Below are 85,011 nucleotides of genomic sequence, written 5' to 3'. Positions count from 1 at the left end.
AGGCGGGCGGGGGTGGGGGGGAGGGAGAGGTGAGGAAGGGTGGGGGGGGGGGGGGTGTCGGGTGCCCGGCATGCCGCGGTTGGTGAGGGGGGAGGGCGCGGTGCTGTGAGGCGTCGGGGCAGCCGGGGAAGCCGAATCCGCCGTCGCGCGCGATCACGGCATTCTTCCTGTCTCTTAGACCCAGCTGGTTGTGTATAAGAGACAGATTCTGAGGCGCCGCCGCGCGAGCAGATCCTCAAAGAGTTCAGCGTTAGCAACTCGGCCGGCAGCGATACCCGCCCCGCCGCAAGCTCCTCACAGCCCGCGCCAGATGCGGTCAGCTCTGCTCAGCCTGCGCCAAATGCGGCCATGCCCGCGGGGCCTTCGCCAATCGCCGCTACGCCTTACGCCGCGCTCCTTCGCTCGCCGGAGGGCTATCTGGTGTTGGCCACCGAAAGCATGATCGTTCTTGATCTCGATGTGCCGGGAGTGGATGTGAGTGCGACCGAGGAGCTCGGCTTTATCAACATGGTCTTCGGGGGAACTGCGCTCACCCGCGGTGCCGAGGATCGTCCCCGCACCGAACTTGAAGCTCCGGCGCGCTCGCGAATCGAGAGCTTCGCCCGGCTCAATGACGCTTGGTGCACACGGCTTTACCGCACCCTCACCGGCCTGCGCGTGATCGTCGCCGGCGCCCAAGGAACCCGCGCGGGCGGCCCTCAAGCGCAAATGGTTCTGCGTGCACTCGGCGCCGATCCGCAAGACATTGCCGAGACCAACCGCCGCGGACACTATCGCGTGCGGCTCACCGCGATGCCCGAGCGTCTCGGCATGGGCGAGCCTCCCGCTCAGTGGCCCTTCACGGATCCCAGCTTTGATCAGTATCAAGAAGGTCTCGCGGAAGAGGCGAACGTCTGGCTCGAGGACTACACCGCAGAGTCGAAGCTGGCGTGTGCGGCGCAATTTATTGCTGAATTTGGTCGTCCCCTTTCTGAGATTGCCGGGCCGGATGTCCACCTCGTCGAGTTGCATGACCGCTTAGCCAACGCCTCTGAGTCGTATCCGCTGGCATAGCCGCACTGCGTTACCCCGCCCAACGGTGAATGCCGATCATGCCTTGATCGTCGTTTTCAAAGAGAAGACCCAAATCGTGGACGTGGATTCGGATGTGTTGCGTATGGACGTACCGGTGGTGGCGCCAGTACAGGCAGACTGCGTTGGTGATATCGGAGGCTCCGGCGCCATCATGCCACTGTTGGGCATGGTGGATGTCGCAGGTCTGGTAGGCGTCGGTGCAGCCGGGGAATACGAATCCGCCGTCGCGCGCGATCACGGCATTCTTCTGCGCCTCTGACCCGGCGCCCCGCCCGCGGCGCAAGGTCGCCCCGGAGCGCGGGCGCTGCCGCGAGAGGCTATGCGTGCTGTGCGAGGCTATGCGCGCCGCCGGTAGCGCAAAGCCTCCCCCGCGCGTCCCGCGGCCCGCTGCTCCAACTCCGCCTAAAGCCGCAAAATGTCGGCCCAGCGCCCGCCGACCACTTTCAGATACGCCTCGTGATCGACGAAGGTCAGCTCCATAAAGCCCGCGAGCTCGGCGTGAATGGTCCCGCAAAGCTCGATGAGTGCGCGCACAATCCCCAAGATTTTCGCGCCGGACGTCTCGCGCAGGTCGGGAAACTCGGAGCCGTATCGCGAGCGAATGCGCCAAATCGAGGTGGCCAGCGCGAGGGAATCGGGGTGCGAAAGCTCCAGCACGTCACTATTAGAGGCCAGATCGCCGAGGGTGAGGGCGGGCCGCGCGAAGGCGTCGCTAATCCGCTCGCTGGAGAGCTCGGCGGGAGGATTGTAGAAAAGTTCGAAAAGCTGCGGATTGGTCAGCGCCCAGCTGCGCGCGCCCTGCCATCCACCCAGCCAGCGCTTGCGGGGGCTGAGGTACTCGCGCGCGCCGGCGGCAATGGCGGCGTCGAAAGCGGCAATTGCCTCCAGGGCGATCTCCTCCAAAATCGCGTTCTTCGAGGGGAAATGGCGATAAATGGCGCCGGCGGTTATGCCCACTCTGGCGGCGATATCGCGCATTCCAACGGCGTACGGCGGGGTGGTTTCCAGCTCTGCGCGCGCGGCGAGCAGGATTTTCTCGCGCGTGCTGAGCGGCTCGGGGGCGGATTCTGCTTTGGCTTTCTTCGCATTCTTCGGTTGGCGCATCGTCGTTCCTTGTCCGCCGGTCTCACCGTCTACTGTGGACAAAGTTTACCGTTATTCTTGTTCAGTTTGCGTTATTTTCACGACGACGTCGCAGCTCCGGCGTCGTCGCCCCGCAACCCCAAAACACCACCGGCGCCGCCGCTGCGCGGGAGCTGGCAAATTGTTTATCGACGTCACGTTCTTGGGCATGGAAACCGGCACGATGAGGCGGTAAAATAGCTACTTGGTGTATTTTCGGCGGTCAGATGCCGGCGGAAAACCCAAGGGGCGCTTCGGCGCTCACGAACGCATAACCCTCCTGCCACGGAGATTCCGTGGCCGTATAGACCAGAGGAGGTGGGTAATAGTATGCGCGATTACGAGATGATGATCATCCTCGATCCCTCGAACGTAGACGAGCGTAACCTGAAGAACAACATTGAAAAGGTGTTGCAGATCGTACCCAACGAAGGTGGATCGCTCGAAAAGGTTGATATCTGGGGACGCCGTAAGCTGGCGTACCCGATCCAGAAGCATGACGAAGCGATTTACATCGTCGTCAATATGAAGACGCAGCCGGCAACGGCCAAGGAGCTGGATCGCCAGCTTTCGCTTCGTGAAGACGTGCTTCGCACCAAGCTGCTTCGCACGGACGAGAAGTAAGAGCGAGCCAAGGAGGTACACCATGGCAAACGAACCAATTCTGACGCTGGTCGGTAATCTGACCGCGGATCCGGAGCTGCGTTTCACGGGCGCCGGTGTGCCCGTTGCTAGCTTCACGGTCGCTTCAACCCCGCGTAAGCGCAATACGCAAACCAACGAGTGGGAGGACGGCGAAGCAATGTTCGTCCGCTGCTCGGCGTGGCGCGATATGGCGGAAAACTGCGCGGAGTCACTTACCAAGGGCGCGCGCGTTTTGGTCACGGGGCGTTTGACGGTGAGCCGCTACACCTCTAATACGGGTGAGCAGCGCGAATCGTTGGAACTGCAGGTCGATGAAATTGGGCCGTCGCTTCGCTGGGCGAAGACGCAGATCCAGAAGACGTCGAACGGCGGAAGCTACGGTGGGGGCCAGAATTACGGCAACTACGGCGGCGGCCAGAGCTACGGTAGCCAGGCCGGTGGAAACGCCGGCGGCTACGGTGCAGGTCAGGGCTACGGGCAGCAGTCCGGTGGCCAGGCCACCTATAACGCGCCGCAGGGCGGATCCGCGGATGACCCGTGGGGTCAGGCGCCGCAGGGCGGTTCGCGTTTCGACGACGCCCCACCGTTCTAAGCCCTTCTAGCGGCCGTTGCGGCAGGCTAAGGCAACTCGTTGAAAAGGCGAAGGGGATGGATTCCCGTCCCAACGCCGATTGGAATTTAGAGATATCGATTTTTTGCGGAAACGCCCGCTGGCTCAGAGTTGGGAGCTCGAGGAGCCGGGAAGCGCTAGGAAGCGCTGACAACCGCTAGTAAGCGCGGGCGGGGAGCGCGAGCGAAGAAACGCGAACGCTCTTATCCGTAGCTACTTTTGAGGAGAAAATATGGCAAGGCGCCAAGTTCGCAAGCCAATGCGTCGGAAGCCCGAAGTGCATAAGGCTGCGAAGGTTGAAAACATTGATTACAAGGACACCGCTACGCTGCGTCGGTTCATTTCCGACCGCGGCAAGATCCGCGCTCGTCGCGTGACCGGTGTTACCGTGCAGGAACAGCGCAAAATCGCCCGGGCAATTAAGAACGCCCGCGAGATGGCGCTCCTCCCGTACTCGTCGAACGCTCGCTAAGGAGGGAAACAAATGAAGATCATTTTGACTCATGATGTGGACCGCCTGGGCCAGGCTGGCGACGTCGTCACGGTGAAGGACGGCTACGGCCGTAACTACCTGCTGCCCCAGGGCTACGCGACGCCGTGGACCAAGGGTGCGCAGCGACAGATCGACCAGATGGCTGAGGCTCGCCGCAAGCGCGCCATCAACGATCTGGAAGAAGCGCACGCTCTGCGCGATGCCCTCCAGGAGGGCCCGATCCAGATCCAGAAGTCCGCTGGTGATTCCGGCCGCCTCTTCGGCGCCGTCAACACCCGCGACATCGCCGAGGCCGCGAGCGAGAAGACCGGCAAGAGCGTGGATCGCCGCTGGATCCAGCTCGCCAAGCCGATCAAGTCGCTGGGCCAGCACAAGGCTCGCGTGAAGCTGGCTGACGAGGTCATCGCGGAAGTCGTGGTGGACGTTATTCCGGCCAAGCGCAAGTAAGGCCAGAAAGCTCTGGCCACAACGGGCCAGCGGCGGATGAATCCGCCGAGCTGCAGTAAACCGGGGCGAGGTTCTTTGAACTTCGCCCCGGTTTCTTGTATATATCCGTGATTCAGTTTTTCATATTTCGGGGTTTGCTTTTGTGGTGAGGAGTCTCGTGGAGCGGTGTTGTTCCGCGCGTTCGCGTGTTATCTGGGGGCTTGCGGCTACGCCGCGCCGAGAGTTATCCACGCCTCTCCGCGGGCGCGGAGCCAGGTAACGAGCGCGCGCGTTCCTAGAAATACGAAGCCGTACCCTATCCAAAGCCACGCGAATCCCCATAGGCCTGAACCCCAGAAAAGCACCGCTAGCCCGGCGGGAGTGTAGGCAATAAGCGTTACCACCATCAGCCAGGCAAGAGCTCTAAGATCGCCCGCGCCAATGAGTACGCCGTCCAGGATGTACGCGATGGAAGCGAGGGGCGTAGCGAAAGCCATGATAATGAGGGATATAAGCGCGAGGCGCAGGACGTATGCATCCGAACTCATAAGGCGGGGCAGGAATGGCGAACTTGCGGCCATGAGGATTCCAATGATCGCACCCACCGTAAATCCGCGGTAAAGGCAACGGTGGAGGACCCCGTGAACTCGCGCTCGGTTACCTCCGCCAAGCGCTTGACCCACGAGGATTTGCGCGGCCATTGCGAGGGCGTCCAGGCCATAGATCGCAAAATTCCACACCGTCATGGTGATCTGATTGGCCGCCAAAGCTTCGGTTCCCAGGCGAGTTGCGGCGGCAATTTCCAGCAGAATCGAAACTCGCAGTACCACGGTGCGAACAATAAGCGGCACGGAATCTTTGAGTGCTCGCAATACCCCGGCGCCGCGAGGAACCAGGCTTACCGAATGCTCGCGGGCGCGCTTTACGACGACGCCGCCGAGCCACAGGCCCATTATGGTTTGCGCGGTGGCGGTGCCGATTGCTGCGCCCGCCAGACCCCAGCCAATGGGATAGATAAATACATAATTGAGCGGAATGTTGATGAGTGATCCGAAAATTGCCACTTTGAATGGGATTTTCGTATCTCCCAGACCGCGAACGGTTCCGGTAGCCGCGAGGTTAAGGAGCATTCCGGGAAGCCCTAAGGCGGCGAGGCGTAAGTAAGTGGTGCCAGCAGAAACAATCGCGGGACTCGCTCCAAATGCCCTGAGCACCTGGGGAGCAAAGGCAAACAGGGTAGCTGCGAGCAGAAGGCCGAGGCCCAGCCCGAGCCATATTCCATCCATGCCCTGGCGCATGGCGCGGCGCATCTTTCCCGCACCCACGTACCGCGCGGTAGCGGCGGTTGTGGCGTAGGCAAGGAAAATACACAGGCCGACCACTGTAGACAAAATGGTGGAAGAAAGTGAAAGTCCCGCGAGAGGTTCGGTTCCAAGGTTTCCTACCATCACCGAGTCGGTGGCAACGAGGAGCGGTTGGGCGAGGAGTGAGCCGAGAGATGGAAGTGCAAGCCTCGCTATTTCATGGTCGAGGTGCCGGTTAAGCTCCGCTTTGGTCACGGTTTCGTCATTTTTCTCGGTTTCGCGCACCGAGCCACTGTATCGAATTTTTACTCGGTTTCTCTGTGATCCCTATGTTTTTCAGCCGCGTTCACCGCTCGGGCCGTCTCCCACCTCACGCTCGCTATCTATGTAGTGATGTCGCGGAATGGGACCTTGAGGAATTCCTCAAGTGTCAGACGTCACATAGAGGAAAGATGTCGAAAATGTCCACACCTGTGGATGAATTTGGGGACGCGAATCCGCGATTTTGGGCGAGGTTTCCACATTTGTGGATAGAGAGGTGTAAAAATGCCCAAAATAACCACAAAACTTATCCATCTATCCACAGGTTGCGCACAGGTTGCGCGGCGTGTTTCCACATTTCAAAGATGAACTGAACTTGCGGTTAATGAGCTTTGTCGCTAGAAGGAATGTTGGGAAGTGAACCGGCCAGGGCGGTTAGAGGTAACGCGTGGAGCTATCTCCGCGCCCGGTGCTAGAGTTCCAGGTCGAGGCACGCGCGAGCGCAACCTTCGGGCGCACGGCCGCAAGGAAGTTGCGTAAGGAAATGGAGAGCAAAAGTGACGGTAGACGCGATGACGAGTAGTTTCGATCGACGCCCGCCGCAAAACATCGAGGCGGAAGAATCAGTGCTCGGTGGGATGATGCTGTCCAAGGATGCAATTGCCGACGTCGTCGAAATACTGACCGCCGAGGATTTCTATAAACCCGCAAACGTGAGCGTGTTTACCACGGTTATGGAGCTCTTCGGACGCGGTGAGCCGGCCGACGCCGTCACCGTGGGGGCTGACCTCAAGCGCAACGGTGAACTCGAGCGCGTAGGCGGCCTGCCATATCTTCATACCCTTGTTTCGTCAGTCCCGACCGCCGCAAACACCGCCTACTACGCGCAGATCGTCCGTGAGCAGGCGCAGTTGCGCGGGCTGGTGGAAGTTGGCACGCGCATAGCCCAGCTGGGGTACACCACGGATGGCGCGGACGTGGAAGGCTTGATGAATATGGCGCAGTCCGAGGTTTTCGCGCTGGGGCAAAGGCGCGAATCCGTGGACTACGCGATGCTCTCGGAGATCGTGCCGGGGTTATTTGAGGAGCTGGAGCGTAACTCCACACGTGCCGGAGAAATTGAAGGAATTTCTACCGGATTTGCTGATCTGGATATGCGGCTCAACGGCTTACGCGAAGGCCAGATGATTATTGTGGCCGCGCGCCCGGGCGCCGGAAAATCGACCCTTGCCCTCGACTTTTGCCGTCAGGCCGCGATCCACGAGGGCAAGCCGGTGGCCTACTTCTCGCTGGAAATGAATCGCACCGAGCTTTCTATGCGTCTGCTTTCCGCGGAGTCCTCGGTGTTCCAGGACCGCATGATTAAGGGCGAGATGACGGATGAGGATTGGAAGCGCGTGGGTGAAACACTTGACCGTATTTCCGCTGCGCCGCTTATTATCGACGATTCGCCAAATCTTACACTGGGCGAAATCCGGGCTAAATCGCGCCGGTTGAAGCAGCAATATGACATCAAGATGATCGTCATCGACTACCTGCAGCTGCTTTCTTCCGGTGGGCGCATACCCGAATCGCGCCAGCAAGAAGTATCCGAGTTTTCACGCTCTATCAAATTGTTGGCGAAGGAGCTCGAGTTGCCCATTATCGCGGTGGCGCAGCTCAACCGTGACTCAGAGAAGCGCAACGACAAGCGCCCGCAGGTCTCCGATTTGCGCGAATCTGGATCCTTGGAACAGGACGCGGACGTAGTGCTCCTTATCCACCGTGAAGAGATGTACAACCAGGACCCGGACAAGGCTGGCCTTGCGGAGATCATCGTTGGCAAGCAACGCTCCGGCCCCACCGGCACCGTGGAAGTGGCTTTCCAGGGCCACTTCGCGCGCTTCGCTAACCTAGCGGACTAACTGGCGTGTTCCGGGACGCGGCGGGTGACAGTGATTGTTTTGAAGCGACCGCGAGAATCGGGCGTATAGTTGTTTTAAATCTACGTGAACACTCAATTAACTGTATGCAAAAACAGCGATGTGCGACCGGGATGAACCACCAGATTTCAAGGAGGAGGAATTATGGCTGGATTTGATTTCACGGGAAAAACTGTAGTTGTGACCGGCGCGGGTAGTGGTATTGGCCGCGCTACCGCCCTGCACTTTGCGGAGGCGGGAGCGAATGTGGTGCTGGGCGATGTTGCCGACGCCGCGCAGGAAACCGCGGACATGATTAATGAGAAGCGCGAGGGTGCGGGCCTATTCATCAGAACCAACGTGGCTGATGAGGAACAGGCGAACGCCCTCGTGAAAGGTGCTATTGAACATTTTGGCAGTTTGGACGTGGCATTCAATAATGCCGGGGTGTTGCAAAAGACAGCCGCGCTGGCGGATCTGCCCGCCGAAGAGTTCGATCGCGTAATCGCGGTGGACGTGCGCGGGGTTTTCCTCATGATGAAGGCGGAGTTGCAGCACTTCCTCGAGGTGGGTGGCGGCGTGATCGTCAATACTGCCTCCGTTGCCGGCTTGATCGCTGATCCGCAAATGCCGGCGTATGTTGCGGCAAAACACGCCGTGGCAGGCTTAACCAAATCTGCCGCCTGGGATTACGGCGAGAAGAATATTCGCGTTAACGCGGTTGCCCCGGGGCTAGTGGAGACGGCGATGACCCAGACTTGGCGTGAGCAGCCGGCGGTGTGGGATGCGGTGCGTGAATCGAACGCGATGAAGCGCGCGGCGACCCCGGAAGAAATCGCCGGCGTGGTGCTCTATCTCGCCTCGGATGTGGCCAGTTTCGTGAACGGCGGTATTTATCCCGTGGATGGTGGCCAGACCGCTCACTAAAACCTCGGCTTGAGTTTTGCTGCAAGCGCGTTTTAGTTTTCCCGATCCGCACGTTTAGTTCCCCAGCCACGCGAGTTTTTGCACAGGTGTTCCTGCCGCGTGGGGTTTGAGATTCGCGGGTCTAGTGGGGGTTAACGTACAACGCGTAGTAACGCAAAGGGTGGACTACCTTCTAGGGGTCCACCCTTTGCGTTATCACCGAAGTGGCTACGCAATCTGAAAGTGAAAAGAATGGCTGGGTGGCTTTATCTTTGTAAACTACCGCACCTGCTACGTAAAGATGGCGTAAAAACTTGGGTTTTGAAGTGTCCTGTGTTTGTTTCCTAGGCGTTTGCCCTTGTTTCTCTTTTTTCTGATGTGCTTGCGATGTGCCAGTAGTCGTTCTCAGCCTCGACCGGGCTACGATGGTTGAGGGCTTGGTGAAGACGGGTGTGGTTCCAGTTCACCCACTCGAAGGTAGCGATCTCAACCTCAAGAACCTCTTTCCATCGATGATTATTGATCAACTCGTTCTTATACGAGCCGTTGACGTTCTCGGCCAGCGCGTTATCGTATGAATCGCTAACCGTTCCGGTCAATGGTGTGATCCCCGCATCGGCGAGCCGATCGTTATACACAATCGACACATACTGACTCCCGTGATCCGAATGGTGTACCCACCCGCTCGTTTCCTTCGCGCTGGTGATGGCCTGATTCAACGCCTGTAGCGGTAACGCTTCAGTCCGCATGGAATCTGATAACGCCCATCCCACGATCTTTCGAGAGAACACGTCTGTCACAAACGCCGCATACACGAACCCTTTCGCAGTGCGAATATAAGTAATAGCCGCGACCCACAGCCGCTTCGGCCCGCCAGCACGGAAATCACAGTGAACCAAATCCGGTCTGGTGTCTTCCCTCCTGGTCTTGCGTGTCGTGACCGGGGAACGTCCCGTCCCCTTCCCGGATACTCCCGCTAGGCGCATAAGCCGCTCGGTCTGCTCGCGGCCGACTTGCAGGCCGCAGCGGGTAAGTGCGTGCCACATTTTCCTCACTCCATACACGCCATAGTTCACGGCGTGTATCTGGCGGACCGTGGCACCAGCTCACGGTCCCGGATGCTCCTAGCGCTCGGCGTGCCGTAATTAGCGTTGCGGTAGCCGCGGGAGGTGATGAATCCTCCCTTGCGCTGCCGGTTTAACGTCGCACAGATGAACTCAACCGAGAAACGATCACGATATTTGTCAATAAATATGATCATTTCCGACGTTGGGGGTCGAGTTCTAACGCGAAAAAAGCCGACGCTGCTTTCAATAACTCGTTCGTATCGCGCAGTTCTTGGTTCTCCCGGCGCAGCCGAGCATTCTCAGCCACAATTTCTTCCTCAGCTCACGTGACCTGACCAGTTTTGCGTGCTTGCTGTGACCATTGCCGGGCATTGTGCCACGAAACCCCGAGTTTGGACGCGACTACCTAACACGCGTCTTGAATAGACAACCCCTCGGCAAGGACCCGATCCTCCACCAACCAGACAACCCGGCCCCTCGCTTCCTGACCAAATTTCTTCGGCATACTCCAAATTTTCCCATCCACTCAAACGGAAGAAAACCTGGGACACTTCAGAGCTTCTCCGCCAGTTTCAGGGATGTGAACATTTTTCCGGTGCTTTTTCTGGCTCGTTGGGTTCGTAAGTGGACCAGTCAATATCGGAATTCCGAAGATCCGTGAGACCGATTCGAGATACGGGTACCTGCTGGTTACGAATCGCTTCTTCCGCATTCGATCCCCAAGGCGTGCCCGTGGTTTCCACGAAAATGCGCCGCTTGAACGGGCGCTTGCCTGATTCGGAGAGGAAAGAATCGAGATGTTCCTTGCGGATTTTGGTGCCCTGCGCGTAGAACTTGCACTGAATTGCAACAGCTGGAGTATCCGGCTTGACAATGCCATCTGCAGACATGTCGTCGGTTTCAATAGCGACCAGGTCGATCCCAGTATCCGGGCGATGCGCTTTTCCGCCGCCCGGCCAGTCGCGCCAAAAGTAAACCTCTGCGAATTGCCGGCGCATCTCACTGTCGTTTTTGAGGTACGCACGGGTGGCTTGCTCGAGCCAGCTTCCCTTACCTCGTTGGGAGTCGCTAACTTCTTTGTAGCGCTCAAGCAGAGAGTCAAACGCCGAAACACTCTGTGAGGCTTGGCGCTGAGCATCGAGTGAAATATTGTTTTGCGAGTCTTCTTCGGTAGCAGAACGCCGAAATCCAACATCTCTTTTTCCTCACGTTCCAACGCGCACAAAGAGGGCGCAGCGTGGAGCGGTGGCTCCGCGCTGCGCCCTCTGGGCGTAGCTGTATTTAGCTATTAGCGGCGATCAACCGCGACGGTATCTACGCCGTCGCCGTTCCAGTCGCCAATGTAAGCGGCATCGTTCGCGTTGCCGTAGGCGTATTCGGCCTCGGTGACGCCGCTGGAAAGCGCATTGCGGAGCAGGAATTTGTTCCCGCGCACAACGCCGAATCCATCAATGCCGTCACCGTTCCAGTCGCCCACGATCACGCGGTCAGCCGCGTTGCCGTAGGCCATCACGGTCGGGGCGGCGGCGTCCGCGAGGTCGCCCTGGATGTAGAACTTGTTGCCGCGAACGGCCACAAGCTCGGAGGCGGCATCCGCATCGAAATTGCCGGCCAGGATAACGTCGCCCGCGTTGCCGTAGCGCACTTCGCGTTCGGCCGCGCCGCTGTTCAATGCGTTGCGCATCAGCACCACATTGCCGCGGACCACGGCCACCGAATCCTTGCCGTCGCCGTCCCAGTCACCCACGATCACGCGATCAGCCGCGTCACCGTAGACGAACTCGAACTGTGCGTTGCCAGAGAAGGCATTAGTTCCGAGGAAGCGGTTACCGCGGCGAACCATCGGGGTATCGATGCCGTCGCCGTTCCAATCGCCGAAGAACACTTCGTCGCCCGCGTTGCCGTAGTTGATAACGGCGGCCGCACGGCCTTCGCCCCAAGCGGCGGCGTAGTGGAATCCACGCGCGTCAACGCGAGCCGGCTGGTCACCGGGCTTGTAGCCAGGCTTATCGCCGGGCTCTTCGCTCGGACCGTCACCCGGTTCGGGTTGCGGTTCCGCCTTGGCGGTGATCGTCACCGTCACGGTGCGGATCACGGAGTTACCCGCCGCATCGGTGGCCACAATGTTCACCGTGTTGTCGCCGGGGAGGAGCACCGTGCCGGGCGCGAGCGCCAGCGTGGTTTCACCCTCGACGCCGGCAGCGCCGTCGTCCATCACCGTGAACTCAGCCAGTACCTTGGCGGCCAAGGCTGCCTGATCGGTGATTTCATCAGCGGTTGCCTCGAAAGCCACCGAATCCGGACCGGAGATCGTTGCCACCGCGTCCTTCACAAAGGTGATGGACTTAGCGGTCACGTTGCCGGCCAGATCAGCCGATTCCACCGTCACCGTGTAGGTTCCGGCGGGCAGGGCCGAGGTGTCATAGTCGTAGCTCAGAGACTTCTCGCCGGCCGGAACCACGGGGTTAGTCGATTCATTCGCGTTCTTATCGGCATTGCTGTGACCATCAGTAACAACCTCAGCCGGTGCCAGAGCACCTTCAACCGGGGTGCGCTTGGCGGCAAGATCCGTGCTCTGCGAGGAAACCTCTTCGCCGTTAACCAGCACGCGCATCGAAGCGAGGTGATCGTCGGTAGCTGTGAGCTTCGCCGGCGTCGCCTCACGAACCAGCGCGTTATCGGCGATGCCATCAATGGTTACCTCGGGCGCTACCTTATCCACCACTACCGGAATCAAGCCGGCCAGGGCATTACCCACTGCATCGCGGAAGGCGATCAGCACCGAATCGCCGTTCTTCACCGCGATCTTATGCGAGAAGTCCTGCGCGTTGGAATCATTGTGCGGAGCGGTTTCCTGGATGCCGCGCTGAATAACCTTCGAATCGTTGATTGAAAGGGTGTAGCCGAAGCCGTCGTCGTTCGCGGTGCCCGCGAAAGTGGCGGAATCTTCGTTAGTGAAGAGCGCACCACCGTAGAGAGCCTCCGGCGAGGTGAAGGAGATAGTCGGCATAACGGCGTCAGCCTGCAACCACATGCGCTGGTCGAGCTGAACCTTGCCATCCTTATCCGTCGCGGTCACGTGCATGGCCCACAGGCCGGTGGACGCGGGGATGGTGATGGTGAAGGTGCCGTCCTCACCGATCTGAGCCTCGATCGGCTTCGGATCGGCCATGGTGCCGTCTTCCTTAGCGTAATTTTGCGGGGTAATGGTGAAGCTACCCAGCGGGCTTTCCGCCTTACCGCGCATGATGAACTGCTTGCCGTCGAAGTCCTTCGAGCCGGTGGGAATGGCGCAGTACGCCAAGCCGGTGCAGTTCGCGTTGGTGATCGTCGGAGCGGTCCACTTTTGATTCTCCGGCTGGACCGTGCGGCCCGCGATGAGGACAGTTTCAGTGGTGGTGTTCGCGCCGTCGGATGCTACCACGGTAATGGTGCTGGCATTTTCCTTCGGGGTAACAACCAGGGTGAAGCTGCCGTCCTCGGCAACGTCGCTCTTAGCCGAGCTCTTGGCATCGCGGACGGTGAGCTTGGCTCCCGCACGCTCATCCTTCACGGTACCGGTGATCGTCGCCTTGCCCTCGGAGTCGAGTTCCACGGTGCCGGTCGAGGCGGCTCCGGTGAGCTCGAGGGTGGGCGGAGTGGCGTCGTAGGTGTAGGTGTACTCCGTACGGGTCAATTCGTTACCGTTGGCGTCGTAAGCGATAACGGTCACCGGGTTCGTGCCTTCGGTTACGGGAATGAAGGCGTTGAAACGGCCGTTCTCCACGTTCTCGGTGACGCCATTGACATCCACCTTCGCAATGTCACTCGAAGCGAAGCCCTGGACCTTGAGCTTGCCATTCACGATGAATGGCGAAGCCGGGCCCACGGCGTTCTCCGACAGCGACTCGGCGCTGGTAATAACCAGGGTCTTTTCCGCGAACACCTTGCTGGTGACGCCCATATTGAAGCCGTGATCCATTACCGTCGCGGTCACGTATTCCGTGCCTTCGGGGAGGGTGACCTCGAAGGTGAGGACTCCGGTTTCCGGATCCGCGGACTTCTGGGTGACCGTCAGTTCCTTTCCGGTCGGGTCGGTGACCTGCGGGGTCACCATGATTCCCGAACCGTTCTCCGTGACCGTCAGCTCGACGACGCCATCCTTGGGCTCACCGAACTTAATAACGGGGGCGGTGGTGTCCACGCCGAAGGGCATATCAACAATCTGCCAATCGAAGTCCGGGCTGAGGCGGGTCTTCACACGGAAGATGTACTTGCCGTCCGGGACGAGTTCCAGATCGCCCTTTTGGGCGTTCCACACGTGACCATCGAAGACCTGCGAGGATGCGGTGTACGCAGCGTCTCGTTTCTTTTCCATCACAGTGGCGATGGTAGAGCGACGCAGGTACTGTTCCTGCCCAATGGTCTTGATGTAATTGCCGTTCGCGTCCAAAACCTCGTACTCAACATCAGACGCATTGCGCATCATCATGAGGTTGGGAGCCACGACGTCGATGTCGCCGTCGCCGTTGGGCGAAAGCCAGAACGTGCCGAGGGAGCTCTCCACCGGGATCGTCATGCCGGCCCAGTTGGTGACGAGCGCGGTGGTGGCGTCGATGCCGTCGGCGAACGGTTCGCCCGGGGCCTTCACGATCGGCTCGGCGTTCCAATCACCCGCGAAGCCGAGGTACGGAACAGCCAGATCCGGCTGGGTTCCGGTGGACTCAAAACGAGCCCAGCCCTCAACGAAGTGGTTGGTCGAAGCATCGGGCGTGAGCGTGAACGTAACGGTGGCGGTGCCACCGGCCGGAACCGTTACCTGCGAAATATCCGCGGTAAGGGTTTCGTTCGAGATAAACGTGGTGGTTTCCTCGCCCGCATTGTTCGTCTCGTTGACGACCTTCTGAGCGGGAACGGCATACGTCGCCGGAGCGGTGCCGTGGTTGGTGAGGGTCACCTGGAACGACGTCGGCGCGTTCACCTGACGCAAAGCCACCCACGGCTTTCCTTCCACGGTGGCATACACCTGGGTGTCAGCCGCGCGATCGACGCGAGCCAAACCAGCACCGATCTGGCGCGGGGCATACGGAACGCCATTCTCGTTCGCGGTGATCTCCGCGGTATTCATCAGCGCGGTTTCGATCAGGTTCGGACGCTCGGCTGCCGGGAGCTGCGGGTAGCGCTCGGCAAAGACCTGCGTGAGCAGGGATGCCATGCCCGCAACGTTCGGAGCGGCCATGGACGTTCCGGACATCGTGGTGTACTTATTGTCGTTTTGCAACGAGTAAACCTCGCCGCCGATACCGGCAATACGCGGCTTGAAATCAAGCGAAGAAGTGGCGCCCCAGCTGGTGAAGGTAGAAGGCTTACCCGCTACCGCGTTTGGCTCGGTGCGAGCGTCATTCGTGAGCCGAATGGTTACGCTCTTGCCCGCCTTCGCTGCCTCGGACAGCTTTGCGCCATAGCTATGGCCGATCATGGCCGAGGTGAACGTGTAGGCGTCCACGCCGCCGATGGAGCCGATTTCGTCTCCGCCGGTCTCGTGGTTGTAGATAATCACGGCCGATGCGCCGTGCGCAGCTGCGTTCTTGTACTTTTCAGCGAAGGTAATTTCGCCGCGCTGCATAAGGGCGGCCTTGCCTTCGAGGTTCTCTGCCGCGCCGGTGAAGTCTTCTGGCTTGCCGAGGCCCGCGTCTACGACTTCGTACTCGGTATCGGTGACTTCGCCGCTCTGCAGACCGTAGGGGAAGGAATCTTTTTCGTCGTCGATCGTTGCAACCGCAACTGGGCGGGTGACCGTAGTGTTCTCGATGGAGGCCACGGAGAACGAGGCCGGCATCGAGCTCGGGGAGCCGAGCAGGCCGTCGTCGATAATCCCCAAGGCGTCGTTATTCACGCCGGTGGGAGAGAAGTTCTGCCCCGAGTTACCGGCGGAAACCACCGGGATAACGCCCATTTCGCGGGCCTTCTCGAGGGCGGTGTACATACCCGAGGATTCCTCGCGCTGGCCGTTGGACGAGCCGAGGGACATATTGATAACGTCCGCTCCCAGCTTCACGGAATCTTCGATGGCGGCGAGGATATCGGAATCGCTCGCTCCGCCGCCGACTTTCGGAAACACCTTCATAGCGAGGATCTGGGCGTTGGGGGCGATGCCCTCAATGCGGCCGGTATCCGCGAAGGATTCGCCGTCTTCCAGACCGTTAGCGCCCACGATTCCGGCCACGTGCTGACCGTGCTGGGTCTTGCCGGAATCCCAAATCTCGTAGTTCTGATCGGCGTAGTTGAAGCCGTTTGGTACCTTGCAGGTGAAACGGCCCTGCGTATTCGGGTTGATCTTCTGGATCTTCGCCTTCGAGCAGTCGTCGATCTTCAGATCGCGGTGGGAGGCGTCAATGCCGGAGTCGATCACCGCGACGACGGTGCCCGTTCCATCAGCACCCGTGCGCTGGGCCAGAGTGGGAACTCCGTGCACCACGCGCGCGCTGGCTTCATCCGGCTGGTTGTCCGTGGCGGGGGCGCCTGCATGCGCGGCGCTCGCGGCGGCCGCGGCGTTGGCGGCGGCCTCGTTATTAGCGGCCTTCTCCGCGTCGTCAAGCGGCTGGTAAACCCGCTCCCGCTGCACGGTTGCTACCTCGGGCTCCTGCTGGAGGGCGAGGAGGTTCGCGGCCGGAATCGTGGCGGAGAAGCCATTAACCAGGTAGCCGAACTGGCGGTCGACCTGCAGGTCATAAGCCTCGGACCACTTGGCCAGTAGCTCGCTCTGATGGTTCTTGTTGGTATTTTCCCTCGCTGTCGAAGGTGCGGCCGGCTGGTCCTTGAACATGACCATTACCTTGACGCGAGTATTCGACTTACCGAAGGCGATTGATGAGAGATCGGGGCGAATGGAATTCTTCGCGCCCGCGGCCGCCTGCTGGCCGGTCTGTGACTGTGCGGAGGGCGGATTTGCTTCATCCGCCATACTGAGCGGCGCTGTTGCCGGAACTATCAAAGCAACAAGCGCAGCGGTTGCGCCAACCCGCAACCATGGCTTCTCTTGCATGGGATTCCCTTCTGTTGATGCATCCGTGTGGGCGAGGCCGCGATTCGTGAATATCGAGGCCCTTTCGCCGCGAACACATAGCGAAAATTCAAACAGAGATGGGAGTCGTGATCGCCTAGAATCCGAATTTATCTCACCATTCGAAACGCTTAGTTATTAGCGTGAACAGGGATTTTTCAGGCTTTCGAGCCCGCGCAAAGCGCACAACAAAGCGGCTATGTTCACTTCGTTGTCATATCCGTCTCGCCTTCGGGCGTGATGAAGGTCGCGTTCTGGCGGGGGTGCATAGGAGGAGGGCGCATCGACGAGCTGGTAGCTCGCCGATGCGCCCTCCAGGATTGATGGGTGCTAGCGGAATTTATCCGCTAGCACTTGGCCAGACCGTCGCGCACGGCCGTGACCAGGCGGCACACGCGCGACTGCGGAAGAGGCTCGCTACTCAGCTGATTCTCCACATAAGAGAACGCGATGCCGGAGGCCGGGTCGGCGAAGGAGACGCAGCCACCGCGGCCGTTGTGGCCAAAGCTGCCACTGGAAATCATTGGCTCGCGAATCCCGCCCAGCTGGAATACCAGGCCGTAGCGGGAAACATCGCCCACCAAGACTTCGTCATTGCCTTCCCCGACCGGCTGCGAGACGGCCTGCACAACGGCGTCGTCGTACCTGTTGAGTGGGCCATCGGTGAAGCTCGCGTACAACGAGGCGAGCGAGCGGGCGTCCGCGAAACCGTTGACGGAGGGGATTTCCACGTCCATGAAGCGCGGGTCGAGCATGGCCTCGTCGAGGCCGGCGGGGGAGCGGTAGGCAAAGGTGGTGGTGGAGTCCGGGTCCGCCTGCGCGGCGCTGAGGGCGGCGCCCCAACCCTCGGTGCGTGGGCCCCACGAGTGGGCGGCGAGGCGGTGGCGCTCCGATTCGGGCAGGCCGATCCACACCGAGAGGTTGCCCGGCGCGCGGAAGTACCTTTCCAGGTACTCGCCCGGCTTCAGGCCGGTGACGCGGCGGATCAGCTCGCCGGCCAGGAATCCGACCGTGATCGCGTGGTAGCCGTGCGCGGTGCCCGGCTCCCAACGCGGCGCCTGCTCGGCGAGTTTGCCGACCACGCGCTCCCAATCAAATAGCTCGGCGGCGTCGAAAACCTCGGCCCAGCCAGGCATTCCTGCGCTGTGGCCCACCAGCTGGCGCACGGTGATGTTTTCCTTGCCGGCCGCGCCGAATTCCGGCCAGTACTCGGTGACCTTCTTTTCCGGATCGATCAGGCCGCGGCTCACGACGTCCGCGAAAGCCACGCCGGTCAGGCCCTTCGTCTGCGAGAAAATCAGTTGCACCGCGTTGTCCGGGTACGGCGTGCGCTCGGAGATCGGTTCGTCGATGACCTTACCCGCGGCCACACCGGCGCCCGCGTTCAGGCCCGCGGGCGGGTTCCAGCCGGCGAGGAAGTCGACAACCGGCTCGCCGTGCAGGAACACGGCCACCTGCCCGCCGCGCTCCTGGCCGTTGGCGATGCCCATGGCAAATGCCTCGGCCACGCCGGCAAAAGCCGGATCCCAGGATCCGCGAATTGATTCAAATGCGTCTTTGTATGAAGTCATGATCGTCCTTAGCTGGTTGGAGGACTTGGGGTTGCGGTCTGTCTCTTCGATTCTACTTACTGGGATTAAAGCGCGGCGGGTTATCCGGCCCCGCGGCTAGCCCGGGCCCGGCGTTCGCTCAATCTGGCCGGGAGCAACGGCGTTGGGGACTTCGGCGTCGGGAATGAAAACCCGCGCGCAAGGCGACCGCTATTTCGCGGCTTTGCGGATCGCCTCGTAGGGGAGCGCGGCGGCGAGTTGCTCGCGGAGTTGGCCAAAGAAGTGGTCCTGGCGCTCCAGCGACTCGATCCAGAGGCGTTGGGCGGAGCGCGTGGCGCAGCGGTACTCGCGCTCGCGCTGGATGCGGCGGCGGTAGGCGTCGATGAAATCGAGCTGTTCGGGGAGTTTCATGCTCGCGAACTCGCGGTAATCGAGCGTGTCGTAGATGCGGTAGACCGAGAAGCGATCCACGTTGTCGCAATCGCCCACCGAGCGTGCCAGGATGCTCGGCTCGTGGTCGAAATCCGCGTGGCCGGGGTAGTCCGGGGAATCCTCGGGATAATTCCAGCGGCCGTCGGTGTGCATGGCGATTCCCTGGCAAATTTCCTCTACCTCGGCGGGCGGCAGGCCGAGTCCGGTGAGGAACGGGCGCACGATCTGGGCGCCGGCGCGGCCGTGGTCCACCGGGCGGGTGGAGTCGAATTTGCCGATGTCGTGGAGCAGGCACGCCAGCTCGAGGCGATTCGGGTCGAGCTGTTCGGCCTCCGCGACCGCGCGACCGATTGAGGCAACGCGCAGGCAGTGAAAGTAACGGTACTTGCGCTGTTTCTTCGTGGCGTCGGCGTGCCTGAGGTGCTGGCGCAGGAACTTCAGCGTGGGTTCGAGGTATGGATTTGTGGTCACGGGGTAATTCTTACACCTCGGCGCGGTGGACGGTGGCGCTACGAAAGGCAGCGCTAGGGGAGGTGGCGCGAAATTTTGCGTAGGAGCGCCATGCCGGTGGCTCCCACCTCCCAGATCAAGGCTTTGGGAAGTTGGCGTAGCGGCAAGCGGGCTCCGCGCATGGCCGGTTCGAAGCCGGCCGACCGCGCAAAGAATTCGGCGCGCGGAATATGTTGCCAGCTGGTGACCACCACCGCGCGGATGCGGCCGTTACTCTGCAATCCCGGCACTGGATCGCGTTGGCGTAAGAGCTCGGCGGTGAATGCCAGGTTTTCCTCGGTGCTTGCGGACTTCTCCTCGAGCAAAATTGCTGGGGCGGGAACGCCTCGGCGCGTTAGCCAGCCCGCCATAATCAGCGCTTCTGAGGCGTGCTCGTCGGAGCCCTGCCCGCCCGAGCAGACGATGTAGGGGTGGAGGCCCTTGCGGCGGGCATCGTCAAACTGCTGCTTTGCCTGCGCGAGGCGAAGTGCAACGGAGAGCGAGGGGCCGGTGGGAAACACGCGGCCGCCGAGGACGATGATGACCGGCGTGATTTGGGTGCGCGCGGTCCGGGCGGTGCGGGATTGGGCTGGGCGCCTCCGTATGCTGTTGGACTGCGCTGTGTCGAGTCGGGTGAGGGCGAGCGACTCGGTGCGGGGCTGAACTGGCTCCAAGCGCCGTAACGCTTTTGACGCCAGCGCGGATTCTGCCACAAACTTCATGAGGCAAATCTACCCACCGCCTGCAGATTTCGAGGTAATACCCAAAGCCGGCGGGTGGGCGGGGCTGATATGCCAATGCCAGGTGGGGCCGATTACCCGGTGGGAAGCGGGGTATGCCGGCGGGTGGGCGAGGCTGATAAGCCAATGGCAGGCTGAGTAGAAAAATCGTCGGCTAGCTGGGCAAATAGGCGATCGGGCAGATGGGGTGAGCCAGCTGAGTTGCTAAGGGGGAGGAGGCGGCCGCTGGCGGTACCCGCCAGCGGCTTCACTTTAATGTGGTTATGCGTGCACGTTCCTGCGGGAACGCGCACGCATAACCACAGTGAAATAAAGGGGGCTCTAGATACACGTATCTTCGGAGAAAACCGGCTGGGTAAAACCCCAGCTCACAGAGTTTTCTATTTCCCCGGCTTTTCCGAGACCTTTCTACACCTCTTGCGAGTAGGCACCCTGCCACACAGTGGAGAATGGGGTCTTGGCGGAAACGCGGGCGCGGATTCCGGCCGTGACCATATCTTTTGCCACCTGAACCGCGTCTTCGATGGGCGAATCCTTGGCCAGCTCGGCGGTGATGGCAGCGGCCAGGGTGCAACCGGCGCCCGAAACGCGCTCTTCACCGATCTTCGGCGTGGTGTAAACGCGGGCCTCGGTGCCGTCCCAGAGAACGTCCACCGCATCCTCGCCGGTGAAATCAATTCCGCCCTTGACCACCACATTCTTCGGGCCGAGGTCCGAAATTCGCTTCGCTGCCTCGATCAGATCATCCACGGAACCAAGGCTTTCCATACCGGAAAGCGTGCAGGCCTCGAAATAGTTCGGGGTCACTACGGTTGCCAGCGGCAGGATCTTTGAGCGTAGGGCGTTATCAGTATCCAACGCCTGGCCCGGCTCCTGTCCCTTGCAGATGAGGACCGGGTCCACCACCACGTTGTCCCACTCCTGGCTACGCAGGCCTTCTTCCACCACCTCGATTGTGGCCGGGTGCCCGAGCATTCCGACCTTGACCGTGCGCATATCCTGCGCGGAAAGCGCGGCCTCGATTTGGTCGTGAATAACATTGGCCGGAACTGGCACGAAGCGGTGATTCCAGTTGTTGTTCGGATCGAAAGAAACGATGCAGGTGAGAGCGCCCGATCCGTACACCCCGAGTTGCTGGAACGTCTTGAGATCCACCTGGAAACCGGCGCCGCCGGTCGCTTCGGATCCTGCAATTGTGTATGCGAACTTCATGATCTTCTCCCCAGATCTGTGCCGATCCTGATTCATTTCCTAGCGCCGCCGCGTGCCCGCGAGAGGCAACGCGCCGTGCCGGGGTAGCTTGCTGTTTTGGACAGCTAGCCGCTTTTGGACAGGTAACTTCAAGGATAGGCCCGCACCCAGGACATTCGCCGGGCGGGTGGCGAGTAGCACGTCGTGAGGTATGACGCTTCCCGGGCAAGGTTTCCGAGGAGTTGGTTGTAGGCGCCCCGCAAGCCGGCGGCGGGCAGATTCGCCCGAGTGAGGTTGATTGGGTTTTTCGGGAGCAGGAGTTTCTGGAGGATCAGGTTGTGGGTGCCCAGCAAACCGGCGGCAAGCGCCCGAAGACCTTGCCACGGCTACTCGCCGGGGCGCTTCATCGTGTCCGGGTGCATCCCCGAGCGGCCCGCCTCGAATTCGTCGAGGTTGTTGATTTCGTCCACGTCTTCCTTGAAAATCCGTACGTCCACCGCGGCAAAATTCTCCTCCAGATGCTCGCGAGAGGACGCCTTGGGGAAGACGATGCGGTAATTTGCCAGATGCCAGGCGAGCACCAGCTGCGCCGGAGTGCAGTCGCGCTCCTCCGCGAGCTCGCGCACAATTCGATCTTCGGCCACTTTGCCGCGCGCAATTGGCGCCCAGGCCTCTACTCGAATTCCCGCGTCCTTGCTATATTGCTCCACTTCGATGTTCTGGAAATACGGGTGCAACTCAATTTGGTTCACCGCCGGCACCGTCTCGGTGTTATTGCGTAGCGCCTGCAGGTGGTGGACCTCAAAATTCGAGACCCCGATGCTCCGCGCGCGCCCGTCCGCCAGAAATTCCTCCAGCACCTTCCAGGTGTCCACATAATCCCCGGTCAGTAGCGGCCAGTGGATGAGGAAGAGGTCCACGTAGTCGGTCTGCAGATCGCTTAGCGACTGCTCAAAAGTGCGCCGCGCGTCCGCCGGCGCGTGATTCGGGTTGTCGAGCTTGGTGGTGAGAAAAATGTCCTCGCGCGCTACCCCGGACTTCTTAATTCCGCGCCCCACCGCCGCTTCGTTTTTATACATCTGCGCGGTGTCGATATGCCGGTAGCCGATGTGCAGCGCCTCGTTCACTGCGTACTCGGCGGTCTCCTCGCTCATCTTGTAGGTACCGAGCCCGAGCGCCGGGATCGTGTGGCCAGAATTAAGAGGAAAAAGCGGAATCGTCGTCATGCGGGTATTCTCCCAGGCTGCGCAAGGCACCGTGGTCGCGCAACTCACAGAGCGAACAAAAAACGTCCGCTTTGCAGACAAATCTGTGCGAGGTCTGGCACAGGTAGGCGGAAAGGCCGCGAGTCTCGGGTACTCTGACGGCGTGAGTACGGCAAAGACGCGGATCGACGGGCACACCGTCTACGAGCATTGGATTCAGGCACCCCTGGATTATTTCGGTGCGCTTTTGAATCTGCCGCCGAGCGCCGAACTCGACTACTTCCCGAAGACGATCAATGTTTTTGCGCGCGAGGTTGTGCGCGACGGCAACGAAAAAGCCCCGCGTATCGTCTACTTCGAGGGCGGGCCCGGCTTCGCGGCGCCGCGCCCCACCACCGTGCCGGCGTGGATGGACGCGCTGCTCGACGATTACCGCCTAGTGCTCCTCGACGAGCGCGGTACGGGCAACTCGTACAACTTAGATTCGGCGGCGCTCGCGGCGATGGGCAATGCCGAGGCGCAGGCCGCGATTCTCACCTGCTTCCGTCAGGATTCCATCGTGCGCGACGCCGAGGCCATGCGTGCCTACCTGCAGGATGACGAGCCGTGGTCCGTGCTCGGGCAGAGCTTTGGCGGATTCGTGGCGCTGTGCTACCTTTCCCACGTGCCGGCCGGCCTGCGGGAAGTGCTGATTACCGGCGGATTGCCGTCCACCTCCCTGGGCCCCGACGATGTATATCGCCGCACCTACCGGCGCATGATCGATCGAAATCGCCAGTTCTTCGCGCGCTACCCGGAGGATGAAGAAACCTCCTGGTACGTGGCAACTCACCTGGCCGACGTGGAGGAATTCGTCCCCACCGGCGAGCGGCTCACCCCCGAGCGCTTCCGCCAGCTCGGCATGAAGCTGGGCTATTCGTGGGGCGGCGAGGCCCTCCATTACATCCTGGAAGATCCGGTTTACTCCCACCGTGGCGAGCGCCGCCTGCGCCCCTCGTTCCTGCGCGCCGCCGGTGCCGCGCTCTCCTTCGCGGACCACCCGGTGTACGCGTTCCTTCAGGAAGCGATTTACGCGCAGAACGACGCCGGAGCGCTGGCCTATTCCGCGCATCGCATTCGTTCCGAGTTCCCCGAATTCGCGTTGCCGCCCTCGGCCGCGGGCGGGTCGGGAGAGAACGACCTGCGCAAGTCCGAGCGCGGTTTCTTCTACACCGGAGAAATGATTTATCCCTGGCAGTTCGAGCAGGATCCGGCTTTGCGCGAGGCGCGCGACGCGGTGGAATGCCTGGCGTTCCGCACCGACTGGCGCGATCTCTACAACCGCGACCAGCTGGCCAATAACACCGTTCCCGTGGCTGCGTTCGTTTATTACGACGACGCCTATGTGCCCTTCGAGCTCTCCATGCGCACGGCCCGGGAGGTGCGCGGTCTTCAGCCAATCGTCACTAACACTTTGCAGCACAATGGCTTGGGCGTGGCCGGTAAGGATGTGATCGCCCAGCTCCTGCGTGCGGTGCGCTAGGGCTGAGACGCGCAGCGGCGCGCGAGGCCGGCGCCGTGCTGGCCAGTTCGGGGCGCTCGCTCGGATGAGATTCCGGTGTGCTGGCGCGGGTGCGGTTATAGCCGCCGGTTGGCGCGGTGCTGACGCGGCTGCGGTTCGGTCCGTGCGGGGCGCCGGCGCTTACTCGGTGATTCCCACTCCGCCCGTTTCGCGATTCATGCGGATTGCGTAGGCGCGGGCTTCGGCCAAATCTACGTCCCCGAGCAGGTGCTGACGGGCGGCGTCGTCGTCCTCGGCGCGCAAGCGCGGGACGAACGTTTTCTTGCCGTCCTGGCCGACCTTGCCGTCGTAAAACTTGCGCAGGATGTCCATATCCGCCGTGATGTCGCCGGAAACGTACATGTGCTTCCACCAGCCGTAGCTTTTGGTGGTGGCGTCGATGAAGCCGAGGGCCACGGGCATTCCAGATTGCAGGGCGATGCGGTAGAAGCCGGATTTGAGGTATTTGACCTGCTTGCGGGTGCCTTCGGGGGCGAGGACCAGGGTGAAGCGATCGGAGGCGTCGGCCTCCTCGAGGATCGCGGCGACCAGGCCATTGTGGCGGCTACGGTCCACGGCGATGCCGCCCGCCCATTTCACGATGCTACCGATCACCGGAATTTTCAGGATCGAGGCCTTCACTAGGAATTTCATTTCGCGGTGCTCGCGCCAGAATGCCATGACGTTGAACCAGCCGTCCCACATCGAGGAGTGCGGGCCGCCAATTGCTACGACTTTGTCTGGAATCGGCTCGTGCACGAATTTCCAGTTGGAAAACATCATGTAGGTGCGGGAAAAGATGCTCTTGAATCCCATGATCGCCTTTCTCGGCTGGCTGGCGTGAAGACTCGGAGGTTCGCGGGTTTGCTAACTCGGAGGTCCGCGTACTCGGGGCCGCTGGGTTGCTTACTCGAAAGTCCGCTGGGTCGCGGGCGAGCCGAACCCCGGATCGCTTATGTTCAAATAAAATCGTTCAACTTCAGAATTTACCGCGAGCTATTCTCGCCGGCCAGTGCGGCGCGCGAAAAGTGAGCACCGGCGCGGGGTCCGGCCCGTTGGTGCAGATCTTGCTTAGGATTACCTCATGAGCGAATTTGATCACGACGCCGTGCATTTCGAATACGAACGCAAATTCTTTGTGCGCTCGCTGCCGAGCGATTTGCGGGAACAAGCCTCGAAGCAAGTCATTGTGCAGGCATACCTCTTCGCGGAGGACGGCTACGCCGTGCGCGTGCGCATTCAGTTCCCCGGCGTCGAACTCGATATGCCCAATTTCCGGTCGGAAGTTCATTATGCCGGTGGGTATGAGCACGCGGCTCTGGCGCATTTGCTCGCGCTCCAAATGTCACCAACGGCGTCGATCGCCGTGAAATCACCGGTAGTGAGCGCGGTGCGTTACGAGATGGAGGAGGAAATCGACACCGATGTGGCAGTGCAGATTTTGCGGCGTGCCACGAATATCGTGCTCAAGAATCGCTACTCGGTCTGGCTCGACGAGGACGGTTGGGAGTTCGACCATTTTGGCGGGCGCAACGGCGGCCTCATTATCGCCGAATGCGAGCGGATGGGGCCGGTGGTGGATCTGAAGATTCCGCCGTTTTGCGTGACGGAGGTGTCGAACGACCTGCGCTTTACGAACGATTACCTCTCCAAGACCCCGTGGAGCCAGTGGGGCCGGCTGTGGCTCGAGGATCTCGCCAGCGACAGTCCGCGTTTTTTGGATCTTCAGCGCCCGGCTTCGGAGCGGGGTGCATCTGGGCATGGTGCGTCTGGACAGGATGCCTCCGGGCAGGGCTCGGACGATTCGTTCCTGTAGAGCTGGTCTTGTAGCGCCGCCTGGGCGCGGCGGTTCCCGCTACGCCTCGACGCGGTTCCGCAGGCGGTTCCTGCGGCGCCTCGGGGCGATGGCGAGCGTCGCGCTGCGGGGCGAGCTTTCGGCGATTTATCGGCGTTTTCAACTGTCGTAAAAATTCGATTTAGCCTTGAAATTCGATTCGTTTCGATCTATGGTGCAAGGCATTAGAGGTCATGAGGCCTCGCAGAACTTAAGACCAGTGCAACTCTCTCGAGTGAGCACGAAACGGTAAGTCAACGTTCCTTCCTGAGGTGAGCGGGTGGGTAGGTTCTTACCGCAGAGCGGCGCGGATTATCCGCGCCGCTCTCTTTTTGGCCTTTTCTGGGTTTCTGGCTTGCTTATGCGGGTGTTCTATAAACCGAAACAAAATCTTTAAAGCTCTAGGATTACTGCCTATATCCCTGCCAGAATTACAACAACCCGTAACCATCAGAGAGGGAGGTGCCCAGGAGCAATGGGTAACGTCAAAAAATCGATGAGTTTTTGCCGCCCTGGCACTAGTTGGCACGCTAGCCGCCTGTTCCAATTCGGACTCCGGGGCAACCGCTTCTTCTGAGGCTCCCGCTACCAAGCAACAAACATCTGCTCCGGCCGCGGAACCGTCCACCACAGACGCTACGGTTGAAACGACTTTTGACCACCAGGCGGCTTCGCTCCGTGAAGCAGCCGACGCCATGGCGAGCGCAACCCCCATTATTCTGAGGTAGAGACGATTCCGGTCTCGTGTTCCCGACGAAGATCGGACGCTACAAGCTCGACACATTCACTCCACGAGTTTGACGAATGCATCACGGCTGACTACGGGTATGAAATTGGTGCCGGCCTGAATGGCGGGCATGTGGCAAACACAACGCTAATGGTTTATCCGACCTTTATGGCGGATCATCCGGGGCTTTCCGTTGAAGAGGCAATGAAGGCCCAGATGCACGAAACGCTCATTGCGGAGAAGGTTTTCATTGGTGATCAAGATGCTTTGGGGGGGGGGGGACACCGGAAATGGGACGATGTGCATCACCCCCGCCGCGTACGACATCGCATTGGAGAAGGGTGAGTCCGTGCACCAAGCCGTCCGCTACTTACGGGTACTCGATGGAAGCCAAATGGTTTTTGGTCGTGGCCAATACTATTAATCCTCCGCACGAGGTATACGAGGTTCTGAGAAACCATGGGGTGGTGCAAACCGAAGTGAAGGTAATTACTGAGGCGGTCAAGCCCCAATAGTTGCGATCGGGCCTCGCGCCCCTACCGCTCGACCCGCTCCAGGATCGTGTCCATCCAATGCCGCGCCGAAACAAAGTCGGCGTCGAAGGTGCCCGGGCGCAGCCGGATCGCCTTGCCATTTGCTGCCGGGTAGGAACCCAGGAAGGTGACCTTGGGGCACACCCGGTGCAGCCCGACCATCACCGCCTGCATGCGTTCTTCTCGCACATGCGCCTCGGCATCCAGGGAAAACGCGTAGCGCCCCAGCGAGTCGCCGACCGGCCGTGATTCAATCCGCGAAAGATTGACGCCCCGCGCCGTGAACTGCTCGAGCATCCGTAGCAAGGCCCCTGCCTCGTTAGTCGACAGTTGCACCATCAGGGTGGTTTTATCCGCGCCGGTGGGGGCAGGAATCGTCCCCGGCTGGCCGACCAGCACAAATCGCGTCACCGCATTCTTGTTATCCGCAATTTCCTCGGACAGCGCCACCAGCCCATATTCGTCCACGGTCGGCACCGCACAAATCGCCGCATCAAATCCGATGCCGGGATTAGCGGCCAAATCATGCGCCGCCGCGGCGGTGGATGTGGTGGGCACGTGCACGGCGTCGCCTAAATGCTCAGCCATCCAATTGCGCGTCTGCGCCCACGCGTGCCCGTGCGTGCCCACGCGATGCACATCCTCCAGCGCCGTGCCCTCGCGCACCGCGAGCGCGAAACTAATTGGCACCACCATTTCGCCAAAAATCTCCAGCGGCTTGCCCTTAATAAGCGTGTCCGTGGTCGCGTTGACCCCGCCCTCCACGGAATTCTCAATCGGCACCACCGCGTAGTCGACCTCGCCGGCGCGCACCATCCGCAGCGCCGCCGGCACATCAATTGCCGGAATGACCTCATCCGCGTCCGTCGCTACCTGCCGGAGCGCCGCATGGCAAAACGTCCCGCGCGGCCCGAGGAACGAAAACCGCAGATGATCGCTGGTTTGAATGGCTGCGTTAGTTGTCATATCTCCTCCTCGGTTCGTGTTCGGCGCGTTTCACTTTAGCGCCTTTGCCCGCCGCGCGCCCTAGTAGGGTTGACCCATGCGAATGCGCGCCAAAATTCTCGGAACCGTCGCCGCCCTAGTGGCGGCATCCTTCGTCGCCTCTGCCCCTGCGGTAGCTAGCGTTTCTTTTTCGACGACGCCGCAGCCCGCGCCACTAGTGGTTATCGGCTTTAGCGGTGTGGAATGGCAGGATCTCTCCGAAGAATCCGCGCCAAATCTTCTTGGATTCCAGGAGGGTGCGGCGAGCGCGAATGTGGTGACCAAGACCGCGGAAAAAGTTGCCTGCCCGGGGGATGGCTGGCTCACGCTCGGTGCGGGGGCCCGCGCCACCGCGGGTAAAGAGGGAAACGCGGTTGCAAGCGCTGGCGCAAACGGTAATCCGACCGCGGGAGAAAGCGCGCCCGCGGCGCAATGCCCAGAAATCCCGGTGCCGGATGCGTCGGGAGTGATTCCTGGATGGGACGCGATTGAGGCGGCGAACCGCGATAATTCCTACGCGCCAAAACTTGGCGCGCTTGCCGGCGCCGCTGATCCTGGCCAGACCGTGGCGCTCGGCGCCGGCGCGGCCCTGGCTCTGGCTGAGAACGGGAAGCTTTCCGGGCAGTATCAGCCGCTCGCCCCACTCGATAATTCCGCGTTTTCGTCGGCGGATAGCGCGGGCGCGAATGCTGATGCTGGTACAGATGCGGGCACAGGCATAGTCGAAAGCACGGGCCAGGCCGCGAAGCTCCCGGATGACCCGGCGCTTTCCCAGCTGCGCGAGGCCGCACCGGGCTTGGGCAACGCGCGTCTAGCGGTAATCGACCTCGGAGCTCTCAATGTAAACGCGGATCTTTCCGGGCAGATCGCCATGCTCGATCGACGCTTCGGCGCGGCCCTGGAGGTGGTGCGCGAGGCGATGCCGGATGCACAAATAATGGTAAGCGACGTAGCCGATCGATCGACCTCCGCGCGCCTCGGCTACTTCGCTTTGGCCGCAGCGGGCGCTCTAGCCGCAAGCGATCGCGCGGCGAGCTTCGCCTACTCGGCGAGCACTCGCACCCAGGGCCTGGTGCAGCTCACGGACATCACCCCCACGGCCTACGCTCTGACCGGCGCCATTGATGCAAATTCGCTGATCTCGGCCGGCAAAGCGGCCGCGTCTACGCAGGTGCGCGCGGCGCTTTACTCGGATGCGGCCAAAGTGCACCTTTCCCAGCCGCTCGTGCCGTATTTCTACTTGGGTCTTTCGGCGCTTTTCGTGATCGTTCTCGGAGCCGGGTTGGGGCGCATTGTTACTCGCCGCACCGGCGACGGATCAACAGGTTTCACTCAATTCATGTGCTGGGTGGCGGCGCTACCTGCCGCGACTCTCGTGGCCAATGCGTTGCCCTGGTGGACGCTGCAGCGCCCAGAGCTCAATCTCCTCATTTTCATTGCGCTCTTCGCCGCGCTGATCGCGCTCGGCGCGGTATGGACGAGCGGCGAAACGCGCAAAGCCGTGGTGCGCGCGGGGCTGGGCAAAAACCTGCTCGGGGCGCAGACCGACTACGCCCCGGGCGGCTCGAAGCACCGTGAAGTGCCGCGAAAGTCGAAACGAAACGCGGGGGATTCCGCGCCTCATCCGGTTTACAACGCGGACGGGCGGGCGGTTATCGGCGGCAAGGTTGTGTTTGGTGAGCCCGGTCGGCGGGTGCCAAACGAGCTGGTGGCACGCGCGAACGCCCAATCTGCAACGAGCACCCCGGCCGCGACCCAACCCGAGCTCCTCCAGCGGGCGCGCTCCTGGATCGCCGCGCCGTTCATCCGGGTCGGGCTGGTCACCGTCGCCGTCGTCGTCGCCGACCTCATTCAGCGCTCGATTATGCGCGGATCATCGCTCATGACCGGCTCGCTTCTGGGGATGTACCCGATCACCGGCGGCCGCTTCTACGGCCTCACGAATACGATGTTTACCCTGCTCGCCGTGGGCGCGCTCATCCTGGCGGCCCTCCTCGCTCGCACCTTCCTGCACCGCGGCCAGCGCCGGGCCGCGGTGATCGGCGTCGTCGCGGTGTGGGCGGTAACCGTGGCCCTCGACGCCCTTCCCTTCCTCGGCGCCGACTTCGGCGGCGCGCCGGCCCTCACGCTCGATTTCGCGCAAGCTAGAACAGCTTTTCTACGGTCTGAATCCCGTGGCCGGCGCGATGCTCCTGGCGATGCTCGTGGTTCTGATTCTTGGCCTGACCTGGGCTATCAGCTCCGGCAGGCTACGCGGGCCGCGGCTTCCTCGTTTCGCTGCAATTGGGGAGGTGTGGGAGCGTGAGCCGTTCACGCGCTCGGTCATTTCTGCTTGCGCGTTCACGCTGATTTTCGCTTCTCTGACGAACGATTCGGGCTTGACGATCGCGTGCCTCGGCGCATCGATTATTGTGCCGTCGTGGCTCATTGGGGCGGAGCGATATATCGTCGCGGCCCAGCTGCAGGAGATGGGGCTGGAGGCTTAGGCTCGGCTTTCCAGGCGCGCTGGCCTAGTAGGCGGCGCCCGACGCCGGAAAACGCGAAGTGACCGGATCCGGATTCGCGGCTGGCACCGAAGCTCGCTACCTTAGGCGCGGGCGCCCACGGGCGTGAAGTTTTCGTGGCTGGCCGCTACCCGCTTGCCGCGGGGCAGTGCCACCTTGTGGAAGCGGCGGGTCCAAACCGCGCGGGCCACGTCCTTATATTGGCTGGCGCGATGGGCGATGCCCGCAATGTCGTTTCCGGTTGCGCGATGGCGGATATCGCAGGGCACCTCTTGCAGGGTAAAACCGGCAGTAAGCAGGTCAATCGTCATGCCGACCTCCACGCCCCATCCAAAGGCCAGGGGCCGGGCGGCGTCGAAGGCTTCGGCGCTGAGGCACCGCTGGCCGGAAAGCGGCGCCACCGGACGCCAGCCGGTGGCGCGTTCGATCGAGCGCCGGCCTAGGTTCACCACGAAGCCGTGACCCCCCGCACCCTTTTGCGGGGGAAGTGCGGCGATGGTGCAGTCGGCCTGGCCGCGTAGTACGGGATCGATGAGCGGCGCTGTTTCGACGGCGGATTCACCCAGGTCGGCGTCCAAAAATAGGAGAAGCCGCGGGGGTTGGCCCTCTCTGTCGCGCATTCGCACCACCGAGGCGCCAGTTTCCATAGCAGAGGCCTTGCCGCGGTTTACCGAGTGCCGTACGACCGTGGCGCCGGATGCCCGAGCAATTGACTGAGTATCATCCTCTGAGCCGTCGTCCACCACAATTACCAGGTCGACGTGGGGAAGTGCGTGGGCGGCGCGGACCGTCCCACCAATGCGGGCGGCCTCGTCCCTGGCCGGGATCACCACCGCAACGCGTTGCGTACCATCGTTCACGGCCTAACCTTATAACCAAATCTTGGTAAAGTGCTTACCCTTTTTCGCGAACTCCGCCACGCTCTGCCGTGCGGCGCGCGGGCGCCGCCGGGTTCCTACCAGATGCGCGATTCGCTGAAGCTACCGCGCGGAGCGCGGGTGCCGCCTAGCTGAGCTAGCCGCGCACCCAGCCCGGCAATCGCGCAACCAGCCCAGCTAACCGCAACCCCGCTAGCTAACCGTGACCTGGCGCGCGACCAGGCCCGAGCGGGCGCGCTTTTCTTCGGCCGTTAGTGGCTCGGCGGAGGCAATTGCCGCGTCGAGGCGCTGGGAAAACTCGGCCAGCGGCGCGGCGAGTTCTTCGGCCTCAGTGCCGCGGGCCAGCTCCCACACCGGAATGCACAGACCGTGGGCGCGGAATGCCCCGATCAGCCGCACGCCATCTTCCCACTTCTCTTTGCCGGCGGCGCGCAGGCGAGCCAGGCCATCAAGTACCCGGTCGCGCGGCTCGGGGCGAAGCCAACGCAGGAACTCGCGGCTCATCCGGCACCAGTACACATTCTCGAGTCCCTCGATGGCCGCGCTCGGCACGGCGTTAGCTTCGGCGTCGTGCAACGCTGCCTTGATCTCCGGCTTGGCGGCATCCTCCGCCGTGACCCAAAAATCGGGCTGCTGATGAATTTCCAGCTCGCCGAAGGAGGCGATAACGTCCTGCAAGCGCGGCCCGCCGGCCTCCGGCTGTTCCTTGTCCATGAACGTCTCGCCGGGCTCAAGCTCCAGGCCGTGTAGCACGCGGTTTGCGACGTCGAGCGAAGCATCACCCGAAGAGGTGAGGGTCTGGATCGCCACCAACAAAACGCCGTCGGTGCGGCGGAAGGCGGCAGCCATTTCCGGCAGGATGGTGGCGAAAATGAGGTCCTGCTCGCCGTGCTCGGCGGTGGTGGTGGCGGGCAGGGTTGCCAGCGGCAGGATTTCGCGCATCGCTACCAGGCTCGCTTCGGCGCTCAGCCCCTCGAAGGCGCGCTCGATGAAGGGGATAATTGTGCGCTTCTTCTTGGGGCGGTCCTCGCGGGCGCGCTTGCGATTCTTCTTAGCCATGATGTTCCTCCATTGGTAAGGGCCACCCACGCGGGGTGGCCCTTACGGTAATTTTCGCTAAATCTAGTCGATCACGCCGTAGAGGCGATCGCCGGCGTCACCGAGGCCCGGCACAATGTAGCCGCGCTCGTTCAGGCCTTCGTCAATCGAGGCCACGACGATCCGCAGATTGGCGTGATGGCCAACCTTGTCCTCAACTTCCGCCAAGCCTTCCGGGGTGGCCAGCAGGCACACGCAGGTGACGTCCTCGGCGCCGCGCTCCAGCAGGTACTTCACCGATTCCACAATGGTGTGGCCGGTGGCGAGCATCGGGTCGAGCACGAAGCACTGGCGGCCGGAAAGATTCTCCGGCAGGCGGTTCGCGTAGGTTACGGCCTCGAGTGTTTCCTCATCGCGGCGCAGGCCCAGGAAGCCGACCTCCGCGGTGGGGAGAAGCTTGGTCATGCCCTCCAGCATTCCCAGCCCGGCGCGCAAAATCGGCACCACAATCGGGGCCGGGCGCGCGAGCTTCACGCCGGAAGTCACTTTGATCGGGGTTTCAACGCTAACTTCGCCGACCCGCACATCGCGCGTTGCCTCGTAGGCAAGAAGCGTCACGAGCTCTTCGACGAGCTGGCGGAAAATCGGAGAAGGGGTGTCCTTATCTCGAAGGACGGCGAGTTTGTGGGCGACAAGGGGATGATTAATTTCGAGGGTCTCCATGCCTTCAGGTTACCGCGCGATGGGGCCGCGGTGGTTAGAACGTGCCAAAATAGTTGCGTGCGTGAACGTGAAGAAGGGTACATTCGGCGCGCGCTCGCGGAGGCGGAGGCGGCGGCCGCGGCGGGTGACGTGCCGGTGGGGGCGTTGGTGGTGGTCGGTGGGCGCGTGGTCGCCGCGGCTCACAACACCCGCGAAGTAGATTGTGACCCGACGGCGCACGCGGAAATCCTTGCCCTCCGGCGCTCGGGACGCGAACTAGGCCGCTGGCGGCTAGACGACGCCGATCTGTACGTCACGCTTGAACCGTGCACGATGTGCGCGGGAGCGATTGTGGCTGCCCGTATTCGCCGCCTGGTTTTTGCTGCCTGGGATCCGAAGGCCGGCGCCGCGGGGTCTTTGCGGGATGTGGTGCGCGATCCGCGGCTGAATCACCGCGTCGAGGTTATAGGCGGAGTGCTTGAGGGCGAAGCTCGCGCGCAGCTAGCCGAGTTCTTCTCCGACCGGCGCGCTCCGGACAATGTTCTTTAGTGGCCGTCTTTAGTGACATATAACGCACAGGGTAGGTAAATCGGGGGTAAACCCTGTACCTTAGTTGGCGGTGGCGTGTCCGAGCGGCCGAAGGTGCATCACTCGAAATGATGTGAGGTTAATAGCCTCCGCGGGTTCAAATCCCGCCGCCACCGCCACGAAGGGAGATCCGGATTCCGGGTCTCCCTTTTTGAGCTTTTTGGTGAGTCCGGTAGATGAGTTTTGTCAAATTATGAATCTCTAAGCCATTCCCGATTTGTACTATTAGTTGTCCTAATAAAAGTAAATTAAGCGAAACGCAAACGACTCCGTTAATTAAATTTAAGAGGAGCTCGCCAGGGTGTCTATTTACACGTTTTAAACGGACTTCAACTGCTGGCAAAGCGTTTTGAGGGAGGATGAGCGGCTGGCTTTGAACAACTTAAAACAATTACGACCCATGTCAATAGCGTAAAAAGCCTCATCCTTAAGTATGGGCAAGCATTCTTGAATTAACGTTGTTAAAAGTCCCTATACTTGAAAGTTCCCTTGTATCGCATGCGCGGGTTCTGAATCTTCGCGGTCCGAATTCGCTCCACGTGTTTCCGGAGACGAGGAGGTTTTTGACCAGTTCGTGCGTGCATTCAAAACGAATATGGAGCATTTAATGAACAAAGCCTCAGTTTCGACACCGAAGCGTCGGTGGAAGAAACCGCTCGCGGCGTTGGCGGCCTTTGCAGTGGCCGGCTCGGGCGCGTTTGCTGGTTTCTCTGCCGTGGCGCTCGCGGCGCCGTCGGACTCCGCGAACGCGAGTGCGGCGAACGGGGGTGCGCCGGCGGAACTTAACGCGGGTGCAATTTCTTCCCCGGGTAATAAAGATACGAAAAACACGATCTCGGGCACTGTCGGTACCTTCAGTACCGCAACCGGTACCAACACGATTACTGACAAGGGGTGGGAGCCGCTCGGTGGCGTAACGATCTACGCCCAGTGGTTCGATTCGAAGGGTGCGGTAGCATCCCCCGTCTATAAGACCACCTCGGATCCGTCCGGTAACTGGGGCATTATTATGAAGCCCTTCGTTTCCCCGGACGGAAAGATTCATACTTTTGACGCGGACCCGAACCTCCCCGAGGGTGAAAAGTTCCGCGTTTGGAGCGATAACCCTGACGTCAATAAGTACGCCCTTGCGTACTCGTGGGGCAACCAGCAGGTATTCCCCGGTTCGAGTACCTATGCCCTCCAAGGTGGAAGCAACTTCTCCATCGGGCCTAACAAGATTTCTGGCGTGACGATTCGCTACCAGGAAATCACCGATAACTCGAAGTTCCACCTCGACAATGCGGTTGACACGTCGGATGTTTCCACGAATCGCAACGGCCAAATCCGTGGCCGCGCGTTCTGGAACTATTCGAACGACGATGCCATCTCTGACTTGGGTGCCGGTGGAACCGCTGGCACGTGGACTCACTACGGGAGTGGCGATTCCGCCGCCCCGGGGCTGAAGATTACCGGTTCCTATCTCTCGGATTATGCGGTCAAAAAGATTTATGCCGAATTCCGAGGCGAGAACAACCGCAAGCCCCGCGCTACTGGTTGGACCGCTAAGGATGAAGCCAACCTGCAGGCTTGGATCCAGGAAAAGATTGCAACAGAAGGTAAGGATAAGTGGATTGCCGAAACGGTAACCGCTACCACCGCTGCAGACGGTACCTACCACCTGGAGTTCAAAGGACTCTACGGCAATAGTGCCACGTCCAAGGGCATTGTTTCCTCGGAAAAGGCTGGAAAGCTTGCTCCGTCCAATAGCGAGGGAAGCTGGCTTCTCGGAAACCTAAACTCCAAGCACATTAACCAGGACTTCCTCTTCGTCTCTGCCGAAAAGATCGACGGAATTGATATGGCGGGCCCTTACTCGCATCCGGGCTACGCGGATCAAAACCGCCGTATGTGGGGCCTCGACATAATTAACGCTGGCGACAACTACAACTTCCTCCTGTTCCCGCAGAAGTTGAACTTCGACGTCACGCCTTATGACTCGTATAGCCAACTCGCGGGTGCGGAGGATACGGCTAATACCGTTACTTCCGGTCTCGGATATCACGTCGGGGATTCTCGTCAGTTCCAGATTGTCTGGTCGGACGATGAAGGTAACAAGGTTCGCGAGTGTGAAAAGGCCAAGGCCGACAACAAGGGAGCTATCCCAAGTTGTGATCTGACCGTGCCGGAAAATGCATTCGATAAGAAGGATTCACGGACCTACACCGCGAAGCTTTATGCATACAATGCTGATGGAAAGACGTCGGGGATGCCCCTTGCGACCGATTCCTTCGTTGCCGTCAAGTCGGCAGAGGCTCCCGCGGGCTCTGTTGGGGACGAATACAAGGCTCAGGTAAAGCTTGAGGTTGTTTCTAGCCGAGGCGGAAACGAAGTCGCCGTCGCATACCAGCCTTACACCGCCACTGGTCTTCCGGAAGGCCTAACGATTAATTCCGAATCGGGTGAGATCACGGGCACGCCGACTAAGTCCGGCACCAGCGAAGTGACGATTGAGCGTCCTTACACGATCACGATTACCGCTGCTGGCGAAAAAACCGTGCAAGAGGGCAAGTACAGCCGCACGGTGTCCATCGTGATTACCGATACGCCGTTGGCCAACGGCTCGGAGGGCGAAGCCTATTCAGCAACGGTCGATCCTGAGGGTGGCCCGGAGGGTACCGTTTACCACGAGCCCAAGGTCGACGCTTCGACGCTTCCGGCAGGACTCACGTACAACCCCGAAACCAAGAAGATCGAGGGTACGCCCGAGGTTGGAACTGCCGGTGACTACAAGGTCAAAGTGACCTACGATCTGCGCGTTCCGGCTTATTACCAGTCGAACGGCAAGAAGATCAAGCGCAATATCACCGGTGGCGTCGTCGAGAAGATTGACGGCGTCGAGTACGTGGTTGTTAAGGATCATGTCGATTTGATTCCGATCAAGATCGACAAGCAGAAGCAGAACCTGACCTATGAACCGTCGTATGTGGAGGTTCAGGGCGAGCCCGGAACCACCGCGACTGTTCAGAAGCCGAAGTTCACGAATAACGACGGCGCCGCCGTTGACACTCCGCAGAACGTTAAGTATGGCGTTCCGGAAGGCAAGGAATTGCCTGCAGGCGTCGTCATCAACGAAGACGGTTCGATCACGGTTCCGATTCCTGCGGACAAGCACGAAGGGGACATCATTGAGGTCCCGGTGCGCGTCACCTATCCGGATGGCAGCTTCGACGACGTTACCGCCAAGGTAAACGTCACGAAGCCGTCCGATGGTGATAAGGATGGTGTGCCGGATGCTAATGATCAGTGCGCCAATACTCCTGAGGGTGCGAAGGTTGACGAGAAGGGTTGTGCTGTTGCTCCGACGGTGAAGGTTCCGCCGGTCACTGGTGTGGTTGGTGAGCCGATTACGCCGGTTGAGGTGACGGTTGATAACCCGGGTAAGGCGACCATTAAGGGTTGCTCTGCCGAGGGTCTGCCGGAAGGCTTGGAGGCGAAGTTCGAGAACGGCAAGTGCACGATCTCGGGTACGCCGAAGGCTCCGGTGACGGATCAGGATTACAAGGTGACGGTTGAGTTCACTCCGGTGGATGAGAACAACCCGAACCAGGGTCCCGCAACCACTACGGGCAAGGTAACCGTTACCCCGGCTCCCGATGGTGATAAGGATGGTGTGCCGGATGCTAATGATCAGTGCGCCAATACTCCTGAGGGTGCGAAGGTTGACGAGAAGGGTTGTGCTGTTGCTCCGACGGTGAAGGTTCCGCCGGTCACTGGTGTGGTTGGTGAGCCGATTACGCCGGTTGAGGTGACGGTTGATAACCCGGGTAAGGCGACCATTAAGGGTTGCTCTGCCGAGGGTCTGCCGGAAGGCTTGGAGGCGAAGTTCGAGAACGGCAAGTGCACGATCTCGGGTACGCCGAAGGCTCCGGTGACGGACCAGGATTACAAGGTGACGGTTGAGTTCACTCCGGTGGATGAGAACAACCCGAACCAGGGTCCCGCAACCACTACGGGCAAGGTAACCGCTACCCCGGCTCCCGATGGGGATAAGGATGGCGTGCCGGATGCTAATGCTCAGTGCGCCAATACTCCTGAGGGTGCGAAGGTTGACGAGAAGGGTTGTGCTGTTGCTCCGACGGTGAAGGTTCCGCCGGTCACTGGTGTGGTTGGTGAGCCGATTACGCCGGTTGAGGTGACGGTTGATAACCCGGGTAAGGCGACCATTAAGGGTTGCTCTGCCGAGGGTCTGCCGGAAGGCTTGGAGGCGAAGTTCGAGAACGGCAAGTGCACGATCTCGGGTACGCCGAAGGCTCCGGTGACGGACCAGGATTACAAGGTGACGGTTGAGTTCACTCCGGTGGATGAGAACAACCCGAACCAGGGTCCCGCAACCACTACGGGCAAGGTAACCGTCAAGACTCCGGACGTTGCGCCGCAGAACAAGACGTATGAGCCCAACTACCAGGATGGCGCGGGCGAGCCCGGCACGACTGTCGAGATTCCGGCTCCGACCTTCAAGGACAACAATGGTGATCCGGCGACCGCGCCGAACGGTACGAAGTTCGATTGTGGTGCGGGCGCGCAGTGCGGTAAAACCGTCAAGGTGGATCCGAACACCGGCGTCGTGACGGTGGACATTCCCGCCAACGCGGTTCCTGGAACTGAAATCCCGGTTCCGGTGAAGGTCACCTACCCGGATGGCACTTCGGACAATGTCAATGTCAAGGTCAAGGTGAATACCCCGGCCGCCCCCGAGACGGATGCCTCGAAGTACGATCCTTCCTACAAGACGGTGATTGTTCCTGCCGGTAAGTCGGCCGATTCTCCGGTCAGCTTCGGTGAAGGCGTAACGCCTCCGCAGGCTACTTTCGCAATCGCTGAGGGCTACACCGCGCCGGCCGGCTGGTCTGTGAAGATCGCCGCGACGAACGGCACGGTGACCGCAACGGTTGTTCCGGCTGGACCGAACGGCGCGGATGCTGAGGAAATCAGCGTCCCCGTGGTTGTGACCTACCCGGATGGCTCTGTGGATAATGTGACCGCTAAGTTCCAGCTCGATACCGATGGCGACGGCATTCCGGACGTCACCGATAATGACGACGATAACGACGGCGTCACCGATGAGCAGGAGAAGAAGGACGGCACCGATCCGAAGAATCCTGATTCTGATGGCGACGGCGTGAACGATGGCCAGGAGAAGAAGGATAAGACTGATCCGCTCAACCCGGATACCGATGGTGACGGTTTGAATGACGGTGAAGAGAAGACCCACAAGACTGATCCGCTCAACCCGGATACCGATGGTGACGGTTTGAAGGACGGCGATGAGGTCAACGGCTCGAAGAACCCGTTCAAGAACAACAAGTTCGACAAGGACGGTAAGCCGGGCAACACCGATCCGCTCAACCCGGACACCGATGGTGACGGCTTCAATGACGGTGACGAAGTCACCGGCGCGAAGGACAAGGACGGCAAGCCGTCCGATCCGAACGACCCGAACTCGGTCCCCAACATCGACTCTGATGGCGATGGCGTGACCGATGAGCAGGAAAAGAAGGATGGCACGGATCCGCACAATCCGGACACCGATGGTGACGGTTTGAATGACGGTGAAGAGAAGACCCACAAGACTGATCCGCTCAACCCGGACACCGATGGTGACGGTTTGAAGGACGGCGATGAGGTCAACGGCTCGAAGAACCCGTTCAAGAACAACAAGTTCGACAAGGACGGTAAGCCGGGCAACACCGATCCGCTCAACCCGGACACCGATGGTGACGGCTTCAATGACGGTGACGAAGTCACCGGCGCGAAGGACAAGGACGGCAAGCCGTCCGATCCGAACGACCCGAACTCGGTCCCCAACACCGGCAAGAAGTCTGAAGGCAAGAAGCCTGCCCCGAAGACGAACGCCAAGCAGGGCAAGCTCCCGCACACCGGTGCGGATGTTGCTGGGCTGGCTGGAATTGCAATGATTCTGGTTGCTGGTGGCGCTGTGGCCATCCGTCGTAAGGATGCCTAAGTTGCCTTCTGGTGGCTAAGGTTTCCGGCACCAATTTCGGTGCCGGTTACCTGAGTCGCTGGCCAGAGTGGCTCTCGAGCTACTAGCTACAGTGGCCTTCGGGCTACTATCCACGGCGGCTCTCAAGCTACTGAAAGGTCGATATTTGGCCGAAGAGAGGCCCGCATTGCCAAACGGCAGTGCGGGCCTCTCTTATGCTCTTTGTTCTCCGCGAGGATTTATTGGCTGTTGTCGGGGTTTCGCGCGGCCGCTGCGGCGTCGTTCCGGCTAACGAGCCATAGAATGAAAACCGCAACCGCAAAAAGAACGACGATTCCGCCAAGCGTCCAGGGCGCTTGTTGCTTGTCGTTTTTGCTTATTGTGATCTACGTCACTCGACTCTTGTCTACGGCCTCCAGAGCGCGGACGCAGATTTCTGAGGGTCGAAACCGGAGGGATAAAGGAGGGAAAATGCCATCGGACAATAACCTCACGCAACGGTTCCTCTCCGCGGTCGAAGATATCCGCGCCGAATTTGACGCCCAATATGGTTGGGAATCGCGCGGCTTCGGTGATGCGTGGAATCGCGCCCTGCAGCACGGCGTGCCGGTGGCCAAGCGCAACCGCGAACTCGGCCAGGTCTTGCGCGAGCTCCGCAACGTCATCTCGCACGGGAATTACCGCTCCGGCGAGCCCGTCGCCACCCCGCGCGAGGACATTGTGGAAACGGCGGAGGCATTGCTCTCCCAGGTTCGCAACGAGCCACAAATCCAAAACTTCATGACGCATTCCGTGCAAACCGTTCGCCCCAACACCCCGTTCAAACAGGTCGCAAAAATCATCAGCGAGCAGGGTTTTTCTCAAATTCCAGTGGTCGACGGCGACGCTGACGAGGCAGGGGATGGAGCGCGCATCGTAGGCCTGCTCACGATGCGGGCAATCAGCCGTTGGGTAGCGAATTTGGTGGTGGATAAAAAGCGTTACTCACTGGCTTCGACCACCACGGAGGCCATCCTTGAACACGTGGGCCACTCCGATGTGCCGATTTTCGTCAAACCATCGGACCCGGCCATTGAAGTATGTAACGCGCTGACCGATAACGCGCAGTGCCCGGCGGCGCTTATCACCCGCACGGGGGATGCGGATGGCGTGCTGATTGGCATTGTAGCCCGCGCGGATTTGGGGCGGATTTATCGGAAGATTTCCCTCGACTGATCGCGCGGCAAGCCCGGGCGCGCATCGCCTGAGGTAGGCCTGACGGCGGGTTCTAGTGCGACCACGCCGCGAGCCCCGGTCGCACATCTGATGAATATTCGCGGCCGGGCGTTTAGGATAAAGGCACGTTGTGGAGGCGCTCGGCCGGCGACGTCGTCTGGGCCGAGGCGCCGGCGTAAAGCGAGGGTTCAAGTCTGGCGCGGTGTTGCGCTGAGCTAAAGAGCTGGAGCCGCGCGCGGGAAGAGACTTCTGGAGAACAGTGGGAGAGGGAGCGACGATGGTTCGGGCAGTCGTCAACTACATTGGCATGATCGCCGATGTTGCAATGGTGCGCGATGAGATTGTCGAGCTCCCCGAGCGAATTGGTTTTGACGACCTGCGCAACGAGCTTTCACTGGGAAACACCCTCCGGTTTCGGGCAATTTTGGAGCGCTCGGCAATCACGGTGAATGGCGAGCGCCTTGAGCCCGGCGAATCCGCCGAGCTCAAGGACCTCTCAGCCATTGACGTGATTTCTCCCCGCTAGCCCCGCCGCCGCTAGCCGCTAGCTGCGAGCCGCAAGTAGCGAGCGAAAAAGCCCCGGCGCTACTCTTGCGCGATGGCGTCGAGAATATCGAGGCGAGCGGCGCGCCGGCTCGGAAGGGCGGCCGCAACCACGCCAACAATTACCGCGCCGCCGAGCGCGAGGCCAATCGTGCCCCACGGAATCACCAGCTGGGTGAGTCCCATGCCGGCGAGCACCCGCTGCAGGCAGGCGCCAAAGACCAAGCCCAGCCCGGTTCCCAGCGCCGCGCCGAGCAGCGAAATGGTGACGGCTTCCAGCGTGACCATGAGTCGTACCTGGCCGCGGCTGGTGCCGACCGCGCGCAGCAACCCAATCTCCCGCGTCCGCTCAATCACGGAAAGGACCAGGGTGTTGACAATCCCCAGCACCGCGATCACGATGGCGAGCCCGAGCAAGGCATAGAGGACACCCAGAATCGCGCCCACTCGGTCGGTTTGCGCCTGGGCGTACTCTTCCTGATTGGAGACCACAAGCGTCGGGTAATCCGCAATTTTTTTCTCAAGCCCGCTGGTCACACTGGCTTGATCGGCACCCAGTTCGGCGTCGACCGTGATGACGTTGGCGCGCGCGCCTCCGAAACGCTCAACCGTGGCGAGGTTCGTCTCAAATGTACCCTGTGGATTTAGCCCCTCCGGCTGCGAATACAGACCGACGATCGTGAGGCTTTCCGGCATGCGCGTGGCGGGATTGATGACCTCCACCGAGTCGCCAACCGAAACCCCGCGCGACTCGGCCACGGACTGACGCATAATCGCTTCGCCCTCCGCCGTGCTCATCACGCGCCCGTCCACGATTTCCTGCGCAACCGTCTTGTTGAAATCCTCGGGTTTATACCCGGCCACCTCGACCAATTGCCCCTCGGTGTCTTGCGTGAAGACGGCGCGAATTTCGTGAACGGCAGCCACGCCCTCCACCTCGCTGAGCTTCTCGGGGAGCCCAACCGCCATGGGTTGGTGGTTCACGGATTCCACCGTGTAATCGCCGCGCAGGTTCTCGCGCACCAGCCGATCCACGGTGGCCGACGCCGATGAGCCGAGCATCGCGAGCATCGTCACCAGCGTGAGCCCAATCATGAGGGCCGACGCCGTTGACGCGGTGCGCCGCGGATAGCGGTGCACATTCAAATCCGCCAGGCGCGCGGGCGCGCCAAAGATACGGGTGAAGATCGCGCCCAGAAGTTTCGTGAGCGGCCAGCCCAAATGCGCCGAAATTCCCGTAGCACCAATCAGTACCAGGAGCGCCCCGAGGCCCACCGCGGTCGTCGAGTGCTCAACGCGCTCGCTTGCACCGAGGTAGAGGGCCACCGCGCCAACCGCAAATATCGCGGTGAGCACGGCTTCCATCACGCCGAAACGCCGCGGCTTGATTTTCTCGGCTCCGGCCATGGCTGCCACCGGCGGAATCTTTCCGCCGCGGTGGGCGGGGATCCAGGCAGCCAGCATCGTCACCACGGTGCCGACCACGAGCGCGGCAAGAATGGTCTGCACGGAAGGCGTGGGTACGCCGCCGCCCAAATCCACCCCGCTTGCCGAAATGGCCTTGGTAATGCCAAACGCCAGGCCGGTTCCGAGCACAATTCCCAGCACCGCTCCGGCAACGCCGGTGGCCGCGGCTTCGCTGAGCACGGTGCGTTCAACCTGGCCGCGGGTTGCGCCAATCGCGCGGTAAAGCGCGAATTCGCGGCGCTGCTGTGTCACCAAAATCGAGAAAGTATTGGTGATGAGGAAGATCGCGATGACGAAGGCAATCGCGGCGAAAATCCCCAGGAAGGCCGTGACGAAGGAAAGCCCGGCATCCAAGTAGGTCGAGTAGAAATCGGACACCGTCTGCGAGGAATAGGCGTCGAGCCCCTCCGGTAGCTCCGCTTTGATGTTCACGAGCGTCTGCCCGGCATCAGCGTTCTTATCGAGCACCACCCAGCCGGTCATATATGAGTATTCGTCCGTCGGCACCGGCTCGGCCGCCACGGCTTGTACGGCGGCAGCTTGCTCCGCTGCCGCTTGTTCACCCGCCGCCTGTTCCGCTGCCGCCTGTTCCGCGGCGGCTGCTTGGTCTGCACCGGCGTTGCTTTCCGCGGCGCTTTCCGCGGTGCTTCCGGCTGCGCTGGAGCGCATGAGGCGCTGCATTTCGGCGTCGTTCAAGAACACATACTGTGCCCCGAGCGTGCCGCCTTCGCCCCATTTCGCGGTGCCGCTGAGCGTTTTCGTGAAACGCTCGCCGTCTTGGGTGATGAGCTCTACCGAATCGCCAATTCCCGCCCCGATCGCTTCGGCGGTATCGGGGTCGAGCGCAACTTCGCCGTCGTCCACGGGCGCGTTGCCTTCCACCAAGACGATCCCCTGCCGGCCCGAATACGCGGGGGCCTGGAACCAGTTGGTGGCAATCGACATGGTGATGCCCGCGTTGGACGAGACCACGTGACCATCGGCGTCGAGCGCGTAAATTCCGGCAACGGTGTTCACGCCGTCCACGCTCGCGACGCCGGGGACCTGCGCTACCTTTTCGAGGATTTCACGGTCGACGCCGGAGCCGGTTTGGGTGGCGACGGCGGCGTCGTTATCGAAGCGGCCTTCGGCCGACACGTCGATATCCGGGATTGCCGAGGTGGTGATCGAGTTAAACGCGCGGTCGAGCATGCTCGTGAACGTTAGCGCGCCCACGAGAAACGCGACTCCCAGCGCCACTGCGGTGACGGAGAGCGCGAGGCGGCCCTTATGGGCCAGGAATGATTTCCAGGCAGCTTTTCCCATTGCTACGCCTCCACGGTGGCCGCGCTGGCGGGCTCGGCGTCGGCGAGAATCTGCAAAACGGAGTCCCGGGAAGGCTTTTCGATGGACTCGGTGATTTTGCCGTCGCGCAGGAAGACCGCGAGGTCGGTGTAGGTGGCGGCGGTCGGATCGTGCGTCACCATAACGATGGTTTGGCCGAAGTCGTCCACGGAGCGGCGGAGGAACTCAAGAATTTCCGTGCTCGCGCGGGAATCGAGATTGCCGGTGGGCTCGTCCGCGAAAATGATTTCCGGGCGGCTGACGAGGGCGCGGGCGCAGGCCACGCGCTGCTGCTGGCCGCCGGAAAGCTCGGCAGGCTTATGGGTGAGCCGGTTTTCCAGCCCCACCGCGGCAACGACCTGGTCAAACCAGTCTTGATCTACCTTTTGCCCGGCGATGGAGAGAGGCAACACGATGTTTTCCCGGGCGGTCAGGGTCGGAATCAGGTTGAAGGCCTGGAAAATAAAGCCAATCCGGTCACGGCGCAGGCGGGTGAGCTTCTTATCCGGCAGGGCGGAAATCTCCGTGTCGCCAATGTAGATGCGCCCGGAAGTGGGAGCGTCGAGCCCGGCCGCGCAATGCATCAGGGTTGATTTTCCGGAGCCGGAGGGGCCCATCACCGCCGTAAACTTGCCCTTTTCGAAGGCCACGCTCACGTGGTCGAGGGCTTTTACCTGGGCATCGCCCTCGCCGTAGGTCTTGACGGCATCTTCGACGCGCGCCGCGTACTCGATTTCTTCGTTCGTCGTTATCACGCGCGCAAGAATACTGGGTGAAGGTGTCCGCGCCGATAGGTTTTCGCTGAGACGTGTCGCTAATTCGCGGGCGGCAGAACGGGCGCTAATTATCCGGGGGTGTTGTTTGCCCCGGGCGGGCTACTTACCCGCGAACCAAGCGGGCCAATTGGGTGCGGGCGGGCTACTTAAGCGCGGGTTGGGTGCGCGCCGGGCTGGGCGGTTCGTTACCCGCGGGCGCGCTCGCGCAACTCGGCCTGGACCTGGCGGTTCTTGCGAGCCTCGGCGGATTCAAAGAATTTCACGCCCTGCCCAGATCGAAGGCGCATCACCCACCACAGCACTTCAATCAGTGCGGCGCCGATAATGCCCGCCACAATTCCGACCGTCATTGTTTGCGGATTGGAAGAGTCCAGCAGGAAAAAGTCTTGCGTCAGAGCACCCGTGAAAATGATGTAGTAGCCAATTAGTGGCAACATAACCAGCACGATCTTCCACCAGTTGTACGGTCGCGCGACCACCGCGAGCACCCAGGAGGAAGCAATGATCATAGCCAGGAGCGTCGCCGTCGACACCTGAACCGCGAGCTCTTGGTTCGCGCCCCGATTCCCGCCAAGGATGAGGTAGGTGGCGAAAGTGACCGCGCCGACGATCGCGCCGGCCGGGAAGCCGAAGCCCATCACGCGGCGGACGAAGCCGTCTTCCGCTTTGTCATTATTCGGCGGCAGGGAGAGGAAGAACGCCGGGATGCCGATGGTGAACCAGCCGGTGATCGTCACGTGAATTGGCTGGAACGGGTACTGCAAGCCCCACAGCAAAACCAGGATGGCGAGCAACGCCGAATAGGTGGTTTTGGTGAGGAACAAGCGTGCCACGCGCTCGATGTTTCCGACCACGCGCCGGCCCTCGGCCACCACGAAGGGGAGGGCGGAGAACTTATCGTCCAGGAGCACGATCTTGGCCACCGAGCGGGTGGCGGAGGTGCCGGATCCCATGCCGATCCCGAGGTCGGAATCTTTGAGGGCCAAAACATCGTTCACGCCGTCGCCGGTCATAGCCACGCGATGCCCGCGGCTTTGCATGGCCTTCACCATCGCGCGCTTTTGCTCCGGGGTGACGCGCCCGAACACCTGGTGCGTGTTGATGGTTTCCTCGAAAGAGGGCTCTTCAATGCGGCGCGCGTCCACGGGTTCGCCGAGGTCAACGCCAATATTTCGGGTAACTGCGCCGACGGCTTGGGCGTTATCGCCGGAAATTACCTTGACCTCAACTCCTTGCGATTCGAAGAACTTAAGGGTGTCACCCGCGTCCGGGCGGATCTTCTGATCAAGAAGAACGAAGGCCAGAGGGGTGACGTCGCCGGGCGCCTCCGCGCTCGCGACGTTTGCCGAGGCCTCAGCCAGGAGTAGCGCACGCAGGCCGGCGGAGGAAATTTCCGCCGCGCGGGCTTTGGCTTCTTCGAAACCGTTGGCCAGGTCAAGTAGCACATCCGGGGCGCCCAGCACGAAATTGCGCTCGGATTCGGGGTCTGGCGCGGATTCGGGGTCTGGCTCGAGGTCCACGCCCGCGAAGCTCATGCCGGACCACTTCTTCGCTGAGGTAAATGGCTGCTGGCCGATGACCTCCCAAGTGCGTTCTGGCGTGCCCACGGCTTCAATGATTGCTTCCATCGAAGAATTGGGGGAGGAATCGGCCGCGCCGAGTTGGGCCAGAATTTTTCGCGCTACGGCGTCGTCGGGAAAATCGCTACCGTCGTTCGGCTCGCTCCCCGCAATTGGCTCGATACCGGCGAAGGTGAGCGTGTTTTCGGTGAGCGTGCCGGTTTTGTCAGCGGCGACGGTGTCTACGCGCGCTAGACCTTCGATGGCTGGCAACTCGTTGACCAGGACTTTTAGGCGGCCGAGGCGGATCACGCCGAGCGCGAAGGCGGTGGAGGTGATGAGGACGAGGCCTTCGGGGATCATTGGCACTAGGGCGCCGGTGACCGAGAGGATGATTTCGCGCCAGTCGTCGCCGCCGGCGCGGATTTGGCCGACGATGGTGAGGATACCGACCGGGACGAGGATCCAGGTGATGGCGCGGAGAATCGAGTTGATGCCGCTTTGCAACTGCGAATCGACGAGGGAGAAACGCGAGGCTTCGTGCGTGAGTTTGGACGCGTAGGCGTCCGGGCCCACGCGGGTGGCGCGGTAGGAGCCGGTGCCGGAGGAGACGAACGAGCCGGACATGATCGGCGAGCCGGGATCCTTGTGAATCGGGTCGGATTCGCCGGTGAGCAGGGATTCGTCAATTTCCAGATAGGACGATTCGGTAACTTCGCCGTCCACCACGATCTGCTCGCCGGGTTTGATGACGATGACGTCCCCGAGGACTACGTCTTCGGGGGAGACCTCGCGCACGGTGCCGTCGCGGCGAACGCGCGGGCGGGCTTCGCCGATCACCGCGAGGTTGTCCAGCGTACGCTTGGCGCGGAGCTCCTGGATGATACCGATAATCGAGTTGAAAATAATGAGCAGGCCGAAGGCGCCGTTAATCCACGAACCCGTGAGCATAACTAGCACAAACAGCGTGCCCAGCATGAAGTTGATCCGCGTGAAAACGTTGTCGCGGATGATCTGGGCGGTGGAGCGGCCCGAGCGGTCTGGCAAGTCGTTGAACTTGCCCTCCTGGCGGAGCTTTTCAGCCTCTTCCTCGGTGAGGCCGCGCGCCGGGTCGGCACTGGGCACGTGCTCGTTGTTCTGGGTGGGATCGTCCCAGAGCTCTTTCTTGCTCGGAGACTGGGCAGGCGTTGTTCCCTCGTGACTCATGCCGAAATTCTATAGGTGTTCGCGGTCGGGTCGGCTAGTCGGGAGTATGAGCTGGAATTGGCGGGTTCTGCTACGGGGCTCGGGAACTGGCTTTATTTTGGTGTGGATATACGTGTACATCCCTGCATGGATCCGCGCGTATATCCACACCAAAGTGAAGCGGGTCTGCAGTACCCGAGATTTGCGGCGAATCCGGCCAGGAAAAACACCAGGTCAGAGCGTTTCTATTCCGTACGTGGCGATACTTCACCCGTGGGAGTAATGGCGCGCCGGGCTTTTCCTCGCCTATCTGCGCGCAGGCCAACCTCGGGCAGGCGCTTAGCGAGAATCAAGCTTCATTTTTCCGGCACGTCAGGTGGGCGGATGTCGCGTTGTTGGCGTGCTGCGTGGCGATGGGTGGTGGACTGCGTGGCGATGGTTTCCACAGATCGCTTGGCGCGTAGGTTTTCCACAGTCGGAGCCGGGCTCCATTCGAGGCATGAGATTTTCCTATGGGCTTAGCCATATGAACATGGTGATTCCGTCTACCGGAGGAGCTGGGATCACGGGCGTCGTTTCAAGGAAAGCGCTGCTTGAGGTCTGCAGCCCATTTCAGATCCGTAACTATGCCAAGAAAAATCGGTGGGAGTACTTGGATGGTTGGTATGCTACCGAGGATGCTCCGCCCGAGGTGCGCCAAAGCTATCGAAATAAGATGCGGCCGACCTGTATCAGTGCCTGCAAACTCTGGGGTTTGTGGACCCCTCCCTTTTCGAGAGTGCATGCCTATAAACCGCGTTACGCCTTCAACGGTCAACAGGTGAAAACGGATTTTGCGCCGGCGATTCTGCCGCATCGCCCATGGCTGGATAGTTGGCCCGATAGGGGGCCGATTGCCTCGCCGGCTCGGGCGCTCGCGCATGCCGGGCGTTGCCTTGAAGCCTCAGAGGTAGCAATTCTCCTTGAATCCGCGCTCAATACCGGGTTGTTAGGACGGGGAGATATTGACGAGATCATCGAGGGCTACCCGGTGAACCTTCGCCGCAGCCTGAGGCGCGTCGACGGCTTATCCCAATCGGGCTCAGAAACCAAGGTGAAGTTCGGGCTACAAGCTCGGGGAGTGAAGTTCCGGCAACAGGTTTTCATTGATGGGGTGGGCTACGTGGATATTCTGGTTGGAAAGTCGCTCGTGATTGAGTGCGATTCCTACGAATTCCACGATGACGTAGCGCAGTACGCGACCGATCGCGCCCGTGACCTCAGGCTCCACCGGCTCGGATACACGGTTATCCGCCTAACCTGGTGGCAGATTCATCGCGACTGGGAGAGGACTCTTGCAGCCCTAGTCGCCGTTATATCGACCGGGGCCCATCATCGATTGCCGATCGGTGGCGACTAATGAGCAGGTCAAAGGCTTGATCTGCCTAGCTGAGCAGTATGTCCGCGGTGTGAGTGAGCACCGGGCCGGCATTCCCTTCGATGCGCAAATCTGCGTAGCGGTCGCCCTGGGTGGGGCCGAGATTGATAATCGCGCATTGCGCGCCGTGCTGGAGGGCCTCGCCCATCACCCACATTCCGGTGAGGACCATAAGAGACGTCCCGACCACGAGCGCCACGTCCGCTTTCCCAGCCCAGTCGAAACTTTGGCGCATGGCTTCAGCCGGGAGGGATTCGCCGAAGAAAACCACAGACGGTTTTAGGATTCCGCCGCATTTGGGGCAATCGGCTGGCTTGAAAGCCGAGGCCTCGGCGGCCGCCCGATCCGCGCTTGGCAGAATAGCCGCGTGCGCCGGATCCGGGTCCGTGGGCCAGTTGGGGTTCAGTTCATCGAGCAACTCTTGCACCCGTTCCCGGGAAAACTCGCGCCCGCAGCCGAGGCAGGTGACGCGCGCGAAGCTTCCGTGGAGTTCCGCGATTTTGCGCGAGCCGGCTTTCTGGTGCAAATTGTCCACGTTTTGCGTGGCGATGCCATTAATGAGGCCGGCTTTTTCCAGACGTGCGATCGCTATGTGCCCCTCGTTGGGCTCAAGCGCCGCGGCTGCGCGCCAGGTCTCGGTATTTCGTTGCCAGACCCACCGGCGCCACACCGGATCTGATTCAAAATCGTCGAAGTACACACTGGGTTCTTCTGTGGAGCCTTTGCCGCGATAATCGGGCAGGCCGGATTCGGTGGAAATTCCCGCGCCGGTGATCGCCACCGTGGTCTTTCCGCGCATGAGTTCCGCAAGTTCCTGAGCAGCTTCTTCGACGTCAGTAATCATGCCTCCACAATATCGCGGGGCCGCGCGGCCGGTTGTCCGCGTATCTCTCGGCGTGCCAGAGCGGTGGCGGCGCCGGCGCTCACGCTAGTGCTTGATGCCCGCGAGCTTGTCCGGATGCTTTTCAAACCAGGCAACCACGTAAGGGCAGACCGCGCGCAAAGTCTTGCCGCGCTCGCGGGCCGCATCTACTACGGCCTGGACCAGCTGAGACGCCAAACCCTGGCCGCGATAGGCCGGATCGGTAACGGTGTGCGGAAGCGTCCAGGTCTCGCCGTCGTCGTCCACCTGAATGAATGCCGCACGAGTTTCGCCGTCGCGAATTTCGAAGCCCTCGGGCGTTTCTTGAATATTCATGGAGCCACCGTATCGCATGTGACGCGGGCGAATTTTCACAAATAAAATTCCCGCGGCGAAAGGCCCGGGATACCCGCGCGCGGTGATGCGATAATAAGAAAGTACGCCCAGTGGGAGTAGTGTGCCGCGATTCTTCGCGCCGGCGCGCCAAATCATTGGGGCAACAATCCATATCAAAGGAGAAACACAGTGGCAGTTGCAACGCGTGAACAGTATGACGAGATGCTAGATCGCGCAAAGAAGAACCATTTTGCTTACCCGGCCATTAACGTCACGTCCTCGCAGACGGCGAGCGCGGCGCTGGCTGGCCTGGCTGAGGCGGAGTCGGACGGTATTCTGCAGGTCTCCGTTGGTGGCGCCGAATACTGGTCGGGCTCCACGATCAAGGACCGCGTGGCCGGCTCGATTGCCTTCACCGAGTATGTGCGCGCTGTTGCTGACAAGTACGACATCACGGTCGCGCTTCACACCGACCACTGCGCCAAGCAGAACATCGATTCCTGGATCCGCCCGTTGATGGAGCTTGAGGCTGAGCAGCACAAGGCCGGCAAGGAAACCTACTTCAACTCGCACATGTGGGACGGCTCGTCCGTACCGCTCGATGAGAATCTCGAGATCGCCAAGGAACTGCTTGAGCTTTCGGTGAAGGCCAACACCATCCTGGAGATCGAGATTGGCGTCGTCGGCGGCGAAGAAGACGGCATCGTGGGCGAAATCAACGAGAAGCTCTACACCACCGCGGCCGACGGCCTGAAGACGGTGGAGGCGCTCGGCACCGGCGAGAACGGCCGTTACACCACGGCTCTCACTTTCGGCAACGTACACGGCGTTTACAAGCCGGGTCACGTGAAGCTGCGCCCCGAGATCCTCGAGGACATCCAGAAGGAAGTCGGCCAGAAGATCGGCAAGGAGCGTCCGTTCGACCTCGTCTTCCACGGTGGCTCCGGCTCGTCCGCGGAGGAAATCGCCACCGCGGTGAAGGCCGGCGTGGTGAAGATGAACATCGACACCGACACGCAGTACGCGTTCACGCGGCCGGTTGCCGGCTGGATGTACCAGAACTTCGACGGCGTTCTTAAGATCGACGGCGAAGTTGGCAACAAGAAGGTCTACGATCCGCGTTCTTGGGGCAAGGCGGCCGAGGCCGGTATGTCCGCTCGCGTCATTGAGTACGCCAAGCAGCTCGGCTCCGCTGGCAACAAGATGTAAATCGTAGCTTTACGCTAATGTGCGTGTGGGCCCGGTGCTTTAGTACCGGGCCCGCACGCATATATGGGCGGTGTTTTTTTTTGGGGGGGGGGCGGGCCTGCATGCATTGATGCGCGGTGTTTTGGGCCGCAAGAAACGGGGCCGCGCCATCGATGGAACTCCGCAAACTGCAGGTTGTGCCTGAAGTGGCCTGTAGGTTGCGCCTCAAGGGGAGGAGCAAAATGACATCCGGAGATGAAATCAGCGGACCGAGGATCAGCAATCCCCGGGCCGCAGCGGACTCATGATTTCGACGATCGTTGCTTGGGTATACCTCGGCGTCGTGGCTTTGCTGTACGTCGTCAGCGAATCGCGCTGGGAACGGTATTCAGCAGAGGAAGTGCCGCGGCTTCGTCGGCCGATGGCTCACTGGAGACCGCTCCTTCCGTATTGGTTCCGCTTGCGCCGGTTGCGCTGATCATCGCCTTGGTACTGACCCATTGTGTTGATCCGGCGGGCGACCCGCGAAGGCTCCTGCTTCGCCCATTTCGTCGGTGTGGGGCTGTGTGCCGTCCTGGTAATTGTTGCGCTTTGCCTCGCGCACGTTTTCTTCGCATTCGTGGCGATCTTCGGGTGATGCGCGGTCCCGTTGTACGGGTGCGCTTCGTGCGGGTTAAATTGAACACATGGCTGATGACGAGACGTTTCCAGGTGCGAGGGCTACCGTGGCGGGCGCCCCGGATTCGCGAAGCTGCGCCGAGGAGCAAGCCAGTGCTGGGGCATACACAGGCAGTTGCGCGCCCGCAATGGCTGACGCATACGCAGGTAGTTGCGCGCCCGATGGTTCCGAAGTTGCCATAGCGACTTGTGCGCCGAGCGACACCGAAGTGCCGACGGGGGCCGCTCGCGCGGCATTGTATTCCTGGGCGTTGGGCGGCGTGCTGTGGGTCTTCTTTTGGTGGGCTCAGGCCGGTAGCGGACTCCTCGATTGGAGTCCGGATGCTGCGGACGTAACTGTCACCTCGCAAGTTGCCGTCGTTCTGGTGGCGTTAGCTGGCCCGCCGCTTTTGCTGTGCGCGCTGATTTCCTCGGGCTATCTGCTGTATAACGCCGTGCGCACTGCCCGCCTGGGCACACGAATTCTTATGATTATCGCGATCGCGGCGCTCGCAATTCTGGCTTGTTTGGTATTCCTGGCCTGGCTCTTTGGGCTTGCGGTGTTTTCCTAGAGAGGAGGGAGCATGAGCACACGTGATGCAAGCTTCGTTCAACCCGGGGTGGGTGACGTTCCCAGCGGCGATCCCTCGGGCGATGCAGAGCTAGCCGCGGCCGGGAAGATTCAGCTCGCCCACCTTCCCGTGGCCCAGCGCAGACTGGCGTACGCCGCGGCCCTGAGCCTGGCCCTCGCAATTGCGGCCTGGGCTACTTTGAGCTTTGGCGATATTTACCTGGTGCGCGAGCACGGCCTTACCTGGAACCCGGCTTGGGAGCGCGCACTCAACGTCGCATTTCTCGGCGGTCTGGTGCTCTTTGTAATTGCCGTGATGCTCGTGGCAATTCTGGCGCTTATTCGCGCAAGCCGTCTGCGCTGGTGGGACGCGCTCGCGGCGGTGACGGCGGGAATCGTTAGTGCCGGCACTGCTGGCGTCGTGATGACGGATGTGGCGAGCAGTTTTTTGGGTTACGCGAACGCGCACGGCCAAACTTACGTCATGCGGGGTGAATCGACCTGGAATGCCCGTTTTTATGCTCTTCGCGGCTGGTTCTTCCAAGAGATCGAAAGCTCATATACGAGCGATACTTTCCCCGCGGCCGATGCCGCGGGCGATGGAGAGTCCCCGCACGGACCGAGCGCCGGCCCAAATAGCGGTCCCAGCCCGGCGTCAACCGAACGTCCGACGAGCTTGCCTGCGGAGCCCGGCACTCCCGGCGCGGCGAGCGGCGCCGTCGAACCCGAAGAAACCGCGGAAGTAGACGGCGTTCACTACGAGGCGATCCTCGAAGATTCCGCAGGCGGGGAGGCGAAATATGGGCTCTACGTGCGCGGTGAAGGCGAGGCGCGCTGGCGCGTGGGGGACCTCCCGGCCGGCGGGCTTTATGAGCTGTATTTCGCGACCCCCGGTATTGGGTATGCGTCCTACGCCGGCGGCGGGCTTTATGCTTCGGCCGATGCTGGCGCAAGCTGGCAGAAACTGCAACTGCCGTACAGCTTGGATTGGCCGCAGGAGGCGCGTTATTTGGAGGACGGCCAGAGGGTCGGCGAGCTCGGTGCGGGCGGGCGCGTGCGCTTGAGAATGAACTATCCGCATTGGACGGCGCGCGGAGAAGGTATTTTGTTTGATTCCGCGGACGGCGTTTCAGGCTGGGAGCGCGTGAATTAGCGCGAGCGTTTCGCCTCGATTTGTAAGGGCAGTCACAGCTCACTAAAATTGCTTATTGAAGATTTTTGCGAGACAAGCGGAGAAGGTAGATCAGTGAGTGGCAAGCAGGGCGCGCGCGAAGACGGGCTGCGGGAGTTTCATTTGGGGCAGGGCGAAATTGCCGCGGGCAATCTCGAGGAGGCTATCCCGCATTACCTCGCCGCGCTCGATCTGTTCGATGGAGACGCCGATCTTTCTTTGGAGCGGGCGGTAACCGCGGGTCAGCTCGCGATTACGTACAAGGGCCTGACGCAGATGCCGCAGGCCGTGGACTATTTTGGCCGTGCGATCGCGCTGTTCCAGAAATATCCGCAAAATGCGGACGCCATGATTAGCCTGGGCAACTGCTTCTGGCATATTGGGCAAATCGACGAAGAAGCTGGCGATTTTGACAGCGCGCGGGTGGCGTACAACCAGGCCTATGCGGCCTATCGGAGCGCGCCCGATACCCACGCCCAGCAGATCGAGGTGCTCGGGAAGATCCGCACGTTGGAGCGCTCCTAGTGGAGCACCGCTTCGAAGCGGGGGCCGGTGCGGGATCCGAGACCCGCAAGGGGGCGGACGCGAGGTTCGATCCAACTTTGGAGTCTGTTCGGAAGACGCTACTTGCGGGGTTTGCCGCGGCGGAGCGCGGGAATTGGGGCGAGGCTGAGTCGCGGTATGACGCGGCTTTGCGGCAGCTTGGAGCGGCCCAGAGCTTTGCTGGGGAAGATGGCTGGCTTCGCGCGGATGAGCGTGGTGGTGCGGGAAAGCTCACTGGTGCAGGACGGCGAGCGGACGTGGGTGCGCTTCTAGGGCTCAACGATCCCGAGGCGCTCACCTTCGCTGGAATTATTACCGCGCGCCGGGGCGATTTGCCGGGCTCGGCAACGATACTTCAGCGCGCCTCTGATCTGTTGGAGCAGGGTGGGGGTCCTGAGTGGGTTGGTGAGTCTGAGCCGTTTGCGGGATCTGAGCGGGCTGGAGGTTCTGGCCAGGCTACGGAACCTGAGCGGTTTGCGGGGTCTGAGCGGGCGGCCGCGCTTTACGAGAATCTCGCTGGTGTCTACACCGAGCTTGGTAACTATGCGGGCGTCGCTCGGGCCGCGGCGCGAGCGGTTGATGAGATTGAGAGGCTTGGTTCCGATCATGGCCGCCTGGCGAATGCACTGTTCAATCTAGGTACGGCCGCGTCGGTTCTGGGCGAGCATGCGCGAGCCGTGGAGGCGCTCGAGCGGGCGGCACACCACGCGCGTCAGCTGGGGAGTAATGACATTGGTTGGGTACGAATCGAGCAGGCGCTTGGTTCGGCTCTACTCGCCTCCGGCGCTCCGGAAAAGGCGCTTAAGCACCTGTTAGAAGCGTATAAAAGCTATTCCTTGCTGGCCGGCCAGGAGGTTGAGGCCGCACAGTGCCAATTTGAAGTCGCTCGGGCGTTAGGCATGCTGGAGCGTTTCAGCGAGGCCGCGGGAGGATTCGCGCTCGCGGCCGAGTTGGCGGCGAACCGCGACGCCAATCAAATCGCTGCCATCGCCTGGCATCACCAGGCAGTTGCGCTCGCGCAAGCGGGGCAATTAGGGCAAGCGGTGATACCGATGGGTCGTGCCTGCGAAGCATATGAAGATCTGGAGTTATCCTTCCCGGCGGCGCACTGTCTGGGCCTTATTGGTGATCTTTTTGCTCAAGCAGGCAAGCCCGTGGAGGCCGCTGGATACTTCTCCGAAGCCGTGAGCCGATTCGAGGAACTCGAGAAAGATGCGCAGGCCCAACTCGACGAACTCGCCGGGCTTGATGAGCTTTCCGGGCTCGGGGACCTCAGCGTGCTTATCGAGTTTGCACGTCATGGAAATGAGGCTTCGTCGGCCGAATCGGGGATGCAAGCGGCAGACATCGGCGCGGATCGACGCAGAGTTGCCGAGTATCTGACCGCAATCCGGGCCGAGCTCGAGGAGTTTCGAGCCAAATTGGCGTCCGCTGGCGGCTAAAACCTTTGAGGGAAGTTCGGCCGCTTCATTTAACGGTGGAGATATGTGCATGTTCCTGCATGCATCTGCACGTATATCCACCGTTAAATGAAATGGGGTCGTGGCTCTCAAAAATTTCGCTTCCCGTGGTTTGTAAAACCGCAGGTCACAGCGTTTCTATTCCGCCCGTGGAGCATCCTCACTCCCAGACAGGTATTTCCCCGGGTTTCCCGTGCCCACGGGCGACACGCTGCACAGATAAATGGCGGTATCTGGCCTGATGGTCGGAATCGCCACACGCGATGGCGGGGTTCGGTCACGCGATGGCGACATTCAGGCGCGTCGATCGATCCCAAGCGGGATCTCTGGGAATTGCTACTCGTAGCGGTCGGGTGAGGGGCGTAGATGATTCCAGAGATGCTGGTCGCGGACGGTTCAGAAGAATCGGGAACGGCTAGCGACGCGCCCGCATGCAAAAAACAGGACCGGCTGCATGCGAAAACCGGGAGTAATCGCATCCCGAAGGGGCGATTACTCCCGGTTGTTCGGTCCGGTTTTCGAGCTCCGGGGCCGCTTGCTTGCAGCCGCGCTTTCCGGGCGGGGGCTAGCGAAGACCGCTAGCGCTTAGCCGGCGATCGGTCGCGGCTCGACACCCCAGATGTCCTGGGCGTACTCGGCGATCGTGCGATCAGAGGAGAAGCGGCCGGAGCGGCAAATGTTGATCCAGCACTTGCGCGCCCACTCGAGCTCGTCCTTGTAATCCTCGGCCATGCGGTCGCGGGTCTCGCGGTAAGACTCGAAATCGCCGAGAACGTAGTAAACGTCCGGCTCTTCCCAGCTTGTTCCGTCGAGGAGCGAGGCGAGCAGGTCATGGAACATGCCGGTGGCATCGTCATCGCTGAGCGTGCCGTCCACCATTGCGTCGAGCACCCGCTTGAGGCCGGGCACGGTTTCGTACTTTTCTCGCGGATTGTAAGAGCGCTTGAGCTCGGGCAGCTCCTCTTCGCGAGCGCCGAAAATGTAAGCGTTCTCTTCGCCTACCGCGTCCACAATCTCCACCGTGGCACCGTCCATGGTGCCCAGCGTCAACGCGCCGTTCATCATGAACTTCATGTTGCCCGTGCCGGAAGCTTCCTTGCCGGCGGTGGAGATCTGCTCGGAAACATCCGAGGCGGGGATGATGTTCTCGGCCGGGGAAACGTTGTAATTCGGCACGAAGACCACCGTGAGGAGGCCCTTCATTTCCGGATCGGCGTTTACCAGGCGAGCGATCTCGTTGATGAGCTTGATGATGGCTTTGGCGCGCTTGTAGCCCGGAGCGGCCTTGGCGCCAAAGATGAAGACGCGCGGGGTGACTGCCTTGGCGGCCTCGGCCCGCTCGCCACCAGCGGCAAGATCGTCCTTGAGGCGGTAGTAAAGATCCAGGATGTACAACGCATTCAGAAGCTGCCGCTTGTACTCGTGCAGACGCTTAATCATCGAGTCGTACATGGCGTCCACCGGCACGTCGATATCGTTGCGACGCTTAATCCAGCGAGAGAACTGCGCCTTGTTTTCACGCTTGATCTCCAGCAGGCGGCGGTAAATATCCTCGTTGCCCTTGTCTTCAATCGTGGCCAACTTGTCCAGATCCGAGACCCACGAATCGTCACCCATTACTTCGGTGAGTAGAGCGGCGAGGCGGTGGTTGCAGTTGTTGAGCCAGCGCCGCGGAGTCACGCCATTCGTCTTGTTGTTGAACTTCTCCGGCCAAATGTCGTGCCAGTCGTGGAGTGTATCGCGCACCAGAATGTCCGAGTGAATCTGCGCCACACCATTAATGGAGAACGAGGCGTAGCAGGCGATCCAAGCCATGTGCACGCGGCCGCCGTGAATCGGGGCCATGTACTCGATTTTGCCCTGGTCGTACCCGGCCTCCGCCAGCTCAGCGCGGAAGCGCCGATCGATCTCCGCGCAAATCTCGTAAATCCGCGGGAAGATCTGCTGGAAGATCGTCACCTCCCACTGCTCAAGTGCCTCGGCGAGCACCGTGTGGTTGGTGTAGGCGAAGGTTTTCTGCACTACCTTCCAGGCGTCATCCCAGCTCATGCCATGTTCGTCGAGCAACAGACGCATCAGCTCGGGAATGCCGAGCACCGGGTGGGTGTCATTGAGCTGGATCGTGTTGTAGTCACCGAAGCCGGTGAGGTCATCGCCGTGGGCCTCGATGTAACGGTCCACAAGCTCCTGCAAAGACGCGGAAACGAAGAAGTACTGCTGGCGAACGCGCAGCACCTTGCCCTCGTAGGTGGAATCGTTCGGGTAGAGTACGCGGCAAAGATCGTTCACGCGCTCGCGCTCCACAATCGCGTCGGTGAAGCGCTGGGAGTTGAAAGCGTCGTAATCGAACTCTTCCAGAGGCTCGGCCTTCCACAGGCGCAGGGTGTTCACATTCTGCGTGTTGTAGCCGGTAATCGGCATATCGTAAGGAACAGCGTTCACTACAAGATCGGCGAACTTTACCTGGCGGCCCTCGGCCTCGCGGCGCACCACGAAGGGGTAGCCGTTCTCCATCCAGGCGTCGGGTTCTTCGCCCTGGAAACCGTTCTCAAAGGTCTGCTTGAACAGGCCGTAGCGGTAAAGAATTCCGAAGCCGGTGACGGGCAGGTTGAGGGTGGCCGTCGAGTCCAAGAAGCACGCGGCGAGGCGGCCCAGACCCCCGTTGCCTAGCGCCGCATCGGGCTCTTCTTCCAAAACATCGGTTAGGTTCAGGCCGTACTGCGCGAGCGCCTCCGCGGCCTCGTCCACCATCCCGAGGTTCACGAGGTTGTTCAGAAGCGCGCGGCCCATGAGGAATTCCGCCGAGAAGTAGGAGGCGCGAGCCTCGCTACGGTAATGCTGGCGGGTCTTTTCCCAATTGTCCGCGAGGCGCGAAACTACCAGTTCAGATAGTCCGTACCAGAAGGCGTGGGGGGCCGATTCCTCGATCGACGAGCCAGAGACTGACTTCGTAAAAGCTTCGAGCGGCTTGGTCATTTCAGCTGACATGTTTCTCCTTTTAGGCGGGGAACATTTTGCTCCGTGGTTAGCTTAGCCGCTTTGATGTGAGGCACCTGGGAACAGTTTCCCTTTCCGGTCTGGGTGTGAGTTTTACTTCATTTATTTATTGGTTAAGCCGCCTATTGTCGCGAAAATTTTGGGGTCGACGACGCCGTTGCCCGTCTTTCGAGCGGGCCCGGCGCGGGTCTTTGGGCCCGTCAAGGCCTGCTCTCATGATGTGGTACTCGAGGCGATATAGTATGAGATGTTTTCGATGACGGGCTCCGGTTGGCTATCCTTTGTTAGTAAAGCGTAGAGCCCATGGCAGGGCCTCCTCTTTACATCGAAGTTTGGGGAGAGAGTTTGACTGGATTCCAGCCCACATCGTTAGGCAACGAGGGGAGATAGAAACATGCCCGCGGTAGTCATTCTGGGCGTCCAATGGGGCGACGAAGGCAAGGGGAAAGCGACTGACCAACTTGGTCAGCGCGCGGACTACGTTGTGAAGTTCAATGGCGGAAACAACGCCGGACACACGGTTTCCGTCGATGGAGAAAAGTTCGCGCTCCATCTTCTGCCTTCCGGCATCCTCAATAGCAATTGCGTGTCGGTTATCGGCAACGGTGTCGTCGTCGATCCGCAGGCTCTCATCAGCGAAATTGAGGAACTGGAATCGCGCGGCGTGGACACCTCTAACCTGCGCATTTCCGCCAACGCGCACGTGATTACGTCGTACACGAAGATGTTCGACGGCATCAACGAAACCGCGCTCGGCGAGCACAAACTCGGTACCACGCGGCGCGGAATCGGGCCCACGTATTCGGACAAGGCGAACCGGATCGGCATTCGCATTCAGGATTTGTTCCACGAGGAGCGCCTGCGGGAGCGGGTGAGCCTGGCGATCGCGCAGAAGAATATGGTGCTTTCGTGTATCGCGGGGGAGAAGCCGATCGACGTCGATGCCGTGGTCGAGGAGCTACTCGGGTACGCAGATGTGCTCCGGCCGATGGTGGTCGACGCCTCGAAGCTGCTCAATGAAGCTCTGGACGCCGGTAAGACGGTGGTTTTCGAGGGCGGGCAGTCCACGCTTTTGGATCTTGACCACGGGAATTATCCCTATGTGACCTCGTCGAACGCGACGGCGGGCGGGGCCTGCACCGGTTCGGGTGTGGGGCCGACTCGCATCGATCGCGTGGTGGGAATTATCAAGGCATACGCCACTCGCGTGGGCGAGGGGCCGTTCCCCACCGAGCAGCACGGCGAGGAAGGCGATTGGCTACGTGAGCGCGGTGGCGAGTACGGGGCGACCACCGGCCGGCCTCGGCGCACGGGCTGGTTCGATGCGCCGGTGGCGCGCTATGCCTCGCGGGTTAACGGCCTGACGGACATGGTGCTCACCAAGCTCGACGTGCTCACCGGCCTGGAGCAGATTCCGGTGTGCGTGGCCTACGAAATCGACGGCGAGCGGGTGGAAGAATTCCCGATCGATACCTGGGATTTTGCGAGCGCCAAGCCGATTTACGAATACCACGAGGGGTGGACGGAGGATATCTCCGGCGCTAAGAGCTTCGAGGATCTTCCGGCCGCGGCTCAGGACTATGTGCGTTGGCTCGAATCCATGAGCGGTTGCCGCTTCTCCCTGATTGGCGTGGGCGCGGATCGCGAGCAGACCATCGTGCTTCACGATTTGCTAGGGGAGTAGGTGCCCGGTCGGAAAGAGGGCGCTTAGCCTCGAAAGGGGCGTTTAGCTTCGAGATGGACATCTAGCTTCGCGCAAAGTTCGCCGCATCAAGCAGAGCATTTAGCTTCAAGACGAGCAAACCGAAAGATCGTGTCGGATGGGCGTTTGGCCCCCGGCACGATTTTTTGTCTTTTGATCTGGGTAATTTGGTGTTTATAAGGGGTTTTGCGCGCGATTTCCACAGATGAGTACACAGCGGTGCATAAAGTATTTTTAGCTGTGGATAGATTTTATTTGCATTTGTTTATGCCTTATTACGTTTTTATGATCGCTTTTGTACCCGATTGAAGGTACCAGAAATTATTAGGACTGCACCCGCTCACCGCGCCATCTGTAGCTCTAGTTGATACTCAATTGCGGCTCGGCAAGTTGTAGCTCAGTTGTAGCTCGGCAAGTTACAGCCGCCGCGAGGCCTCCTCACCGGGCCTCGCGGCGGGGTGGCATCGAGTTTTGTAGCGCGAGGCCAGATGGTTGATGCACTCCGGAAGGGAAACCTATGAAAATTCGTCAGTGGCCGATAGTGGTCCTTATTATTGCGCTCTGCGCCGCCAGCGTGGCGCTTTTCAGCGCCGGTGCTCATGCAGATGACTCCGGCCGTAAAATCCCTGCGACTATTGGAAGCAATGACACCCGCGCCTATCAGGTGGAGTTCACTCGTCCGGACGGGGCGAAGGGAGCGGTATGGAGCAATCTCTTTATCGTCAACGTTCAGGGCGAAGAGCTGCGTGCCTACTGCCTGGAGCAGTCGGTAGGTTTGCGCCGCGGAGAGGCGCGTTTGGGTGATTGGGATGAATTCCCGGGCACTAATAACTTCAAGACGAAGAAGGAAATTCGGGAGAAAGTCGCATGGATCATTCTCAATTCCTATCCAACTCTTGATGTGAAGAAATTTGCCGATCAGGCCGGCGTCACGGATTTGACCGAAAAGGAGGCGATCACTGCTATTCAGTCGGCTATCTGGCACTTTACGGACGGCATTGAGATCCGCGCTTGGGGAAATAACTCTGGCCGGCTTGATTCCGATATTCAGGGGCGAATGCGCGCTGTGTATAACTACCTCATTGGACCGGCAAATATCGGCGTGGCGGAGCATCGCGTGGAAGCCCCGCAGTTCGCCCTCGAGCGCGGCTCGGCGGGCGAGGCTGTGCCCGGTCTGGTGGGCCCTCTCAAAGTAAAAGCGGACCAGACCTTGGCGCTCACCTATCGCGGTGACGGGACGGTTGTGGATGCGCAGGGGAAGAAGATTGATTTAGGCGCCGTGGCCGCCGGGACTGCCCTCTACATTAAAACTTCCGCACCTTCGGCCGGTTCTGGGATTTTTACCGCGAGTGTTTCGGGCGAAAACATCACCGGCTCGCTTGTGATTACTCCGCCCAATGCGACGGCGAGTAGCCATAGCCAGACGATCGTGCTCGTCAAAAAGAATCCGGTTCAGCGAGAGGTCTCGGTGTCTTACTCGTGGAAAGCGCTGACCCCGAAGCCTGAGCCCAAGCCCGTTCCGACGGTGACGTCTAAGCCTGTGCCCAATCCGGTTCCGACGGTCACGCCCGAGCCCGAGCCGACCGGACTAAAGTCAGACGAAAAGCAGTCCGGCCCGCAACCGGCCTCGAAGGTAACTGGTCCTCCCGCAACGATTCCCGAGCAAGCGCAACCGCGAGGCAAGGTTGAAACCCAGGATCAGGTCAAGGTGCAAGTTCCGGCTCCGCAGCTCACCGAGAGTGGTGCGAAGAGCATCAAGGCTACGGCCCTGGTGTTTGCCCTGCTGGGGTCGGGAGTGCTCGTCTTCGCGGTGAAAGAGTGGCGTAAGGAGGCGATGAAGTCCTAAGCGTGAACAGCCCATCGTGAGGTGGAGGGGCGCCGAAGCCGGCGTCCCTCCACCTTGGGCCATGGAATAGGGCCTTTAGGGATTGGCGCCGGGGTTCAAATAGTGAAAGAATGCGTTGCAGATTCACGAGGTGATCTCAAACTATGAGATTTTCGGCGCTGAGATCTGGCAAAGCGCGCGGATGGCTAACCTCCGCTATCTCGCCCCAGGTAGGATGATAAAGAATCTGGTATGCCTCGCAATGCAGCGAGGGAGAGTGGAGCCTCGGGGGTGAGACGTAGCTATGACGAGCGGAAGCCTCAATACAACGGGTTCTTTGGGCGTGATTCTTCCGGGTTGGACGAAGCTATTTTCGGGCAAGATTCGGGATATATACCGGCCTACCTCGGCTAGTCCTCACGCGGGTTCGGATGTGTACCTCATCGTGGCATCGGATCGTATCGCCGCTTTCGATAAAGTGATCCCCACAAAAATTCCTGGCAAGGGTAAGATTCTCACGCAACTTTCACTTTGGTGGTTCGACCGGACCAAGGAAATTATTTCCAATCACGTGATCGCCGCGGATAACTCCGCGGGGATCGAGGGGCGTGGAATGCTCGTGCGCGGTTTGCAAATGGCGCCCTACGAGATCAAGGTTCACGGCTACCTGACTGATCGGGTGCTACGTGAGTACATTGATCACGGCACGGTGGGCAGAAGTCCGGCTCCCATGGGGAAATATCCCGGGGATGCCTTCGATACTCCGATCCTTAGCGCCTCGTTCAAAGGCCCGCTCGGGCAAAAAGATACCGCGATCACCTGGCCTGAGCTCCGCGAACGCGTGGGCGCGCGGCGCGCAAATAAAATCGAGGATGTCGCGATTCGGCTTTATGAGCGCGGTCGGGAAATCTCCGCGCAGCACGGCTTGATCCTGGCGGACGCCAAATTCGAATTTGGATCCGATGCGGACGCGGCAAGTTCTCGGCTGATTTTCGCTGACGAGGCTTTCACCCCGGATTCAGCTCACTATTGGGTGAAGGAAGAGTTTGAGCGCACTCGCGAACGCGGAGAAATCCCGCGTTCTTACGACAAGGAAATCATTGGAAAGTGGCTTGCCGGCCCGAAGTCCGGATGGAATCCGGCGTCGGGAACCCAGCCGCCGCCCATTCCGCAGGACGTCGTCGATGAAACCTTGGCCCGCTACGTTCGCGTTTACGAAATGCTGACCGGGCAAAAGTGGTGCCGGCCGGCTTAGCCCTCAGCACGCCTAAGCCAACTCGCGCAGACTTAGTTCGTTTGAGCTCCATCCTGGTTGTGGTCGAGCTCCCGGGCCCCGCCCGGACTCCCGTGCGTCGAGGTACCCGCCCGAAGGTGAGAAAAATTCCGCCGTCCGATTTCTAAGACACCGCGCGCGGCGGGCTTTGCGATGAGTAAAATCGCGTCGTCAGAAGCTAGTGCACGGTCTGGCTCGTTTCCCTTTCGGAGGTGCGGCGTCGTCGGGCATGGGATGGAAAGCAACGGAAGGTGGAGTCGTGCAGAACAATATTCGTCAGGTCTACGAGTCAGTGGTGGAGCGCAATCCGGGAGAGCCGGAGTTTCACCAGGCGGTGGAGGAATTTATCGAGAGCATCGTGCCGGTACTCGAAGCGCGCCCGGAATACGCCGACGAGGCAATTCTGGAGCGAATCGTCGAGCCCGAGCGGGCCATTATTTTCCGCGTCCCGTGGGTGGACGACGCCGGAAAGATCCAGGTCAATCGCGGTTATCGCATTGAATTCAACTCGGCGCTGGGGCCCTACAAGGGCGGCCTGCGTTTCCACCCGTCGGTCAATATCAGCATTCTGAAGTTCCTCGGATTTGAGCAGATTTTCAAGAACGCGCTGACCCGCCAGCACATTGGCGGCGGCAAGGGCGGCGCGAACTTCGACCCGAAGGGCAAGAGCGACGGCGAGGTTATGCGCTTCTGCCAGTCGTTTATGACGGAGCTCTATCGCCATATCGGCCCGAACACTGATGTTCCGGCCGGTGATATTGGCGTGGGTGGGCGCGAAATTGGCTATCTTTTCGGCCAGTATCGGCGCCTCACTAATCGATTCGACGCCGGGGTGCTAACCGGAAAGGGCGTCGGTTACGGCGGCTCGCTCGCCCGCACCGAGGCCACCGGGTATGGCGCGGTGTACTTCGCGCAGGCCATGTTTGAGCAGCGCGGGGAGTCGCTCGAGGGCAAGACCATCGCGGTTTCGGGCTCCGGCAACGTTGCGCTTTATGCCATCCAGAAGGCGCATGAGCTGGGTGCGAAGGTGGTCACGGCATCCGATTCGAGCGGCACGATTTATGCGCCGGAGGGCATCGACTTTGAAGTTTTGCGCGAGATTAAGGAAGACCAGCGCGGCCGCGTGAGCGATTACGCCGAGCGCACTGGCGCCGAGTATCGCGAGGGCGCCAAGCCGTGGGATGTTGAGGGCATTGACCTCGCTTTCCCGTGCGCCACCCAGAACGAGCTCGACGAAGACGCCGCGAAGGCGCTGATTTCCGGCGGGGTGCGGGGCGTGGTCGAGGGCGCGAATATGCCCACCACCCTGGCCGCCACCCGAATGTTCCAGGAGGCCGGAGTTCTGTTTGCGCCGGGCAAGGCCGCAAACGCCGGTGGAGTGGCGACCTCTGCGATCGAAATGCAGCAGAACTCGGTTCGCCAGTCATGGGAGTTCGACGACGTCGACGCGCGGCTACATACGATTATGGAAGATATCCATGACACCGCGCTCGCGGCGGCCGATCGCTACGGCCACCCGGGCGATTACATTACCGGTGCAAATGCGGCGGGCTTCGAGGCCGTCGCAGATGCCATGATTGCTCAGGGAGTTATCTAAGCAACCGGCCGGTACGCAGGCTTTCCGGCCGAGTGTAATTTGGCCCGGGCCCGACCGAAGAACTGGGCCCGGGCCAATCTTTTACCGGGCTCGGGTAGCTTCACAAGCCAGGGCAGAAAGGCTGCCCCGGGTAGGACGGCGCGGGCTCGGGTAAAGTGGCGGGCATGGCACAAGAGCGAGCTCATAAACCGCGCAAAATCGATTCGGCTACAGGGATTCACCTGCTGGCGAAGGCCCGCGCGGGCGGCGAGCTGACAAAAGCCGAGCGGAAAATGGCGGTGAGGTTTGCGCTGGAGGAAATTGCCGAGCGTCACCCCGGCCACTCGGTAGAAATCCGCGTGCCCTACGCGGGAGCGGTGCAGGCAATCGCGGGCCCGGCGCATCGGCGAGGAACTCCGCCGAATGTGGTGGAAATGGACGCGCAAACCTTCGTGGACCTCAGCGTGGGTAACACGGACTGGCAAGCGGCGAAAGCCGCCGGCAAAACTGATGCCTCCGGGATCCGCGCGGATCTCTCGGATTATCTGCCGCTTTTTACCGCGGTAACTTTAGACCGGCATGGCAAAGAACCCGAGCGGGGATAAGCCGGAACTTTTCCGGCCTGCCGGTTAGGGCGCAATATCGATCCGGGGTCCAGCATCAACCCGGAGTCCAGCATCAACCTAGGATCCATCGTCAATCCGGGGTCCAATATCTAACAGGAGTGCAACACCAATCCGGGGTGCAGTATGGGGGAGGCGGGAACCCCGCAGTTCCCGCCTCCCCCATACTGAAATTGAATTACCGGGTCGAGCTACCTATCCCGGCCGTCGCCGCCGCGATGATCATCGGCGTCGTTGTATTCGCCGTATTCATCTGCCCACGGATCTTCTTCTTCGTACTCACCATATTGGTCGTAATATGCCGCGTACGGATCGTCGTCCTTTGGCTGGGTCTGTTTACCTTCGGAAGCGCCGTTCTGCTGACGTAACTCACGCTCAAGAGCCGCGTAATCGGTCTCTGGCGTGTAGTACTTGAGATTTCGGGCTACCTTACGCTGCTTAGCCTTTTGACGGCCGCGCCCCATTGGCTCGACCCCCTTCATCTCACCGGGGGCCTATTTTAGCCCCGCATCTACTCTTTCGTGACTTCATACTAGCGCCAGCAATCGAACATGACCATAAAGAACAACACATTTTTATGGTCAGACGGTTTTGCGGTCACGCTGGGAATTCCCGCGCGCGCCGCAATGCCGCCTCGCATACCGCTCAGCGCCGTAAGTAGAAACTTTACACTTCAATGCCCCTGAAGGCGAACTGAAAAGCCCTATCCGCGCAATCTATCCACGCAACTTGCTAACGAGCAAAACCGCCGCTCCGAGGGCGGCAACTCCCAGACCCGCCACTACGGCAATTCCGGTGGGCTCGCCCGCCTTCGCGTCCGCGGCCACCGACTCTGCCTCGGCGCGCACGCTCGCCGCGGTGCCGGCCGCAAATCCCGCGGCCTGATCCGAAGCTTCTTCCGCGCGGTGCTTAGCGTTTTCCGCCCGCTGCTTGGCGTCCTCCGCTTTATCAGCCACATCCGCCTTGAGCTGCTCGCCAGTTTCTTCCGTGCGGTCAGCCAGATCCGCCGCCTTGGCCTTGGCGGAACCGGCCAGCGAGCTGGCCTTTGCCTTCGCCTGAGAGGCGAAATTAGACACGCTCTGCCTGGCGGAATCCTTTGCATTGCGCAAGTTCTCACGCGGATCGAGGCGGCTAACAAGCTCGTTGACGGAGTTGGTCAGTTCCTCGCGGGTGCGCTGAAGATCGCGTTCGATTTCTTCGGGGGACCGGTTGTCTTGCTCGCTCACTTGGAGAGTCCTTTCTTGAAGGCGTTGACGTCCTTGGTGACCCCGCCGACGGGATCGGCCTTGTACTGGCCAGACTTCTTGAATTTCATAGCACCCAGCCCGCCGAGCACCGCAATAATCAGGAGTAAAACTCCCGCTGTCGCAAGGAAACCGGCCCACCAGCGCCCGCCGAACAGCACGGTGAAGCCCGCGGCGGTTGCCAGTAGCAGGAACAGGAGGAGGTAGAGCGCGAGGATGCCGGCCACCGCAAAGAGGCCCCCGCCGATGCCCAGGTTCTTGACTTTCTGGGTGAGCGAAGTCTGCGCGTACTTGAACTCATCGCGAATCAGCGCCGAGAACTGCGCGGTGACCGTGGCAACGAGTTCGCCAATGGTTTTCTTCTGGCCGCCCGCCATCTGTTCCCGAGCCTGCGCGCTCGACGTCGTCGCGTAGCCCGCGTCAGTTTTCTGCGCTGCGCCCGCGGCGGCCGCGCTCTGTGTGTTATCCAATTGAATCCCCTCACTCGCGGAAAGTGGCGTTAGATACAAATCTAATTTATTCCAACGTGCAAAAACGATGGTATCTGCCGTTACGTTTCGCGTCTTCCATTCAGCTTAGCGGGTAGTGCCGCTCTTTCTGAACGACGACGCCGTAGCTCCCCTACTTTTCCGGTACCAGCCACACGGTGGTATCGGCCGGAATCGGCTCGCCGCTGGCAACGGGCTGCGAGCTGAGAATTGATACCCAGCCAGCCGGGTAGTCGAGCGGTGTATCGAAGGCAGTAAGAACCAGAACGTCCGGGCGCGCCGGGGCGCCGATCTGCCGATCCGCACGGTTGATGTAGGCAACTCCGGCGGGGGCGAGTTCATCGCTGGCATCTTCGAGCGAGCCAATTCCCAACTGCCATTGCTTACGCAGGGCGAGAAGGCGGCGGAAGTAGGGCAAGCCGGTCAGTTGCGAGCCGCTCTGCGAAGCACCCTGCCCGCAAACCAGCGCATTCGCCCGCAACTCCTGCGCGTCGATCGTAAATTCTGACCATTCGGCCGGCTGAGGCAACCAAGTCTCGCCGTCGGGCGAGAACCCGAAGCCGGGCTGATCGGAATACCAGGGAAGGGGGACTCGGCAGCCGTCGCGCCCGAGTTCCTTACCGCCGCTACGCTCGAAGGTGGGATCCTCGCGTACCTCGTCCGGTAGCTGGGTGTGCTCGGGAAGCTCGCGCTCCTCGCCCTGGTAGAGGTAGTAAGAGCCGGGAAGAGCGGCAGTGAGCTGGTGCCAGGCTCGCGCCCGCGCCCGGCCAAGCGCGGCGTCCGGTTGCGGATCGTTTGCGCCAATCCCGTTCGGTCCTTTGCCCGGGTGCGGATAGCCCATTCGGGTTACTGCCCGAACCGTGTCATGGTTGGAGAGTACCCAGGTGGTTGGCGCATTTACCCGGTCGGCAGTAGTGAAGGACTCGCGCACCACCTCGCGGATCTCAGCCGGATCCCAGTGCGCGGCCAAATAAATGAAATTGAAAGCCTGCTGCATTTCATCGGGGCGAATGTAAAGGGATAGGCGAGATTCTTCGCCCACCCAGGCCTCGCCCACCATCATCCGGTCGCGGCCGTACTCGTCGAGCACGCGCCGCCATTCGCGGAAGATTTCGTGAACGCCGTCCTGATCGAACATCGGTGGCCGCCCGGCCTCAGCTCCCGCATCAAAGTTGCCTTCGGAGCCGAGCATCTCCACCTGCTCCTGCCAATCGGGCAGGGCGGGATCCTTGACCAAGCCGTGCGCCACGTCCACGCGGAAGCCATCGACCCCGCGGTCCAGCCAGAAGCGCAAAGTGGAAATGAATTCCTCGTGGATGGCGGGGTTCTCCCAGTTCACATCCGGTTGGGAAGGATCGAAGAGATGCAGATAGAACTGCTCGTCGTTTTCTTGCGGGGTGCCCTTCACCCACGGCAAGTCCTTGACCTGCGACCACGCTGAGCCGCCGAAAACCGAAATCCAGTCGGTGGGCGGCTCTTTGCCGTCCTCTCCGCGCCCGTCGCGGAACCAGTACAAATCGCGTTCGGGCGATCCCTTTCCGGCCGCTACCGCCTTCCGGAACATCTCGTGATCCCAGGAGGTGTGGTTGGGGACGATATCGACGATAACCTTCAGTCCGTTGGCATGCGCGGCCGCGATCAGGCGTTCGGCGTCGTCGAGATTTCCAAAACGCGGGTCGACGGCGCGATAGTCGGCGACGTCGTACCCCGCGTCGAACTGCGGTGAGGCGTAGAACGGGGAGAGCCAGATCGCGTCCACCCCGAGGCTCGCGAGGTAGGGCAGGCGCGCGGCGATCCCCGGCAGGTCGCCCATGCGGCCGGTCGATGACGCGAAGGAACGCGGATACACCTGGTAGATAACGGCATCCCGCCACCATTGCGCGGGTGCTGAGGTTTGGTGAATGAGTGGCATGTTTTTCCTGTTCTCACGTGCTGGTATGTTGCGAGGTTTCGCCGACGACGCCGAAGCTCCCGCCGATTTACTCGCGGCCATAGAGGAGCTTAGGAGATTGGAGGCGCTGAACGCATCCCAAAGGGGCCGCTCGGGTGGCAAAAATTCTCGTCTCGAGAAAATCCTGGCGCCGAGGAGCGTGTAGCACGCGAGGCGCGCCAGATGCTTGTAGCTCTGACTGGAGAAGACGTTCCATGTGGAGCGTCAGAAACGGCGGCAAAGCTTAGCCGGGTTGCGGGGGTAGGCGTTGTCCTAACCGATGGCGGTTCGGGCTGCGTCGTAGTCAATAAAGGCAATCATGGTACCGCGATTCGTATTCTTCCAATTGCGTCAAAACGGGTGCCCGATTCGACGGGTGCCGGTGACTCGTTTTATGGCGCGCTTGCAGCGGGATTGTATGCGGGGCTGTCGCTTACTGAAGCGGCGAAACGCGCAGTTTACGCGGGAGCTTACGCCGTTGAAACGTAGGGTGTGATTCCGGCACTCGCGACCGAGAAAGCCCTCAAAGAGCGCTTCGGGATCTCGTTTTCCGAATCGCTGAAAGCGTTAGATGTAGCACGAAGTGAAGTTTTCGAACTGTAGATCGATAATCAATGACCACAAACTAGGTAAGGATATGAAATGGAAAAGTGAAGCCTATGGATATCACCGAGCCCGCGCAGCTAGCTCCGTTATTTAACACACAAAAATCGCAATTGGTACGACGCGTGATAACGCTATTAAGCATGCTGAAGGGGCGCTGGAATACGGATTCAATGCCGCAATGATGGCAGGTTCTCGGGTGCCTGAAACGGCTGAGGTTCTTAAGGGAACTGGTGTGGAAGTAGCTACAGCGCTTGATTTTCCTACTACTGGAGTGATGTCTAGCTATGGGAAGGCGAAGGAAGTGGAGGAGCTTGTTAGGCTCGGCGCCACGCAAATTGACATTGAGTGCAAATTGGTTGGCTGAAGGATGGCGATGACGACCGTTTCCGTGAGGATGTCGCGGGTGTCGTTGCCTGCGGCGTCCCCGTTAAGGTTATTATGGAACTCCCACTGCTCACCGAAGATGAGAAGGAAGTTGCCGTGGAGCTCGCGGTTGAGGCGGGGCCAAGTAGGTGAAGAACGCTTCATCGGGCTCGGTTGGGAAAGCTACGCCTGAGGAGATGAAGTTCCTATGCTTGCTCGCCCCGGAAGGTGTCCTAGTGAAAGGATCCGGTGGGATCTCAACCTTCGAGCACGCACTCTCTCATCCAGGCGGGGCGTCATTGGTGGGGTCTTCGAATTTCATCGCAATTGTCACGGGCAAGAGCGGTGGAGATAGCTACTAAAAGTATTTGAGAGGGCTCGCCGTTAGCTGGCGGTAGGAAACCGCTAGGACTCCGATGCCAGTGAGAAGTCCCTTTCAGAGGATAAGGCAAAATGGAGAAAATTCCTTTTATTTTGGATACGGATACGGCGCAAGATGATTGCGTAGCAATTCTATTTGGGGTGTGCGATCCCCGAGCTGATCTCCAGGCAATCACGATGGTTGCGGGAAACGTTGGCTTCGAGCAGCAAGTTCGAAATGCACTTCTTACGCTCAACGTGGCTGGAAAACTAGGGGATGTGCCGATTTATACCGGGTGCAGTCAGCCCATTATGCGCGAATGGGTTTCTGCATCAGAAGTTCACGGTGATGGAAGTGGCGGACTCTCGATGGACTTCGAGAAGGCGGAGATTCAAAAGGAGCATGCCGTTAATGCCATGCTTCGAATCGTTAATGAGCGCCCGGGCGAGGTTTCGATCGTCGCTATTGGTCCATTGACGAACGTGGCATCCGCGGTTGTTCTCGACCGTGGATTCGCGAAGAAAGTGAAGAGTCTCTACATTATGGGAGGTTCCGAGAACGGTCGTGGAAATACCACCTCGAGCGCAGAATTCAATTTCTACGTCGATCCCGAGGCGGCACAGATCGTATTCACTGCAGGATTCGAGGACATTCATGTTCTAACCTGGGATCCGGTGACACTACGGGACGCTACCATTTCACGGGATATATACAACGAAAAGACGAAGTCGCCAACGCCCATCGGAAAATTCTTTAAGTCGGTTTGTGACGCAACCTTGGACTTCAATGAATCAGTAGGGGTCGACGGTTCAACGCATCCTGACTCGATGACGTTGGCAACGATGTTGCATCCAGAGTTAGTCGAAGATTCGTCACCGATGCGCATTGACGTCGAGACCGCTTCAGAGCTGACCCGTGGATATTCTGCGATGGCATGGGACAAATTCGGACTGAATGCGAATGCTACGGTCATCCACAAGGTTGACCACGACGGATTCTTTGAACTCCTAGATAAGCTACTCGCCACGCAAACCACTCCTACCCTGGAGATTCGCGAACCTGATGGGAGCACATTGTGAATGCAAAAGATGCAGGTCAAAAAACTTCATTGGTAGGGCGGCGAGTTGGGGATGATAAAGAATCGCGCTCGTTCCTGAACGAAGACGGAACCATCGAAATTACCCCGGTGGGTGGGAAGACCATTAACCCTCGGTTGGTGCTCGTAGCGTTGATGCTCGTGATTGCAAGCTTCCAACTCTGTGCGACCATGCTTTCTCCCGCAATCGGTGACATGGCGGAGAGCTTCAACACTAACGCGGGAGTGATCGGATGGTCGACCACCATCTTTCTCGCTGTCGCAGCAGCACTTGCCATTTTCTTCCCACCTTTTGCAGATAAAATTGGCCGCCGAAATACGCTCCTTATTTCTGTGGGGTTTATGCTCCTGGGTACGGTAATCGTCCTGGTCACTTCCTCCTTAGTGGGACTTTTTATTGGTCGCGCACTGCAGGGTTTTTGTGGAGCAACATTTGCCTTGGGAAATCTGACTTTACGGGCGATTCTCGATCCAAAAAAGTTCGGATTCTATGTTGGGCTAGTTGCGGCGATTAATTCCGGCGTGGCGGGGATTGATACGCTTCTGGGCGGCTTGCTCGCTGACGCCTGGGGATACAAAAGCATTTTCGTAGTGATTCTTGCTCTTGAAATCCTGGCGCTCATTACGGTGATTCGGTGGGTTCCTGAGACTAAGGTGAAGTCGGCGCAGAATATGGATTGGGCAGGTGCCGTGTTCCTAACCGGAGCGCTCTGGGCCTTCAACATGGTTCTCACCTTCGGCTTCGGAACTTTAGGCTGGTCGAGTCCTTGGACCATAGGGTTCGCTATTGTCGGTGTGGTGTGTTCGGTGGTTTTCACGATGGTAGAAAAGCGCGCCTCGCACGCTCTTATCCCACTTTCTGAGCTCGGCCAACGTGAGACTTGGGCTCAGGTGGGGACGACGTTCTTTACGCTGGCGTCTTCCTTTGCGGTTTTGATGTTCCTCATTCCCGCCTTCGCTCAAGATTCGAATGCCGGATTTGGCTTAGGTTCTACGGTCACGGCGCTTATGTACCTCATGCCATTCTCGCTTTTGGGGTGGATGCTAGCGCCCGTTGTTGGCAAGGTGGCGCCGAATGTCGGTTATCGGCTTGTTTTACGTGCGGGTTTGGTCGGTTCTCTCGTGGTCATTGTGTGCATCCTCCTGTTTGGTTTCAGCAACAAGTGGATTCTGTGTGGTTTGAGCTTCCTTATGGGTGCAACCTACACAGCCATGTCGAACACGACACTCAATGCGCTTGGCGTCCTCTATGCCTCGTCAAGGCACCCCGGAGTTCTTCCCGGCCTCACCTCTGCCGCTTTCAACCTCGGCTCAGGTGTAGGAATTGGAGTTATGGGCTCGGTGATTGCTGCGGCCGCAGTTTCGGGTGATATTTCGTCGGGATACCGGCAGTCACTCATCATTGCGATTGTTCTTTCTGGCGTGGCGCTTGCGCTCTCGCTCTTCATGCCGGGGCGCACTAGCGAACACGAGAAAATATAAATAGTTACGCCAGCAGAGCGTACTGTACCGGGTAGGGGCCGTTCCGCCACAATTTAGTTTGGCGGCACGGCCCTCTACTCTGTAACCGGAGCTGGCCGAAGTGTAGAAAGTGCGCGGCCAGCCAGGAGTGGCCGGTCGCAAACAGGCCAGGTTACGTCAAGATCGTTCGCTAGCGAAGGGCGCGATAGGGCAGGAGCCGGTGGAGCCGCGCACCACCAGCTCAGCCGCGAAGGTCATGGAGCCGGCATCCGTCTTGTTGCCGGCGATGAGCGCGGTCAGGGAATTGACGGCATAGCGTGCCATGGCCGCGACCGGTTGGCGCAGGGTGGTTAGCGGCGGATTTGTGAGCGTCATAAGGCGAGAATCGTCGAAGCCGGTGATGGAGACGTCGCCCGGTACGCTCAGGCCCGCGGCTTGCACCGCGGAGGCGGCGCCGAGGGCCATGATGTCCGAGCCGCACACAATGGCTGTGTAACCGCTCTCGAGGAAAGCCTGCGCGGCGGAAATCCCCCCTTCAAAAGTGAAGAAGGTGTTGATGATGCGCGGGGTTGCGGCGGGGGAGAACTCGGCCATCCCGGTCAGGTACCCGCGCTCTTTTTCCTGCGAGGGAATGAAGCGGTGCGGGCCCATCGCTAATCCAATCTTGGTGTGGCCCAAGCCGGTCAGAAACTCCACGGCTTTGCGCATCGCATCGGCGTCGTTCGTGGAAATGTTCGGAGCGTCCACGGCTGGGTTCGCGCCATTAATGGTGACGAAGGGGACGTCCCCCTGGAGGCGGCGATAGCGCGCGGGGTCGGCTTCCGAATCCGCGTGGAGACCGGAAACGAAAATAATTCCGGCAACGCGCTGGCGGCGCAGAATGTCCACGTATTCATCCTCGGTAACGCCGCCCGCGTACTGCGTGCAGAGCACCGGAACGAATCCCTCGCCGACCATGGCTGCCTCCAGTTCCTGGGCGAGGGCGGGGAAAATCGGGTTGCCGAGTTCGGGCACCACCAGGCCAATGAGGCCGCGGTCAGTGCGCGAGAGTGATTCGGGGCGTTCGTAGCCGAGCATGTCGATAGCGGTAAGGACCCTGGCGGCGGTATCTGCGGAGACGGGGCCGGAGTCATTGAGCACGCGGGAAACGGTGGCAATAGAGACGTCGGCATGTTCTGCGATATCCACTAGCCTGATTTTCTTGCTCATCATTACCTTTCAGTGGCGTCGGCGGCACTTCGTCAATCCTATGTGAGGAGACATACTTAGTGTAAATCCTATGAAAAATTTATGTACGTCGGCTGAGGGGGGGGCGAGCTCCGCTGTAGTGGGCCCGGCTGGCGGAAATCTATTCCAATCTGGCCGAATTAAGGCCACACGAGCGCCGTGCGTTTGCCGACGCCGCCGCGCATCCGCACGGAGAGCCGGCCCGAACACTAGAGGCAAACACGCAAATGGACTCGCCCCTCGCGGTCGCGGCCGTATGGACGTATCTTAAAGATTAACGGGTGCTAGATCACATATCCTAGTATTTGTAAAAGTTTCCTGAAAAAAGCTGAAAATCGCTTGTAAAAATTTGCACGGGGAATTATTCTCAAAGCAAGTGACCACCGTAAAGAAGCGGGTGTCAGCGCAAACTTCGAGGAGGAAAGCATGCGCAAGAGCATTTTTGTGGCGGCTGCCAGCGCAATGGCGCTCATGTTGAGTGCCTGTGGCGGTGGAGGTTCGCAATCCACGTCTACGTCTGCCGGATCTGATACGGCCAGTGAACCGGCTACATCAACCGGAGTCTCCTTGACCGTCTGGTCTGATTCCAACCGCGAGCCGGCCCTCAAGGACGCCGCGGCGAAGTTCGAAGCCCAGACCGGTAACCATGTTGAAGTTGTGGTCCGCGAGTTCAGCGATATTCGCGCCGACTTCTCCACCCAGGTATCGAACGGCGAAGGCCCGGATATCACCGTGGGCGCCAACGACTGGCTCGGTGAATTCGCGGCGAACGGCCTGGTTGCCCCGATCGAGCTGGGCGACAAGGCCTCCGAGTTCGATGAGACCGCGGTCAAGGCTTTCACTTACAATGGCCAGACTTACGGCCTTCCCTACGCCATTGAGAACCTGGCGATGATCCGTAATACGGAGCTCGCGGATTCCACCCCGGCGACTTTCGATGAGATGATCGCCAAGGGCAAGGCGGCCGGCAAGCAGTACCCGTTCGTGGTGCAGACTACCGAGAAGGGCGATCCGTACACCTACTACCCGCTGCAGGCTTCCTTCGGTTCAGCGGTCTTCGCCACCAATGACCAGGGCGAGCTGACCAATGAGCTTACGCTTGGCTCCGCCGAGGGCGAGGCCTTCGCGAAGTGGCTGGGCGAGCAGGGCAAGGCGGGCGTACTCGAAACGTCGATGACGTACGACGTCGCCGTTGATGCCTTCAAGAACGGCCAGTCCCCCTACATCCTCGGTGGCCCGTGGATGATCAAGGACTTTGAGGATGCCGGTCTGAAGGTTGCGGTTGATCCGGTTCCGTCTGCCGGTGGTCAGAAGGCCGTGCCGTTTGTGGGCGTGCAGGGCTTCTACGTTTCGTCAGCGTCGAAGAACCAGATTGTAGCTAACCAGTTCCTCACCGAGTACATGGCTACCGAAGAGGCGCAGCTGGCGATTTACGAAGCTGGTAACCGTTTGCCGGCTCTGACCACCGCGGCTAAGAAGGCAGCGGAAGATCCGGCAACTGCCGGTTTCGCGAAGGCCGCCGAGGGTGCGCAGTTCATGCCGAATATCCCGGCGATGAACAATGTGTGGACCCCGTGGGGCATCGCGGAAGCCAAGATCATTGACGGAGCCGATCCGGTTTCGACCTGGCAGGGCATGGTCAACGAAGTTCAGGCTTCCATCGCGAAGTAACAATAATTTGCCGAGGCTAGGGCGCGGCGCTCGCGGGCGCCGCGCCCCTTCGCCAAAGGAAACGCAATATGCAAGAAACCCAGAAAAAGGCCACATCGAGCCGGCCCAAGGAGCGGAAGGCGCTGAAGATTAAAGCGCCGGAAGCGCGGAATTGGTCGCCCGGCTTCATTGTGAAACTCATCCTGGTTGGCCTCGTTGACGCTCTGGGTATCTACGTTTTGGTGCAAACATTTAGCGCGAAATCGTGGGTGCTGGGCGGCGTCGTCGCGATTCTCCTCATCGCGGCCAACTACGTTTACTTCTCGCGGCGCACGCTCGCCGCCAAGTACCTCATCCCGGGCCTGGTCTTCCTTTTGATCTTCCAGGTCTTCGTGATTCTCTACACCGGTTACATCGCGTTCACCAACTACGGCGATCGGCATATGCTCACCAAGGAAGCGGCCACGAACTCCCAGCTCGTGCGCTCCTCGCAACGCGTGCCCGATTCGCCGCAATATCCGCTTAAAGTGGTTTCCCGCGGGGGCGAGCTGGGCTTCGCCGTCGTCAATGAAGATGGCGACGTGCTGGCCGGCACCGAAACGGAACCGCTGGAGAAAATCGACGGCGCGACCGTCAAGGGTACCCAGGTCGAGGAAGTCCCCGGTTTTGAGATACTCGGAATGCAAGAGGTGACGGCCCAGCAGGCGGAGATCCTCTCCCTGCGCGTGCCGTTTAGCGACGATCCGGCAGACGGCGCGATTGGCACCCAGAACGCCAGCACCGGCTTTGTTTTCCGCTCCACCATGTCCTATGACAAAGCCACCCAAACCATGACGGATCACGCCACTGGCAAGCAGTACGTGGCCGACGATTCGGTGGGCTTCTTCGTGGCGGAGGACGGCTCCACCCTGGACACCGGCTGGCGCGTGACGGTCGGCTTCGACAACTTCAAGGACGCTTTCGCCGATTCTCGCTACGCTCAGCCGTTCCTGCGGGTGCTACTGTGGACCTTCGCTTTCGCGTTCCTCTCCGTTTTCACCACGTTCCTGTTGGGAATGTTCCTGGCGATTGTGCTCAACCGCGAGGGTATGCGGGGACGCAAGTTCTACCGCACCCTCATGCTGATGCCATATGCCTTCCCCTCCTTCATGACGGCGTTCCTCTTCGCCGGCATGCTCAATCCGAAGTACGGGTTCTTCAACCAAGTGCTATTCGGCGGAGCGGAAATTCCCTGGCTCACCGATCCCTGGCTGGCGCGCCTATGCGTGCTGGGCGTGAACCTGTGGATGGGCTTCCCCTATATGTTCCTCATCTGCACCGGTGCGTTGCAGTCGATTTCCGCTGACCTCAACGAGGCTGCTGAAATTGACGGCGCGACCGGCCTGCAGCGGTGGCGCTTCGTCACCCTGCCGCAGCTCATGATCCAGGTGACCCCGTTGTTGATTTCGTCATTCGCGTTCAACTTCAACAACTTCAACCTGATCTACATGTTGACCGGCGGCGGCCCGCGGTTCGACGACGTTACCGTGCCGGTGGGCTCCACTGACATTTTGATCTCGATGGTCTATCAGATCTCCGGAATGTCCGGCGAAGCGACGCGAAACTACGGCTTGGCTTCGGCGATGTCACTCCTCATCTTCATCATTGTGGGAACGATTTCGCTCATCAGCTTCAAGAAGTCGAATTCGATGAAGGGGGCGCAGTAAATGGCTGACACTATGTCTCGCACGCCAGACACAATTGTGGCGGGTGACCCCAAGGAGAATCACCAGACCTTCGGTAACTGGTTCCGCCGCCTCGGCTTCCGCCACCTGGTGGGAATCATTGCGGTGATCTACTCGGTGTTCCCGATTCTCTACGTGCTCTCCGCGGCACTGAATCCGAACACGAAAACCACCCTCAACGGCGCGAACAAGATGTTCTCCGACGTCTCGCTCTCGAACTTCGCGGAGCTTTCGAACTCCACGATGTTCTGGACCTGGTTCGGAAACACCGTGCTCATCGCCGTGTGCTCCGCGGTGGGAGCGGTGTTGATGGGCGCGGCCGCGGCCTACGCCTTCTCCCGCTTCCGCTTTGCGGGGCGCGATATGGGTCTGATGGGCCTGATGGTGGTGCAGATGTTCCCCCAGCTCTTGGCCTTCGTAGCGATCTTCCTGCTACTCACGCAGATTGGAAACGTATTTCCCTGGCTGGGCCTGGATTCGAAGATCTCGCTGATCGCCGTGTACCTGGGCGGCGCGCTGGGTGCGAATACGTTCCTCATGTACGGCACCTTCAACTCGATTCCGAAGGAACTCGACGAAGCGGCGAAGATCGACGGCGCAACTCACGGCCAAATCTACTGGCGGATTATTCTTCCGCTGGTGGTTCCGACCCTGGCGGTTGTGGCCCTGCTGGCCTTCATTGGTGCCTTCAACGATTACGTGCTGGCCTCAACGATTTTGACCAGCCAGGATAACTGGACGCTCTCCATCGGCATGAACCTGTGGGTAGGCGGAAACGAAAAGCAATGGGGCTGGTTCGCGGCCGGCGCGGTTCTGGCCGCCCTGCCCATCTTGCTCCTCTTCCTCTTCCTGCAGCGCTACATCGTCTCCGGCCTGACCGGAGGCGCGGTGAAGGGCTAGCGCCGCTCGCGGGCGGTGGTAGTGCCGCCAGCAATAGTGCATATAAAGGCGGGTGACCGGAGAATCCGGTCACCCGCCTTTATGCTCGCCGAGTTTGCGTGAAACGGAGTGGGCTCGGGAATTGCTTCCCTTTGCAGTCGCGAAGTGCTCGCCCCGCATTGCCTAGCCAAGCATTGCCTAGTCAAACACTGCCTAGCCAATCATTGGCGTACCGAGGGTGCCGACCTGGCCGGGCTCGCCGTGAGTATTTTGGTGGCCGGAACGAATTACCCAGATTCCACCCATAATTCCCAAAAGCGCAATTGCGCCCCAAATCCCCACGATTGCCCATGATGCGCCGGCAATTGCGAGAATTGGCGCGAAGGACACCGCGCTAATTTCTACCGGGACCACCGGCAAATAGGCGTAGCCGAATTCCTCCAGAGTGCCGGATTTCAGCTTCGGGTCCACAATGCGCAGGAGCGCCAAACCGGTAGAAACCGAGCCGGTTGCCCAGCCCCAGGTGAATAGCTGGCGCTCAAACCAGCCCTCGCCCATCAGGCGCGGCGCCACGCCGAGCCCGAGTGCCACCACCACGATCAGGCCGAAGACGAACAGCGCGGCCAGGGCCCCAATGTGGTGGGCCACGAACGAAGGCTGGATGGAGGCAATTCCGCACACAATCAGCAGGTCCGTGGCAAGCCCGGAAACCGAGCGCAAAGAATCGCTATCAATGACGTGCGAGGTTTTGGTGAGGTTCATCAGAACGCGGATGATAATCCCCAGGATAAAGGCCAGTGCAAAAAGCGGGAAGGTGAGGCCGGGGAACCAGGTGGTAAGGACCTTATTGGTGCCGTATGCCAGCAGTGCCACGATCGCCACCACGCCGACCTGGAAGGAGAGCGTTTCCACCGAGCCACCTGAGAACGTGTGGTAGCCGAGTGCGGGGCGCTTCTGGTTGGCGTCGAGTACGCCGGTACGGACGTCTTGGGGGAGGGAGTCCATGCCGCGGAAGGCTTTCGCGGCCCCGCGCTTAGCGCCGTACTTGGCGAGGATAATTCCGCCGACGACGCCGACCAGCAGCCCAACCGTGGCCGAGGTGAATGCAATTGAGGCCACGCTCGGGTCACCGTTTTGGGCAAACACATCGCCGATCGCTGCGGCGGTGCCGAAGCCGCCGGCCCAGCCGGTAAAGAGCATGAGGCCGAGGGTGTCCGGAGCGCCAAACACCGGCCCGAGAACTAGCAGGGCGAAGGCCATGCCGAGGGCCACCTGCGCGCCGTACATCAGCACTCCGTAGGAGGCGAATCCCGCCACGGATTTATTTACCTTCCGCACGTCAAAATCGTCGGCGAGCGCCATGCAGGCGAAGACCACGATAATCAGGATTGAGGAGTAGGTGCCGACCTCGGAAGAGAACGGAATGCCGGTGAGCTTCCACTGGCCGAGGTGCCAGTTATAGGTTTCGGCGATGGCGCCCAAGACGTGCGGACCGAGGAGGAGCCCGAGGAGGCCGGCGATAACTGAGGCCGGAACCAGCATATTTTGGAGCCATTTAATCTTCGCGCGCATGAGCACGCCGACCGCGAGCAAGAGCCCAATAAAGCCCATATCAATGAGCATGCTCCATGCGGTAAATGTGGATTCCACGTGTTTCCTCCTTCGGTGCCCGCGCGCGACTAGTCATGAGGTATTTGGGGCCGCGTGCCTGAGCAAAGGTGCGCGCGCCGGTTCTGCGGGCGGCGCTAAGTAAAGATTTGGTTTTGCCAGGGTAAGAATAGCCTATGAAGGAAATGGTGAAATGTGAGTTTGCGCGGGTGGGCGTCCGAACTAGTTTCGCAGGAGCTGCGCGGCGAGTTGTGGTAGTGCCGTCGATGTTCCGGCAGAAAGGCGCACATTGGCGAACTTATCCCCGCGCGTCTTCCCGCGATTGATAATCGCCACGGGTTTATGTGCCTTGGCGGCCTGGCGCACGTAGCGCAGAGCTGAGCCAACCGCGAGGGACGAGCCGGCAACGAGCACAGCGGCGGCGTCGTCGATAATTTTGCGCGCGCGCTCAATGCTTCGCGGGTGAACCTTTCCCCCGAACCACACCACGTCCGTCATGAGGATTCCTCCGCACGCCGGGCAGTCGGCGACTCTGAAGGTCGAGGTGTCCCCGACCTCGAGGTCGGCGTCCGGCGCCACCTCTCCACCCTGGCGGATCGGCCAGCGCGGATTGAGTTGCGTCAGGAGCTCGTGAATCACGGCGCGGCGGAATGCTTTGCCGCACTGCGTGCACAGCACGCGGTCGTAACGCCCGTGCAGGTCGACCACGTTTCGCGAGCCCGCGCGCGAGTGTAAGCGGTCCACGTTTTGGGTGATGATCCCGGTGACGAGCCCGGCGCGTTCCAGCTCGGCTAATGCCAGGTGACCCTCGTTGGGGATGGAAGTAAATGGGCGTAGCCACCCGGAGTGGTTGCGCGCCCAGTAGTGCTGGCGCATGCGCGGATCGGCCATGAACTGCTGATACGTCATGGGGCGGCGCGGGGCCGAGCCGGGGGAGCGGTAGTCTGGCATGCCCGAGTCGGTGGAGATTCCAGCGCCGGTGATAACCGCAAATGGCGCTCCGGCCAATAGATTTGCCACCGGGAGCACGGCCTCGGCGATGTTGTGTGGGTCCGGACGCGCTTCGCTCGCCGGCGGGGCATCAACCTCAATCAGTCTGAGATGAGGAGCGTCGCCGCCGGGAAAGTAATCCGAAATTTCATGTGCCATATGCACGCTATAACGCCGCGCTCGCGGTTTTGTTCCGGCCGGCGCAAACCATCTCGCGCCGGCCGGCCCGGGCCGTAGCGGTTAGGCACTTAGTAGTTGGGGCGATCCTCCGGATTGCGCGGGCGCGGAACCTGATCCGCGAAAGAGCGAGCAATTGCTTCGCGGGTCATAAAGACGGCGTCGTCCTTGGAAAGCGCGTACTCGATGAATTCGCGCAGCCCGCTCATGCGCGCGGGATTGCCGGTAATCCGAGGGTGAATCCCGATGCTCATCATGCGTCCGGCGTCGTCGCCGTCGTCGAGCAACTGATCGAGGCAACGCATCGCCTGCTCGGCGAAATCGCCCCCGGTGGAAAAACCGACGCCGTCGATATAGCGGGCGTCGTTCGTCACGAGGGTGTAGGGGACGACGAGGTGCGATTTGCCGCCCACGAAGGTCCAGAAGGGGAGGTCGTCCCCGTAATAATCGGAGTCGTAGAGGAAGCGGCCGTCTTCTACGAGCAGCTCGCGGGTATTGACGGACATTTCGCGGCAGTACCATCCCACCGGTTGGCGGCCGAGGGTGCGCTGGAAGGAGTCCATCGCGAGGCTAATGAGCTCCTTCTCCTCTTCACGCGTGTAGTTGAAATGATCGATCCAGCGGTAGCCGTGACCCACGATTTCATCGCCGCGCTCGTTGATCTTTTCCGCGACTTCCGGGTTGCGCTCCAGGGCTACGGCGGCGCCAAAAATCGTGACGGGGATGCTGTAGCGATCGAAGGTGCGGAACATTCGCCAAATTCCGGCGCGAGCGCCGTATTCGTACATTGACTCAATGGCGAGGTCGCGCTGGGAGCCGGCGTCCCACGGCATCTCGTACATGCCGTCGTTCTTGCCGTCTCCCATGGCGAAAGTTTGCTCTGAGCCTTCCTCGTAGTTGACGACGATATTGATCGCCACTTTTGCTCCGCCTTCCCAGCGAATCTGCGGCGGGTGTGGGCCGTATCCGCGGATTTCGCGCGTGGGTCCGGGAACTCCGGGCACATCGGATGTGCGATACCAGTGGTTGCGGCGCAGTTGCTCGTGCGGTTCGGGGGTAGTTGCCTGCGACATCGAGTCCTCCTTCGGGACGTAAAACGCCATTGTTGCCAGGAATTCTACGCGCTCCTTCCGACGCGATTAGCGGCATCTGGGGGAGGGGATTTCCGGCCAGCGGGGCTATCGCGTGAAGGCTGGAAAGATCGTGTGAAACAGTTTAATTAAAAAACGCGAATCGTTACGAACCTTCCGAATTTATCCAGGCGACTTCCAGACGGCTTTCAGAATGGCGCGCTCGCCAAATGCTGTTGCGTAAAACCTTGTTAGAGGAGGGTTTATGTAGATTTTGGGCGATCTATGGCACTCCGCATTAAGGGTGTTAAAAGTTGGAAAGTGTGACCTTGTCACCAGATTTCGGGAAAATTTTACATCGAACTTATTGTAATGACATTCTGGCGCGGTAGCCCAGTTCAACGGCGACGAATCTGTAGAGGAGGCGTGGCTGGTGTGGGGCTTACAGAAACTATTTCGGTTTTGCGATGGGGTGCGCCGGCCGACCGTTTTTGGTATCGCGGCAAATCACCTCGTAGAAGCGAAGCTCTTGTGCTGACGCCTCGCGGCGCCGACCAAGGGTAAAACGCGGGTGCTAACTCGCGAAATTGGGTCCAAGGGGGCCCGCAATGAAAGGAATAGAAATGGCACACAAGAGTACGCGAGGGGCTAGGGTACTAGCCGTCCTTTCCGCGCTCGCGGTTAGCCTCCTGGGCTTCTCGGCTCTGCCGGCGGCCAACGCCGCTCCTGGCAACATTGATCCGGGGCAGATCGGAATTTTGACCATCCACAAGCACGCCGGTACGCCGGGTAACGGGGCCGGGCACGATGGTTCGGAGCTTAAGCAGGCTCCCGCAAACCCGCTCGAGGGCGTGACGTTCCGCGTGCAAAAGGTCAAGGACTTTGACCTCAACGCGCAGGAAAACTGGGCTCACATCAAGGATCTGAGCGCCGCCAACGTCCAGGGTGATAAGGTCACGATCAATGGCCAGCAGTACTCGTTGGAAGACCAGACCGCTGAGACGAAGCCGACGAGCGCCGAAGGTATTACCAAGGTTGAGCAGCTCCCGGTGGGTCTTTACTACGTCACGGAGCTTTCGACCGGTACGAATAAGGTGACGCAGAAGGCCACGCCGTTCTTCGTGACCATCCCGCTCCCGTCGAAGGCTGGCGCCGATACGTCCTGGAACTACAATCCGCACGTTTATCCGAAGAACCAGACGACCACCGACACCGGCGAGAAGAAGGTCGGGGAGGACACGAACGTCCGCAAGGTCGGCGATAAGCTCCCCTACGAGGTGGCCCTGGTTGCGCCTGGTCCCGCTGAAAAGAACCCGGCCGCGCTCGGCTTCTATGACTTCTCGGGCACGAATGTTGAGTTCGACAAGGCCTCGGTGACCGCGAAGGTTGAGGGCGGCGAAACGCTCACGAGCGGGGAAGATTTCACCATTGAGGATTCGGTGAAGAAGCCGGCTGGCCGTAACGGCCACAAGATTTCCCTGACCAAGCAGGGTTTGGCAAAGGTCAAGGGCGGCCAGAAGGTTGTGTTCAACTACACCGTCACGGTTAAGACCGTTGGTCAAGACGGCAAGGTGGAGAACTCCTTCACGCCGATTCTCAACGATTACGATCCGTGGGGCGATTACGAGAAGGACCCGAACAACCCGCCTACGCCTCCTACTCCGAACGAGCCTAAGGACAAGGCGTTCTACGGTGATTACAAGTTCACCAAGGTGGACGAATCCAAGAACGGTAACCCCCTGGAAAATGCCGAATTCGCGGTTTATGCCACCGAAGATGCCGCAAAGGCGGGCACCAATCCGATCCTTACCGCGACGTCCGATGCGCAGGGCGTTGTGCACTTCAAGGGCCTGTACCTGGGTAAGTACACCAAGGATGAAGAAGCCAACGCGAAGCGGACCTTCTACCTGAAGGAAACCAAGGCTCCGGCTGGTTACGTGCTTGATAACACCATCAAGCCTATCGAGGTGACCCCCGGTAACGCGGAGAATCCTAAGGTGGGCGAGAACATCGTCAACAAGAAGGCCGGCGGCCCGAACCTGCCTCTTACCGGTTCGGCCGGCACCGTGATTCTGACCCTCGGTGGCGTGGCTGCCCTC

General features: G+C 60.4%; 63 protein-coding genes, 1 tRNA gene and 1 pseudogene (1 of these 65 running past the window's edge). 36 read left to right on the top strand and 29 right to left on the bottom strand.

Annotation, left to right across the window (positions count from 1 at the left end):
* Nucleotides 1-348: 348 nt before the first annotated feature.
* Together BN2664_RS06475 and BN2664_RS06470 are read left to right on the top strand one after the other, a co-directional pair.
* A complete protein-coding gene (locus BN2664_RS06475; RefSeq protein ID WP_058120655.1) occupies nt 349-1,053 on the top strand; it encodes a hypothetical protein in 705 nt (234 codons plus the stop codon).
* Nucleotides 1,054-1,096: 43 nt separating this feature from the next.
* Nucleotides 1,097-1,333, top strand: coding sequence for a hypothetical protein (locus BN2664_RS06470; RefSeq protein ID WP_058120654.1), 237 nt, complete (start codon nt 1,097-1,099; stop codon nt 1,331-1,333).
* 143 nt (nt 1,334-1,476) lie between these two features.
* Here the strand turns inward: BN2664_RS06470 and BN2664_RS06465 are convergent, their stop codons facing one another.
* Entirely contained in the window at nt 1,477-2,220 is a 744-nt protein-coding gene (locus BN2664_RS06465) for a TetR/AcrR family transcriptional regulator (RefSeq protein WP_155856470.1), read from the bottom strand.
* Nucleotides 2,221-2,526: 306 nt separating this feature from the next.
* On the opposite strand from BN2664_RS06465, the gene rpsF reads away from it, so the two are divergent.
* The 4 genes from rpsF (at nt 2,527) to rplI (ending at nt 4,391) form a co-directional block, all read left to right on the top strand.
* Nucleotides 2,527-2,820, top strand: a complete 294-nt coding sequence (gene rpsF, locus BN2664_RS06460) for a 30S ribosomal protein S6 (protein ID WP_007001007.1) — start codon at nt 2,527-2,529, stop codon at nt 2,818-2,820.
* 22 nt (nt 2,821-2,842) lie between these two features.
* Complete coding sequence (locus tag BN2664_RS06455) at nt 2,843-3,433, top strand: single-stranded DNA-binding protein (RefSeq protein WP_007001008.1); 591 nt, start codon at nt 2,843-2,845, stop codon at nt 3,431-3,433.
* Nucleotides 3,434-3,683: 250 nt separating this feature from the next.
* Entirely contained in the window at nt 3,684-3,923 is a 240-nt protein-coding gene (rpsR, locus tag BN2664_RS06450; RefSeq protein ID WP_007001009.1) for a 30S ribosomal protein S18, read from the top strand.
* A gap of 12 nt (nt 3,924-3,935) precedes the next feature.
* Nucleotides 3,936-4,391, top strand: a complete 456-nt coding sequence (rplI, locus tag BN2664_RS06445; protein WP_007001010.1) for a 50S ribosomal protein L9 — start codon at nt 3,936-3,938, stop codon at nt 4,389-4,391.
* Between the two features lie 206 nt (nt 4,392-4,597).
* Here the strand turns inward: rplI and BN2664_RS06440 are convergent, their stop codons facing one another.
* Nucleotides 4,598-5,959, bottom strand: coding sequence for an MATE family efflux transporter (locus BN2664_RS06440; RefSeq protein WP_007001011.1), 1,362 nt, complete (start codon nt 5,957-5,959; stop codon nt 4,598-4,600).
* 548 nt (nt 5,960-6,507) lie between these two features.
* On the opposite strand from BN2664_RS06440, the gene dnaB reads away from it, so the two are divergent.
* A complete protein-coding gene (dnaB, locus tag BN2664_RS06435) occupies nt 6,508-7,839 on the top strand; it encodes a replicative DNA helicase (RefSeq protein ID WP_040317225.1) in 1,332 nt (443 codons plus the stop codon).
* A 162-nt stretch (nt 7,840-8,001) separates the two neighbouring features.
* Nucleotides 8,002-8,763 (top strand): SDR family NAD(P)-dependent oxidoreductase, encoded by a 762-nt coding sequence (locus BN2664_RS06430; RefSeq protein ID WP_007001013.1) that lies wholly within the window; start codon nt 8,002-8,004, stop codon nt 8,761-8,763.
* Between the two features lie 323 nt (nt 8,764-9,086).
* Here the strand turns inward: BN2664_RS06430 and BN2664_RS09530 are convergent.
* The 8 genes and pseudogenes from BN2664_RS09530 to BN2664_RS06390 form a co-directional block, all read right to left on the bottom strand.
* Nucleotides 9,087-10,314: pseudogene (locus tag BN2664_RS09530) on the bottom strand (IS3 family transposase).
* A 67-nt stretch (nt 10,315-10,381) separates the two neighbouring features.
* A complete protein-coding gene (locus BN2664_RS06420; protein WP_269431472.1) occupies nt 10,382-10,903 on the bottom strand; it encodes a restriction endonuclease in 522 nt (173 codons plus the stop codon).
* A 194-nt stretch (nt 10,904-11,097) separates the two neighbouring features.
* Nucleotides 11,098-16,833, bottom strand: a complete 5,736-nt coding sequence (locus BN2664_RS06415; RefSeq protein ID WP_058120653.1) for a S8 family serine peptidase — start codon at nt 16,831-16,833, stop codon at nt 11,098-11,100.
* 365 nt (nt 16,834-17,198) lie between these two features.
* Entirely contained in the window at nt 17,199-18,422 is a 1,224-nt protein-coding gene (locus BN2664_RS06410; protein WP_007001017.1) for a serine hydrolase domain-containing protein, read from the bottom strand.
* A 189-nt stretch (nt 18,423-18,611) separates the two neighbouring features.
* Nucleotides 18,612-19,304 carry an HD domain-containing protein gene (locus BN2664_RS06405; RefSeq protein WP_007001018.1) on the bottom strand — a complete coding sequence of 231 codons (693 nt, stop codon included), beginning with the start codon at nt 19,302-19,304 and terminating at the stop codon, nt 18,612-18,614.
* Between the two features lie 53 nt (nt 19,305-19,357).
* A complete protein-coding gene (locus BN2664_RS06400) occupies nt 19,358-20,044 on the bottom strand; it encodes a YdcF family protein (protein ID WP_007001019.1) in 687 nt (228 codons plus the stop codon).
* Nucleotides 20,045-20,470: 426 nt separating this feature from the next.
* Nucleotides 20,471-21,274: a bifunctional hydroxymethylpyrimidine kinase/phosphomethylpyrimidine kinase gene (gene thiD / locus BN2664_RS06395; protein ID WP_007001020.1), complete on the bottom strand. Its 804-nt coding sequence runs from the start codon at nt 21,272-21,274 to the stop codon at nt 20,471-20,473.
* A 365-nt stretch (nt 21,275-21,639) separates the two neighbouring features.
* Nucleotides 21,640-22,479, bottom strand: coding sequence for an aldo/keto reductase (locus BN2664_RS06390; RefSeq protein ID WP_007001021.1), 840 nt, complete (start codon nt 22,477-22,479; stop codon nt 21,640-21,642).
* Nucleotides 22,480-22,621: 142 nt separating this feature from the next.
* On the opposite strand from BN2664_RS06390, the gene BN2664_RS06385 reads away from it, so the two are divergent.
* On the top strand, nt 22,622-23,980 hold the full coding sequence (locus BN2664_RS06385) for an alpha/beta fold hydrolase (RefSeq protein ID WP_040317229.1): 1,359 nt from the start codon (nt 22,622-22,624) through the stop codon (nt 23,978-23,980).
* 159 nt (nt 23,981-24,139) lie between these two features.
* On the opposite strand, the gene BN2664_RS06380 is transcribed toward BN2664_RS06385, so the two are convergent.
* Nucleotides 24,140-24,814 carry a 1-acyl-sn-glycerol-3-phosphate acyltransferase gene (locus BN2664_RS06380; protein WP_007001023.1) on the bottom strand — a complete coding sequence of 225 codons (675 nt, stop codon included), beginning with the start codon at nt 24,812-24,814 and terminating at the stop codon, nt 24,140-24,142.
* Nucleotides 24,815-25,082: 268 nt separating this feature from the next.
* On the opposite strand from BN2664_RS06380, the gene BN2664_RS06375 reads away from it, so the two are divergent.
* Nucleotides 25,083-25,814, top strand: coding sequence for a CYTH domain-containing protein (locus BN2664_RS06375; protein WP_007001024.1), 732 nt, complete (start codon nt 25,083-25,085; stop codon nt 25,812-25,814).
* Between the two features lie 1,281 nt (nt 25,815-27,095).
* On the opposite strand, the gene pheA is transcribed toward BN2664_RS06375, so the two are convergent.
* Nucleotides 27,096-28,058: a prephenate dehydratase gene (pheA, locus tag BN2664_RS06365; protein WP_007001027.1), complete on the bottom strand. Its 963-nt coding sequence runs from the start codon at nt 28,056-28,058 to the stop codon at nt 27,096-27,098.
* 76 nt (nt 28,059-28,134) lie between these two features.
* Here pheA and BN2664_RS06360 point away from each other — a divergent pair, with 76 nt between their 5' ends.
* The gene (locus tag BN2664_RS06360) at nt 28,135-30,381 is read left to right on the top strand and encodes a hypothetical protein (protein WP_058120651.1); all 2,247 of its coding nucleotides are present in this window, start codon (nt 28,135-28,137) and stop codon (nt 30,379-30,381) included.
* Entirely contained in the window at nt 30,368-30,562 is a 195-nt protein-coding gene (locus BN2664_RS06355) for a hypothetical protein (protein WP_058120650.1), read from the top strand. The genes BN2664_RS06360 and BN2664_RS06355 overlap by 14 nt, the downstream gene beginning before the upstream one ends.
* Nucleotides 30,563-30,663: 101 nt before the next feature.
* Here BN2664_RS06355 and BN2664_RS06350 read toward each other — a convergent pair whose 3' ends face one another.
* From BN2664_RS06350 to upp, 3 genes are all read right to left on the bottom strand, one after another.
* A complete protein-coding gene (locus BN2664_RS06350; protein WP_007001029.1) occupies nt 30,664-31,440 on the bottom strand; it encodes a glycosyltransferase family 2 protein in 777 nt (258 codons plus the stop codon).
* 210 nt (nt 31,441-31,650) lie between these two features.
* Nucleotides 31,651-32,517 carry a DUF5926 family protein gene (locus BN2664_RS06345; RefSeq protein ID WP_007001030.1) on the bottom strand — a complete coding sequence of 289 codons (867 nt, stop codon included), beginning with the start codon at nt 32,515-32,517 and terminating at the stop codon, nt 31,651-31,653.
* A 63-nt stretch (nt 32,518-32,580) separates the two neighbouring features.
* Nucleotides 32,581-33,219 (bottom strand): uracil phosphoribosyltransferase, encoded by a 639-nt coding sequence (gene upp, locus BN2664_RS06340; RefSeq protein ID WP_007001031.1) that lies wholly within the window; start codon nt 33,217-33,219, stop codon nt 32,581-32,583.
* 57 nt (nt 33,220-33,276) lie between these two features.
* Between upp and tadA the strand changes: the two genes are divergently transcribed.
* The 5 genes from tadA (at nt 33,277) to BN2664_RS06315 (ending at nt 41,510) form a co-directional block, all read left to right on the top strand.
* On the top strand, nt 33,277-33,747 hold the full coding sequence (gene tadA / locus BN2664_RS06335; RefSeq protein ID WP_231723453.1) for a tRNA adenosine(34) deaminase TadA: 471 nt from the start codon (nt 33,277-33,279) through the stop codon (nt 33,745-33,747).
* 69 nt (nt 33,748-33,816) lie between these two features.
* Nucleotides 33,817-33,905: transfer RNA gene (locus BN2664_RS06330), tRNA-Ser, on the top strand.
* Between the two features lie 488 nt (nt 33,906-34,393).
* Entirely contained in the window at nt 34,394-39,790 is a 5,397-nt protein-coding gene (locus BN2664_RS06325; RefSeq protein WP_058120649.1) for a YPDG domain-containing protein, read from the top strand.
* Nucleotides 39,791-40,240: 450 nt separating this feature from the next.
* Complete coding sequence (locus tag BN2664_RS06320; RefSeq protein WP_007001035.1) at nt 40,241-40,984, top strand: CBS domain-containing protein; 744 nt, start codon at nt 40,241-40,243, stop codon at nt 40,982-40,984.
* Between the two features lie 277 nt (nt 40,985-41,261).
* The gene (locus BN2664_RS06315) at nt 41,262-41,510 is read left to right on the top strand and encodes a hypothetical protein (protein ID WP_007001036.1); all 249 of its coding nucleotides are present in this window, start codon (nt 41,262-41,264) and stop codon (nt 41,508-41,510) included.
* Between the two features lie 59 nt (nt 41,511-41,569).
* On the opposite strand, the gene BN2664_RS06310 is transcribed toward BN2664_RS06315, so the two are convergent.
* From BN2664_RS06310 to BN2664_RS06300, 3 genes are all read right to left on the bottom strand, one after another.
* On the bottom strand, nt 41,570-44,299 hold the full coding sequence (locus tag BN2664_RS06310; RefSeq protein ID WP_007001037.1) for an ABC transporter permease: 2,730 nt from the start codon (nt 44,297-44,299) through the stop codon (nt 41,570-41,572).
* A gap of 2 nt (nt 44,300-44,301) precedes the next feature.
* Nucleotides 44,302-45,072, bottom strand: a complete 771-nt coding sequence (locus BN2664_RS06305; RefSeq protein WP_007001038.1) for an ABC transporter ATP-binding protein — start codon at nt 45,070-45,072, stop codon at nt 44,302-44,304.
* Nucleotides 45,073-45,278: 206 nt separating this feature from the next.
* A complete protein-coding gene (locus tag BN2664_RS06300) occupies nt 45,279-47,858 on the bottom strand; it encodes an HAD-IC family P-type ATPase (RefSeq protein ID WP_007001039.1) in 2,580 nt (859 codons plus the stop codon).
* Between the two features lie 799 nt (nt 47,859-48,657).
* Between BN2664_RS06300 and BN2664_RS09260 the strand changes: the two genes are divergently transcribed.
* Entirely contained in the window at nt 48,658-49,236 is a 579-nt protein-coding gene (locus BN2664_RS09260) for an endonuclease domain-containing protein (protein WP_162137566.1), read from the top strand.
* 25 nt (nt 49,237-49,261) lie between these two features.
* Here BN2664_RS09260 and BN2664_RS06290 read toward each other — a convergent pair whose 3' ends face one another.
* Together BN2664_RS06290 and BN2664_RS09020 are read right to left on the bottom strand one after the other, a co-directional pair.
* On the bottom strand, nt 49,262-50,098 hold the full coding sequence (locus BN2664_RS06290) for a Sir2 family NAD-dependent protein deacetylase (RefSeq protein ID WP_007001041.1): 837 nt from the start codon (nt 50,096-50,098) through the stop codon (nt 49,262-49,264).
* An 84-nt stretch (nt 50,099-50,182) separates the two neighbouring features.
* Nucleotides 50,183-50,452, bottom strand: a complete 270-nt coding sequence (locus tag BN2664_RS09020; protein ID WP_040317236.1) for a GNAT family N-acetyltransferase — start codon at nt 50,450-50,452, stop codon at nt 50,183-50,185.
* A 189-nt stretch (nt 50,453-50,641) separates the two neighbouring features.
* Between BN2664_RS09020 and fbaA the strand changes: the two genes are divergently transcribed.
* The 5 genes from fbaA (at nt 50,642) to BN2664_RS06260 (ending at nt 56,024) form a co-directional block, all read left to right on the top strand.
* A complete protein-coding gene (gene fbaA, locus BN2664_RS06280; protein WP_007001043.1) occupies nt 50,642-51,661 on the top strand; it encodes a class II fructose-bisphosphate aldolase in 1,020 nt (339 codons plus the stop codon).
* A 665-nt stretch (nt 51,662-52,326) separates the two neighbouring features.
* Nucleotides 52,327-52,869: a hypothetical protein gene (locus tag BN2664_RS09175; protein WP_155856475.1), complete on the top strand. Its 543-nt coding sequence runs from the start codon at nt 52,327-52,329 to the stop codon at nt 52,867-52,869.
* A 12-nt stretch (nt 52,870-52,881) separates the two neighbouring features.
* Nucleotides 52,882-54,021, top strand: a complete 1,140-nt coding sequence (locus tag BN2664_RS06270; RefSeq protein WP_007001046.1) for a hypothetical protein — start codon at nt 52,882-52,884, stop codon at nt 54,019-54,021.
* 93 nt (nt 54,022-54,114) lie between these two features.
* On the top strand, nt 54,115-54,564 hold the full coding sequence (locus BN2664_RS06265) for a tetratricopeptide repeat protein (RefSeq protein WP_007001047.1): 450 nt from the start codon (nt 54,115-54,117) through the stop codon (nt 54,562-54,564).
* Nucleotides 54,564-56,024 (top strand): tetratricopeptide repeat protein, encoded by a 1,461-nt coding sequence (locus BN2664_RS06260; protein ID WP_007001048.1) that lies wholly within the window; start codon nt 54,564-54,566, stop codon nt 56,022-56,024. The genes BN2664_RS06265 and BN2664_RS06260 overlap by 1 nt, the downstream gene beginning before the upstream one ends.
* A gap of 603 nt (nt 56,025-56,627) precedes the next feature.
* On the opposite strand, the gene BN2664_RS06255 is transcribed toward BN2664_RS06260, so the two are convergent.
* On the bottom strand, nt 56,628-59,030 hold the full coding sequence (locus BN2664_RS06255; RefSeq protein ID WP_007001050.1) for a glycogen/starch/alpha-glucan phosphorylase: 2,403 nt from the start codon (nt 59,028-59,030) through the stop codon (nt 56,628-56,630).
* A gap of 403 nt (nt 59,031-59,433) precedes the next feature.
* Between BN2664_RS06255 and BN2664_RS06250 the strand changes: the two genes are divergently transcribed.
* The 5 genes from BN2664_RS06250 (at nt 59,434) to BN2664_RS06230 (ending at nt 66,020) form a co-directional block, all read left to right on the top strand.
* A complete protein-coding gene (locus BN2664_RS06250; RefSeq protein WP_007001051.1) occupies nt 59,434-60,723 on the top strand; it encodes an adenylosuccinate synthase in 1,290 nt (429 codons plus the stop codon).
* Nucleotides 60,724-61,258: 535 nt separating this feature from the next.
* Nucleotides 61,259-62,587 carry a Cys-Gln thioester bond-forming surface protein gene (locus BN2664_RS06245; RefSeq protein ID WP_007001052.1) on the top strand — a complete coding sequence of 443 codons (1,329 nt, stop codon included), beginning with the start codon at nt 61,259-61,261 and terminating at the stop codon, nt 62,585-62,587.
* 283 nt (nt 62,588-62,870) lie between these two features.
* The gene (locus BN2664_RS06240; protein ID WP_007001053.1) at nt 62,871-63,821 is read left to right on the top strand and encodes a phosphoribosylaminoimidazolesuccinocarboxamide synthase; all 951 of its coding nucleotides are present in this window, start codon (nt 62,871-62,873) and stop codon (nt 63,819-63,821) included.
* A gap of 277 nt (nt 63,822-64,098) precedes the next feature.
* Nucleotides 64,099-65,436 (top strand): NADP-specific glutamate dehydrogenase, encoded by a 1,338-nt coding sequence (gene gdhA / locus BN2664_RS06235; RefSeq protein WP_007001054.1) that lies wholly within the window; start codon nt 64,099-64,101, stop codon nt 65,434-65,436.
* Between the two features lie 164 nt (nt 65,437-65,600).
* The gene (locus BN2664_RS06230) at nt 65,601-66,020 is read left to right on the top strand and encodes a sterol carrier family protein (protein ID WP_051014109.1); all 420 of its coding nucleotides are present in this window, start codon (nt 65,601-65,603) and stop codon (nt 66,018-66,020) included.
* 209 nt (nt 66,021-66,229) lie between these two features.
* Here BN2664_RS06230 and BN2664_RS06225 read toward each other — a convergent pair whose 3' ends face one another.
* From BN2664_RS06225 to BN2664_RS06210, 4 genes are all read right to left on the bottom strand, one after another.
* Entirely contained in the window at nt 66,230-66,520 is a 291-nt protein-coding gene (locus tag BN2664_RS06225) for a DUF3073 domain-containing protein (protein WP_231723452.1), read from the bottom strand.
* Between the two features lie 234 nt (nt 66,521-66,754).
* Nucleotides 66,755-67,264 (bottom strand): DUF3618 domain-containing protein, encoded by a 510-nt coding sequence (locus tag BN2664_RS06220; protein WP_007001057.1) that lies wholly within the window; start codon nt 67,262-67,264, stop codon nt 66,755-66,757.
* Nucleotides 67,261-67,752, bottom strand: a complete 492-nt coding sequence (locus tag BN2664_RS06215) for a phage holin family protein (protein WP_007001058.1) — start codon at nt 67,750-67,752, stop codon at nt 67,261-67,263. The genes BN2664_RS06220 and BN2664_RS06215 overlap by 4 nt, the downstream gene beginning before the upstream one ends.
* Before the next feature lie 151 nt (nt 67,753-67,903).
* Nucleotides 67,904-69,682 (bottom strand): glycoside hydrolase family 13 protein, encoded by a 1,779-nt coding sequence (locus tag BN2664_RS06210; protein ID WP_007001059.1) that lies wholly within the window; start codon nt 69,680-69,682, stop codon nt 67,904-67,906.
* Between the two features lie 201 nt (nt 69,683-69,883).
* Here BN2664_RS06210 and BN2664_RS09525 point away from each other — a divergent pair, with 201 nt between their 5' ends.
* From BN2664_RS09525 to BN2664_RS06185, 4 genes are all read left to right on the top strand, one after another.
* Nucleotides 69,884-70,189 (top strand): carbohydrate kinase family protein, encoded by a 306-nt coding sequence (locus BN2664_RS09525; RefSeq protein ID WP_007001060.1) that lies wholly within the window; start codon nt 69,884-69,886, stop codon nt 70,187-70,189.
* Between the two features lie 462 nt (nt 70,190-70,651).
* On the top strand, nt 70,652-70,822 hold the full coding sequence (locus BN2664_RS09255; protein ID WP_197408646.1) for a hypothetical protein: 171 nt from the start codon (nt 70,652-70,654) through the stop codon (nt 70,820-70,822).
* A 300-nt stretch (nt 70,823-71,122) separates the two neighbouring features.
* Complete coding sequence (locus BN2664_RS06190; protein ID WP_007001063.1) at nt 71,123-72,109, top strand: nucleoside hydrolase; 987 nt, start codon at nt 71,123-71,125, stop codon at nt 72,107-72,109.
* Nucleotides 72,106-73,608: an MFS transporter gene (locus BN2664_RS06185; RefSeq protein ID WP_007001064.1), complete on the top strand. Its 1,503-nt coding sequence runs from the start codon at nt 72,106-72,108 to the stop codon at nt 73,606-73,608. The genes BN2664_RS06190 and BN2664_RS06185 overlap by 4 nt, the downstream gene beginning before the upstream one ends.
* Before the next feature lie 156 nt (nt 73,609-73,764).
* Here BN2664_RS06185 and BN2664_RS06180 read toward each other — a convergent pair whose 3' ends face one another.
* On the bottom strand, nt 73,765-74,796 hold the full coding sequence (locus BN2664_RS06180; protein ID WP_007001065.1) for a LacI family DNA-binding transcriptional regulator: 1,032 nt from the start codon (nt 74,794-74,796) through the stop codon (nt 73,765-73,767).
* 444 nt (nt 74,797-75,240) lie between these two features.
* On the opposite strand from BN2664_RS06180, the gene BN2664_RS06175 reads away from it, so the two are divergent.
* The 3 genes from BN2664_RS06175 (at nt 75,241) to BN2664_RS06165 (ending at nt 79,088) form a co-directional block, all read left to right on the top strand.
* Entirely contained in the window at nt 75,241-76,485 is a 1,245-nt protein-coding gene (locus tag BN2664_RS06175) for a sugar ABC transporter substrate-binding protein (protein WP_007001066.1), read from the top strand.
* A 68-nt stretch (nt 76,486-76,553) separates the two neighbouring features.
* A complete protein-coding gene (locus BN2664_RS06170; protein ID WP_007001067.1) occupies nt 76,554-78,170 on the top strand; it encodes an ABC transporter permease subunit in 1,617 nt (538 codons plus the stop codon).
* Entirely contained in the window at nt 78,171-79,088 is a 918-nt protein-coding gene (locus BN2664_RS06165) for a sugar ABC transporter permease (RefSeq protein WP_007001068.1), read from the top strand.
* Nucleotides 79,089-79,280: 192 nt separating this feature from the next.
* Here the strand turns inward: BN2664_RS06165 and BN2664_RS06160 are convergent, their stop codons facing one another.
* The 3 genes from BN2664_RS06160 to BN2664_RS06150 form a co-directional block, all read right to left on the bottom strand.
* Entirely contained in the window at nt 79,281-80,717 is a 1,437-nt protein-coding gene (locus BN2664_RS06160) for a sodium/glutamate symporter (RefSeq protein ID WP_007001069.1), read from the bottom strand.
* A 180-nt stretch (nt 80,718-80,897) separates the two neighbouring features.
* Entirely contained in the window at nt 80,898-81,824 is a 927-nt protein-coding gene (locus BN2664_RS06155) for a Sir2 family NAD-dependent protein deacetylase (RefSeq protein ID WP_007001070.1), read from the bottom strand.
* A gap of 89 nt (nt 81,825-81,913) precedes the next feature.
* Nucleotides 81,914-82,945 carry a polysaccharide deacetylase family protein gene (locus BN2664_RS06150; RefSeq protein ID WP_197408645.1) on the bottom strand — a complete coding sequence of 344 codons (1,032 nt, stop codon included), beginning with the start codon at nt 82,943-82,945 and terminating at the stop codon, nt 81,914-81,916.
* Between the two features lie 590 nt (nt 82,946-83,535).
* Between BN2664_RS06150 and BN2664_RS06145 the strand changes: the two genes are divergently transcribed.
* Nucleotides 83,536-85,011, top strand: partial view of a SpaH/EbpB family LPXTG-anchored major pilin gene (locus BN2664_RS06145; protein WP_007001072.1) — the 5' portion only. Its footprint extends 57 nt past the window's final position; 1,476 of the gene's 1,533 nt are visible here — the first part of the coding sequence; its start codon is at nt 83,536-83,538; its stop codon lies beyond the right edge, outside the window.

Source organism: Actinobaculum massiliense (assembly GCF_001457435.1).
Classification (GTDB): domain Bacteria; phylum Actinomycetota; class Actinomycetes; order Actinomycetales; family Actinomycetaceae; genus Actinobaculum; species Actinobaculum massiliense.
Note: the sequence above shows the minus strand (reverse complement) of the source record. Positions and strands in the feature narration are given on the sequence as shown.

What these genes read in the sequence shown, in the direction of transcription:
- BN2664_RS06320 (WP_007001035.1), top strand. Translation starts at nt 40,241, where the DNA reads ATGCCATCGGACAATAACCTCACGCAACGGTTCCTCTCCGCGGTCGAA.
- BN2664_RS06475 (WP_058120655.1), top strand. Translation starts at nt 349, where the DNA reads ATGCCCGCGGGGCCTTCGCCAATCGCCGCTACGCCTTACGCCGCGCTC.
- BN2664_RS06455 (WP_007001008.1), top strand. Translation starts at nt 2,843, where the DNA reads ATGGCAAACGAACCAATTCTGACGCTGGTCGGTAATCTGACCGCGGAT.
- BN2664_RS06400 (WP_007001019.1), bottom strand. Translation starts at nt 20,044, where the DNA reads ATGAAGTTTGTGGCAGAATCCGCGCTGGCGTCAAAAGCGTTACGGCGC.
- BN2664_RS06165 (WP_007001068.1), top strand. Translation starts at nt 78,171, where the DNA reads ATGGCTGACACTATGTCTCGCACGCCAGACACAATTGTGGCGGGTGAC.
- BN2664_RS06360 (WP_058120651.1), top strand. Translation starts at nt 28,135, where the DNA reads ATGCGAATGCGCGCCAAAATTCTCGGAACCGTCGCCGCCCTAGTGGCG.
- BN2664_RS06150 (WP_197408645.1), bottom strand. Translation starts at nt 82,945, where the DNA reads ATGGCGTTTTACGTCCCGAAGGAGGACTCGATGTCGCAGGCAACTACC.
- BN2664_RS06175 (WP_007001066.1), top strand. Translation starts at nt 75,241, where the DNA reads ATGCGCAAGAGCATTTTTGTGGCGGCTGCCAGCGCAATGGCGCTCATG.
- BN2664_RS06430 (WP_007001013.1), top strand. Translation starts at nt 8,002, where the DNA reads ATGGCTGGATTTGATTTCACGGGAAAAACTGTAGTTGTGACCGGCGCG.
- BN2664_RS06270 (WP_007001046.1), top strand. Translation starts at nt 52,882, where the DNA reads ATGAGCACACGTGATGCAAGCTTCGTTCAACCCGGGGTGGGTGACGTT.
- BN2664_RS06380 (WP_007001023.1), bottom strand. Translation starts at nt 24,814, where the DNA reads ATGGGATTCAAGAGCATCTTTTCCCGCACCTACATGATGTTTTCCAAC.
- upp (WP_007001031.1), bottom strand. Translation starts at nt 33,219, where the DNA reads ATGGAGACCCTCGAAATTAATCATCCCCTTGTCGCCCACAAACTCGCC.
- BN2664_RS06410 (WP_007001017.1), bottom strand. Translation starts at nt 18,422, where the DNA reads ATGACTTCATACAAAGACGCATTTGAATCAATTCGCGGATCCTGGGAT.
- BN2664_RS06415 (WP_058120653.1), bottom strand. Translation starts at nt 16,833, where the DNA reads ATGCAAGAGAAGCCATGGTTGCGGGTTGGCGCAACCGCTGCGCTTGTT.
- BN2664_RS06230 (WP_051014109.1), top strand. Translation starts at nt 65,601, where the DNA reads ATGGCACAAGAGCGAGCTCATAAACCGCGCAAAATCGATTCGGCTACA.
- BN2664_RS06245 (WP_007001052.1), top strand. Translation starts at nt 61,259, where the DNA reads ATGAAAATTCGTCAGTGGCCGATAGTGGTCCTTATTATTGCGCTCTGC.
- BN2664_RS06290 (WP_007001041.1), bottom strand. Translation starts at nt 50,098, where the DNA reads ATGATTACTGACGTCGAAGAAGCTGCTCAGGAACTTGCGGAACTCATG.
- BN2664_RS06255 (WP_007001050.1), bottom strand. Translation starts at nt 59,030, where the DNA reads ATGTCAGCTGAAATGACCAAGCCGCTCGAAGCTTTTACGAAGTCAGTC.
- rplI (WP_007001010.1), top strand. Translation starts at nt 3,936, where the DNA reads ATGAAGATCATTTTGACTCATGATGTGGACCGCCTGGGCCAGGCTGGC.
- BN2664_RS06325 (WP_058120649.1), top strand. Translation starts at nt 34,394, where the DNA reads ATGAACAAAGCCTCAGTTTCGACACCGAAGCGTCGGTGGAAGAAACCG.
- thiD (WP_007001020.1), bottom strand. Translation starts at nt 21,274, where the DNA reads ATGAAGTTCGCATACACAATTGCAGGATCCGAAGCGACCGGCGGCGCC.
- BN2664_RS06300 (WP_007001039.1), bottom strand. Translation starts at nt 47,858, where the DNA reads ATGAGTCACGAGGGAACAACGCCTGCCCAGTCTCCGAGCAAGAAAGAG.
- BN2664_RS06170 (WP_007001067.1), top strand. Translation starts at nt 76,554, where the DNA reads ATGCAAGAAACCCAGAAAAAGGCCACATCGAGCCGGCCCAAGGAGCGG.
- BN2664_RS06210 (WP_007001059.1), bottom strand. Translation starts at nt 69,682, where the DNA reads ATGCCACTCATTCACCAAACCTCAGCACCCGCGCAATGGTGGCGGGAT.
- BN2664_RS06315 (WP_007001036.1), top strand. Translation starts at nt 41,262, where the DNA reads ATGGTTCGGGCAGTCGTCAACTACATTGGCATGATCGCCGATGTTGCA.
- BN2664_RS06190 (WP_007001063.1), top strand. Translation starts at nt 71,123, where the DNA reads ATGGAGAAAATTCCTTTTATTTTGGATACGGATACGGCGCAAGATGAT.
- BN2664_RS09175 (WP_155856475.1), top strand. Translation starts at nt 52,327, where the DNA reads ATGGCTGATGACGAGACGTTTCCAGGTGCGAGGGCTACCGTGGCGGGC.
- BN2664_RS06345 (WP_007001030.1), bottom strand. Translation starts at nt 32,517, where the DNA reads ATGGCTAAGAAGAATCGCAAGCGCGCCCGCGAGGACCGCCCCAAGAAG.
- BN2664_RS06375 (WP_007001024.1), top strand. Translation starts at nt 25,083, where the DNA reads ATGAGCGAATTTGATCACGACGCCGTGCATTTCGAATACGAACGCAAA.
- BN2664_RS09020 (WP_040317236.1), bottom strand. Translation starts at nt 50,452, where the DNA reads ATGAATATTCAAGAAACGCCCGAGGGCTTCGAAATTCGCGACGGCGAA.
- dnaB (WP_040317225.1), top strand. Translation starts at nt 6,508, where the DNA reads ATGACGAGTAGTTTCGATCGACGCCCGCCGCAAAACATCGAGGCGGAA.
- rpsF (WP_007001007.1), top strand. Translation starts at nt 2,527, where the DNA reads ATGCGCGATTACGAGATGATGATCATCCTCGATCCCTCGAACGTAGAC.
- BN2664_RS06310 (WP_007001037.1), bottom strand. Translation starts at nt 44,299, where the DNA reads ATGGGAAAAGCTGCCTGGAAATCATTCCTGGCCCATAAGGGCCGCCTC.
- BN2664_RS06225 (WP_231723452.1), bottom strand. Translation starts at nt 66,520, where the DNA reads ATGAAGGGGGTCGAGCCAATGGGGCGCGGCCGTCAAAAGGCTAAGCAG.
- BN2664_RS06240 (WP_007001053.1), top strand. Translation starts at nt 62,871, where the DNA reads ATGACGAGCGGAAGCCTCAATACAACGGGTTCTTTGGGCGTGATTCTT.
- BN2664_RS06390 (WP_007001021.1), bottom strand. Translation starts at nt 22,479, where the DNA reads ATGACGACGATTCCGCTTTTTCCTCTTAATTCTGGCCACACGATCCCG.
- pheA (WP_007001027.1), bottom strand. Translation starts at nt 28,058, where the DNA reads ATGACAACTAACGCAGCCATTCAAACCAGCGATCATCTGCGGTTTTCG.
- BN2664_RS06180 (WP_007001065.1), bottom strand. Translation starts at nt 74,796, where the DNA reads ATGAGCAAGAAAATCAGGCTAGTGGATATCGCAGAACATGCCGACGTC.
- BN2664_RS06250 (WP_007001051.1), top strand. Translation starts at nt 59,434, where the DNA reads ATGCCCGCGGTAGTCATTCTGGGCGTCCAATGGGGCGACGAAGGCAAG.
- rpsR (WP_007001009.1), top strand. Translation starts at nt 3,684, where the DNA reads ATGGCAAGGCGCCAAGTTCGCAAGCCAATGCGTCGGAAGCCCGAAGTG.
- BN2664_RS06155 (WP_007001070.1), bottom strand. Translation starts at nt 81,824, where the DNA reads ATGGCACATGAAATTTCGGATTACTTTCCCGGCGGCGACGCTCCTCAT.
- BN2664_RS09525 (WP_007001060.1), top strand. Translation starts at nt 69,884, where the DNA reads ATGCTTGTAGCTCTGACTGGAGAAGACGTTCCATGTGGAGCGTCAGAA.